At 62.3% G+C, this 84,031-nt stretch carries 70 protein-coding genes and 1 rRNA gene (1 of these 71 cut by a window edge); 32 read left to right on the top strand and 39 right to left on the bottom strand.

Going from position 1 to position 84,031, the window contains the following annotated elements:
- Window positions 1-230 precede the first annotated feature (230 nt).
- A 16S ribosomal RNA gene (locus tag HPQ64_RS05795) occupies window positions 231-1,715 on the bottom strand.
- An 823-nt stretch (window positions 1,716-2,538) separates the two neighbouring features.
- Between HPQ64_RS05795 and HPQ64_RS05790 the strand changes: the two genes are divergently transcribed.
- On the top strand, window positions 2,539-4,506 hold the full coding sequence (locus HPQ64_RS05790; protein ID WP_172887379.1) for a M23 family metallopeptidase: 1,968 nt from the start codon (window positions 2,539-2,541) through the stop codon (window positions 4,504-4,506).
- 104 nt (window positions 4,507-4,610) lie between these two features.
- Here HPQ64_RS05790 and clpB read toward each other — a convergent pair whose 3' ends face one another.
- The gene (gene clpB / locus HPQ64_RS05785) at window positions 4,611-7,208 is read right to left on the bottom strand and encodes an ATP-dependent chaperone ClpB (protein WP_172887378.1); all 2,598 of its coding nucleotides are present in this window, start codon (window positions 7,206-7,208) and stop codon (window positions 4,611-4,613) included.
- Between the two features lie 214 nt (window positions 7,209-7,422).
- On the opposite strand from clpB, the gene HPQ64_RS05780 reads away from it, so the two are divergent.
- A complete protein-coding gene (locus HPQ64_RS05780; protein WP_172887377.1) occupies window positions 7,423-8,184 on the top strand; it encodes an MOSC domain-containing protein in 762 nt (253 codons plus the stop codon).
- Between the two features lie 105 nt (window positions 8,185-8,289).
- Here HPQ64_RS05780 and HPQ64_RS05775 read toward each other — a convergent pair whose 3' ends face one another.
- From HPQ64_RS05775 to HPQ64_RS05755, 5 genes are all read right to left on the bottom strand, one after another.
- On the bottom strand, window positions 8,290-9,117 hold the full coding sequence (locus tag HPQ64_RS05775; RefSeq protein ID WP_210260104.1) for a DUF4167 domain-containing protein: 828 nt from the start codon (window positions 9,115-9,117) through the stop codon (window positions 8,290-8,292).
- Between the two features lie 417 nt (window positions 9,118-9,534).
- A complete protein-coding gene (gene prmC / locus HPQ64_RS05770) occupies window positions 9,535-10,428 on the bottom strand; it encodes a peptide chain release factor N(5)-glutamine methyltransferase (RefSeq protein ID WP_210260103.1) in 894 nt (297 codons plus the stop codon).
- The gene (gene prfA / locus HPQ64_RS05765) at window positions 10,425-11,498 is read right to left on the bottom strand and encodes a peptide chain release factor 1 (RefSeq protein ID WP_172887376.1); all 1,074 of its coding nucleotides are present in this window, start codon (window positions 11,496-11,498) and stop codon (window positions 10,425-10,427) included. The genes prmC and prfA overlap by 4 nt, the downstream gene beginning before the upstream one ends.
- 73 nt (window positions 11,499-11,571) lie before the next feature.
- On the bottom strand, window positions 11,572-13,839 hold the full coding sequence (gene ptsP / locus HPQ64_RS05760) for a phosphoenolpyruvate--protein phosphotransferase (RefSeq protein ID WP_172887375.1): 2,268 nt from the start codon (window positions 13,837-13,839) through the stop codon (window positions 11,572-11,574).
- Window positions 13,840-13,924: 85 nt separating this feature from the next.
- Window positions 13,925-15,175, bottom strand: a complete 1,251-nt coding sequence (locus tag HPQ64_RS05755) for an aspartate kinase (protein WP_172887374.1) — start codon at window positions 15,173-15,175, stop codon at window positions 13,925-13,927.
- A gap of 160 nt (window positions 15,176-15,335) precedes the next feature.
- On the opposite strand from HPQ64_RS05755, the gene ubiG reads away from it, so the two are divergent.
- From ubiG to HPQ64_RS05740, 3 genes are all read left to right on the top strand, one after another.
- Window positions 15,336-16,100, top strand: a complete 765-nt coding sequence (ubiG, locus tag HPQ64_RS05750; RefSeq protein ID WP_172887373.1) for a bifunctional 2-polyprenyl-6-hydroxyphenol methylase/3-demethylubiquinol 3-O-methyltransferase UbiG — start codon at window positions 15,336-15,338, stop codon at window positions 16,098-16,100.
- Window positions 16,101-16,134: 34 nt separating this feature from the next.
- On the top strand, window positions 16,135-16,833 hold the full coding sequence (locus tag HPQ64_RS05745) for an alpha/beta fold hydrolase (protein ID WP_172887372.1): 699 nt from the start codon (window positions 16,135-16,137) through the stop codon (window positions 16,831-16,833).
- Between the two features lie 175 nt (window positions 16,834-17,008).
- Window positions 17,009-17,497, top strand: coding sequence for a hypothetical protein (locus HPQ64_RS05740; protein ID WP_172887371.1), 489 nt, complete (start codon window positions 17,009-17,011; stop codon window positions 17,495-17,497).
- 27 nt (window positions 17,498-17,524) lie between these two features.
- Here HPQ64_RS05740 and HPQ64_RS05735 read toward each other — a convergent pair whose 3' ends face one another.
- The 4 genes from HPQ64_RS05735 to HPQ64_RS05720 all read right to left on the bottom strand — a co-directional run bounded on the left by HPQ64_RS05735 (window position 17,525) and on the right by HPQ64_RS05720 (window position 20,102).
- Window positions 17,525-18,007, bottom strand: coding sequence for a DUF1178 family protein (locus tag HPQ64_RS05735; protein WP_172887370.1), 483 nt, complete (start codon window positions 18,005-18,007; stop codon window positions 17,525-17,527).
- A complete protein-coding gene (locus tag HPQ64_RS05730; RefSeq protein WP_172887369.1) occupies window positions 18,004-18,858 on the bottom strand; it encodes a carbon-nitrogen hydrolase family protein in 855 nt (284 codons plus the stop codon). The genes HPQ64_RS05735 and HPQ64_RS05730 overlap by 4 nt, the downstream gene beginning before the upstream one ends.
- 26 nt (window positions 18,859-18,884) lie before the next feature.
- Window positions 18,885-19,139, bottom strand: coding sequence for a glutaredoxin 3 (gene grxC / locus HPQ64_RS05725; RefSeq protein ID WP_172887368.1), 255 nt, complete (start codon window positions 19,137-19,139; stop codon window positions 18,885-18,887).
- A 216-nt stretch (window positions 19,140-19,355) separates the two neighbouring features.
- Entirely contained in the window at window positions 19,356-20,102 is a 747-nt protein-coding gene (locus HPQ64_RS05720) for a ComF family protein (RefSeq protein WP_246270310.1), read from the bottom strand.
- 173 nt (window positions 20,103-20,275) lie between these two features.
- Between HPQ64_RS05720 and HPQ64_RS05715 the strand changes: the two genes are divergently transcribed.
- Window positions 20,276-21,172, top strand: a complete 897-nt coding sequence (locus HPQ64_RS05715; RefSeq protein WP_172887366.1) for a methyltransferase domain-containing protein — start codon at window positions 20,276-20,278, stop codon at window positions 21,170-21,172.
- Between the two features lie 45 nt (window positions 21,173-21,217).
- On the opposite strand, the gene HPQ64_RS05710 is transcribed toward HPQ64_RS05715, so the two are convergent.
- The 5 genes from HPQ64_RS05710 to HPQ64_RS05690 all read right to left on the bottom strand — a co-directional run bounded on the left by HPQ64_RS05710 (window position 21,218) and on the right by HPQ64_RS05690 (window position 25,028).
- Window positions 21,218-21,394, bottom strand: coding sequence for a Flp family type IVb pilin (locus tag HPQ64_RS05710; protein ID WP_425483811.1), 177 nt, complete (start codon window positions 21,392-21,394; stop codon window positions 21,218-21,220).
- Between the two features lie 104 nt (window positions 21,395-21,498).
- Complete coding sequence (locus HPQ64_RS05705) at window positions 21,499-21,897, bottom strand: (deoxy)nucleoside triphosphate pyrophosphohydrolase (protein WP_172888531.1); 399 nt, start codon at window positions 21,895-21,897, stop codon at window positions 21,499-21,501.
- Window positions 21,898-21,961: 64 nt separating this feature from the next.
- Window positions 21,962-22,780 (bottom strand): GNAT family N-acetyltransferase, encoded by an 819-nt coding sequence (locus tag HPQ64_RS05700; protein ID WP_172887364.1) that lies wholly within the window; start codon window positions 22,778-22,780, stop codon window positions 21,962-21,964.
- Window positions 22,777-24,009, bottom strand: coding sequence for a bifunctional glutamate N-acetyltransferase/amino-acid acetyltransferase ArgJ (gene argJ / locus HPQ64_RS05695; protein WP_172887363.1), 1,233 nt, complete (start codon window positions 24,007-24,009; stop codon window positions 22,777-22,779). The genes HPQ64_RS05700 and argJ overlap by 4 nt, the downstream gene beginning before the upstream one ends.
- Window positions 24,010-24,122: 113 nt before the next feature.
- Complete coding sequence (locus HPQ64_RS05690) at window positions 24,123-25,028, bottom strand: peptidylprolyl isomerase (protein WP_210260102.1); 906 nt, start codon at window positions 25,026-25,028, stop codon at window positions 24,123-24,125.
- Between the two features lie 290 nt (window positions 25,029-25,318).
- Between HPQ64_RS05690 and secA the strand changes: the two genes are divergently transcribed.
- On the top strand, window positions 25,319-28,105 hold the full coding sequence (gene secA / locus HPQ64_RS05685; protein ID WP_172887362.1) for a preprotein translocase subunit SecA: 2,787 nt from the start codon (window positions 25,319-25,321) through the stop codon (window positions 28,103-28,105).
- A 104-nt stretch (window positions 28,106-28,209) separates the two neighbouring features.
- Window positions 28,210-29,394 carry an adenylate/guanylate cyclase domain-containing protein gene (locus HPQ64_RS05680; RefSeq protein WP_172887361.1) on the top strand — a complete coding sequence of 395 codons (1,185 nt, stop codon included), beginning with the start codon at window positions 28,210-28,212 and terminating at the stop codon, window positions 29,392-29,394.
- 41 nt (window positions 29,395-29,435) lie between these two features.
- On the opposite strand, the gene HPQ64_RS05675 is transcribed toward HPQ64_RS05680, so the two are convergent.
- Window positions 29,436-30,353, bottom strand: coding sequence for a sugar kinase (locus HPQ64_RS05675; RefSeq protein WP_172887360.1), 918 nt, complete (start codon window positions 30,351-30,353; stop codon window positions 29,436-29,438).
- A 139-nt stretch (window positions 30,354-30,492) separates the two neighbouring features.
- Between HPQ64_RS05675 and HPQ64_RS05670 the strand changes: the two genes are divergently transcribed.
- Window positions 30,493-31,275 carry an alpha/beta fold hydrolase gene (locus HPQ64_RS05670; RefSeq protein ID WP_172887359.1) on the top strand — a complete coding sequence of 261 codons (783 nt, stop codon included), beginning with the start codon at window positions 30,493-30,495 and terminating at the stop codon, window positions 31,273-31,275.
- A 310-nt stretch (window positions 31,276-31,585) separates the two neighbouring features.
- Here HPQ64_RS05670 and HPQ64_RS05665 read toward each other — a convergent pair whose 3' ends face one another.
- Window positions 31,586-33,274, bottom strand: a complete 1,689-nt coding sequence (locus HPQ64_RS05665; protein ID WP_172887358.1) for an acyl-CoA dehydrogenase family protein — start codon at window positions 33,272-33,274, stop codon at window positions 31,586-31,588.
- Window positions 33,275-33,475: 201 nt separating this feature from the next.
- Between HPQ64_RS05665 and HPQ64_RS05660 the strand changes: the two genes are divergently transcribed.
- Window positions 33,476-34,363, top strand: coding sequence for a YihY/virulence factor BrkB family protein (locus HPQ64_RS05660; RefSeq protein WP_172887357.1), 888 nt, complete (start codon window positions 33,476-33,478; stop codon window positions 34,361-34,363).
- Here the strand turns inward: HPQ64_RS05660 and HPQ64_RS05655 are convergent.
- On the bottom strand, window positions 34,338-35,231 hold the full coding sequence (locus HPQ64_RS05655; RefSeq protein WP_172887356.1) for a DMT family transporter: 894 nt from the start codon (window positions 35,229-35,231) through the stop codon (window positions 34,338-34,340). The two genes, HPQ64_RS05660 and HPQ64_RS05655, sit on opposite strands and share 26 nt — an antisense overlap.
- Before the next feature lie 151 nt (window positions 35,232-35,382).
- On the opposite strand from HPQ64_RS05655, the gene HPQ64_RS05650 reads away from it, so the two are divergent.
- The 3 genes from HPQ64_RS05650 to HPQ64_RS20360 all read left to right on the top strand — a co-directional run bounded on the left by HPQ64_RS05650 (window position 35,383) and on the right by HPQ64_RS20360 (window position 39,236).
- The gene (locus HPQ64_RS05650; protein ID WP_210260101.1) at window positions 35,383-37,383 is read left to right on the top strand and encodes a methyl-accepting chemotaxis protein; all 2,001 of its coding nucleotides are present in this window, start codon (window positions 35,383-35,385) and stop codon (window positions 37,381-37,383) included.
- Between the two features lie 145 nt (window positions 37,384-37,528).
- A complete protein-coding gene (locus HPQ64_RS05645; RefSeq protein WP_172887355.1) occupies window positions 37,529-38,713 on the top strand; it encodes an NAD(P)/FAD-dependent oxidoreductase in 1,185 nt (394 codons plus the stop codon).
- A gap of 388 nt (window positions 38,714-39,101) precedes the next feature.
- The gene (locus tag HPQ64_RS20360; protein ID WP_246270308.1) at window positions 39,102-39,236 is read left to right on the top strand and encodes an endonuclease domain-containing protein; all 135 of its coding nucleotides are present in this window, start codon (window positions 39,102-39,104) and stop codon (window positions 39,234-39,236) included.
- A gap of 31 nt (window positions 39,237-39,267) precedes the next feature.
- Here HPQ64_RS20360 and HPQ64_RS05635 read toward each other — a convergent pair whose 3' ends face one another.
- The 5 genes from HPQ64_RS05635 to thpR all read right to left on the bottom strand — a co-directional run bounded on the left by HPQ64_RS05635 (window position 39,268) and on the right by thpR (window position 43,541).
- The gene (locus HPQ64_RS05635; RefSeq protein WP_172887354.1) at window positions 39,268-39,900 is read right to left on the bottom strand and encodes an LbetaH domain-containing protein; all 633 of its coding nucleotides are present in this window, start codon (window positions 39,898-39,900) and stop codon (window positions 39,268-39,270) included.
- A 71-nt stretch (window positions 39,901-39,971) separates the two neighbouring features.
- Window positions 39,972-41,291: a TRAP transporter large permease gene (locus HPQ64_RS05630; RefSeq protein WP_172887353.1), complete on the bottom strand. Its 1,320-nt coding sequence runs from the start codon at window positions 41,289-41,291 to the stop codon at window positions 39,972-39,974.
- Between the two features lie 27 nt (window positions 41,292-41,318).
- On the bottom strand, window positions 41,319-41,828 hold the full coding sequence (locus tag HPQ64_RS05625; protein WP_172887352.1) for a TRAP transporter small permease: 510 nt from the start codon (window positions 41,826-41,828) through the stop codon (window positions 41,319-41,321).
- Between the two features lie 5 nt (window positions 41,829-41,833).
- Window positions 41,834-42,868 (bottom strand): TRAP transporter substrate-binding protein, encoded by a 1,035-nt coding sequence (locus HPQ64_RS05620; RefSeq protein ID WP_246270306.1) that lies wholly within the window; start codon window positions 42,866-42,868, stop codon window positions 41,834-41,836.
- A gap of 136 nt (window positions 42,869-43,004) precedes the next feature.
- On the bottom strand, window positions 43,005-43,541 hold the full coding sequence (thpR, locus tag HPQ64_RS05615; RefSeq protein ID WP_172887351.1) for an RNA 2',3'-cyclic phosphodiesterase: 537 nt from the start codon (window positions 43,539-43,541) through the stop codon (window positions 43,005-43,007).
- A 281-nt stretch (window positions 43,542-43,822) separates the two neighbouring features.
- On the opposite strand from thpR, the gene HPQ64_RS05610 reads away from it, so the two are divergent.
- The gene (locus HPQ64_RS05610) at window positions 43,823-45,235 is read left to right on the top strand and encodes a cytochrome P450 (protein ID WP_172887350.1); all 1,413 of its coding nucleotides are present in this window, start codon (window positions 43,823-43,825) and stop codon (window positions 45,233-45,235) included.
- 61 nt (window positions 45,236-45,296) lie between these two features.
- Here HPQ64_RS05610 and HPQ64_RS05605 read toward each other — a convergent pair whose 3' ends face one another.
- Both HPQ64_RS05605 and HPQ64_RS05600 read right to left on the bottom strand, forming a co-directional pair.
- Entirely contained in the window at window positions 45,297-46,349 is a 1,053-nt protein-coding gene (locus HPQ64_RS05605; RefSeq protein WP_172887349.1) for an aldo/keto reductase, read from the bottom strand.
- A gap of 85 nt (window positions 46,350-46,434) precedes the next feature.
- The gene (locus HPQ64_RS05600) at window positions 46,435-47,073 is read right to left on the bottom strand and encodes an arylesterase (RefSeq protein WP_246270305.1); all 639 of its coding nucleotides are present in this window, start codon (window positions 47,071-47,073) and stop codon (window positions 46,435-46,437) included.
- A gap of 192 nt (window positions 47,074-47,265) precedes the next feature.
- Between HPQ64_RS05600 and HPQ64_RS05595 the strand changes: the two genes are divergently transcribed.
- The 4 genes from HPQ64_RS05595 to HPQ64_RS05580 all read left to right on the top strand — a co-directional run bounded on the left by HPQ64_RS05595 (window position 47,266) and on the right by HPQ64_RS05580 (window position 52,079).
- Complete coding sequence (locus HPQ64_RS05595; protein ID WP_172887347.1) at window positions 47,266-47,982, top strand: ABC transporter ATP-binding protein; 717 nt, start codon at window positions 47,266-47,268, stop codon at window positions 47,980-47,982.
- 5 nt (window positions 47,983-47,987) lie between these two features.
- Entirely contained in the window at window positions 47,988-50,570 is a 2,583-nt protein-coding gene (locus tag HPQ64_RS05590; protein ID WP_172888527.1) for an ABC transporter permease, read from the top strand.
- 96 nt (window positions 50,571-50,666) lie between these two features.
- Window positions 50,667-51,113, top strand: a complete 447-nt coding sequence (locus HPQ64_RS05585; protein WP_172887346.1) for a GFA family protein — start codon at window positions 50,667-50,669, stop codon at window positions 51,111-51,113.
- 210 nt (window positions 51,114-51,323) lie between these two features.
- Window positions 51,324-52,079 carry a Bax inhibitor-1/YccA family protein gene (locus tag HPQ64_RS05580; RefSeq protein ID WP_172887345.1) on the top strand — a complete coding sequence of 252 codons (756 nt, stop codon included), beginning with the start codon at window positions 51,324-51,326 and terminating at the stop codon, window positions 52,077-52,079.
- Between the two features lie 87 nt (window positions 52,080-52,166).
- On the opposite strand, the gene HPQ64_RS05575 is transcribed toward HPQ64_RS05580, so the two are convergent.
- The 4 genes from HPQ64_RS05575 to HPQ64_RS05560 all read right to left on the bottom strand — a co-directional run bounded on the left by HPQ64_RS05575 (window position 52,167) and on the right by HPQ64_RS05560 (window position 57,228).
- A complete protein-coding gene (locus HPQ64_RS05575) occupies window positions 52,167-52,829 on the bottom strand; it encodes an outer-membrane lipoprotein carrier protein LolA (RefSeq protein WP_172887344.1) in 663 nt (220 codons plus the stop codon).
- A gap of 111 nt (window positions 52,830-52,940) precedes the next feature.
- Window positions 52,941-55,643 carry an FtsK/SpoIIIE family DNA translocase gene (locus tag HPQ64_RS05570; RefSeq protein WP_172887343.1) on the bottom strand — a complete coding sequence of 901 codons (2,703 nt, stop codon included), beginning with the start codon at window positions 55,641-55,643 and terminating at the stop codon, window positions 52,941-52,943.
- Window positions 55,640-56,866 carry an aminotransferase class I/II-fold pyridoxal phosphate-dependent enzyme gene (locus HPQ64_RS05565; RefSeq protein ID WP_172887342.1) on the bottom strand — a complete coding sequence of 409 codons (1,227 nt, stop codon included), beginning with the start codon at window positions 56,864-56,866 and terminating at the stop codon, window positions 55,640-55,642. Before HPQ64_RS05565 ends, HPQ64_RS05570 begins: the two co-directional genes overlap by 4 nt.
- Window positions 56,867-56,976: 110 nt before the next feature.
- A complete protein-coding gene (locus HPQ64_RS05560; protein WP_172887341.1) occupies window positions 56,977-57,228 on the bottom strand; it encodes a DUF1674 domain-containing protein in 252 nt (83 codons plus the stop codon).
- Window positions 57,229-57,352: 124 nt separating this feature from the next.
- On the opposite strand from HPQ64_RS05560, the gene htpX reads away from it, so the two are divergent.
- The 4 genes from htpX (at window position 57,353) to purH (ending at window position 63,412) form a co-directional block, all read left to right on the top strand.
- Complete coding sequence (gene htpX / locus HPQ64_RS05555) at window positions 57,353-58,288, top strand: zinc metalloprotease HtpX (RefSeq protein ID WP_172887340.1); 936 nt, start codon at window positions 57,353-57,355, stop codon at window positions 58,286-58,288.
- Window positions 58,289-58,411: 123 nt separating this feature from the next.
- A complete protein-coding gene (locus HPQ64_RS05550; protein WP_246270304.1) occupies window positions 58,412-59,788 on the top strand; it encodes an RsmB/NOP family class I SAM-dependent RNA methyltransferase in 1,377 nt (458 codons plus the stop codon).
- A 128-nt stretch (window positions 59,789-59,916) separates the two neighbouring features.
- Window positions 59,917-61,665, top strand: a complete 1,749-nt coding sequence (locus tag HPQ64_RS05545) for a heparinase II/III family protein (RefSeq protein WP_172887339.1) — start codon at window positions 59,917-59,919, stop codon at window positions 61,663-61,665.
- 130 nt (window positions 61,666-61,795) lie between these two features.
- Window positions 61,796-63,412, top strand: coding sequence for a bifunctional phosphoribosylaminoimidazolecarboxamide formyltransferase/IMP cyclohydrolase (gene purH, locus HPQ64_RS05540; RefSeq protein WP_172887338.1), 1,617 nt, complete (start codon window positions 61,796-61,798; stop codon window positions 63,410-63,412).
- A 15-nt stretch (window positions 63,413-63,427) separates the two neighbouring features.
- Here the strand turns inward: purH and HPQ64_RS05535 are convergent, their stop codons facing one another.
- Together HPQ64_RS05535 and HPQ64_RS05530 are read right to left on the bottom strand one after the other, a co-directional pair.
- Window positions 63,428-64,801 carry an MFS transporter gene (locus tag HPQ64_RS05535; protein ID WP_172887337.1) on the bottom strand — a complete coding sequence of 458 codons (1,374 nt, stop codon included), beginning with the start codon at window positions 64,799-64,801 and terminating at the stop codon, window positions 63,428-63,430.
- Window positions 64,801-69,600: an NAD-glutamate dehydrogenase gene (locus HPQ64_RS05530; protein WP_172887336.1), complete on the bottom strand. Its 4,800-nt coding sequence runs from the start codon at window positions 69,598-69,600 to the stop codon at window positions 64,801-64,803. The genes HPQ64_RS05535 and HPQ64_RS05530 overlap by 1 nt, the downstream gene beginning before the upstream one ends.
- A 167-nt stretch (window positions 69,601-69,767) precedes the next feature.
- Here HPQ64_RS05530 and HPQ64_RS05525 point away from each other — a divergent pair, with 167 nt between their 5' ends.
- From HPQ64_RS05525 to HPQ64_RS05510, 4 genes are all read left to right on the top strand, one after another.
- Window positions 69,768-70,340: a peroxidase-related enzyme gene (locus HPQ64_RS05525; protein ID WP_172887335.1), complete on the top strand. Its 573-nt coding sequence runs from the start codon at window positions 69,768-69,770 to the stop codon at window positions 70,338-70,340.
- Between the two features lie 156 nt (window positions 70,341-70,496).
- On the top strand, window positions 70,497-71,447 hold the full coding sequence (argC, locus tag HPQ64_RS05520) for an N-acetyl-gamma-glutamyl-phosphate reductase (protein WP_172887334.1): 951 nt from the start codon (window positions 70,497-70,499) through the stop codon (window positions 71,445-71,447).
- Window positions 71,448-71,478: 31 nt separating this feature from the next.
- Window positions 71,479-72,084: a 3-isopropylmalate dehydratase small subunit gene (leuD, locus tag HPQ64_RS05515; RefSeq protein WP_172887333.1), complete on the top strand. Its 606-nt coding sequence runs from the start codon at window positions 71,479-71,481 to the stop codon at window positions 72,082-72,084.
- Window positions 72,085-72,258: 174 nt separating this feature from the next.
- Window positions 72,259-73,155 carry a protein-methionine-sulfoxide reductase heme-binding subunit MsrQ gene (locus HPQ64_RS05510; RefSeq protein ID WP_172887332.1) on the top strand — a complete coding sequence of 299 codons (897 nt, stop codon included), beginning with the start codon at window positions 72,259-72,261 and terminating at the stop codon, window positions 73,153-73,155.
- A gap of 51 nt (window positions 73,156-73,206) precedes the next feature.
- Here HPQ64_RS05510 and HPQ64_RS05505 read toward each other — a convergent pair whose 3' ends face one another.
- Window positions 73,207-73,710: a cyclic nucleotide-binding domain-containing protein gene (locus HPQ64_RS05505; RefSeq protein ID WP_172887331.1), complete on the bottom strand. Its 504-nt coding sequence runs from the start codon at window positions 73,708-73,710 to the stop codon at window positions 73,207-73,209.
- 141 nt (window positions 73,711-73,851) lie between these two features.
- Complete coding sequence (locus HPQ64_RS05500; protein WP_172887330.1) at window positions 73,852-74,262, bottom strand: DUF2794 domain-containing protein; 411 nt, start codon at window positions 74,260-74,262, stop codon at window positions 73,852-73,854.
- A gap of 415 nt (window positions 74,263-74,677) precedes the next feature.
- On the opposite strand from HPQ64_RS05500, the gene HPQ64_RS05495 reads away from it, so the two are divergent.
- The 6 genes from HPQ64_RS05495 (at window position 74,678) to HPQ64_RS05470 (ending at window position 79,107) form a co-directional block, all read left to right on the top strand.
- The gene (locus HPQ64_RS05495) at window positions 74,678-75,202 is read left to right on the top strand and encodes a GNAT family N-acetyltransferase (protein WP_172887329.1); all 525 of its coding nucleotides are present in this window, start codon (window positions 74,678-74,680) and stop codon (window positions 75,200-75,202) included.
- Between the two features lie 155 nt (window positions 75,203-75,357).
- Window positions 75,358-75,894, top strand: coding sequence for an inorganic diphosphatase (gene ppa, locus HPQ64_RS05490; protein WP_172887328.1), 537 nt, complete (start codon window positions 75,358-75,360; stop codon window positions 75,892-75,894).
- Window positions 75,895-76,116: 222 nt separating this feature from the next.
- Complete coding sequence (locus HPQ64_RS05485) at window positions 76,117-76,893, top strand: methyltransferase domain-containing protein (RefSeq protein WP_172887327.1); 777 nt, start codon at window positions 76,117-76,119, stop codon at window positions 76,891-76,893.
- Window positions 76,894-77,008: 115 nt separating this feature from the next.
- Window positions 77,009-77,932 carry an aromatic amino acid exporter YddG gene (gene yddG, locus HPQ64_RS05480; RefSeq protein WP_172887326.1) on the top strand — a complete coding sequence of 308 codons (924 nt, stop codon included), beginning with the start codon at window positions 77,009-77,011 and terminating at the stop codon, window positions 77,930-77,932.
- 41 nt (window positions 77,933-77,973) lie between these two features.
- Window positions 77,974-78,864: an HpcH/HpaI aldolase/citrate lyase family protein gene (locus HPQ64_RS05475; RefSeq protein WP_172887325.1), complete on the top strand. Its 891-nt coding sequence runs from the start codon at window positions 77,974-77,976 to the stop codon at window positions 78,862-78,864.
- Window positions 78,865-78,900: 36 nt separating this feature from the next.
- A complete protein-coding gene (locus HPQ64_RS05470) occupies window positions 78,901-79,107 on the top strand; it encodes a DUF1737 domain-containing protein (protein ID WP_172887324.1) in 207 nt (68 codons plus the stop codon).
- 13 nt (window positions 79,108-79,120) lie between these two features.
- On the opposite strand, the gene HPQ64_RS05465 is transcribed toward HPQ64_RS05470, so the two are convergent.
- The 5 genes from HPQ64_RS05465 to HPQ64_RS05445 form a co-directional block, all read right to left on the bottom strand.
- Window positions 79,121-79,756 (bottom strand): septation protein A, encoded by a 636-nt coding sequence (locus tag HPQ64_RS05465; protein ID WP_172887323.1) that lies wholly within the window; start codon window positions 79,754-79,756, stop codon window positions 79,121-79,123.
- A 75-nt stretch (window positions 79,757-79,831) separates the two neighbouring features.
- Entirely contained in the window at window positions 79,832-81,058 is a 1,227-nt protein-coding gene (gene ftsY / locus HPQ64_RS05460) for a signal recognition particle-docking protein FtsY (protein WP_172887322.1), read from the bottom strand.
- Between the two features lie 4 nt (window positions 81,059-81,062).
- On the bottom strand, window positions 81,063-82,331 hold the full coding sequence (gene mtaB, locus HPQ64_RS05455) for a tRNA (N(6)-L-threonylcarbamoyladenosine(37)-C(2))-methylthiotransferase MtaB (RefSeq protein ID WP_172887321.1): 1,269 nt from the start codon (window positions 82,329-82,331) through the stop codon (window positions 81,063-81,065).
- Window positions 82,328-83,236, bottom strand: a complete 909-nt coding sequence (dapF, locus tag HPQ64_RS05450) for a diaminopimelate epimerase (RefSeq protein WP_172887320.1) — start codon at window positions 83,234-83,236, stop codon at window positions 82,328-82,330. The genes mtaB and dapF overlap by 4 nt, the downstream gene beginning before the upstream one ends.
- 210 nt (window positions 83,237-83,446) lie before the next feature.
- Window positions 83,447-84,031 carry the 3' portion of a LysE family translocator gene (locus HPQ64_RS05445; protein ID WP_210260100.1) on the bottom strand. Its footprint extends 54 nt past the window's final position, so 585 of the gene's 639 nt are visible here — the last part of the coding sequence; its start codon lies off the right edge, out of view; the stop codon is at window positions 83,447-83,449.

Raw genomic sequence — 84,031 nt, 5'->3', positions numbered from 1 at the left:
AGGCCCGGAAAGGCCCGGCGCATTGCCACCGGCAGACCCAAGAGCCCACCGCCCGCAAAGCGGACCGGCATACACGGGTCAACCACTTTACTCGTCCTGGAAGAAAGAGATACGAAGACGGCGATGCTCCGCTCTTGAGATGGCTCTTGGATCTTGCGATCCGGCCGTTGTTCCAAGTGAACCACGATCGAAGCGGCCGAAGGCCGTTTCAATGCCAGGTTCATCCTTAGAAAGGAGGTGATCCAGCCGCAGGTTCCCCTACGGCTACCTTGTTACGACTTCACCCCAGTCGCTGACCCTACCGTGGTTGGCTGCCTCCCTTGCGGGTTAGCGCACCACCTTCGGGTAAAGCCAACTCCCATGGTGTGACGGGCGGTGTGTACAAGGCCCGGGAACGTATTCACCGCGTCATGCTGTTACGCGATTACTAGCGATTCCAACTTCATGCACCCGAGTTGCAGAGTACAATCCGAACTGAGACGGTTTTTGGAGATTAGCTCCGGGTCACCCCTTCGCTGCCCACTGTCACCGCCATTGTAGCACGTGTGTAGCCCAGCCCGTAAGGGCCATGAGGACTTGACGTCATCCCCACCTTCCTCTCGGCTTATCACCGGCAGTCCCCCTAGAGTGCCCAACTGAATGATGGCAACTAAGGGCGAGGGTTGCGCTCGTTGCGGGACTTAACCCAACATCTCACGACACGAGCTGACGACAGCCATGCAGCACCTGTGCTCCGGTCCCCGAAGGGAAAACACCATCTCTGGTGTGTGCCGGACATGTCAAGGGCTGGTAAGGTTCTGCGCGTTGCTTCGAATTAAACCACATGCTCCACCGCTTGTGCGGGCCCCCGTCAATTCCTTTGAGTTTTAATCTTGCGACCGTACTCCCCAGGCGGGAAGCTTAATGCGTTAACTGCGCCACCAAATAGCATGCTACCTGACGGCTAGCTTCCATCGTTTACGGCGTGGACTACCAGGGTATCTAATCCTGTTTGCTCCCCACGCTTTCGCACCTCAGCGTCAGTACCGGGCCAGTGAGCCGCCTTCGCCACTGGTGTTCTTCCGAATATCTACGAATTTCACCTCTACACTCGGAGTTCCACTCACCTCTCCCGAACTCAAGACTGACAGTATCAAAGGCAGTTCCGAGGTTGAGCCCCGGGATTTCACCCCTGACTGATCAGTCCGCCTACGCGCGCTTTACGCCCAGTGATTCCGAACAACGCTAGCCCCCTTCGTATTACCGCGGCTGCTGGCACGAAGTTAGCCGGGGCTTCTTCTCCCACTACCGTCATTATCCTCGTGGGTGAAAGAGCTTTACAACCCTAGGGCCTTCATCACTCACGCGGCATGGCTGGATCAGGCTTGCGCCCATTGTCCAATATTCCCCACTGCTGCCTCCCGTAGGAGTCTGGGCCGTGTCTCAGTCCCAGTGTGGCTGATCATCCTCTCAGACCAGCTATGGATCGTCGCCTTGGTGGGCCATTACCCCACCAACTAGCTAATCCAACGCGGGCCAATCCTTCGGCGATAAATCTTTCCCCCGTAGGGCGCATACGGTATTAATCCCAGTTTCCCGGAGCTATTCCGTACCGAAGGGCATGTTCCCACGCGTTACTCACCCGTCTGCCACTAACCCCGAAGGGTCCGTTCGACTTGCATGTGTTAGGCCTGCCGCCAGCGTTCGTTCTGAGCCAGGATCAAACTCTCAGGTTGAACAAAAAGTCGATCCGGCTTCAATTAGGTCACGCTCAAAGTCAAACCCTGACCATAAGATCAAGGTCGACAGGAGAACTCTCAGGTCCAGGCAAAAACCCGAACCGAAAGTCTTCTTTGAGAGATCGTAACCGGCCGGTTACCCTTGCTCGTCAGCGCCAGAAGCGCCTCGCAAGAACACCGCCGTCCACGTCTCTCTTCCTTCCATATTCAATTGTCAAAGAACCGAGGTCACCCTCAAAACCATCCCAAACACCCAACCCCAAGGGCCGGAAAAGCCGACAGATAACCATTCCTCCAAAGAGGCCGATCATCCCAGCCGTGTCAGGTAGTGCCGACAGCGAGGGGCGCCGTGGTCTCCCCGGCGCCGCCGTCGTCGATGGGCGTCTTATACGCACACCCAACAAAACCGTCAACAACCCCAACCAAAAAAAATCCAAACCCCAAAAAAACAGACCTAAATTATCAACACCCATTGGGGATAAAGGTGCGGCGCAGCATGGGCAAATTCGTGAAAACTCCTTGATTTGCCTTACTTGTGCCGGATTGCTCGGGCTGGTGAACGCGGGTATAAGGTCTGTGCTTCGAGGGGGCGGCGAATTCGGGTTCGCTGCCAGTCCGCCCGGAGCGCGATGGACAAGAGAGCGGAATATGAACGGGCCTGATGCGCCCGCCGATCATTGTCCATTGTCGACGGCTTTATATGGCGTAAACGCGGTTTCTCGCGGCATGCCATTTTACGCCGGTGAATGGATTTAAAGCGACGCGCGCCGCCACCCGGTGCGTGTTTTATGAGACCGAAGGCGAGAAGACCGGAATTACGATGCAGGCAGGGCTGTTTCATCCTACGCATAATCAAAGCGTCGATCTGGGGGATGAAGCTCCGCTCATGGTCTACGACGAGCGGAACCAACTGCCCGACAAGAAAAAGGTCAGCCTGCGCTGGCTGAGCGGCACCATCCTGACCGGCCTTACATCCGTATTTCTGATGGGTGGTGCGATGATCGCCGCGCTTGACGGGCAATATCGCGTGTCCGCGGCTCCATCCCGTGACGCCGACACGGCCGCTTTGGAAAACGAACGGATCAAGACCAAGACCGCGACGAAAGGCGACCGCGTCGCAAGATCAGGCAATCAGCATTCGAGCCGCCAGATCATTCCCGTCAGCACGGTGAACAGGATCGACGGCCGGGACCACATCAAGGTTCGTCCCTATGCGCTTGTGACCGCGACGCTTGCCACGCGCCGGTCGCTTGACCTTCAAGGAGAAATTCCGTCTTTCAACCCGGTCGATATTTTTTCGGAAGGAAAGACGCCCGCGGAGCGGGCCACGAGCGATGCTGTCTATGAAGCGCGCGTCGATGGCGAGGTTTCAATCAGCGTCAGCGATTTTCCGATCGACAGCCCTCTTCTCGATGAAGGGCTTGAGCGGGGCGAGGCGGAAATCGAGCGGCTTGTGAGAGCTTCGGCCCGTTTCCTGCTCGACAATGAAGTCGACATCGCCGCGCAGCCGGTGGTCGATCCGGCACGTTTCGACTTCACGCTTGCCCGCCAGTCCGCATTCTCCCGACTTGATGTGCGCATCACGCCGGAAAACGTGTCCTTCAAGTCCAAAACCGGAGATAGCGATGCTTATGCCGGTATGGAGGAAAAGATCATACCGGTGACCGCGGGCGTCGAGCTGCGCGACATTCTTCTGGAAAACGAAGCGACGGAAGAAGAGGCCGATCAGGTTCTCGCGGCCTTTCAGCGGATTTACGGTATCGACAAACTTCAGGACGGGCAGAGAATTCGCTTGGCGCTGAGTCCGGCGGAAGATGCCAGCAACCGGATGCGGCCTGAACGCATCAGCCTCTATTCCGATATCGTTCATGAAGCGTCGGTCGCGCGGTCGGACAACGGAACCTTCGTTGAGGCAGAGGCGCCGACGACGGTTCTGGCGGATGCCTTCGCCGAAGCCGACAGGCTCGGCTATTCCGGCCCGACGCCTTCGCTCTACGACAGCCTCTATCAGACGTCTCTGGAGCAAGAAGTTCCCAATGAACTCATCGAGGAACTGGTGCGGGTGTTCTCGTTCGATGTCGACTTCAAGTCTCGCGTGAAACCGGGAGACTCGCTGGAAATCTTCTACGGTCTGGAAGACGAAAATTCCGAAACGCCCCCCGAGATCCTTTATACGTCGCTGCGGACCGGCGGGACCCCGCGCAAATTCTATCGCTTCCGCACACCCGACGACGGTGTGGTCGACTTTTACGACGAAACCGGCAAGAGCGCTAAAAAGTTCCTGATGCGCAAGCCTCTTTCCGGCGGCCGCTTCCGGTCCGCCTTCGGGCTGCGCAAACATCCGATCCTCGGCAGCGTCAAGATGCACAATGGCGTCGACTGGGCGGCCGGACGGGGCACTCCCATCATGGCGGCGGGCGACGGCACGGTCATCAAGGCGAAATGGGCAGCCGGCTATGGGCGCCGCATCGAAATCAAGCACGCCAACGGCTACGTCACGACCTATTCCCACCAGTCGCAATTCGCCAAGGGCATTCGCGAAGGCGCCCGTGTCTCACAGGGGCAGGTGATCGGCTATATCGGCTCCACCGGCCTTTCCACCGGTCCGCATCTCCACTACGAGGTGCTGGTGAACGGGCGGTTCGTGAACCCGATGCGCATTCGCCTGCCGCGCGGGCGCGTGCTGGAAGGGGACATGCTCGCGGCGTTCGAACGCGAGCGCGATCGGATCGACGCCCTGATCGAACGCGGGTCCGGCCCGTCGCGGGTCGCATCGGCGACAAACTGATTTCTCTATTTCATCCTGAGTCGGCAGCAAAAAAACGGTCGGCACCGCGAGATGCCGACCGTTTCATTTAAGCCTTCGCTCCGGGAAAAGCCTCCTCTTGCAGTTCAGGCGGCTTCCGTCTTTTCTCCGCTGACCGCAAATAACAAGCGGTCGGTACCGGCTGAAACCGCGACAACCTGGCCGTCGCCAATTTCTCCGCCAAGCAACATCTCCGCCATCGGATCCTGAACGAATTTCTGGATCACCCGTTTCAACGGACGCGCGCCGTAGACCGGATCATAGCCCTTTTGGGCAAGCCAGCCTTTCGCACCATCGTCGAGTTTGAGTTCGATCTTGCGATCCTGCAGCAGACGATCCAGGCGAAGAAGCTGAATATCGACGATTGCCGCCATCTGCGCGCGCTGCAAGCGGTGAAACAGGATGATCTCATCCAGTCGGTTCAGGAATTCAGGCCGGAAGTGGGCGCGCACAACCTCCATGACTTCGTTTCGAACGGCGCTGGAATCCTGGCCTTCGGGCTGGTTAGCCAGATATTCCGAACCCAGGTTCGATGTCATGACGATCAGCGTGTTGCGGAAATCGACGGTATGTCCCTGCCCGTCGGTCAGCCGTCCATCGTCGAGCACCTGGAGGAGCACGTTGAAGACGTCGTGATGCGCCTTTTCGACCTCGTCGAAGAGAATCACCTGATAAGGCCTGCGCCGAACCGCTTCGGTCAGCACGCCGCCTTCTTCGTAGCCCACATATCCCGGAGGCGCACCGATGAGGCGGGCGACCGAGTGTTTCTCCATGAATTCCGACATATCGATGCGAACCATCGCCGATTCATCGTCGAACAGGAAAGCGGCCAGTGCCTTGGTAAGCTCCGTCTTGCCGACACCTGTGGGACCCAGGAACATGAAGGACCCAATCGGACGGTTCGGATCCTGGAGGCCGGCACGCGCACGCCGTACGGCGGTGGATACGGCATGAACAGCTTCGGACTGGCCGACGACGCGCTTGGCAAGTTCGTCTTCCATACGAAGCAGTTTTTCGCGTTCGCCTTCCAGCATCTTATCGACGGGAATGCCGGTCCAGCGCGAGACAACCTGGGCCACATGCTCGGTCGTCACGGCTTCCTCGACCATCGCCTCGGAATCGGTTTCGGTCTCGACTTCGGAAAGTTTACGCTCCAGTTCCGGGATGATCCCGTAGGCCAATTCCCCGGCCCGGGCGAGATCGCCCTGGCGCTGCGCCTTTTCAAGTTCGATGCGTGCGTGGTCGAGCTGCTCCTTCAGCTTCTGCTCCGCACCCAGTTTTTCCTTCTCGCTCTGCCAGCGCTGGGTCAGGGAGGCAGATTCCTCCTCAAGGTCGGAAAGCTCCTTTTCCAGCTTTTCAAGCCGGTCCTGCGTCGCCTTGTCCGTTTCCTTCTTCAGCGCTTCGCGCTCGATCTTGAGCTGGATTATCCTGCGGTCGAGCTCATCCAGTTCCTCCGGCTTCGAATCGACCTGCATGCGAAGCCGGCTTGACGCTTCGTCGACCAGATCGATCGCCTTGTCCGGCAGGAAACGGTCGGTGATATAGCGATCCGAAAGCGTGGCGGCGGAAACAATCGCCGAATCGGTGATCCGCACGCCGTGGTGCAGTTCGTATTTCTCCTTGATGCCGCGCAGAATGGAGATCGTATCCTCCACCGACGGCTCGTTGACGAAGACCGGCTGGAAGCGGCGGGCAAGGGCCGCATCCTTTTCCACGTGCTTTCGATATTCGTCGAGCGTGGTCGCGCCGACGCAATGCAGCTCACCACGGGCAAGCGCAGGCTTCAGAAGATTGGAGGCATCCATCGCCCCTTCCGCCTTGCCGGCGCCGACGAGGGTATGCATCTCGTCGATGAAGAGAATAATGCCTCCGTTTGCCGCCTGGACTTCCGACAAAACACCCTTGAGCCGCTCTTCGAACTCGCCGCGATATTTCGCGCCGGCGATGAGCGCACCCATGTCGAGTGCGAGCAGCCGCTTGTCCTTGAGCGATTCGGGAACGTCTCCATTGACGATCCTGAGCGCAAGCCCTTCGGCAATGGCCGTTTTGCCCACGCCCGGCTCGCCGATGAGAACGGGATTGTTCTTCGTGCGGCGCGACAGAACCTGAATCGTGCGTCGGATCTCGTCATCGCGGCCGATCACGGGATCGAGCTTACCGTCTCGCGCGGCCTGGGTCAGATCGAGAGCGAATTTTTTCAAGGCATCATACTGGTTTTCGGCCGAGGCGGTGTCGGCGGTGCGCCCCTGGCGCAACTGGTTGATCGCCTCATTCAGCCCATTGGGCGTGACACCGGCTTCGCTGAGTGCCTTGCCTGCCGCACTTTCCTTGATCATGGCAAGCGCGAGCAAGAGCCGTTCGACAGTGACATAGCTGTCGCCGGCTTTCTGTGCGATCTTTTCGGCTTGCTCGAAAACCTTCGCGGTTTCGGGCGCCAGATAAAGCTGCCCGCCTGCCCCGGAAACCTTGGGCATCTTGGCGAGCGCCTGCTCGACGGCAAGCGCGGCATCCTTGGGGCGACCGCCGGCGCGCTCTATGAGGCCTGCACACATTCCTTCGGAATCGTCGAGCAAAACCTTGAGTAGATGCTCGGGAGCAAACTGCTGGTGGCCCTGCGCAAGGGCGAACGTCTGTGCCGATTGAACGAAGCCCCTGGCACGTTCCGTGTACTTCTCGAAATTCATACTGACCTCCTGACCGACACGCCCCCCGAAGCGAGGCGAGTGCAAAGAAGTGCGGACCCGCTATAGCAGCTTCCGCGCGCCCTTCCGGCTTATCGCAATGAACCGGCTCGGGCGCGCTCTCGATATAGTGTTGCATATCGACAACAAAAAGGGGTTGATCTTGGGCAAATTGCGGTGTGCAACTTTGAACCTGGAAAATTCAGGAGCTTGTCGCATGGGTGAATGCCGTATCGTCCGCCTCATACGCTATCCGATCAAGGGGTTTGAGGGAGAACCGCTTGAAGACGTCGCCATTCGTCCGGATGAAACCTTTCCCTTCGATCGCGCCTATGCGATCGAAAATGGCGACTCGGGCTTCGATCCCGCCGCACCGAAGCATTTTCCGAAGATCGCGTTTCTCATGCGCATGAAAAATGCGGACCTCGCACGGCTGGCGATTCGTTTCGACGAAAGGAGCCGCCGCCTGGAGATTTCGGAAAACGGCACGACGGTGGCGAGCGGCGAGTTGACCTCGGCTTCCGGCCGTAGCGAGATCGAAACGTTTATTGCCGCGCGTTTCGCCGACGACCTGCGCGGGACGCCGCGCATCCTGCATGCCGAAGGGCACTCATTTTCCGACGTCCCGGAAAAGCGCATCCATCTCGTCAATCTCGAAACCGTTCGCGCGGCTGGAAAGATTGTCGGCCGGGACCTCGATCCCGCCCGTTTCAGGGCCAACGTCTATATCGACGGGCTGCCTGCCTGGACGGAGTTCAATTGGCTGGATAAAGAAATCACTTCAGCAGGGCTTCGGTTTACTGTCACAAGCCGCACTAAACGCTGCGCCGCGGTCGATGTCGATCCGGAAACGGCGGAACGCGACACACAGATCCCGCAAGCCTTGATGGAAGCGCTCGGCCATCGTGACCTCGGCATATATCTGAGAGCGGAGAGCGAGGGCCACCTCAAAGTCGGCCAGTCAATCGCCCAGGCCTGACCATCGAACGAAAGCTTTTACCGCCCGCTACACAGGCGAAAAGGCCGAAAACGACAAAGCCTGCGACCTTATCGGCCGCAGGCTTCTTTTTTCAGGTTTACGCGTTCAAGCGTCTGTCGATGCGGGGCTTTCTTCCGCTTCGCTCGATTCGCTTTTCTTGGTGCGTGCACGCGGGGTCCGCCTCGCGCGAGGCTTCCTTGGCGCATCTTCAACCGGCGACGCGCCTTCGTCTTCACCGGTATCCGCCGCAGAACCGGCAGCGCCGTTCACTTCGGCCGCCGGATCGTCGATATCGGTTGCTTCCGTACCTGTGTCGGTGCCCTGTGTGGCACCCTCAGGCCTTGTCCTGCGCACGCCGCGTCCGCGCGTACCGCGCACCCGACGCTTGGGCGCGCCGTTTTCGCCACCATCGTCGTCGGCGCCCGCCCCTTCGGCGGCCGATGGTTCGGATCCGGAGCCAGTTTCGCCGCTTTTCTCTGAGGCCGCTCCCTCTCCAGCCCCATTCCTGCCGTCCTCGCGCAAGCCCTTCGTATTGATGCCGGGGCTACGGTCGATGAATGGCTGCGGCGCGTCAGGCGGCATATAGGCGCGTGAGGGAGATCCCTCGCGGCTGTCGCTCCGGCGCTCGGGCGCCTGATCCGTCTCGTCCTCGCCGTCATCGTGACGCGAATGTACGGATTGTTGCTGTTGCGGCTGCGCCGCCGCGACAATACGCAGATAGTGTTCGGCGTGCTGATTGTAATTTTCGGACATCACCCGATCACCCGCCGCCTGCGCATCACGCGCCAACTGCTGGTATTTCTCGGCGACATGAAGCGCGGTTCCGCGGATCTTCACATCCGGTCCGTTGGATTCATAAGTCCTGCTGAGCGGATTCGGGCCTTTCCGGCCCCTGCCGCGCATGCGCTGCTTGTTCTGATTTCCTGGTCTCATTCTGCCGTTTACTCTCACGAACGGCGGCCGGCTCAACGCCAGCCTATTGATCGATCGACAAATATCGACCGGTCGAGTTCACCGTACTGATACTTCGGTCCTCCGGATACGCAGGCAGTCGCCACGCAATCCGATCGATCGGCTCATGCGTCGGAACATCCAGATGTTCAGCTGACGCGCCGCGTCTGCAAACAGACCGATGCCGAGGAACGTCCGTGCCTTTGTCGGAGTTCCGAGGGTCGAGTGACGCACCCGTTACGCAAAGGTGCAGACAAGGCCGAGCAAACGCTCAATACCACTCGGTTTTCGATGCCCCCGGAGATTTCGATCCCCAATCCGGGTTTCGACGATATGGAAACTAGCCGGTTCCGCCTCGTTTTCCAAGCGTCTTTTTCGTCTCCCGAACAAAACGTCCCACTACGTTGCACGAAAACCTCGAACGACACGATCATGTCCCGCAAGGTCTTGAAATATTGAAATATTCTCATAACCCGATTCGGCCATTATCGCAGCGACATCCGCTGCCTGATCGTGGCCGATCTCAAAAAAAAGATAACCTCCGGCCTTAAGAAGGGGCTGCGAATCGCGCGTTATGGCCCTGTAGGCGGCAAGGCCGTCCGCTCCACCGTCGAGGGCGAGCATTGGATCGTGCAGCCGAACGCCCGCGTCGAGCGTGTCTATGTCCCTTGTTCTGATATAGGGCGGATTGCTCACAAGAAAATCGAATTTGCCTGAAATTGCGGAATGGTCTTCACAAGCGACGGGCAAGAACCTTTCGCCGACGCCATTTCGATCGGCATTGGCGCGCGCCATGCGCAGCGCACCAACGCTTATGTCGGTCCCGATGCCGATGGCACCGCTCAATTCATGAAGCAGGCTCACCGCTATCGCGCCGCTTCCGGTACCGATGTCGAGGATCTTCAGCTTCCCGGAACGGCCGCAGCAGCACTCAAGGACCTGTTCCACCAGCAACTCGGTATCGGGCCGAGGCTCCAGCGTCTCATCCGACAAGGCGAACGGCAAACCCCAGAATTCCTTTAGCCCGAGAATTCTGGCCACCGGCTTGCCTGCCAGCCTTTCGCGCGCAAGCTCCGATGCGCGCTCGCGCATCGCCCGGTCGACCGTATCCTCGCCCTTGAGAACGACTTCGTTTGTTTCGCGGTCCGTCGCGCAGGCGGTCAGAACCCTGGCGTCCAGATCCGGCGTGGACAGCGCGGCCCCGCGGAAGGCGGCGCGCATCTCCCGGTAGAGCGCGGCAACAGTCTTCGCCCTGGCGAAATCGGGTTGCCGACCGGCCGGGGGCGTGCTCACAGGCCTTCCGCTGCAAGAAGTTTCGCCTGGTGGTCAAGCGCCAGCGCGTCCACGATTTCGTCGAGCGCTTCACCGGCGATCACCTGGTCCAATTTATAAAGGGTGAGGCCGATACGGTGGTCGGTAACACGCCCTTGCGGGAAGTTATAGGTGCGGATGCGCTCCGAACGGTCTCCGGAACCGACCTGCAGCCGGCGCGCTTCTGTCCGTTCGCTCGCGGCACGCGCACGTTCGAGATCGTAGAGTTTGGCCTTCAGGAGCTGCATCGCCTTGGCCTTGTTCTTGTGCTGGGAGCGCTCGTCCTGCACGGAAACGACGATACCGCTCGGTTCATGAGTGATGCGAACCGCCGAATCCGTGGTGTTGACGTGCTGACCGCCCGCGCCGGAGGCGCGAAATGTATCGATTCTCAGATCGCCGTCGTTGATCTCGATATCGACATCCTCGGCTTGCGGGAGGACGGCGACGGTCGCAGCCGAAGTGTGGATGCGCCCGCCCGATTCGGTTTCCGGCACCCGCTGCACCCTGTGCACGCCGGATTCGTATTTCAGATGGGCGAACACACGTTCCCCCGAAACGGAAGCGATCACCTCCTTGTAGCCGCCGACCTCGCCTTCGCTTGCCGACAAAAGCTCCACCTTCCATCCCCTGAGTGCCGCATACCGCTGGTACATGCGAAAGAGGTCGCCTGCGAAAAGTGCCGCCTCGTCGCCACCCGTGCCCGCCCTGATTTCCAGAATGACGTCGCTTCTGTCCGCCTCGTCCCTGGGCAGCAGGCCAAGTTTCACCTCCTGGCTCAGACGCTCGACCTCGGCCCGCGCCTCTTCGCGTTCATCATGGGCAAGCTCCGCCATGTCCGGCTCGGTCGCCGGATCGGAGATCATCGCCTCGATACCCTCAAGGTTTTCTTCCGCGCTCTTCAGCGCCCGCACCTTCGCAACAAGCGGCTCAAGTTCCGCATAGTCCCGCGAGAGGCGAACATAGGTTTCCGGATCCGGATTTTGCGTCATCCGGTACTCCAACTCCTCGAACCGGGAGAGAATTCCATCGAGTTTTTCCGCCGAAATCATCGGCTGTCTGCTCCGGGTTGAATGGAAGGGTAAGCCGCTTTGTCTGCACGGCCAATTGCAGGGGCTAGGCCCGCTAAAGCGGTATATCGTGCTCTGCGGCAAACGCGCGCAACGATTTACGCAAGTCGACCGGCCCACTGCCGGGCTCGAGCTTCGGCAAGATCCGAGCGCTGAGCCGGCCTATGTCGACGGAGCGCACCATTGCCTTGATGGGCCCGAGCGCGGATGCGGACATCGACAGGTCGCGATAACCCAGCGCAAGCAGCGCCATGGCCTCAAGCGGGCGCCCGGCAAGCTCGCCGCACAGCGTCACGGGAACGCCGGCCAGTTTCGCCCTGGTCACGATCCGCCGCAGCGCGCGCATGAAGCCGATGTTCAGCGGGTCGAAACGGTCCGACACGCGGGTATTTCCGCGGTCGGCGGCGTAGAAGAACTGTAGGAGATCGTTCGAGCCGACGGAGACGAAATCCACCTCCTGGAAAAGTTCCTCAAGCTGGAAAAGCAGCGAAGGCACTTCGATCATCACGCCAAGACGAAGCTTGTTCGGCGTCTTATGGCCATGGCGCTTGAGGTGCTTGAGCTCACGCTCCACGAGCGCCTTGGCCTGCACGAATTCGGCCACGTCGGCCACCATCGGAAACTTGATCTTCAGGTCACGCCCGGCCGCTGCGTGAAGAAGTGCGCGGATCTGCGTGCGCAGGATCGCCGGGCGGTCCAGGCCGAGACGCAGCGCGCGCCAGCCCATGGCCGGGTTCTCCTCCTGAATCGCACGCAGATAGGGAAGCACCTTGTCGCCGCCGATATCGAGCGTGCGAAACGTCACCGGCCGCCCTTCGGCGGCATCGAGCACCTTCTCGTAAAGCCCCTTCTGCTCATTCATGCGCGGGAAGGACGATGCGACCATGAACTGAAGCTCGGTGCGGAAGAGGCCGATCCCGCCGGCGCCCGACTCCACCATCGCCGGCAGGTCGACAAGCAGGCCCGCGTTCAGAAGAAGCGAAATCTCCACCCCGTCGCGGGAAACGGAAGGCTTGCTGCGCAGGCGCCGATACTGCGCCTGCCGGCGTGCCCGGAAACGCACCTTTTCCGCGTAGGCGTTTTCCACATCGCCTGGCGGGCGCAATTGCACCTGCCCCATTTCGCCGTCGACGATGATCGCATCGCCGCCTTCCGCGAGGCTGACGATATCCTGCACAAGGCCCACGGTCGCGATGCCGAGCGCACGGGCAACGATGGTCACATGACTTGTCGGCCCGCCTTCCTCCAGCACAAGCCCGCGCACCCGGTCGCGGCCATAGTCGAGAAGCTCCGCCGGCCCCATGTTGCGCGCGATTACGATGGCGTCCTTCGGCAGGCTGTCCGTGCCCGGGCCATGCTGACGGCCCATCAGCTCACGAATGAGCCTGTTGCCGAGATCATCAAGATCATGCAGCCGCTCGCGCAGATATGGGTCGGTCTGGCGCATCATGCGCGCGCGCGTATCGGACTGCACCTTTTCGACCGCCGCCTCGGCGGTCAGGCCGTTGCGAATGGCTTCCTCGATCTTGTGGATCCAGCCCCGGTCCTGGGCGAACATGCGGAAGGCTTCCAGCACTTCGCGATGCTCGCCGTGCTGGCCGAGATCCCCATTCGCGAGAAGATCGTCCAGGGAAAGGCGCAACCGGTTGATCGCGCTTTCAAGACGGCGCAATTCATGGTCGACGTCCTCCGCAATCAGGTTGGTGACGACGACCCTTGGCTCGTGCAGCACGACATGGCCGAGCCCAACCCCTTCCGACAGGGCGACACCCTTGAATTCCATCGGGCGGGTAAGATCGAGCTTTGTGCCCTGCTGCGAAATCGCTTCCAGCTCGCCTGCCGCCACCATCTCGGCGATGACCATGGCGGTGGTCTGAAGCGCCTCGACCTCGTCTTCGAAATAGGTCCTGTGAGACTTGTTCTGGACGACGAGCACGCCCAGCGTGCGCCCGGCACGCAGGATCGGCACGCCGAGGAAGGAATTATAGGCTTCTTCACCCGTTTCCGGCCGGTATGCGAAGGCGGGATGAGCCTGTGCGTTGGGCAGGTTGAGCGGACGCGCATCGGCAGCGATCAGGCCGACCAGGCCTTCGCCCACGCCGAGGCTCGTTTTGTGGACGGCATCCCGGTTGAGGCCTTCGGTCGCGTAAAGCTCAAGCATGCCGTCCGCCCGCAGGATGTAGACGGAACACACTTCCGCAACCACGTTGGCGGCAATCAGGACGACGATCTTGTCCAACCGTTCCTGCGCGTTGATCGGCTCCGCCATGACCTCGCGGAGGCGCCGCAACAACACGCGTGGTCCGGCCAGGCTGCTCCGCATCACGCGTCGAATCCTTTCCCGACGACCGGCGGGTCCCCGTAGGCCTTTTGTCTCGTGCGGGCGATCCGCCGCTTCGCCTGCGTGTCTATCCGTCTAGACCGTATAGCGAATGGAGAGTCCGCACCGCAAGTTCGGTGTATGCCGAATCGATGAGCACCGAGATCTTGATCTCCGATGTCGTGATCGCCCGGATATTGATCCCCTTCTCCGCTAAACCGCGGAAACATTGGGCTGCGATGCCCGCGTGAGAGCGCATTCCGATGCCGATGACCGACACCTTCACAACATTGCGCGCGCCTTCGATCGCCCCGAAGCCTATTTCCTCGCGCCGGCCTTCGATCACTTTCAGGGCCCGCTCATAGTCCGTTTCGGGAACGGTGAAGGTGATATCCGTCTTGTCGCCGTCCGGCGAAATGTTCTGGACGATCATGTCCACATTGATGTTGGCATCCGCAAGCGGGCCGAACACGGCGTGGGCGACGCCCGGCTTGTCCGCCACATCGCGGATTGAGATCTGGGCCTCGTCCTTGGAAAAGGCGATGCCGGTAACGACTTGCTGTTCCACGATCTCGTCCTCGTCGCAGATAAGGGTTCCCGGAGGAAGGTTGCCGTCGCCCGTCTGGGGCGCATCCGGGTCATCGAAGCTTGAACGCACGAATGTCCGCACACCATGCACCATAGCCATTTCGACGGAGCGGACCTGCAGCACCTTGGCGCCGAGCGAAGCCATCTCCAGCATCTCCTCGAACGCCACCCGGTCAAGCCGTCTGGCAGAATGCACGATACGCGGGTCGGTCGTATAGACGCCGTCCACATCGGTGTAGATATCACAGCGGTCGGCCCGGATTGCGGCGGCGATCGCAACCGCGCTGGTGTCGGACCCGCCGCGGCCCAGCGTCGAAATACGGTTGTCGGGCGCAACGCCTTGAAACCCGGCGACAACCGCCACCTGGCCTTGCCGAAGCCGTTCGATCAGGCGATCGCCGTCGATTTCGCCGATGCGGGCGGCCCCGTGCGCGCTGTCGGTGCGAAGCGGGATCTGCCAGCCTTGCCACGAGCGCGCGTTGACCCCCATTTCCTGAAGCACGATGGACAAAAGCCCCGATGTCACCTGCTCTCCCGAGGCGACGACCGCGTCGTATTCGCGCGCATCATGCATGGGTGCGGCCTGGCGGCAAAGCTCGACAAGCTTGTTCGTCTCGCCCGCCATGGCGGACACGACGACGGCAACCTCGTGGCCCGCGTCGACCTCGCGTTTCACATGCCGCGCCACATTGCGGATCCGGTCGAGGTCGGCGACGGACGTTCCGCCGAATTTGAGAACCAGTCGGGCCATAGAATGCGTATCACGTTATCAAATGCGTTTGGCGGCGCGGATGCGCCATCCGGGTCGGCGCGTATGCATACAGACTGCCGGTCCCGGCTGCAATACTCACGCTTGACAAACTCCGTGCGACCACCGACCAAAGCTCAAGGAAGAATGAAAGGAACGCGCAATGGATCCTGCGGCTCACGGCAAAAAGGCAGGCCAAAGCACCATCGACGATGCAGAGGTTGCCCGCTTTTCGGCCATGGCCGCCGAATGGTGGGACCCGAGCGGCAAGTTCCGCCCCTTGCACAAGTTTAACCCGGTCAGGCTCTCCTATATCAAGGAAAAGGTTTGCGCGCATTTCGACCGGGACCCGAGGGCGCCGGACAGTTTCGCGGGCCTGCGCCTGCTCGACATCGGCTGCGGCGGCGGCCTTTTGTGCGAGCCTATGCGCCGGCTCGGCGCGGATGTGATAGGGGCGGACGCATCGGCCACCAACGTGGAAGTCGCCAGAATCCACGCCGGTCAGTCCGGCCTCGACATCGACTACCGTGCGACGACCGCCGAAGCCCTGGCCGATGCCGGTGAAACCTTCGATATCGTATTGAACATGGAAGTGGTCGAACATGTCGCGGACGTGCCCCTTTATCTCACCTCCTGTGCAAGGATGGTGAAACCCGGCGGGCTGATGTTCATGGCCACGATCAACCGCACGCTGAAAGCATATGCGCTGGCGATCGTCGGGGCGGAATACATCCTGCGCTGGCTGCCCAGGGGCACGCATTCCTTCGAAAAGCTGGTTCGTCCCTCCGAGCTCGAGATGCCATTGGGAGCGGCCGGCCTTTACGTCGCCGACCGGGCTGGCGTGACATACAACCCGCTTGCCGACGAGTGGAGCCGTTCTTCGGACATGGACGTCAACTACATGATGCTTTTCGCAAGGCCCGCGTAAAGCACCGGCCGATGCCACAAGGGAATGTACACCGATGGAACCGCTCGTCCTCATTCCCGGCCTGTTGTGCACCGAAGCGCTTTACGCCCCGCAAATTTCCGCACTTGCGGACAGGCCGATCATGGTCGCCGATCATCGCAGGCATGAGACCATGCGGGAGATCGCGGAAGATATTCTGGCGAATGCCCCGGAGCGCTTCGCGCTCGCCGGCCTCTCGATGGGAGGCTACGTCGCGCTTGAAATAATGAGGATCGCGCCGGAGCGCGTATCGCGGCTCGCCCTTCTCGACACGACCGCAAGGCCGGACACGCCCGAGCAAACCGAAAACCGCAACAAACAGATCGCGCTGACGCGCAACGGCGCATTCGAGCGTGTGGCGCCCGCCCTGTTCCCGCTGTTCGTGCATGAAAATCGCGAAGACGACGCGCAGCTTCGGGCGACCGTCATCCAAATGGCGAGGGAAACGGGAGGCGAGGCTTTCATCCGCCAGCAGCGCGCGATCATGAGCCGGAGCGATGCCCGGCCGCTGCTTTCGCGGATCGAATGCCCGGTCATGGTCGTCGTCGGGGATGGCGACCGCCTGACCCCTATCGACCGCGCGAAGGAAATTCATGGGGGAATACCGGGAAGCCGGCTGGATGTGGTGGCGGATTGCGGCCACCTGCCCACTCTCGAACGGCCGGAAGCCGTAACGAAATTATTCAGGGAATGGCTGTCTCCCGCATTTGCATAAAGCCGTCATGTTTTCGAATTAAAGTCCGCCCTACATAAATTGACGTAGAGTTTGATGCGGATCAAAAACAGATGATCCTTCTGGGTTAGGATTATGGTTTAGCGCCTCGAACAAATCGGCTGACCGGCGCGCTCAATCACCCATTTATCGGCAAGGCACGACAAGGGAGGTCGCAATGTCGAACGTCTCATCCGGTAGCAAGACAGTACCGGAGACGGAAATTTTCGACGAGATGGAAACCTGGCAACCCTGGAACTGGGCGGAAGCGGCGGACCGTCTTGAGGAAATGATGACCTTCGGACCCGCCGAGGTTCAGCGCAGGACGCTCGATTGCGCGGCTGCCTTGTTCAACATGCAGATCGACTTCGTCTCGAAGCGCCTGCATGCGGACATGGATTGTGCTCTTCGAATGATGGAAAGCGCCTCTCCGGCGGATGTCGCCGGCACGGCATCTTCGTTCTGGGGGCAGCTTATCGCGGATTATGAAAACCACACCGAAGCGGTGACGGTATGCCTTGGCGAACATATTTCGCAAGTTGAGGAAATTGCCGAGGAGGCGGCGGAACTCGGTCGGGACAGCGAAAGGCTCCGGCAAAAATCCGAATATCCGGCAAGGCGCAAACCGCGCGCCGCTGCAAGAGCGCATCGGGCTCGGGCGGCCTGATATATACGCCCAAACGGGCGGGCATATTCAGTTTTGCTCTTCCGGCAGAACCGGAAGCGGCAGAACGGGTATGCCCTCTTCCGTCAGTTCGCGAACGGAGTCTCTCGAGGCTTCGCCATAAATGCCTCGTTCCTCGGCTTCGCCATAGTGAATTTTGCGCGCTTCTTCGGCGAAATCCGAACCCACGTAATCCGCCTTTGAAACGACTTCGCGTTTCAATGCCCTGAGCTTCTCCAGAATTTTCGGATCGATGCCGGCTGCCGATACCGCGGGAGCAAGCCCGCCGCTTGCCGATGTGAAACCGGCATCGGCAGAGGGATCCTTGCGCGTGGTTTTTCTGTCAGCCCCCTTGGAAAGGGCAGGCGCCATCAACTGCTTGCGAATCTCGCTCGCTCCGCAAACCGGGCAAACAACAAGGCCGCGTTCGGCCTGCCTTTCGAAATCCGAAGAATTTCGGAACCAGCCGTCGAATTCATGCCCGTTGTCACAGGAAAGCGCGTAATGGATCACGTAAGCGCCTCCGTCGGGACGGTAACCTCCGCAAGTTCGAACGCCTGTTCGTTCGCGATAGCCGGAATCCGTTTACGCGCTTCTTCCACCTTCGCCGGGTCGATCTCCGCCATGACGAAACCCGGCTCGTCATTATCGCGCTCGCCGATAATTTCCCCCCACGGTGCGACGATAAGGCTGTGGCCGTAGGTTTCGCGCCCGTCCTCGTGCTTGCCGCCTTGTGCGGCGGAAACGAGGAAGGCGCCATTTTCGATCGCCCTCGCCCGTTGCAGCACGTGCCAATGCGCGATGCCGGTCTGGCGGGTGAAAGCCGCCGGCGCGCTCAGCATCTGGGCGCCGGCTCTTGCCTGCGTGCGGAAGATAGCGGGAAACCGCACGTCGTAACAGACCGCCATTCCCAATTTGAGCCAGGGGAGGTCGACCACCGCGCTTTGCCGGCCAGGTCTGTATGTCGCGGATTCCCGCCAGCTTTCGCCGTTTGGCAGATCGACATCGAACATGTGAATCTTGTCGTAACGCGCGAGGATCGCGCCGTCCGGCGCAAACAGGAAAGCGCGATTGGCAAGAGCGGTCTCGCCGGCCTTGATGGCCAGCGAGCCGATATGCAGGAAAACGCCGAGATCGCGGGCCAGCGCCGAAAAAGACCTCACGCCAAGGTCTTCTTCTTCCGGCCTGACCTTCTCCATCAGCGAGGGTTTGCTCGCCTCCAGAAGATGCGTCATCTCAGGCGTCTGGATATAATCCGCTCCGTTCTTCGCCGCTTCGCGGATGATATCGGACGCGGCCTCGACATTCGCAGCGATGTCGCGGCCAGTGCGAAGCTGAACGGCGGCGGCAACAAAGCTGGTCATCGTCTCGATCCTCCGGATTTTCCGTCTCAGGCAAGCATGGGATCGAGTTTGCCCGCCCGTTCCAGCGCATGCAACTCATCGCACCCGCCGACGTGGGCATCACCGATGAAAATCTGCGGGAAGGTTGAGCGGCCGTTGGCCCGCTGGATCATTTCCGCGCGTTTCCCGGGATCCCGGCTTGCGTTGAACTCCTCGAAGGCAACGCCCTTTTCGGCCAAAAGCCGTTTTGCGCGAACGCAAAAACCGCAAAGATCGCGCGTGTAGATCACTACATTTTTCATATAAGCACCATGTCCATATCTGGAATTCCCGGGCGGGGCCGGCGAAGCCCCGCCACCGGAGAAGGTTTCGCCGCCTTATATTGGACGCGGGAACTTGCGCACAAGCCTAATAAGTGAATCACTTCTTCGTGCTTGTGCCGTCAGGTAAGAAGTCGGATGTATTCATGCCGTAGCGGCCCCAACCATGCAATGAAGTATGGAATTCCGCTTCGCGGCTCATGACCCGATAGGCTCATCCGCTTCGGCGAGGGCGAATGCCAGCACGTCGACCGACACCGCACCCGCGCGTTTGAGGACGTGCGTACAGGCGGTCGCGGTCGATCCGGTCGTGATGACGTCGTCGACGAGCACGACCCTGCGCCCCCTCACTTCCACCGCGCCCTGCTCGGAAATCCTGAACGCTCCGCGCACGTTCCTCGCTCGGTCTTTCCGGCTCAACCCGACCTGGCGGTCCGTCCGCCGCAGTCGTTCCAGGGCATCCAGGCAAAGATCGGCTTGCGTATGCCTTGCCACCGCCGAGGCCAGCAACGCGGATTGATTGAACCGCCTTCGCCACAGGCGTCCGCGATGCAAGGGAACGGGCACGACAAGAGGACGGTCGGTGAAAAACTCCGCGCCCGCGCGCGCCATCCAGCGTCCGAGTGCCCGCGCGAGCGCCGGACGATCCGCATATTTGAGCGAATGGACGAGGTCGCGCCCCTTGGCCGCATAAGCGCATGCCGCCCTCACGCGGTCGTAAACCGGCGGGTTGGCGATCGCCTCCGGGCATAGCGCGCCCTCGCCAAGATCGAACGCGAAAGGCCTGCCCAGCCGCGCGCACCATGGAGGCGCGAGAAAGGGCGTCGCCGCCCAGCAGCCGCCGCACAGCGCCTCGTCGCCGGCAACGGGCACGCCGCAGGAAATGCAGGTCGGCGGAACCAGGAAGTCCAGCGCCTGGCGAACGATGTGTGGGCGGGCCGGCAACGGTGCTTCGCCTTCGCCATTCCTTGCAGCAGCTTTGTCCCGGATGGCGGAGAAAAAACCCATCACTTCCGATACCCGATATCGACGATCGTTGATCCGCTATTCATTTTTGACCTTGCAGCCCGCACGGTCCATAACCGCACAATCAAAGCTTCGAGAACGGAATGCGCGAAATGTCCCAGCCCACGCCTTTCGACCGGGCGCTTCTTGCCCGCCGCCGGCGCCGCGCCCTCGGGAAACGCGTGGAAGGTGCCGACTTCCTGCTTGCGAGCGTATGCGACGACCTTGGAGAACGGCTTTCAACGGTCAAGCGGGAGTTCGAAACGGCGGTCGACCTCGGCGGTCACGCAGGCCTTGTCACGGCGATGCTTCAGGCATCGCCAAATGTCGGGACGGTCATCCGCGCCGACCTGTTTTGCCCGGATCCGGCCCTTTCTCCGCCCGACGTGGTGATGGACGATGCGTTTCCGCCCTTCGCCAACCAGTCCATCGATCTTATCGTTTCGGCCCTGTCCTTGCAGTGGGTGAACGATCTTCCGGGCACGCTCATTCAGATCCGGCGCGCCCTTCGCCCCGACGGCCTTTTCCTGGCCTGCCTGCCGGGCGGCGATACGCTTTTCGAACTGAGGGATTCCTTGCTGCAGGCCGAAGCGGAAGTGACGGGAGGGGCATCGCCGCGCGTCATTCCCTTCGCGGGAACGCGCGACCTCGGCGCGTTGCTGCAACGGGCCGGCTTCGCCCTGCCCGTTGCGGATCAGGATACGTTGACGGTTCGCTACGACACGATGTTCGGTCTGGTTCGGGACCTGCGGGATATGGGAGCGACAAATGTGCTCAGCGAACGCAGCCTGCGGCCCGCCTCACGCGAACTCTTTTATCGTGCGGCAGAAATTTACGCGCGCGACCATGCGGATGACGACGGGCGGATCCGCGCAACATTCCAGTTCGTGTCGCTTTCGGGGTGGGCGCCGCATGAAAGCCAGCAGAAACCGCTAAAACCCGGCTCCGCCAAAATGCGGCTGGCCGATGCGCTCGGTACGCAGGAGATGAACCCTCACGCGAACAGATAGACCGTTTAGCGACGGGTGCTTTGCGTCCTCCGCCCGGTCAGCGCATCAAGAGCCGTTCACGGCAGCTTCGATCGCCTTTCGGATCGGCTCGTACCAGTCGCCTTGAAGGCTCGCCCCTACCTCTCCGAGCGTGGCGACGATGGCGATGGAAATCGATGCGGCAACCAGTCCGTATTCGATAGCGGTCGTTCCGCTTTCGTCGTTCAGGAATTTCGCGAGCACAGTGTTTTCTGCAGCGGGCTCGCTCCTCACGATGCGTAGTTTGTCTGACATCCGGACGCGCCTCTCTTTGTCTTGAGGTCCGGGCGTTTCCAGGCGTTGAGGGTTCAGGCGATATCGATGAGATGCGGTATCAGGGGCTTGTCGGCGGCTGGCATCGGATAATCTCTCAGCCGAACCGCCTTAACCCATTTGATCGCCTGCCCTTCTCGCCCGGTTACCGTCCCGGACCATCTGCGGCATACGAAAAGTGGCATCAGCAAATGAAAATCCTCATAAGCATGGCTCGCGAAAGTCAGCGGCGCGAGGCACTCATTCTTAACGATGATACCGAGTTCCTCGTAAAGTTCGCGAATGAGACTGTCCTCCGGACGCTCCCCGGGCTCCACCTTACCTCCGGGAAATTCCCACAAACCGGCCATCGCCTTGCCCTCGGGGCGTTGCGCGATCAAAATCCGGTTGTCCGCATCCAGAAGCGCGCAGGCCGAAACGAGCACCAGCTTCATTTCGCCACCCGTGCCGTTTCCGTACGCCTTGGCAAGCAATTGAAAACCATGTCGGTCGATTCCGTTAAGCCGTTGCCGGCCGATCGAGCGGCCGGCGATAGTGGTAGGAATAGAACTCGCGAAACCCGAGTTTGGCGTAGAGATGGCGCGCGGGCTCGTTTTCGGCCGTGACTTGTAGCCATGAATAGCGGCAATCGCGGCGTGCCCCTGCATCCAGGCAACTATGCACCAGCCTTGCCCCCAGGCCGCGCCTGCGCGCCACGGGAGCCACCGCCACGTCATATATACCCACGAGGTCCCGATCCACGGTGGCGATCGCCGTTCCGACCGGCTTTCCGGCCTCTTCGCGCGCGATGAAAGCAACCACAACTCCCGCAACACGGGCAAGCGCCCGCCCCAGGCGGTCCACCGCCTCCGGCGTAACGGCTTGCGGGCGCGTTCCGCCGATTTCGGCGAAGGCGGCCAGCCAGTTTCCGAGCGGCTCCGGCTGAATATTCACCCCGTCTGCCTGGTCCGATGAACTTGCGACCCGGTCTGTCGAACGCAGGAGTACGAGGGTTTCTCCCTCGCGCGGCCATCCGCGTTCGTCACAGCGTTCGCCAAGCGCAGGCGGCGTAAGCGGCGTTGAGCGAAGGTGAAACGGAACGCCTTCGCGCTGGAACAGGGACCTTGCATAGTCCAGCCTCTTGTCGAGGTCGGCGGCATCGTTCGGATCGAAAATATTAAGCGAATTGACGCGCCTTGCCGGATTGCCCGGTGCAAGCCGCGTCACCCAGGCGCCGTCCATATGCACGATCTCGCTCGGAAACCCGTTGAAGTTGGCCTCTTCGATACGGCGTAGCAATACCGCGTCGCCAAAGCCAGGCCCGGCGGAAAGCGTCATGAACGGTAGTCTCCGTTGATCGCTACATATTCCTTGGTCAGGTCGCAGGTCCATACCGTAGCAGCACCTCCACCAAGGCCGAGATCGACGCGAACGGGGATTTCCTCCTGTTTCATGACCGCCGAGGCGGCCTCTTCCGAATAGTCGGGATCGCGCTCGCCGTTGACGGCGACGCGCGTATCGCCGAACCAGATGGCGAGCCTGTCCCGGTCCGCCGGCTCCCCCGCCTTGCCGACCGCCATGACGATCCGGCCCCAGTTGGCGTCTTCTCCTGCGACCGCCGTCTTGACGAGCGGCGAATTGGCGATCGAAAGCGCGATTTTCTTGGCCGAAGCGTCGCTTTCGGCACCCGTGACCGTTATTTCCACGAATTTGCGCGCGCCCTCCCCGTCCTTCACGATCCAGTGAGCCAGCTCGCGCATCAGGTCGCCCAGAGCGACCTTGAACGCCGCAAGGTCCGGATCATCGGCCGTGGAGATCGGCCCGTTGCCGGCCTTGCCCGTAGCGAACAGCAAAACCGTATCGGAGGTTGAGGTGTCGCTGTCGACGGTGATCGAGTTGAACGATCCCTCGACCTTATCCGACAGCATCGCCTGCAGAACGGGCGCGGATATCGCGGCATCGGTAAAGATGAACGACAGCATTGTCGCCATGTCGGGCGCGATCATGCCCGCACCCTTGGCAATCCCGGTAATCGTGACTTTCTCCCCCGCCAGATCGACCGTGCGGGTCGCCACCTTCGGGAAGGTGTCGGTCGTCATGATGGCCTTCGCCGCCGCGATCCAAGGTTCCCCCGAAACCCTTGCGGCCAGATCGTCGATCACACCAGCAAATTTCTCCGCAGGCAGCGGCTCCCCGATCACGCCTGTCGAGGCAAGATAAATTTCCTCGCGAGCGCAACCGATCGCCCCGGCCACGATATCGGCGGAACGCTCGACCGCTTCACGCCCCTTCCTGCCGGTAAAAGCGTTGGCATTGCCGGAATTCACGAGAAGCGCCCTCGCCTTGCCCACCGAAAGGTTCGCCCGGCACCAGTCGACCGGGGCGGAAGGGCAAAGAGACCTGGTGAAAACACCGGCGACTTCCGTGCCTTCGTCAAGCATCATCAGGAGAACGTCGGTTCGCCCCTTGTATTTGATGCCGGCGCTTGCGGTTGCGAACCGGACCCCGTCAAGGGCGGGAGCGTCCGGAACGGATTTCGGGGCAAGCGGAGAAACGGCGTCCGACATCTTGATCTCCAATTGCTGATTACAGGTTGGCCCTGGAAAACGAAAAAGCCGCCCTGATCGCCAGGGCGGCTTTCTCATACAACAAATGCGAAGCCGAAATCGATCAGCGAAACTCAGTTTTCCGATTTTTCCGGCGCGGTTCCGCCCGCATCTTCCCCGTTGGCCGCAAGCGAAGGATCGGTAATCTCGATCTGCGTTTCGGATTTCAGCTTCTCCAGGACTTCGGCGTATTTCGCGCGCACCAGATCCTGACGAATGCGTTGTTCGACGGAGGACAGTTCCGGCACCGGCTGCTTGCGGCGATCCTCCACCTTGATGACGTGCCAGCCGAATTGCGTCTGCACGGGTTCCGCGCTGTGGCTGCCCTTTTCAAGCGCGAAGGCCGCCTCCTCGAATTCCGGCACCATGCGCCCCTTGGTGAAATAACCGAGGTCGCCGCCGCTCGGCCCCGAGGGCCCGGTGGATTTTTCCTTGGCAAGCTCGGCAAAATCCTTGCCGGCGTCCAGTTCGGCGATGACGGCTTTCGCATCTTCCTCGGTTTCCAGAAGGATGTGGCGGGCCGAAATTTCCTCCTCGCCGGCGTAATTCTCGAATTCCTTGTCGTAGGCAGCCTTTACGTCGGCTTCGGTAACCGCGTCCTCCACCTCGCGAACGATATAGGCGTTGCGGAGCGCGCGCATGCGCAGAAAATCCATCTGGCGCTGGAAATCCGGTTCCTTGTCGATTCCGGCTTCGCGCGCCGCATTCGCCATCACTTCCATGTCAACGACGGTTTCCGTCAGGATGCTGCGCCACTGGTTCGGCGGGACGTTGCGGAGCTGGCCGGCGAACTCCTGGGAGGCGAACGCGATGTCGGCCTCCGTCACTTCGCTGTCGCCAACCTTGGCGAGCACGTCGTCGGCTTCCTGCGCCGCAACCGGCACGGAAACGAGGCCAAACGCTGCGGCAGCCATGAAACCGGCCAGCGTCGCGCGCAGCGTAAACGGGCGAATATGCGTCGCTGCGGAGAATTCAAGCATGGAATGTCCTTCATTCATTGCGTGTCGAGGGCATTTGGGAGCGGCCAGTTGCGTTTGCCGCGGCGCGCGAGCTTTGCCGAAACGCGCGCCGTTGACAACCTCCGGACCCCCTCTTATCTCTCGTGCGTCTTCTTAAGAAGATGCGATTATCCTTGCGCGGATACCGTCGGTCTCTCCGTTCAATGCGGCGGATGTGAGACGGAAGCTGGTTTCCGCGCCCGCAGTATTCAATCTCGGGGCTATGAAACGCGCAGGAATTCGCGCGAGCCCGAAAAGGGAAGGACCGCCTCATGGCCGGCCTCGGTGCACTCGCCCGTAAATTGTTCGGTTCCGCGAACGACAGGAAAATCAAACAGCTACGGACGAAAGTCGATGAGATAAACAGTCTGGAGCCGGAGCTTCAGGCGCTCTCCGACGACGAATTGCGCGCCCGCACCGAAACCTTCCGAAAGGAACTCGCCGGAGGCAAGAGCCTCGACGATCTTCTTGTCCCTGCCTTCGCGACCGTGCGCGAGGCGGCCCGACGGGTTCTCGGCCAGCGTCACTACGATGTGCAGTTGATCGGCGGCATGGTGCTCGATTCCGGCGAAATCGCGGAAATGCGCACGGGCGAAGGCAAGACGCTGGTCGCAACGCTTGCCGTCTATCTGAATGCGCTGACGGGCAAGGGCGTTCACGTCGTCACCGTGAACGACTATCTCGCCAGCCGCGACTCGGAATGGATGGGCCGCATCTACAGGTTCCTGGGTCTGAGCGTCGGCGTCATCGTGCACGGCCTTTCCGACGAGGAGCGCCGCGTCGCCTACGCCGCCGACGTGACCTATGGCACGAACAACGAATTCGGCTTCGACTATCTTCGCGACAACATGAAATACGACCCGGGCTCGATGGTCCAGCGCGGTCACTATTTCGCGATCGTCGACGAAGTGGACTCCATCCTGATCGACGAGGCGCGTACGCCACTCATCATATCCGGCCCTCTGGAGGACCGTTCGGAGTTCTACAACACGGTAGACACCTTCATTCCCAACCTCGCCGACGAAGATTACGAGCTCGATGAAAAGCAGCGCTCGGCGACCTTCACCGAGGCCGGCAACGAAAAGCTGGAAGGGCTGCTTCGCGACGCCAATCTCCTGAAGGGCGACAGCCTCTATGACGTCGAGAACGTTTCCGTCGTCCACCACCTGCAGCAGGCGCTCAAGGCGCACAAGCTGTTCCAGCGCGACCGCGATTACATCGTGCGCGGCGGCGAGGTTGTGATCATCGACGAATTTACCGGCCGCATGATGCCGGGCCGGCGGTTTTCGGAAGGTCTGCACCAGGCGCTGGAAGCAAAGGAGCATGTCGCCATCCAGCCGGAGAACCAGACGCTCGCCTCCATCACCTTCCAGAACTACTTCCGCCTTTATGACAAGCTTGCCGGCATGACCGGCACGGCCTCCACGGAAGCTGAGGAATTCGCCGATATCTACGGGCTCGAAGTCGTTGAAATTCCGACGAACATGCCGGTCAAGCGCATCGACGATGACGATGAGGTCTACCGGACTGTCGAGGAAAAATATAACGCCATCGTCGAACTGATCGACGACTGCAAGACACGCGGTCAGCCGATCCTGGTCGGCACCACGTCCATCGAAAAATCGGAAATGCTGGCCGAGCGCCTTAAAAAGGCGGGCTACAAGCAGGTGGACGTTACCGACCCCGACGCCTTCAAGCCGCTCGCCGAAAATCCTTCGGATTCCAAGAAAGCCCAGATTTTTGCGGTGCTCAACGCCCGGTACCACGAGCAGGAAGCGTCCATCATCGCCCAGGCGGGCCTGCCGGGTGCCGTGACGATCGCCACCAACATGGCCGGACGCGGCACGGACATCCAGCTCGGCGGCAATGTCGAAATGCGGATCGAAAAGGAACTTGGCGATCTCCCCGAGGGCGAGGAGCGCTCGGCAAAGGAGGCGGAGATCAAGGCCGATATCGAGCGACTGAAGCAAAAGGCGCTCGAAGCCGGCGGGCTTTACGTCATCGGCACGGAACGCCATGAAAGCCGGCGCATCGACAACCAGCTTCGCGGCCGCTCGGGCCGCCAGGGCGACCCTGGGCATTCCAAGTTCTTCCTGTCGCTGCAGGACGACCTGATGCGCATCTTCGGTTCCGACCGGATGGACGGGATGCTTCAGAAGCTCGGCCTTCAGGAGGGCGAGGCGATCGTCCACCCATGGATCAACAAGGCGCTCGCCAAGGCGCAGCAGAAGGTCGAGGCCAGGAACTTCGACATCCGCAAGAACCTCTTGAAGTTCGACGATGTCATGAACGATCAGCGCAAGGTCGTCTTCGACCAGCGCATCGAGTTGATGGAAGGCGAAGCGGTGGCCGACACGGTCAACGAAATGCGCCACGACGTGATCGACGATCTCGTGTCCCGCCATATTCCGGAAAAAGCCTATCCGGAACAATGGGATGTGGAAGGCCTCCAGCAGGAGGTGCGCAATATCCTGAACCTTGATCTTCCGGTCGCCGACTGGGCCAAGGAAGAAGGCATTGCCGACGAGGAAGTCAAGGAACGCCTGATGAAGCAGGCCAATTCCGTTATGGCGCGAAAGGTTGCCGACTATGGCGACGACATCATGCAGCAGGTGGAAAAAGCCGTTCTTCTCCAGACGCTTGACCATCTGTGGCGCGAACATCTCGCCAATCTCGACCACCTGCGTTCGGTGATCGGGTTCCGTGGCTACGCCCAGCGCGACCCGCTGCAGGAGTACAAGACCGAGGCGTTCACGCTGTTCGAGGCGATGCTCGCCAATCTCAGGCAGGCAACGACGGCGCAGCTCATGCGCCTCGAGTTGGTGCGCGAACCGGCGCCGCAAATGCCGAGCGAGGCCGATCTTCCGCCGATGGAGGCGCATCACGTCAACGCTTCCACCGGGGTCGACGAGATCGCGCAGCTGGCGGGGGCGACTTTGGCATCGAGCGCCGAGCGCGACCCGGAAAGGCCGGAAACCTGGGGCAAGATCGGCCGCAACGAGCAGTGTCCCTGCGGCTCCGGCAAGAAGTTCAAGCATTGCCACGGCGCGCTGGCCTGATCCTCCCGCGCCGGAAAACAGGCGGCGAGGAAAATTCCAGGCAAGTCTTTTTCGTGGCAAAACGGGCGACAGAAATAGCCTGAGGTTGCTCGAAAAGCATGTTGATGCAAACGACCCCGGCGCTTGAGCGCATCGAGGACTGGCTCATTCGGGAGGCGCTGAGTGCGCCCGATATCGCCCGCATGTTCGCCGGCACCTGCCAGCGGCTTCGCGACGCGGATGTGCCGGTCGACCGCAGCCTCCTCACCTGGGCGACGCTCCACCCCCTCATCGAGGCGGAGAGCGCGCTGTGGATGCCGGAAACGGACGTCCAGTATGAGGCCTATTCCCACCGCGAGGAAGACACCGAAGAATGGCTGCGCAGTCCGATAAGGGCGGTGCTGATCGGCGACGTGTCGCGGTTGAGAAGAAAGCTCGCCGGCGGCAACTCCGAATTCGACTTTCCGCTTTGCCGCGAGCTCGCCGGGCAAGGGTTTACCGACTATCTGGTGATCGCCACCGGCTTCCGCCTTCCCTTCCAGCTCGTGGGTGTGAAGCGGACGGGGATTATCGTTTCCTGGGCGACGAAGACGCAAGACGGCTTCACCGACGACCAGATGAACGCGATCGACTATATCCAGCTTCGCCTGGCGCTTGCCTGCCAATCGTCGATCCAGCGCCGGATCGCGGAAAACATCGCACGCACGTACCTCGGCGAACGGGCGGGAAACCAGGTGCTGTCCGGCCGGATCCGCCACGGCGACGGGGCCGAGATCGACGCGGTGATCCTTTATTGCGACCTGCGCGATTCGACCCGCCTTGCCGAGGAACTGGGACCCGCTGCCTATCTGAAACGACTGAACTCCTATTTCGACGCGACCGCAGGGGCGGTGACGCAGGCTGGCGGCGAAATCCTCGATTTCATCGGAGACGCGGTGCTTGCCGCCTTCCCGACCGACAATGGCGGCTTCGAAGCGGCGGCGCGGCAGGCGATCGAGGCCGTCGATGCGGTGTTCGACCGGCTTGACGCCATCAACACCGGGGAGGGAGAGCCGCTTCGCTGCGGGCTTGCGCTTTCGGCCGGAAAGGTGATGTTCGGCAATATCGGCATTTCGGACCGGCTGACCTTTTCCGTGATCGGCCAGACGGTGAATACCGCGGCGCGCATGGAAGCGCTGACGAAAGAACTCGGCTGCTCTGTGCTGGTAACGGCCGATATCGCGAAGATCGCCCCTCGGGAAATCCAGTCCGCCGGTTGCCACACGCTGGCGGGCTTCTTCGAGCCGGTGGAGCTTTTCCGCTTCCGGTGACCGGCTTCCGGTGCGGCGGCCCCGGCTGAAGCAAAGCTTGTTCAATCCCCCCGGATAAAGGCCTCCACCTCGGCGCGGGTCGGCTGGGGCGCGACGGCGCCGAGACCGCGTACGGAAAGGGCGGCCGCCGCATTGGCGTAACGTCCCGCACGGAAAGGATCGCCGGTCGCCAGATACTCAGACAGGAACGCGCCGTCGAAGGCGTCCCCCGCTCCCGTCGCGTCCACCAGATCGACCCGATACGGCGCAATGGCCTCCGTCCGTTCCGGCGTTGCGATCAGCGCGCCTTCCCCTCCGAGCGTGAGCGCGACGATCTTCGCGCCCATGGCCAGGTAAAAATCGGCGATCTCACGCGGCTCCTCAAGGCCGGTCAGCAGGCGGGCGTCGTCAAGGCCGGGCAGAAGGATATCGGACAGGCCCACGGTCGCATGAATGACGGCGCGCGCACGCTCAAGCGGCCAGAGCGACAGGCGCAGGTTCGTGTCGTAGGAAACGAGCCCGCCCGCCTCGCTCACGATTTTCACGGCCTCGAAGGCGGTATCGCAGGCGGTCACCGAGATCGCCTGGCTGATCGCGGAAAGATGCAAGATCTTGACGGTGCGCAAGGCTTCGACCGGCAGATCGGCGGGGCGCATGAGGCTTGCCGCCGATCCCGCCCGGCGATAGGTGAATTCGTGCCCCTCAGGCCCATGGGTGACGAAATAGACGCCGGTGGGCGTATCCGCTTTCCGCCCGACATGCTCCACCGAAACGCCTTCGGTCTCCCAAAGGCCGATGAGCATCTTGCCGAAGGCATCGTCGCCCACGGCGGAAAGATATCCGCTCGACGCCCCCTGACGCGCCGCGCAGATCGCCGCGTTCGATGTATCGCCGCCGAAACCTTGAACGTAAAAACCGCCCGCCTCGCGCTGGTTGAATTCCACCATGGCTTCGCCGAGGCACAGAAGGTCGACAGGCATTATCAGTTCCTTTAAATCGATTTGACCTCATGGATGTCGATGACGGTTTGCCATGTCAAGGCGAATGCGACCTTCAACCCCCTCGCGCTTTTTTCCCCGACGTGCCAAAGAAAGGGAAATGGCGATCCAGGAGACGCAGATGGATACCAAGGTTGAGGCGAGCGTGCTTCCCCATGTCGAAAGGGGCGCTGGCGATGGCGCGCCGATCGTTTTCCTGCACGGCTTCGGTGGCGATTCGCTGACCTGGGCATCGGTTCAGGCGGCCTTCGAGGCGAAGCGGCGGACAATCGCCTTCGACCTGCCCGGACACGGCAAGGCAATCGATTGGCCCACGATCGGCAATGCGAATCTGGCGGCAAAGGCGGTGCTTGGCTCGCTCGGCGAACTCGGGTTGTCGCGCGCGCACCTTGTCGGCCATTCCATGGGCGGCGCCGTTGCTGCCCTCATGGCGCTGAAGGCACCTGAAAGGATAGCGAGCCTGACCCTGCTTGCGCCCGGCGGCTTCGGGCCGGAAATCAACCACAAGCTTTTGCGCCGCTATGCCTCCGCCGCCAATCCGCACGAGCTGGAAGTGCTTCTGGAGCAATTCTTCGGCTGGGAGTTCGATATGCCGCGCATGCTTTCGCGCCATATCGCGGAAATGCGCGAAGTGCCCGGCGCGAACGAAGCGCTGATGAAAATTGCCGAGGAGATCATCGACGGCAAGGTGCAGAAGATGCTGCCGATCGACGATCTGGCGGAGCTTGGCATGCCGATCCGCGTCGTCTGGGGCACGCAGGACAGGGTGCTGCCGACGCGCCAGGCCCACCGCCTGCCGGGCGTGATCTCGACCCATGTCTTCGAGCGGGTCGGACACATGCCGCACCTGGAAGCGCCAAACGAAATCATCCGCATCATCCGCGAGAACACGACACACGAGTGAGGGGGCAGGCTGTTTCTAGCCTTCGCCCGGTACTGCGCAGCAGATGATCACCCTCACCCGGCACTGACGTGCCGACCACTCCCACCAAACTCGGGTGTTCCCGAGTTTGGAAGATAGATGGCGAAGTCGGAAACATCCGACTTCGCGGGGAGAGGTGTGGGTGTATGTGGCGAATGCTCAGGTGACATCCCAAATATTGCGGCACGTTGATGTGTTGGTGAACGAGTGTTGGACGTGCTTCTTGCGCCCCCCTTTCCCTTGAAGGGAGAGGGCCGGGGTGAGGGTGAAAAGAAGCTTGATCAGGCCTGGGTCAAGTGCCCCGCGTCTCCAGAACCCGTCTTGCGATCACCTGCGCCTGGATTTCCGCAGCCCCCTCGAAGATGTTGAGGATGCGGGCATCGCACAGGAGACGCGAGACCGGATATTCCAGCGCGAAGCCGTTGCCGCCGTGGATCTGCAGCGCGTTGTCGGCCGCAGCCCAGGCAACGCGCGCACCGAGAAGCTTGGCCATGCCGGCTTCCAGGTCGCAGCGCCTTCCCGAATCCTTCTCCCACGCCGAAAAGTAAGTGAGCTGACGCGCGATCATGATTTCCGCCGTCATGAGCGCCAATTTGTCGGAAACGCGGGGGAAGGAAATCAGCGGTTTGCCGAACTGGATGCGCTCCTGCGCGTAGCGAAGACCGACATCGAGTGCCGCCTGCGCCACGCCGAGCGCGCGCGCCGCCGTCTGGATGCGTGCCCCCTCGAAGGTTTGCATGAGCTGCTTGAAGCCCTGGCCCTCCACGCCGCCGAGAAGGTTTTCATGCGCCACCTCGAAGCCGTCGAAGGCGATCTCGTATTCCTTCATGCCCCGGTAGCCGAGCACCTCGATCTCGCCGCCCGACATGCCCTTGGCCGGGAAGGGATCATCATCCGTGCCGCGCGGCTTTTCGGCGATGAACATGGAAAGGCCCTTGTAGCCAGGCTCCTGAGGATTGGTGCGGGCAAGCAGCGTCATGACGTCGGCGCGCACGGGATGGGTGATCCACGTCTTGTTACCGGAAACCTTCCAGACATCGCCGTCGCGCACGGCGCGCGTTTTCAGCGAGGCAAGGTCGGAACCGGTGTTCGGCTCGGTGAAGACGGCTGTCGGCAGCACTTCGCCTGAGGCGATCTTCGGCAGCCACTTCGCCTTCTGCTCGTCCGTGCCGCCGCGCAGGATCAGTTCGGCGGCGATTTCGGAGCGCGTACCGAGCGAACCGACGCCGATATAGGCCCGGCTCAGCTCTTCGGAGACGACGCACATGCTCTCCTTGCCAAGGCCAAGGCCGCCGTATTCTTCCGGAATCGTCAGGCCGAAAACGCCAAGCTCGGCCATCTGCCCGATCACGTCTAGCGGGATATAGTCGTTCTTCAGGTGCCACTCGTGAGCGTATGGCGTGACCTTGTCGGCGGCGAAGCGGCGCATCTCGTCGCGGATCTGCTCATAGGTCTCGTCAAGGCCGGTGTCGCCGAAGGTGGATGAGCCTTCCTGATCCTTGATGAGGGTTGCGAGCCGGGCGCGGATTTCAGGCGTGTTGCCGGTCGCGATGAGTTCTTCGATCTCCGCCGTGAGCGCCTTCGCGGCTTCGGACGCGGTAATTCCAAGGTCGGCGAGGCGAACGAATTCGCCCTGGTTCATGGGGATGCCGCCGAAGACCTGCGCCAGATATTCGGCAAAGCCGAGGCGGACGATCAGCTCTTCCGTCTCGCGGAACTTGCCCGCCTCCCGCAGGCGCGCGGCATAGGCGTCAAGCTGCCTGAGCGCCTCCACATAGGTCGCGAGCCAGGCAAGCCCGTGGGTCGCGCGCTGCTCGCTTTCCATCTTCTCAGGCGATATCCGCTCGCCCTCGCGAACCTTCTGCGCCACCCGCTTCGCGGCAATGTCGAGCAGCGCGTCGAGGCTTTTGACGGCCCTTGCCGTCAGCTCGTTCAGCGGCGTCTCTCCCGAAAGCGGGCCGTGGTCGGTGGCAAGCGACATGAAGCTCTCCGTTTCGCGCAAGCTGCGCCTGTGTCTGGCGAATGTGTCCGACAAATGGTGCAGCGCACACAATAACCTGCGGCAGGTGCGAAGCAATAGTTCTTTTAGCCGGGTTGTCCCGTAATAAAATTTCTCAAATGACGCAGCGGCTTGCGCTTACGCGAAGTGAATGGTCCGATTGGGCGGTTGCGGAGGGAAGCGATGAACCTGTCGGCCTATGCGGTTTTCATCTATCGCGTCTTTGCGGATGCGATCGGCCATCTGATAAAGGACGACGGCTTCGCCATGGCGAGCCACGTCGCGCTTTCGGTGCTGATGGCGCTGTTCCCCTTCCTCATATTCATCGCCGCGCTGACGGGGTTCATGGGCCTCGGCGACATGGCCGACAGAATCGCCGGAATGTTGTTCGACACCTGGCCGGAGCGGGTCGCGGGCCCGGTTTCGCGGGAGATCACGGCGGTGCTGACGCGCCCGCGCGGCGACATCCTGACCCTTGGCGTCATCGTGTCGCTGTGGTTCGCCTCAAACGGCGTGGAGGCGCTGAGAACGGCGCTCAACCGCGCCTACAGGCTCAACGACACGCGGTTTTTCCTCTGGCTGAGGCTTCAGTCGATCGTCTTCGTCCTGCTCGGGTCTCTCGTCCTTATCGCCTTTGCCTTCCTCGTGGTTCTGGCTCCCCTGTTCTGGACGTGGGCGCTGGAATACGCCCCCTGGCTGAAGGATTTCCAGACGAGCCTCGATCTTTCGCGCTACGTCATCGCCACCTTGCTGACGGGGGCGGGCCTCATGCTCGCCCATGCGCTTCTGCCTTACGGGCGCAGGCATTTCCTCGACATGGTACCGGGGGTTCTCGCGACACTCGTGCTCTGGTTCGTCGCCGGCATCGGCTTCGGTGCGTATCTGGCGCGTTTCGCCAATTACGTTTCCACCTACGCCGGCCTTGCCGGCATCATGACGGCGATCATCTTTCTCTATCTGATCGCGCTTCTCTTCATCTTCGGCGGCGAGCTCAACGCCGCGATCCTGCGCGAGCGCGGGCTGTTGCGCGAGCGGCGCGGCATGATCACGCCTGACGCCGCCGCAAGGTGATCGCCCCGCGCTGGATCAGGATCTGGGCTGCGATGACAAGCCCCATGCCGGAAATCTGGATGGCCGACAGCGTCTCGTCGAACAGGAAATAGCTTTCCACAGCCGTTGCCACCGGGACGAGATAGAAAAGGGCTGCGACGCGTGCAGCACTTCCTTGAGAGATCAGATACATGAGCAGCAGGATCGCGCCGATCGACAGCACGACGATCAGCCAGGCGAGCGCGACGATCAGATCGCCCGACCATGTGATCTGCCAGCTCTCGAACGCCGAAAGCGGCAGCGTGATCGCGAGAGCGCCGGCATATTGCAGCGTCGTGCCGGGCATCAGGTCGATTTTGGAGACGAATCGCTTCTGGTAGACAGCGCCCGCCGACATGCCGATCACAGCCAGCAGGCAGGCGGCAATCGTCGCCCCGGTGATACCGCTTGCCACGAGGCCCACCTTGGGCCCCAGCACGAGCGTAAGCCCCGCGCCGCCGATGGCAAGGCCCGTCCAGTGCCGCGCATCGATCTTCTCTCCCAGCACGGGACCGGCGATCAGCGCGGTCAGAAGCGGCTGCAGGCCGAGGACAAGCGCGGAAATGCCGGCCGGCATGCCGTTGTCTATCGCCCAGAAAATGCCGCCGAGATAAATCCCGTGCATCAGCGCACCGGAGACCAGGCAGTGCAAATAGTCGGAAAGGGTCGCAGGCCATGTCTGGCGCATGGCAAGCGTCATCGCGAGGAGGATCGGCAGGACGATCGCAAACCGCACGCTGAGGAAGACAAAAGGTTCGATATAGGGTGCGCCCAGCTTCGAACCGATGAAGCCTGTCGACCATAAAAGCACGAAGATGGCGGGTGAGGCGGCAATCAGTATGTTTCGCAAGTCGACTTCCCGTGTCTTTTCGGACGATTCGCAAGGCGAATGCGAGTTTCGTCGTTCGCGCCGCGAATATGTGCATTGCCCGTTGAGCAGTCCTTAACCGGCGGCGGGCAATCTGTTGCCCAGGTCAACAAGAACCTCGGGGGCTTCCACTGTGCTGTCTATCAAAAGTTTCGGCCTTCTGGACCGAATGAGCGTGCGCGCGCGCATCGCCGCGCTTGGCGTTATCACATTCATGGGTCTTGCCACCGTGGCCGGCGTATTCTGGTGGAGCCAGGAGCGCGTCGGCGCGGCCTTTGCCGAGGCAGAGCATTATTCCGCGCTCGATTCAAGTGCGCGCGAGCTTGCCGAGATCGGGGCCCAGCTCGAAAGCGCCGAAAAAGCCTATCTCCTGTCGCCGGGCGATTCGTCGCGCATGTCCTTCGAGCAGTTGCTGGTGAAGAGCCGGTTCGAGCTCAACCGCATCTCCAAGCTGGCGAACGATCCCTCCAGCGCAGCCGCGATCGGCGAGCTTCGCTCAAGCTTCGATTTCATCGAGACGACATTCGCGGAACTGAACGATATCCAGGCCAGGCTCGGCTTCAACGCCCAAAGCGGCCTGCGCGCCGCGCTTGCCGAAAGTTCGGGCGCGGTGGAAGCGCGCATCGCCGAAGAGCTGAAGTTCGGCTCCAATCCGGATTTCGAGAAGATGGTTCGCGCCGTCATCCAGATCCGGGGCGCGGAAAAGGATTTCACGCTGGGCGGCGGCAAGGAAGCGATCGGCGAATTCGACGGGATTTATGCGAAATTCGAAGAGCTTCTGGAGCGCGCCTACATCCCGAACGAGGCGAAAGAGTTCATCGGCAAGAATATGGCGGAATACAAGGAGCTTTTCGGCGAATACGCCAAGGCGGCGAACTCCCGCACGGAAATGCGCGCCACGATAGAAGCGGGCTTTTCGAACTTGCCGCCCGCGCTCGACCGGCTGAAGAAAAACGCCGGGGCGGGCGCGGCGGAAGCCGCGAAATCCCTGGCCGAGACCCGTTCTCGCGCAACCTTTCTCGTCGGTGGCCTGATCGTTGCCGTGCTGGTGCTTGTCGCAGGCCTCGGAGCGCTGATCGGCAGTTCCATCATCCAACCGCTGAAGCGCCTGCGAGCGGCGATGGAAGCGCTGGCCGAAGGGCACACGAATGTCGAATTTCCCTCCGGCGAGGGCAGGACGGAACTTGCAGCCATGGCCCGCACGGTCCAGGTTTTCCGCGACAATGCGCTTGAACGCCAGCGGCTCGCCGAAGCGCGCGCGGCCGACGATGCCAGCCGCGACGAGCGTGTGCGCCGGCTGGAAGGTCTGATTTCCAGCTTCGACGCGACAGTGGAAAGGGCGCTCTCCAGCCTCGACGGTGCGGCGGATGAACTTTCCCGCGCCTCGCGCGAGGTGGAAAGCGCGTCGGTCAATGTCGCGGGCGAGGCGGAACGCGCAGGCACCGCCGCACGTATCGCCGCGGAAAACGTGACCCTTGCAGCAGCGGCGACTGAAGAGCTTGCCGCCTCCATCACCGAAATCGCCGGCCAGGCCGGAAAATCGACAACCGTGGCAAGCCGTGCGGTGGAAGGCGCGCGCCAGACGGCGGCCTCCATGTCGGAGCTGTCGTCCACCGCCGACAAGATCGGCCAGGTCATGGGCCTCATCCGCGACATCGCCAACCAGACCAACCTTCTGGCGCTCAACGCCACGATCGAGGCGGCCCGCGCGGGCGAGCACGGCAAGGGTTTCGCCGTCGTCGCGGCGGAAGTGAAGGATCTTGCGAGCCAGACCGCGACCGCGACGGAGGATATCGCCCAGCAGGTCGAGGCGATCCAGCTTGCCTCCGCCAATGCGGTTTCGGCCATCGAGGACGTCACCGAGATCATCAACGAGATGAACGGCATCGCAACCGCGGTCGCCGCATCCGTGGAACAGCAGGACGGCGCAGTCCGTTCGATCTCCGAGAATGTCGCCAGCGCCTCGGGCTCGTCGAGCGAGGGGGCCGCGGCCATGGATGCCGTGGCCGGCGCGGGCAACCATGCCCGCCAGTCGGGCAACGAGGTGGAGCGCCTTTCACGGCTCCTGAACGAGCAGGCAAAGGTCATCCGCGAGGAAATTCGCGTCTTCCTGGATGGCGTGCGCGCCGCCTGACGCTCACCCCGCCACATCCGGACGCAAAGGTGAAAGCGGCGGACTTGCTTCCGCCGCTTTTGCTTTATCTTCCCGGTGTGCGATTGCCGGGCGGCGACCGGCCGTGTTACTGGCATTGCCCGTCGCAACAAGGGTGATAAAGCGGATGCAGGACAGGATCGTGGTTCTGGGCGCGGGTCAGGCCGCCGCCCAGCTTGTGCAGTCTCTTCGTCAAAACGGCCATGAGGGCGAAATCGCCCTGATCGGCGACGAGCCGCATCTGCCCTACCAGCGCCCTCCGCTTTCCAAGAAATACCTGATGGGCGAGGTTGGCGAGGATACGCTGGAACTCAGACCGTCGAGTTTTTACGAAGCCCAGTCGGTGGAACTTCACCTCGGGGTGAAGGCCGAGGCGGTGGACCGCGAAAGGAAGCTGGTGAAGACGTCGGCTGGCGAGAAAATCGCCTATGACAGGCTTGTCTTCGCAACCGGCACCCGCGCCCGGTCCCTGCCCCTTGCCGGTGCCGATCTGCCGGGCGTCGTATCGTTGCGCACAATCGCCGATGTGGAGGCCATCCGCCCGTCTCTGGAAGGCGAAGGCCGGGTCGCCATTGTCGGCGGGGGGTACATCGGGCTGGAAGTTGCAGCGGTTGCGCGCTCGCTCGGGCGCGAGGTTACGGTGCTCGAAGGACTGGACCGGGTGATGAAGCGCGTCGTCTCCCCGGCCATATCGGAATTCTACGAGAAGCTTCACTGCGAGAACGGCGTCGATATCCGGCTCAATGTTTCAATCGAAGGGTTCGAGGGCACAGACAGGGTGGAGGCCGTACGCTTTACCAACGGAAGCCAGCTTGACTGCGACCTCGTGCTCGTCGCCGTCGGTGCCGCGCCCAACGACGAACTGGCCGGCGCCTGCGGCCTTGATGTCTCGGACGGAATTCTCGTCGACGGGGCGGGGCGTACGAGCGACGAAGCGATCCATGCCGCCGGCGATTGCACGCGGTTTTACTCCGCGCGCTACGGCCGCTCCATCCGCCTTGAAAGCGTGCAGAACGCCATCGATCAGGCAAAGGCGGTTGCGGCCGATATCTGCGGCAAGGATGTGGACTACGATCCCGTTCCCTGGTTCTGGTCGGACCAGTATCATATCAAGCTGCAGATCGCAGGGCTTTCGCAAGGCTATGACGAGGCGAAGACCGTCGGCGACCCGGCGTCGGGGTCCTTCTACGTCGCATACCTGAAGGACGGGAAGCTGATCGCCGTCGACAGCATCAACCACGCGCGCTCGCACATGATGGCCCGCCGGTCTATCGGCGAGGCGTGGTGCGACGACCTGCTGCCGCCTGCTTGAGATTTCCACCCTCGCCTGATTTCGCCATCACCCGGAACTTCAATGCCGACCTCACCCGCCAAACCCGGGTGTTCCCGAGTTTGGAAGATAAATGGCGAAGTCGGAAACATCCGACTTCGCGGGGAGAAGGTGCGCACGCGGCCCCTCCTCTACCCGATATCAAGTGCAACAAATTGGGACACCGCGTAATTCAGGAGCATAAATGCCGACCGCAGGCTCCCTTACCTCTCCCTTGAAGGGAGAGAGCCGGGGTGAGGGTGAAAATAACTGGATCGACTTGACTGCAATCTGACATTGCATCGTCTCTGTCAGCATGAAACGCCCGATAAGCTTGGCGAAACGGCTGCGTCACGATCAGGCGGATGCCGAAGGGCGGCTTTGGTAACGCTTGCGAGACCGCTGGCTCAATGGCTGGAAATTCCGACGCCAGGTTCCGATAGACCGTTTCGTCATGGATTTCGCCTGTCATGAAGCACGGCTCGTCGTCGAGATCGATGTGGCGGCGGTCGGAATCGGCTGTTGATTTATATACTCTGACGTTACGTGGGCGCGGTTTACGTATCATGCGGGCGCGGGTGATAGGCAAGCTGTCGTTCGACCGCATCTTGCGAGAAGACGCCATTTCCGAAAATAACGTCGCCTGCGGCAAGCGTGAGCCCGCGCGCACGGCCCTGGCCTTTCAGCACGCCGCCGCGAAGATCGGGGTCGGGTTCGGTATGGGGCGCTCCGGCGCCGAGCACGCAATCCTGAACGGATATCGCCCCGAGGATCTGACTGCCCGAACCCAGCCTGCAACGCCCCATGACCGACGCGCCGGAATGATATCGCCCCCTGTCACCGATCTCGATAGATGCATCCGCCCGGTCGGCCTTTGCAAGAAAGCCCCCTTCGCCGAACTGGTTGTGCGAACCGATGACGACGCGGCCTGCTGCGGCGACGATCCGCGTGCCGGAGTGCAGGATATTGCCATCACCCAGTTTCAGCGTGCCCGCTTCGCCGCATTCCAGCGTGACATTCGGATAGATCACGTTTCCATGGCCGAGGCGTGCATTACGCGAAATCAGGGTGGAAAAGGGATCGAACAGGATAGTCCCCCCATCAATGAGAGCGGCTGTTTCCCCGATTTCGAGAAAGCCGAACTGCCTGCGAACGGCATCAAGCCGCGAAATCTCTTTGTCTGAAAACATTTTCCAAACCGCATGTTCATTTGCCGCGACCGATTGGTGCGCAGCATTGGCAGATGAGGCAAGCCGAATATTTACCGCATCGCGTCGACCAGCCAGAGCGACAGCCACGGCAGGGCGACGATGAGGGAAAGGCGAACGATATCGGCGATCCAGAAAGGCGTGACGCCCTTGAAGATCGTCTTGAGATGAACGCCTTCCAGCACGCTGCGCAGCACGAAGACGTTCAGGCCCACGGGCGGCGTTATCAGGCTGATTTCCGTTACCACCACCACGACGACGGCGAACCAGATCAACGCCGCTTCCGGATCCGCCAGCGCCTCTATCCCGAAATCGAGCTCATACATCAACGGATAGAACACCGGCACGGTGAGCAGGATCATCGACAGGCTTTCCAGCACGCAGCCGAGCAGCAGATAGATGACGATGATGGCGGCCATGACCACCCATGCGTTGAGGTCAAGATCGTAGACCAGACCCGACAGCGCATCGGGAAGGCCCGCGAAATTGATGAAATTCGTAAAGATTTCCGCGCCGATGATAAGGGCGAAGATCATCGCCGTGGCGCGCACGCTTTCAAGCACGGCACCGGCAAGCTCTCTCATCGGCAGGCGCCCGAAAAGAGCGGCAAGCGGGATGGCCGCGCCCGCGCCGATGCCGGCGGCCTCCGTCGGGGTGAAGAAGCCCCCGTAGATACCGACCATGATGACCGCGAAGAGAATGACGAGCGCCAGGACGCCGAGTCCGTCCCGCCGGGTGAGCGGCTCCGGCTGCGTATCGCGCGGCGCGAGCGCCGGGTTGAGACGGACGGCGACCTGAACCGCGGCGAGATAAAGCGCAAGGCCCAAAAGACCCGGCACGATGCCGGCGATGAAGAGCTTGCCGATGTCCGATTCCGTCAGCAGCCCGTAGATGATCATGATCACGCTCGGCGGTATGAGGATGCCGAGCGTGCCGCCGGCTGCGATCGAGCCTGCCGCGAGACTGTCCGCATAGCCGTATTTGCGCATGGAGGGCATTGCGACCTTGGACATGGTGGCAGCCGTGGCGAGCGAGGACCCGCAAACGGCGGAAAAGCCGCCGCAGGCGATGACGGAGGCCATGGCCAGCCCGCCGCGCATGCGTGCCGTCGCCCGGTTGGCCGCCGCATAAAGCCCGTGGCTGACGCCGGAACGGGCAAGCACGTTACCCATGAAGATGAAGAGCGGAACGACGGAAAGCGAATAGGAAAGACCGGCATCGAAAACGGCGGTGCCGACGAGCGAGAGCGACTGGTCCAGCCCGCGAAGATACGCAAAGCCGCCGAAACCGACCGCCGCCATGGCGAAAGCCACCGGCATTCGCGCGAAAATGAGAACGAGCAAAATGGCGAAACCGATCAGGGATTCCGTCATGCTTCAGGAAACTCCGAAAGCGGGGCGTCAGCCGGTTTGCGCATGCCGGCCCGCAAAGGCGGCGCCCAGCGCGAGTATGGCGCTGACGGCGCAGGAGAAGGAGGCGAGAAACGCAAGGGGGCTGAGCGGAAGCGACAGCGAATTGGTGACCGTGCCGTCCTCCGCGAGCCGCAGCCCGTGCACGAAAAGCCGCCAGGCAAAGATGGCAAGAATAGCCGCCGACAGAAAAGCCGTAAGCTTTGCCGCAAGCCCGGCGACGCGCCCGCCCGCGACGATCTCGAAGAGGTCCACCTCGACATGCTCTCCGCGCGACGTCGTCAAAGGAAGGGCGAGGAAGATGAGCGTGGCGAGGAAAACCTCCGTCAACTCGTAAGCGCCGCGCACCGGCGCGTTGAACCAGTAGCGCGCGACGACATCGATGCAGGTGAGGATCGTCAGCGAAAAGAGCATGGCGCCGGCGGCGGCACCCAACACGCGCTCGACCGCGCGCCAGAGCGCGCGGCCGTCACGACCATTCGAAACACCTGCGGACGCCATGCCGGTCAGTAGGTGGTGCCGGTGAGCTTGCGCATTTCGGAAAGCGCGGCCGCGCCGTCATAGCCCTGTTCGGACAATTTCGCCGCCCAGTCGGCCTCATGCTTCGCGGCGACTTCCTTCACCTTCGCGAGAACCGCGTCATTCGCCTCGTAGACTTCAATGTCGGTTTCGGAGACAAGCTCCCTGCCGCCGGCGTCCGCCTCGTCCCAGACAGCGCCCGCGCGCTCGGCGAAAGCTTCGCCCGAAAGCGCCTCGATCGCCGCCTTGTCCGCGTCGGAAAGCTCGTTCCACTTGGCCTCGTTCATGACGAGGAACCAGGAGGTGTTATAGAGCCCGCCGGGAACGCTCATCGAATATTTCAGATCGTCGGTGAGCTTGAAGGCCTTGAGCGCCTCCATGGGGAAGGTCACCCCGTCGATGACGCCGCGCGACAGCTTCTCATACACCTCGCCCGGGCCCATGAACTGCGTCGTCACGCCGAGGTCCTGGCAAAGGCCGGCGATATAGCCGCCCGGCGTGCGGATCTTCAGCCCTGCGAAATCTTCCGGACTTTCGATCTTGCGCTCATTGTTGTGAAAGAGACCGGGACCATGCGCGAACAGGCCGAGAAGCTTCACGCCCTCATGCTCCTTTTGCGCATCGAGCATGCCGGAATAAACCGTCCAATAGGCCTTGGAAACCTCCACCGCATTGTCGCCAAGGAAGGAAAACTGGCCGATCGCCGAACGCAGAAAACGGTCGTCCTTGGTAAAGGAATGAAGGCCGTAGGTAATGTCCGCGACACCGTCCTTGGCAAGGTCGTAATGCGCGGGCGGCGCACCGAGCGGCTTTGCGAGCACGCGCACGCTCACCCGGCCGTCCGTCGCCTGCTCGACATCACGCGCCCAGGGCTTCATGAGTTTTACGACGATCGGATGCTTCGGCGGCAGCCAGGACGACATGACAAGCTCGGTTTCCGCCCTTGCGGCAACAAGACCGAGACCAAGGCCAGCAGCGAGAAAGGCCAATCCGGCACGCGCCATGAAGCGTGAAATGCGCATCGTTTCCTCCCGATTACTTTCAGCAACGTTAGTTGCGACTGTAACTTTTCAGGAAACGACCCGGGCGTCAAGGGGAGCGGGAAAGCTCCCGCTCCGCCGGAGGGAACAAGGACCGGCTGCCGGCCGCCGCCGCGGATCAGGCCGCGAGGGGGTAAGCCTCTTCAACGAGATAGGGGCCACCGCCGACACTCGCCTTTGAGGAAAACAGCACGAACCGCCCGGCGACGAAGGGCGGGGCCCTGAAATCCCCCCGCTCGGCAAGCCAGCGCGCGGCTTCCTCGTTCGTCGTGCCCTTGAGGCGGGCAAGCGTGACATGCGGGATGTATTTGCGCCGCTCTCCGGTAAAGCCGAGGCGCTGGAGGATGCGCTCCTGCTCGCCCTGAAGCTCCTGCAGTTCCCGCAGCGGCTCCACCCGCCCCCAGATGGAATGCGGCTTGCCGTTGCCGAAGGAGCCCAGGCCGTCGATCCGCACCTCGAAGGAGCGCCGGCGGATACGGTCGAGCGCGTCCGCGACCTCATCGGCCATGCGGTCGTCGATATCGCCGATGAAGCGCAGGGTGACGTGATAATTTTCCGGATCGATCCAGCGCGCGCCCCTGAGGCCGCCGCGCAGAAGAGAAAGGAACTGGCCGGTCTCGGCCGGAATTTCCAGTCCGGTGAACAGTCGGGGCATGGGAAAATCCTCCGCTGTTGCTGAACATGACCATGAGGCTAGTAATTTTTACGTCGTGCAAGCGAAAATCGGATGATACTGAATTTCAAACATTATTTTGCCTTGCGGAGCGCTGCCGGCAGCCGGCGTTGGCGAAAGGGACGACAGGTGCGCGAAATTGATTCGATTTTTCGCCGGCGCCCCTGCCTCCTTGGCGTTCGGGCTTGATATTGGGGTCTGGACCCATGTAGCTAGCGAACGTTTACTGCCTGGTGTGAATTTTCAGCCGGAGATTTTACCGCTTGTACTTCCTAGACCGGTTTGCCGGCCCACCGACCAAATTCCATGAGAAAGCGGGAGAAGGATTTTTCATTCCCGTTCATCCCGAACCTTTCCGCGGGCCAAGGACGATACTGCGGCTTCTTTTGCAGGCGCGGCGCGACTTCCTCGGCATCTGGCGCAAGACGGAATACGAGGTCGGCTACCGGGAACTGAAGATCCTCGGCCGGCAGATCGTGCTCGTCAACGATCCCGACGGCGTGAAATACGTGATGGCGACGCGCCACGACAATTACGAGCGCAAATCGCCCCAGATGCGCCGGGCGCTGGAATTCCTGATCGGAGACGGGCTCTTCATCTCGGACGGCGAGACATGGAAACGCCGACGCCCGCTCGTCTCCGACATCGTCCACAAGAACCGGCTGCCGGTCTACGGCAAGGTGATGGAAAAGGTTGCCACCGAGATGGCGGAACGATGGTCACGCGCGCAAGCCGGACAGACCATCGACATGCTCAGTGAAATGGCAACGCTGACGGCGGAGATCATCACCCGCGCCGTCTTCGGCAAAGATCTGTCTCGGGAGGATGCGCGCCAGGTTACGGAAGGCTTCACCAGCTACCAGAGCCTGATCGACACGCTCAACATCGGCTACACGCTCGGCTTCGACGACGGGCTGCCGGTCAAGCGCACGAAAATGCTTCGCAAGGCGGTCGGGCGCGTACACGGCGTGATCGACCGGGTGATCGACGACCACCTGGAAGGACGCGGCGACCATGACGCCATGCTCGACCTTCTGATGCGCCGCCAGGAGAAGAACCCGGAACTGGGGCTCGACCGCTCGGCGCTCAGGAACGAGGCGGCGACGATCTTCATGGCGGGATACGAGACGACCGCGGCAACGCTTACCTGGGCGTGGTATCTGCTTGGCAATGCGCCATGGGCGGAAAATGCGATGCTGAAGGAACTGGCCGAGGTCTGCGGCGACCGGGCGCCGACGGTGGGCGACATCCCGAAGCTCGACTACGCGCGTGCGGTGGTGGAGGAGACGCTGAGGCTTTATCCTCCCGTCGCGATCTTTGCGCGGCAGGCACGGGAGGCCGATACGGTCGGCCCCTACAAGGTCAAGCCGGCATCGATCGTGATGGCCGTGCCATGGCTTTTGCATCGCACGCCCGGCCTTTGGGAAAAGCCCAACCACTTCATGCCCGAACGCTTCCTGAAAGGCCGGCCGGCGCCCTATAGCTATATTCCGTTCGCCGCCGGGCCGCGCATCTGCGCGGGGCTGCAATTCGGGCTGACGGAAGCCGTGCTCTGCCTCGCCACGTTCTTGCAGCGCTATCGCATACGCGTGGTGCAGGGCGCGAAGATCGAGCCCATGGCGCGGCTTTCGCTTCGCCCGCGCCACGGGCTTCCGGTTACGATCGAAAGGCGATAAGCCTTCAGGGCGTGGAGCGAATTCTTATCGATCGGGTGCCGTACACCCGATCGGAAAACGCTCACGGACAGGGGTTGCCGTGAAGCTGGTGGATTGCGTCGATGCGCGCCTCGATCTCTTGCGTGATCTCCAGCGAGGCGGCGCCGAGATCGACCTCAAGCTGGGCAAGCGAGGTGGCGCCCAGGATCACCGATGTCACGAAGGAACGCGAGCGGACGAAGGCTATGGCGAGCTGCGCCGGATCGACGCCGAGATCGGCCGCGAGATCCAGATAGGCGTTGATGGCCGCTTCCGCGCCCGGCTTCTCGTAACGCTGCAGCCGGTCGAACAGCGTCTTGCGCGCCCCCTTCGGCAGCGCCCCGTCGCGGTATTTGCCGGTCAGATAGCCTTGCGCCAGCGCGGAATAGGCGAGAAGGCCCACATCCTCGCGCCGTGAAACCTCGGCAAGGCCGGATTCGAACGTGCGGTTGACCAGCGAATAGGCATTCTGGATGGAGGCCACGCGCGGCAGGTTATTCGCCTCCGACGCCTTCAGGAAGGTCATTGTGCCCCAGGCGCTTTCGTTGGAAAGGCCAATATGGCGCACCTTGCCGGCCTTCACGAAATCGCCGAGCACTTCCAGGGTTTCGGAAATCGGCGTCTCGTCTTCAGCGGATACGGGATCCTTCCAGCGCGTGGGATTGGAGCCGAAGCCCGAGACCGTCCGGTCCGGCCAGTGAAGCTGGTAAAGGTCGATGTAATCCGTCTGAAGGCGCTTCAGGCTCTTGTCGACAGCCTCTTCGAGCTGCTTGCGGGTGAGACGGCCGGGCGAACCATCGTCGCGAAACCAGGTATTACCCGACCGGCCGATGGCCTTCGTCGCCAGCACGATGTCGGAGCGGTTCTTCCGCGCCTTCATCCAGGTGCCGATGATTTCTTCCGTGCGCCCTTGCGTTTCCGGCTTGGGCGGAATGGGGTAAAGCTCGGCGGCGTCGAACAGGTTGATGCCACGCTCCACGGCGAGATCCATCTGGGCATGGCCTTCGACCTCCGTGTTCTGTTCGCCGAAGGTCATCGTGCCAAGGCACAGGCTCGAGACCATGATGTCGGTGCGGCCAAGGCGGCGCTTTTCCATGAATACCTCAACTGGATGGGGAACGGCGCGAATGCGCTCGGAAAGGAATGGTGAATCCGGTGACTTTTAACCGGACCGGGCCCGATTATGAAGCCCTTGCCCGCGCGATAAGCGCCTCGACCTTCGGCAGGATGTTTTCCACGATGATGGCAACGCCCTTTCCCGTCGGGTGCAGCCCGTCGCCCTGAACGGTTTCGGGCGAGAGAGGTATGCCTTCCAGAAAATAGGGGTAGAGCAATGCGCCGTGCTTTTGCGCGACATCGGCGAAGACGGGATCGAAGGCTTGCGCGTATTCCTCCCCCAGATTGCGCGGCGCGCGGATGCCGGCGACGAGAACGGCGATGCCGCGCTGCTTCAGCCGGGCGACCATTTCATCGAGGTTTTTAAGCGTCGTTTCGGGGGGAAGCCCTCGAAGCGCGTCGTTTCCGCCAAGCTCGAGGATCACCGCATCGGCATCCTCCGGTACCGACCAGTCGAGACGGGCAAGGCCGCCTGTCGTCGTATCGCCGGAAACACCGGCATTCACCACTTCGACTGAATGGCCCTTCTCCTCCAGCGCCTTTTCAAGCTGAACGGGAAATGCCTCCGTCGCGGCGAGCCCATATCCCGCCGTCAGGCTGTCGCCGAAGGCCACGATCTTCACCGTGTCGGCTTTCGCCTCAAGCGAGAAGAGTGCGCCGAACACCAGCGCAAGGCCCAAAAAAAATGTAACGGATCGTATCAAGAGCGCTCTTCCTCTGGATCGCTTCGTTGCAACGCCCCATATCGAGAAGGATTTGTCCGGCGATGCGAAACGGGCGAATTGATTGCACACCGCTCGATCACGCGTCCACCCGCGGGGTTGCTTCGTAGATAATATAGAAATCCGGACTGGCGAGAGCATCCGCCAGGAAAACCAGACAACCGAAGGCCGCCTATGACGACCGATCCCGCCGCCAACTCCGTTATCTCGCTAAGACAGGTACACCTGAGCCTCGGCAGTGGCGCGGGCCGCGTGCATATCCTGAAAGGCATCGACCTCGACATCGAAAAGGGATGTTCCGTCGGCCTCGTCGGCCCTTCCGGCTCCGGCAAATCGACACTGCTGATGGTGATGGCCGGCCTTGAGCGCGCCGACAAGGGCGAAGTGATCGCGGCGGGCGAAACGCTGACGAAGCTCGACGAGGACCGGCTTGCGCGCTTTCGCGGGCGAAACGTCGGCATCATTTTCCAGTCGTTTCACCTTGTGCCCAATATGACAGCCCTTGAAAACGTGGCCGTACCGCTGGAGCTTGCGGGCGACCGGGCCGCCTTCACCAAGGCGCGCGCGGAACTTGAGGCCGTCGGCCTCGGCGAGAGGCTTTCCCACTACCCGACCCAGCTTTCCGGCGGCGAGCAGCAGCGCGTGGCCATTGCCCGCGCCCTTGTCGTCGAGCCGCAGATCCTGATCGCCGACGAGCCGACGGGAAACCTGGACGAAACCACCGGCGAGCAGATCGTGGAACTGATGTTCGAGGCGAGCGAGAAGCGCGGCATGACGCTGGTGCTCGTCACACACGACCTCACCCTCGCGAAGCGCTGCGACCGGGTGATCAGGGTGCGCTCCGGCGAGATCGAGCCGCTCGACCTTTCTCACGAACGGGAAAAGGCATGAAGCACATGGCAGGCTTCGTTCCGGGATCGGCCAACGGCGCATTCGCGCCGTCCTGGCGCCTCGCCTTCCGCTTCGCGCTGCGCGAATTGCGCGGCGGTATCCGCGGCTTTTACATCTTCATCGCCTGCATCGCGCTCGGCGTGGCGGCGATCGCGGGCGTAACCTCCGTCTCGCGCGCGCTGACCGAAGGCATCATCGCCGAAGGAACCACGATCCTTGGCGGCGACATTTCCTTCCGCCTCGTCCACCGGCAGGCGGAAGAAGACGAGCGCGCCTTTCTGGAGGGTTTCGGCGCGGTGAGCGAGGTCGCCACCATGCGGGCCATGGCCCGCATTCCAGAAACCACCGACCAGTCGCTCGTCGAACTGAAAGCCGTCGACAACGTCTATCCGCTTTACGGCGAGTTGCGCCTCGAGCGCGGCGGCAGCCTGGAAGACGCGCTTGCGAAAAAGGACGGCACCTGGGGCGCCGTGGTAGACCTTGCGCTGCTGGCAAGGCTCAAACTAAACGTGGGCGACGAGGTTTCCATCGGCCGCACGAAAGTGCGCATTGCCGACACGATCGCGGCGGAGCCCGACAAGCTTGACGGGGGGCTGGAGTTCGGCCCGCGCCTGATGATTTCCAATGAGGCGATCGGCGATACCGGCCTCGTGCAGCCGGGCAGCCTGGTCAGGTGGCACTACCGGCTGAAACTGCCGCCGGGCGCAAGCGAAGAACGCATCAAGGCGGTGTCGGAAGATGCTAGCGACGCCTTTCCCGAAGCGGGCTGGCGGATACGCTCGCGCGCGAACGCCGCGCCCGGCCTGCAGCGCAACATCAACCGCTTTTCCCAGTTCCTGACGCTGGTCGGCCTGACCGCACTCGTCGTCGGCGGCGTGGGCGTTGCCAATGCCGTGCGCTCCTTCCTTGAGAAAAAGCGCGGCGTGATCGCCACCTTCAAATGCATAGGTGCGGAAGGCGGATTCGTTTTCCGCGTCTATCTCATCCAGATCATGGCGCTCGCCGGGATCGGCATCGCCATCGGCCTTGTCATCGGCATGGTGATCCCTTTCGTCGCCTCGGGGTTTCTGTCAAGCGTGCTGCCGGTAGAGGCGGCGGCCGACGTCTTCCCCACCGAACTCGGGCTCGGCGTCGTCTACGGCTTCCTGACCGCGCTTGCCTTTGCACTCTGGCCGCTGGGGCGCGCCCACGACGTGCCGCCGCGCGCGCTCTTTCGCGACGATATCGGCAACGGGCGCAGGTTTCCGCGCAAGCGCTATATGTTCGCGACCGCCGTCACCGTCGCGGTGCTGGCGGCAATCGCCGTCTGGCTTTCGGCGGACAAGCGCATCGCGCTCGTCTATGTGGGGGCGACGGCGGGGGCCTTCGTTCTGCTCGTCCTCGTCGCCAGGGCCATCATGTGGGGCGCGCGCCGCCTGCCGCACGTCCGCTCGACGGAACTGAGGCTTGCCATCGGCAATATCCACCGGCCCGGCGCACTGACACCTTCCGTCGTGCTTTCGCTTGGCCTCGGGCTTTCGCTGCTGGTGGCCCTCGCGCTGATCGACGGCAACCTGCGCCGCGAACTGGGGCAGACGATCGCCCGCGAAGCGCCGAGCTTCTTCTTCATCGACATTCAGAACAGCGAAAAGGACGCTTTCGACGCCTTCCTCACAGAGGCCGCCTCCGATGCCGCGATAGAGACCGCGCCGATGCTGCGCGGGCGGATTACCGCGGTCAACGACGTGCCGAGCGAGGAAATCAAGGCTCCGCCAGACGGCGCATGGGCGCTGCGCGGCGACCGTGGCATCACCTATGCCGCCGAAATTCCGGAAAACTCCACGCTGGTGGCAGGCGACTGGTGGGCGGAAGATTATTCCGGCAAATCGCTCGTCTCCTTCGAGGACGGCGTGGCCGAAGCGCTGGAACTCGGGATCGGCGACACGGTGACCGTCAACGTGCTCGGACGCTCCATCACGGCGGAAATTGCCAATCTGCGCCGGGTGGACTGGGAATCGCTTGCGATCAACTTCGTCATGGTGTTCTCGCCGAACACCTTCGCAGGCGCGCCGCACGCCCATCTCGCCACCGTGACATGGGACGGGGACGTTTCCACGGAAAAGGAAATCGCGCTCCTGAAGAAGGCGACAGCCGCCTTCCCGACCGTGACGGCGGTGCGCGTGAAAGACGCCATCGAGCAGGTGAACGCGCTCGTCGCGCAGCTTGCCTGGGCGATCCGGGGGGCAGCCTCCGTCACGCTGATCGCGAGCGTGCTGGTGCTGGCGGGCGCGCTGGCCGCCGGGCACAGCCACCGCATCTATGACGCCGTCATCCTGAAAACGCTTGGCGCGACGCGCGGGCGGCTGATCGCGGCCTACGCTTACGAATACGCAATTCTGGGGCTTGCGACCGCCATATTCGGCGTGATCGCGGGCGCGCTTGCGGCAGGCTATGTCGTGACCCAGGTGATGGGCGGAAGCTTCGTCTTCCTGCCGGCGACGGCGACGAGTGCGGCGATCATCGCGCTTATCCTCACGGTAGGCTTCGGGCTCATCGGCACGTGGCGCGTGCTCGGCGAAAAGCCTGCGCCGGTCTTGCGAAATCTTTGAGGGCAAGCACTCCACCTGGACGGCTGCATGCTGCCGCATTAGGCTCGCCGGCGAACCAATCACCGTCCAATTGCCATGACCGGAGAGCCCCGAAAAATGTCGAACCTGGCCAATGAATTGGCAACCGAGATCACGGGGCGGTGTTATTGCGGTGCAACGCAAATCCGCGCGACGCGGAAACCCACGGCTGTCGCCTATTGCCACTGCACCGACTGCAGGCGAGCGACGGGCGCACCTGTCGCGGCATTCGCGGCATTCGATGAAACGGCAGTAACGTTCGATCCCAACGAGGGGCGCAGCGTGAACCCGAACCCGGGAGTAACGCGGACGTTTTGCGCGACCTGTGGTTCTACGCTCGCGGGGCGTTACGCGTATTTACCGGGGCAAGTTTACATAGCGCTTGGCCTTCTCGATCAGGCGGACGACCTCCCCCCGCAACTTCACGCCCACGAAGCAAAGCGCCTCAAGTGGCTCCACATCGACGACGATCTCGAACGCATCGCGGCAAGCTCGCGTTCTCAACTCCTGAATTCAACGGATTAGCGGCAAAAGAGAGCGCTGCAGGTTGCGAACGCCTCGAACCATTAACGCTGGCACGAATATCCCGCTATAATGACCGAATGTTAATGTTCGCCGGTGTTTTTTGCGCCTTGTAAGATGCCGGAAACACGCCATATCTTAGCTGACCTGTGCAAAACACGGGCGTAAGGCGCCGTTTGGGCGCTTGCCAGAGTTCACAAAGAGAGGAAATCGATGTCGACCTTCGACCGCAACCAGAACGTTCGGTATGCCACGGCCGGCACGCGCGCCGAGGCCGGCGTCTATGACGAAGGCCTGCGCTCCTACATGCTCGGCGTCTACAATTACATGGCGCTGGGTCTTGCCATCACGGGCCTGATGGCAATGGGCACCGTCTATTTTGCCATCGACCAGGCGACCGGCGGCCTGACCGCCTTCGGCCAGGCGATCTATCTGAGCCCGCTGAAGTGGGTCGTCATCCTCGCGCCGCTGGCGATGGTGTTCTTCCTGAGTTTCAAGATCCAGTCGATGAGCGCATCGACCGCGCAGACGACCTTCTGGGTCTACGCCGCGCTCATGGGCCTGTCGCTTTCGTCGATCTTCCTGGTCTACACGGGCGGGTCTATCGCGCGGGTGTTCTTCATCTCTGCCGCCGCCTTCGGCTCGCTCAGCCTCTTCGGCTACACGACGAAGAAGGATCTTTCCGGCTGGGGTTCGTTCCTGTTCATGGGCCTCATCGGCATCATCCTCGCGTCGCTGGTGAACCTGTTCCTTGGCTCTTCGGCACTTCAGTTCGCGATCTCGGTGATCGGCGTGCTCGTGTTCGCAGGGCTGACCGCCTATGACACGCAGCAGATCAAGGAAATGTACTACGCCGGCGACAGCGGCGAAGTTGCGACGAAGAAGTCGGTCATGGGCGCGCTGCGCCTCTACCTCGACTTCATCAACCTCTTCCTGATGCTGCTTTCGCTGTTCGGCAACCGCGAATAAGCGGGGGAGTCATCAGGGCAAAAAGAAAGGCGCGGGATCACCCCGCGCCTTTTTCGTATCCGGTGTTTTCGGCCCTGTGCCTTGCGCTCACTTTTCCCGATTCTGGCGGGTGGCGGCCAGATAGTCGATCTCGAAAAGCTTCGGATTGGTCGGCCCGTTGACAGTGGTGTTGTAGATCGCGACCGACGTGTCGAGCCCTTGCGCGTCCGTCACCGTCCACTGTTTCAGTTCCGTCGACTTCGCGTCGAAGATCAGCGTCAGCTTGCCCGAGCCGAAGGTGGAATCGTCGTTGATGACGACGGTGACGAGATCCGGCTCCACGGACACATGCGTGACCTGGGCGTTCTTCAAAAGGTTGATCTTGTCGGCCAGCAGGAACCTGAGCGGCGTCTCGTTCAAGGGCCAGATGTCCTGGGTCGCCAGCTTGCGGTCCTTCACCGAGACCGACTTGCCGTCGGCGATGATGTCGATCTTCGCCGGAGGATTGTAGTAAAAGCGGATCTTGCCCGGACGGGCGAGATAGAACTTGCCTTCCGCGCGCTCCCCGTTCGGCCCGAACTGAATGAAATCTCCGTGCATGGTCTTCACGGAGTTGAAGTACTTGTTGATCTCGCCAAGCGTTTCCTGCTTTTCCGCGCTCAGCTCCACCGCCGCCTCGCCTGGCATGGGCGCCAGTACCGGACCGGCAAGGACACCGCAGACGAGCGCTGTTCCGAGAAGGCGTTTGATCGAACGGTGTGCGGTCGTCATTTGCATAAACTCCGAGGAATCGATTTGCCGCCGGCTAACAGCGGGATGTGGCGATGATGCGGCACGCTTTCCACGCCCCTCGTATTGAGATGATAACCGCGGGGCTTCGCGTCAATAGTCTTCCGCGCTTGCGCCCGGCACGAGGATCTCTCGCTTGCCGGCATGGTTGGCCGGCCCGACGACACCTTCCTGCTCCATCCGCTCGATGATCGAGGCGGCGCGATTATATCCGATCGAGAGCCTGCGCTGGATATAGGATGTGGAGGCCTTCTTGTCGCGCAGCACGATGGCGACCGCCTTGTCGTAAAGGTCGTTGCCGTCGTCCCCGCCGCCGGCAAGCGCGTCGAAAGCGCTTTCGCCCTGCTCGTCCTCTTCCGTTACGGCTTCGAGATAACGTGGCGTCGCCTGCGCTTTCAGGTGGGCGACGATCTGCTCCACCTCGTCGTCGGTGACGAAGGGGCCGTGCACGCGCTGGATGCGCCCGCCGCCCGCCATGAAGAGCATGTCGCCTTGACCCAGAAGCTGCTCCGCGCCCTGCTCGCCAAGGATCGTGCGGCTGTCGATCTTCGACGTCACCTGGAATGAGATGCGGGTCGGGAAATTCGCCTTGATCGTGCCGGTGATGACGTCGACCGACGGGCGTTGCGTCGCCATGATGAGGTGGATGCCGGCGGCGCGCGCCATCTGCGCGAGGCGCTGGATCGCGCCCTCGATATCCTTGCCCGCGACCATCATCAGGTCGGCCATCTCATCGACGATGACGACGATATAGGGCATCGGCTCGAGCGGCAGCTCCTCGTCCTCGAAGATCGGCTCACCCGTTTCGCGGTCGAAGCCGGTCTGGACGGTGCGGGTGAATTTCTCGCCTTTCTTCAAGGCCTGGGCGACGCGCGTGTTGAAGCCGTCAATGTTGCGCACGCCCATCTTCGACATCTTCTTGTAGCGCTCCTCCATCTCCCGCACCGTCCATTTGAGCGCGACAACCGCCTTCTTCGGGTCGGTGACGACTGGGGTGAGAAGATGGGGAATGCCGTCATAGACGGAAAGCTCCAGCATCTTCGGGTCGATCATGATGAGTTTGCACTGGTCCGGATCGAGCCGGTAAAGCAGCGACAGGATCATCGTGTTGATCGACACCGACTTGCCAGAACCGGTGGTGCCGGCGACGAGCAGATGCGGCATGCGGGCGAGATCGGCGATCACCGGTTCGCCATTGATGGTCTTGCCGAGGCCGAGCGCCAGTTTCGCCCGAGATTTCTCGAAATCCTGGGCGGCCAGCAGCTCACGAAGATAGACCGTTTCGCGGCGCTGGTTCGGAAGCTCGATGCCGATGGCGTTCTTGCCGGGAATGACGGCGACGCGCGCGGAAATGGCGCTCATGGAGCGGGCGATATCATCCGCAAGGCCGATGACCCGCGAGGACTTGATGCCGGGCGCGGGCTCAAGCTCGTAAAGGGTGACGACCGGGCCGGGGCGCACCTCCATGATCTCGCCGCGCACGCCGAAATCCTCCAGCACGCCTTCCAGGATGCGTGCGTTCTGCTCCAACGCATCCGTGCTGATGGCGGCCGCCTTCGAGCCGGCCTTCGGCTCCGCAAGCAGCCGCAGGGGCGGAAGCTCGTAAGCTTCCGGACTGCCCAGAAGCGAGGGCTGGGCTTCGGCCGCCATCCGCTTTCCGGGCCTGAGTTTCGGCGCCGGCGGCACGACACGACCCGCCGGCTCACCCGGCTGAGAGGTGGCGGTCCTGCCTTCCGGCGGGGCTATGCCGACCGGCATGGGGCGCTGCGGTTCGTCCGCTTCACCCGGCTCGTCCCAATCCTCTTCGTCGTCGAAATCGTCCACGGCGGGAAGGGCCATGCGCGGCAGGCGACGGTTCTTGTCGTCGCGCGGAAAAAGCGCGTCCAGGCCATCGTCCTCACGCGGGTGCAGCCAGTCGGACAGGCGCTTGCGCATGGACCGGCGCGGCATGTGGTCCTCGAAATCGGAAGCGGCGCCTTCTACGCCGTCCTCCTCCGTTTCATCCCAATCCTCAAGCGGAGCATATTCCCGCCGGCTCTTGCGCCCGGCAAGGCGCCTGAGCACCGCCCTGCCATGAAGCGTGAAATGGGTGACTGCCCCCATGAAGGCGGAAAGCCGGCCGCCGTCGTCTTCGTCGTAGTCCTCGTCATCGTCGTCATAGGGCGTGCCGAGGTCGGGAAGCTTGCGCGCCTCGCGCACGGGATCCTGACCGAGCCAGCCGGCGGAGCGCAGCATGAGAAGAAGCGCGGGCACGCCAAGGCCGAGCGAGCCGACGATGGTCGCCATGCCGCTTGTCAACGAATCGGTGACGAGCGCCGGCGCGGAATGCACGAAATCGCCCATGAAGCCGCCAAGGCCGGTCGGCAGCGGCCAGCCGTCCGGCACGGGCAAGGCTGCGAGGCTGCCGGCGGCAAGCAGCGTGCCGATGACCCAGGAAACGACGCGCCGGCGCGCGATGCGGTGCGCGCGGCCCGTCATCAACCGCCAGCCCCAAAGCACCACCGGCAGCAGGAAGACGGCCGTGGCAAGACCTATCGACTGCATGAGGAGGTCTGCGAAGACAGCGCCGGGACGCCCGAGCGCATTGCGCACCGGCTCATCCGTCGCGTGATTGAGGCTCGGGTCGCTGACCGTCCATGTGGCGAGCGCGGCGGCAAGGGCGGCGGCAATCGCGATCAGCGAAAGGCCGATTGCGCCGATCATGTTCCGCTTCACGAAGCGGCGCAGCGGGCTTGTCGTATCTTCCAGGTCGACCGGAACGTTTCGCCCGGGCCGCATGGCGGTCGTGCGCCTCATGCCGATCCTCCCAGATAGTCCGCTATCCTCGAAAGTCCGTCGTCAATCGTCTCGCGATCCTCGACCAGGGCGATGCGGATGAAGTCCGCTCCCGGGTTTTCACCGCCGCGCTCCGCCGCAAGATAAGCGCCGGGCAGAACCTTGACCCCCGCCTTTTCCCAAAGCGCCTTGGTGACCTCGATGCCGCCGCCCCAGCGCTTCACGTCGAGCCAGAGGAAGAAGCCGGCATCCGGCGTCACGGGACCACCCATAACAGAGGCGAGACGACGCTCCGCGATCTCGAATTTTTCGTTATAGAGCCTGCGGTTTTCCTCCACATGCGCTTCATCGCCAAAGGCGCGCACGGCGACCGCCTGCGCAGGCATAGGCACCTGGGGGGCGGCGAGGCCGCGAAACTTCACCCAGCGTGCGAGGAATTCCGGATCTCCGGCGGCGAATCCGCAACGAAGGCCCGCAAGGTTCGAGCGTTTCGACAGAGAATTCAGCGAAATGACACGCGAAAAGCCTTCGCCCATGGAATGCGCGGCCTGCAAAATGCCCGGCGGCGGAGAGGCGCGGTAAATCTCCGAATAGCACTCGTCGGCGAAGATGAAGAAATCATGCTTGCGGGCGAGGTCGATCAGCTTGCGGTAGGTCTCAAGCGAGGCTACCGCCCCTTCGGGATTGGACGGCGATGCGTAGATGAAGGCGACCGTGCGCTCAAGCAGGCTTTCGTCAAGCGAACCGATATCCGGCAGGAAACCCTGTTCAGGCGTCGCGTCGAGGAGCACCGCTTCCGCGCCGGCGATATGGGCGGATGCCGCATAGGTCTGGTAAAAGGGATTCGGGAACAGAACCGCCGGGCGCTCATGCGTCTTGCCAAGCTGGTCTCGCGCGGCGATGGCCGAAAAGGAAAGCCCCTCACGCGAGCCATTGAGGGGAAGCACACCGGATTTTCGGTCGATCGCGCCACCAAGCCCGTAACGCCGGTCAAGCCAATCCGCCACGGCTGCGCGAAACTCCGGCGTGCCGTCGATTGGCGGATATCGGCGGAAGTCCGCCAGATTTTCCTGCAAGATCGGGCCGACGAATTCGGGAATAGCGTGACGCGGCTCGCCGATCGTCATGACGATCGGCGCTTTCGCGGGCTCCACGCCCTCAAGCAGCGCGGCAAGGCGCTGAAAGGGGTTGGCCGACGGCAGCGCGCTGGAAGACGGGGCTTTGACGGTTGGCTGGGCGGACATCAACGACCGGGACTCATTACTCTGAACGAAGCTATTGCGCATGCAAGGCTAGCGGTGCTTGGTAAATCTCCCATTAACCAAGCATGGACAATTCGCTTCGCCGGCAACGGTCAGAAATCGATCGCGAGTCCCTTGATTTCCCAATCCTCGTATCGGACCGGATCAAGACCGCCGCGGCCGCCGACCTCGCCGTTCATGGCGTTGTGCCGCTCGTCGATCTCCTTGCGCCGCGCCTCGGCTTCCTTGAGCGCGCGCTGAGCGGCGGGCGGAAGATCCTCGAACTTCCTGCGCCCGGCTTCGCCGCCCACCTCCGATGCCGTGTCGCCGCCGGATTCAGGTGGATTCAGCTCTTGCTCGGTCATCTCATTCCCGTCTGTCATCATTCGTGGGCCGGACGGCTGATTCCCGCTCGCGAAACCTTGCACGCCGGCCTCTTCTTCCCAACATATAGGATCGATATAGCCAAGGGCACCCGGATTCCAGAAGATGAACTATTTCCGTACAGCGCTCCTTCTTGCCGCCCTGACCGCGCTTTTCATGGGCATCGGCTTCATGATCGGCGGCCAGTCGGGCATGGTCATCGCGTTCGTCATCGCAGCCGGCATGAACGTCTTCAGCTACTGGAATGCCGACAAGATGGTGCTGAGGATGCACCATGCGGTGGAGGTTGACGAGCGGCAGGCACCGGAGTTCTACAACCTCGTGCGCGAACTTGCCGCCAACGCGGGCCTGCCGATGCCGAAGGTCTATATCATCGACAATCCGCAGCCGAATGCCTTCGCGACCGGCAGAAACCCCGAAAACGCTGCAGTTGCGGCGACAACCGGCCTTTTGAACATGCTGACGCGCGAGGAAGTGGCGGGCGTGATGGCGCATGAGCTTGCCCACGTGAAGAACCACGACACGCTTATCATGACCATCACCGCGACGATTGCCGGTGCGATATCGATGCTTGCCAATTTTGCCTTCTTCTTCGGAGGTTCGCGCGACAACAACAACCCGTTCGGCTTCATTGGCGTACTGGTGGCGGCCATCGTCGCGCCGCTTGCCGCGATGCTCGTCCAGATGGCGATCTCGCGCACCCGCGAATATGCCGCCGACCGCATGGGAGCGATGATCTGCGGTCAGCCGATGTGGCTCGCCTCCGCCTTGAACAAGATCGCCGGCGGGGTGAAGCACATCCATAACGAAGATGCCGAGCGCAATCCGGCGACCGCGCATATGTTCATCGTCAACCCGCTGTCGGGCGAGCGGATGGACAATCTTTTCTCCACCCACCCGAACACGAACAACCGGATCGCGGCGCTGCAGAACCTGGCGCAGGAGATGGGCGGCGGCGGCGCACCCCGACGCGGGTCTCAGCATGGGCCGTGGGGCGGCGCGCGATCCGACCCGCCGCGCAGGCGCGGCCCCTGGGGATAGGCGCTGGAGGGCGCGCCCTCTTTGCGGGATTGACAATTCCGCCGCGCGCACCGATGGAAGCGGGCCCGATCGATGGTAATGTGACCGATCGGGCGACTGCCCAACGGACAGAGCGAGAACGAATTGACCAACAGGAAAAAAGGCGCGCCGAAGCCCTCCGGCAAATCCGGCGGCGCGGGTGTACCGGGCATGGCCGCACGCAAGGCGGCAAGCGATATTCTGGGCCGCGTGACCGGCAAGGGCCGCCCGCTCGACCAGGAAGTGGACCCGCTGAACGGACATGCCGGCTTCAAGGCGCTGGATACGCGCGACCGCGCGCTGGTTCGCGCGATCCTCGGCACGGCGTTGCGCCGCCGGGGGCAGATCACCGCCATTCTCGCGGCATTGCTGGAACGGCCGATCCCGGAGAAGACGGGCGTCGTCGAAAATCTCCTGCACGTCGGCCTTGCGCAGATCCTGTTCATGGACGTGCCCGACCACGCCGCGGTCGATATTGCCGTGACGATGTGCGAAAGGGACCGCCGCTGCGTTCCGTACAAGGGGTTGGTGAATGCCGTCCTGCGCCGCGCGGCGCGCGAAAAGGCGGATATTCTCGAAAGCTTCGGCAAGCCGGAACTGGCCGCGCCCGAGTGGCTGTTCAACCGCTGGCGCGCGGCCTATGGCGAGGAGACGGCGATAGCGATTGCCGCCATGCATCTGCTGGAACCGAACCTTGACCTCACAACGAAGGAGGATGCCGACGGCTGGGCGCAAAGGCTGGGCGGAACGCGGATCGGCAAGACCACGGTGCGCCTTTCCGACCATTCCGGCCCGATTGACGAGCTTGAGGGCTTTTCCGACGGCGCGTGGTGGGTGCAGGATGCCGCGGCAAGCCTGCCTGCGCTTCTTCTCGGCGATATCGCGGGCAAGCGCGTCGGCGATCTTTGCGCGGCACCTGGCGGCAAGACCGCGCAGCTTGCCGCCATGGGCGCCGATGTTACTGCCATCGATATTTCCGCAAGCAGGCTGAAGCGGCTGGAGCGCAATCTCTCTCGCCTCGGCCTGAAGGCCGCGATCGTGGCAACGGACCTTCGCTACTTCACGCCGGACGAACCCTATGAGGCGATCCTGCTGGATGCGCCCTGCTCGGCAACCGGAACGATTCGCCGGCATCCCGACGTCGCCTGGGCGAAGACGCCGATGGATATCGAAATGCTCGCCGCCGTCCAGGAAGATCTTCTCGCCCGCGCCTTCACCTGGCTGAAGCCTGGCGGGACCATGGTCTTCTGCACCTGTTCCCTGGAACCGGAAGAAGGCGAAAGGCGGATCGAAGCCTTTCTGAATGCCACGCCGGACGCACGGCGCATCCCCGTCGAACCGGCGGAAATCGGCGGGATAGAGGGAGCCATCACCCCGGATGGCGACCTCAGGACGCTGCCCTCGCTCCTGCCCGCTGAGCCGCCGGAGCATGGCGGCCTCGACGGGTTCTTCGCCGCACGTATCGGCAAAGCCGCGGGATGAAGGCAAGGAACTTCCTGAAATTTTGGTAACCGACTGCTAACGTTAATGTTTACATATTAAAGCACTTCAACGGCGTAGAAGGGTCGGCATCAGACGTGGTGTCGCAGGCGAGGGGGCTTAGGAAAGGCATGGCGTTCGGAGCGGTTTCCGAACAGGCGCGCGTGTGGCGGCTGCTTGCCCATTCCGCATGGCAGTCGGGCCTGCGCTGGCTCCACGGTGGGCCCATGTTCCGTTGGCAGCCCTTCTCGCCGACGCCCTCGCGCCTGCTTATCGCACCGCAAGACCTGCGCACCGCCGATTCCACCAATGCCGCCGATATTTACGCCGGACGCTTCCTCTTCGCCGGCTATCTGGTTGAAACCGGCGGCAGGTCTCCCTTCGAGGTCGAGCCGCCGTCCGACGACTGGTCGCGCGCACTGCACGGTTTCGGCTGGCTGCGGCACATGCGCGCGGCAAACACCAATGTCGCAAGGCAGAACGCGCGTGCGCTCGTCGACGACTGGATCAAGTCCTGCGGGCGCTGGCACCCTGTCGGCTGGGAAGAGCCTGTCGTCGCCCGGCGAATTCTTTCCTGGCTATCGCAGTCGCCGCTGATCCTTGAAGGCTGCGACCGCGATTTCTACCGCCGCTTCCTGCGCTCCATCGCCCGGCAGGTGCGCTACCTGCGCAAGACGATCAACGAAACGCATGACGGCGTGCCGCGCCTGACGGTGGCGATCGCCATTGCCGCGGCAACGGTGTGCATGGCGGGCCAGAACCGTTTCGTGCGACAAAGCCTGCGCCGGCTCGACCAGGAGCTTGCCCGTCAGATCCTTGCCGACGGCGGGCATATCTCGCGCAATCCGGCGGCACTCGTCGAAATCCTGGTCGATCTGCTTCCCGTTCGACAGGCGCTCAGCATGCAGGGCCTTCCGGCCCCGCAGAACGTGATGACGGCGATCGACCGGATGATGCCGATGATCCGCTTCTTCCGCCACGGGGACGGGGCGTTCGCGCATTTCAACGGCTGTGGCTCGACCGCCGCCGATATTCTGGCCACCATCCTCGCCTATGACGATGCCCGCGGCGCAGCGCCCGTCAACGCGCCGCATTCGGGCTACCAGCGTCTGACCGGCGGCGACACGGTCGTTTTGATAGAAACCGGCAAACCCCCGCCGATTTCCGTAAGCGACCGCGCGCACGCAGGCTGCCTTTCCATCGAAATCTCCTCGCGCCGCAACAGGCTGATCATCAACTGCGGCGTTTCCGGCATCTCGCGCGGGCGCTGGAGCGCGGTCGCAAGATCATCCGCCGCCCACTCCACCGCGATTATCGAGGACACTTCTTCGGCGAGGTTCCTGAGCGGGCGCTATTCCGGCCGCTGGCTCGGCGCGCCGATCATTTCCGGACCGACGAACGTGCCGGTCGCCCGCGAGGAAAGCGAAGCAGGCACCCGCGTCGCCGCCAGCCATAACGGCTATCAGGAGCGCTTCCGCATCGTCCATGAACGCGACATCACGCTGTCCGGCGACGGCACGGTGATCGACGGCATCGACCGGTTCAAGCCGACGAGCACGCTCGGCAACGAGGATGCCTATGCCGTCCGCTTCCATCTCCATCCGCAGGTGAAGGCGAGCCTGACCCGCGCGGGCACCGCCGTCCTACTTGTCTGCCCCGACGGGGAGGCGTGGGAATTCGTCGCCCCGCATGCGGAAATGGCGATCGAGGAATCGATTTACCTGTCGGATGTCTACAGCCACCGCCGCACGGAACAGATCGTGCTGTTCGGCCGGGCGAAGACGGAACCCGAAACGCGCTGGCAGCTTCGCCGCACGGCAACCCCCAAAACGGTGAGAAAGCGCGTCGGCGAAAGCGCCGCTCCCGAACTGGACCTCTGACGCCGCTGCGCATGCCGGCAATTGATTGCCGCGACGGCCCTTTCTCCCTTTGCCGCCTTCCAGTTTCAACGCGATCATGTTAGCAGGCTCGCGTATATTCCCCGTTTGCAAACCTGTGAGGCTCAAGACCATGGCCGTGGTGTCGAAACACGTCCCCGTTCCCGAACTCGTTGCCGTAAAACGCGCGCTTTTGTCCGTTTCGGACAAGACGGGTCTCGTCGATTTCGCGAAGGCGCTTGCCGGACGCGGCGTGGAGCTGATCTCCACCGGCGGTACGCGCGCGGCGCTTCAGGAAGCCGGGCTCGACGTCCTCGACGTTTCAGACGTCACGGGCTTTCCCGAGATCATGGACGGGCGGGTAAAGACGCTGCATCCGGGGGTTCACGGCGGGCTGCTCGCCATCCGCGACGATGCCGAACACGCAAAAGCCATGAAGCAGCACGCGATCGCCGGGATCGACCTTCTGTGCGTCAACCTCTACCCCTTCGAGGAAACGGTCGCCAAGGGCGCTGACTACGCGACAGGTGTTGAGAATATCGATATCGGCGGCCCGGCGATGACGCGCGCGGGCGCCAAGAACCACGCCTATGTCACCGTCGTCAGCGATCCTTCCGACTATGCTTCGGTGGTCGAGGCACTGCAGGCGAACGGCGGCAGCATACCGCTCAACCTTCGCAAGACGCTCGCGCAGAAGGCTTTTGCCAGGACGGCAGCCTATGATGCCGCCGTTTCCAATTGGCTCGCCTCCGAAATCGGCGCAGAGACCACGGACTACCGCGCAATCGGCGGCAAGCTGGCCGAGGTGATGCGCTACGGCGAAAACCCGCATCAGTCCGCAGGTTTCTACGTAACGGGCGAAAGGCGCGCGGGCGTTGCGACCGCCCGCCAGCTCCAGGGCAAGACGCTTTCCTACAACAACATCAACGACACGGATGCCGCCTTCGAGCTCGTATCCGAATTCGACCCCGCCCGCACGAAGGCCGTTGCGATCATAAAACACGCCAACCCCTGCGGCGTGGCGGAGGGCGCAAGCCTGACCGAGGCTTACCGCAAGGCGCTTCTTTGCGACCCGGTCTCCGCCTTTGGCGGCATCGTCGCGTTGAACGACACGCTCGACGCCGAAGCTGCGGAGGAAATCGTCAAGACCTTCACCGAAGTGATCATAGCGCCCGACGTCTCCGACGAAGCCGCGACGCTCATCGCCGCGAAAAAGAACCTGCGCCTGCTTGTCACGGGCGGTGTGGCGGACCCGCGCGCGCCGGGCCTTGCGGTGAAGACCGTTGCCGGCGGGCTTTTGGTACAGTCGCGCGACAACGGCGTCGTCGACGATCTCGACCTCAGGGTCGTGACGAAACGCGCGCCGAGCGAACGGGAAATGGCCGATCTGCGCTTCGCCTTCCGCGTCGCCAAGCACGTGAAGTCGAACGCCATCGTCTATGCGAAAGATGGCGCGACGGTCGGCGTGGGGGCCGGACAGATGAGCCGCATCGACAGCGCGCGGATCGCCGCCCGTAAGGCGCAGGACGCAGCAGAAGCAGCGAACCTCGCCGAGCCGCTGACCAAGGATTGCGTGGTCGCTTCCGACGCCTTCTTCCCCTTCGCCGACGGGCTTCTGTCGGCAGCGGAGGCAGGAGCGACGGCGGTCATCCAGCCAGGCGGTTCCATGCGCGACGACGAGGTGATCAAGGCCGCCGACGAGGCCGGCCTTGCCATGGTCTTCACCGGCATGCGCCACTTCCGGCACTGATCCGGTTCCAGGTTTTTAGTCGCGCGGGTCGTCCACGCGCGCGAGCAGCACGAGACCAAGCGTGAAGAAGGCGAGGATGACGGATATCCCCGCCGCCTGGCTGCCGGTCACACCCGTGACCACGCTGACCGAAAAGGGCGCAAGGAAGCTGGTGATCTTGCCCGACAGCGCGAAGAGACCGAAGTGCCGGGTCATTTCGCCGGGCGGCGCGAGATGCACGAGAAGCGTGCGCGAGGCCGCCTGAAGCGGGCCGGCGGCGGCTCCCAGAAACCCGCCAAGCACGAGAAAGACCACCTCCGGAGCCGAGGAAAACAGCCCGCCGGAATTGGGCGCCGTATCCACCACGAAGAACACCGTTTCACGATCGACCGAGACAAGGCCGAGCCCGCAGACGATTAGGATCAGGAGCGCTCCGGAAATCACCGTCTTCGGCCCGAGCAGATCATCCAGCCTGCCGCCGGCGACGGCCCCGATTGTGCCGGTGATGGTGAGCAGGATGCCGAAGGTGCCGATTTCGATCGTGCTCCAGCCGAGCGCGCCGGCGGCGTAAATACCGCCGAAGGCGAAAAGCGCCACCAGCCCGTCCTTGTAGATCATGTTGGCGATGAGAAAGATCAGCATCGGTTTGTGAGCGCGCGCCTTCAGGAAGGTGCCCTTCAAATCCGCAAGGCCGGCCCGGACGGCGGGCGCAAGCGCTGAGCGCTTCGCCACATCCGGCGTGAACAGAAACAACGGCGCAATGAAGACGAGATACCAGATCGCAGAAAACGGCCCGGAGGCGCGATCTCCCGCACCCGTTGACGGATCGAGGCCCAGGATCGGCACGAATCCCAGAAGCGTGCGGCCCGTTTCCGGGTTCGCGGCCATAAAGCCGAGCGCGATGACAAGAGAGACGAGCCCTCCGGCATAGCCCAGCGCCCAGCCTGAGCCGGACAGCCGCCCGAGCCTGCTTCTGGGTACAAGATCCGGCATCATCGCATTCGTGAAGACGGTTGCGAATTCAACGCCGAGTGTCGCGACCGCAAAGCCGATGAGGGCGAGCGGCACCGCGTATGGCGAGCCGGGCTCCGCCCGCCACAGCATCAGGCAACCGATGACGAGCGGCACCGAAAAAGCCGCAATCCACGGTTTCCTGGCCCCCGTCCTGTCGGCAATGGCGCCGAGCACCGGAGCGAGAAACGCGATGCACAGCCCGGCGGCCGCCGTCGCGTAGCCCCAGAGCGTCTGGCCTTCAGCGGGTGTTGCCGCGAGTGCCGAGGCGAAGAACGGGCCGAAGACGAAAGTCGTCACCAGGGTGTGGACGGGCTGCGAGGCCCAGTCGAACAGAAGCCAGCCGCCGACGGCCTTGCGGTCGGCCATCGGGCCGCCTTCCACCCTGGCAACACTCATCAGCGCGTGAGCTCGGCGAACAGGCTGGCCGCGACGGAGAACTTGGAGACGGTCAGTTCCCCGTCCATAATCTCTCCGGCAGCCCGCGACGTGCGTTTGACGCGCAACTCGTTGGCTTCCAGCCAGTTTTCAAGGCCACCCGCTTCAAGGGCATCCAGGGTCAGGCGGCGCTGCGCGATGTCAAGCGTCGCCCGCGCCCGGTCGAGCGCAAGCCCGTCGTAATAATCGCGAAGGTCCATGGAGCGCGCCTGCTGGTCCATCGCGCCGAGGCGGAAGTGTCCGGCGACATCGAAGTAGGTGCGCGCGACATCCTCGAGATCGCGCCCCGATTCCTCCGAGATCAGGACGATATCGGGGATCGCCGCTTCGCCAGGCAGACGGGCGATCCTGTCCGCCAGTTGCGGCGGCACACCTCCGTCGGTCAGGCGCATGACCTCCGCCTGCAGCCGCTCCACCATGCCGACGGGGGCGATCTCGGCGAATTTCGCCGCCAGGCCGACGATACCGGGCCGGAAACGGTTGACGATCGCTTCGATACCGTCGGCGAAGGAGACGTTGCGCAGGAACCAGACGGACTGACCGAGGACAAGGTTTTGTACCGCGGAATAAAGTTCGAGCTGAAGATCGCCCGCGATCTTATTGTCGAGCGCGTCGATCTCGGTGTTCAGGTCCGTCAGCCCGAAGGCGTCGCGAACGGCGGCGAAAGCCTGCGCTATCTGCGGCGCCTCCACCCCGGTCTGGTCGGAAATGCGGGTCAGATAGGTCGGCCCGCCACGGTTGATCATGGAATTGGCGAGCATGGTCGCGATGATCTCCCGGCGCAGACGGTGGCCCGAAAGCTCTTGCGAATAGTCTTCGCGCATGGCCTCTGGGAAATAGCGGAAAAGCTCCTTGCCGAGGTAACTGTCATCGGGAACCGAACTTGCCAGCAGATCGTCGAAGAGCAGGATCTTGGCATAGGCGAGCAGGATGCCGATTTCCGCGCGCGTAAGCGTCAGTCCCGCTTTTTCCATGGCGCGAATCTGATTGTCGTCGGGCAGTTCCTCAACCTCGCGGTTGAGGTGGCCCGCCGCCTCCAGCCGCTGCATCATGCGCGCCTGATAGCCGAAATCCTCAAGTCCGCGCCGCTCTGCAAGCGAAAGCGCAAGCGTCTGCAGGTAATTGTTGCGCAGGACCAGCGAGGCGACATCATCCGTCATGTCGGCAAGCAGGCGGTTTCGGTCGTAGATGTCGAGCTTGCCGGAACGCACCGCCGCGCCCAGCGCGATCTTGATGTTGACCTCCATGTCGGAGGAATTCACGCCGGCCGAATTGTCGATGGCGTCCGAATTGCAGCGTCCGCCCTTGCGGTGAAACTCGATGCGCGCCTTCTGCGTCATGCCGAGGTTGGCGCCCTCGCCCACGACCTTCGCCCCCAGTTGCGCCGCCGTCACGCGGATCGGGTCGTTGGCGCGGTCGCCCGCATCCGCATCCGTCTCCTCGCTTGAGCGCACATAGGTGCCGATGCCGCCGAACCAGAAGAGATCGACCTTCATCTTCAAGATCGCGTTCATGACCTCCTGCGGTGTCGCCTTCGTCTTTTCCAGGCCGAGAAGCTCCTGCATCTGCTTCGACAGCGGGATCGACTTGGCCGCGCGCGAGAAGATGCCGCCGCCTTCGGAAATCAGCGCCGCGTCATAGTCGTTCCAGGACGACCGGCCGAGATCGAACACGCGCTTGCGTTCGTTCCAGGAGGTTTCCGGGTCCGGGTTCGGATCGATGAAGATGTCGCGATGGTCGAAAGCGGCGACAAGCCTGATCGCCTTGGACAAAAGCATACCGTTGCCGAAGACGTCGCCCGACATGTCGCCCACGCCAGCGACCGTGAAGGGCTCCGTCTGGATGTCGCGGTCCATTTCGCGGAAATGGCGCTTCACCGCCTCCCAGGCGCCCCGCGCGGTAATGCCCATCTTCTTGTGGTCGTACCCGGCGGAACCGCCCGAAGCGAAAGCGTCGCCCAGCCAGAAATTGCGGTCGGACGAAATCTCGTTTGCGGTGTCGGAGAAGGTTGCCGTGCCCTTGTCCGCGGCAACGACCAGATAGGGGTCGTCGTCGTCGTGGCGCACGACAAGTTCCGGCGGCCAGACCGTGTCGCCATCCAGGTTGTCGGTCACGTCGAGCAATGAGGAGATGAAGATCTTGTAGGCTTCCGTGCCTTCCGCGAAAATTTCCTCTCGCGAACCGCCCGCGGGCAGCCATTTGGGCACGAAACCACCCTTCGCGCCCACGGGCACGATGACGGCATTCTTCACCTGCTGCGCCTTTACGAGGCCCAGAATTTCGGTGCGGAAGTCCTGCGGGCGGTCAGACCAGCGCAAGCCGCCGCGCGAGACCTTGCCGAAGCGCAGATGCACGCCTTCCACGCGCGGCGAATAGACGAAGATTTCGCGGAACGGCCTCGGCTCGGGCAGTTCCTCCAGCCGGCGCGGATCGAGCTTGAAGGCGAAGGTCGGCTTCGGCTGTCCATGTACGTCGAGCTGGTAGAAATTCGTTCGCAGCATCGCGTCGATGACGTTCTGGAAGCGGCGCAGGATGCGGTCGTCGTCAAGGCTTTCCACCTGGTCGAAAGCCGCCGTCAGTTCCTGTTCCAGACGCGCCGCACCCAACGAACGGTCTCCGTCATCATGTGCCGGGTCGAAGCGGATGTGGAAAAGCTCGACAAGCTGGCGCGTGATGTCCGCATAGCGGTTCAGCGTGCCCCACATATAGTCTTCCGAAAAGCGGATGCCGGCCTGACGCAGATAGCGCGACAGCGCCCGCAGCATGGCGATGTCGCGCCACGCAAGGCCCGCCGACAGCACGAGCGCGTTGTAGCCGTCCGATTCCGCGCGGTTTTGCCAGATTGCGATGAAAAGCGCCTCCAGCCGCTCGCGCTCGTCGTTGCTGAGCTTGATATCGCTGCCCGTGGCGCGCTCCAGCGTTTTCTCGTGCAGATAGGCGAGCGGTCGGTCCGCGGGCGTTATGCGGTAGGTCCGTTCGTTGATGACGCGAAAACCCATGTTTTCCAGGATCGGAACGCGCGCGGAAAGCGGAATCGGCTTTTCGTGATGGAAGACCTTCAGCGTCAGCCTGTTGGGTGCGTCGTCCGGCCTGCGGGTAAAGCGGATCGATGTGTCGCGCCGCTTGGAAAGCTTCTCGATGACGCGAATGTCCTCGATCGCGGTTTCGGCGGAGAAGACCTCCTTGTAGCCTTCCTGAAAGGCATCGGCATAGCGGCGCGCTTCCTCGAGCGCGCGGTTGCCGCCATAGGCGGTGCGCAGCACCTCTTTCAGATCGTCCGCCCAGGTGCGCACGATTTCCGAGACCGCCTGCTCCAGCTCGTCCTGGTCCGGGTTCGGCGTTTCGCCCTCATAGCGGCCGACGATGAAATGCACGCGCGCGAGCGGGCCTTCCGGATAGGTGACGTACCAGGCGGACAGGCGCCCGTCGAAGACATCCGCCAGATAATGCCCGATCTTCAGGCGCATTTCCGTCGAATAACGGTCGCGCGGGACGAAGCAGAGGATCGACACGTAGCGGTCGAACCGATCCCGGCGGGCCAGCACGCGAATGCGCGGGCGCTCCTCGAGCTGCAGGATCGCCATGGAGAACTGATAGAAAAGGTCGGGATCGATCTGGAAAAGCTCATCGCGGGGATAGCCTTCCATGATGTTCATGAGCGCGCGGCCCGAATGGCTTTCCGGCTCGTAGCCTGCGCGCGTAAAGACGCTGTCGACCTTGCGCCTCAAATAGGGAATTGAGCGCGTTGACAGCGTATAGGCGGTTGCCGTGAAGAGGCCGACGATCCTGAGTTCGCCGCAAAGTTCGCCGGCATCGTCGAAAAGCTTCACGCCGACATAGTCCATGTGCACGCGCCGGTGCACCCGGCTCTTCACATTGGCCTTGGCGATGATGAGCGGTTCCGGCTTCATCAGGAATTCGCGGATTTCCGGCGTCATCACCACGAATTCGGACCCGCGCCTGAGAACGCGCACATCCGGGTCCTTCAAAAGGCCGAGGCCCGTGCCTTCCTTGTGGGAAAGCTCGCCGCGCTGCGCGCCCCCCTCGAAATGGTATTCGCGCATGCCGAGCAGGATGAAGTTGTCGGCCTCCATCCACTCCAGGAACTGCACGGCCTCCGCCAGATCGTCGGCGGCGAAGGGCGGCGGGCTTTCCTTGTAGGTCGAGATCGCCCGCTGCAGGCGCCCGCGCATGTCGCTCCAGTCCGTTACCGCGCGGCGAACATCGTTCATCACCCCGTCCAGCCGGTCCATAAGGCCACCGCGCTCGATCTCGGCATCGATGCGCGCGACATGGATATGGATGAGGCTTTCCTTGCGGACGTTCTTTTTCTCCTTGCCGGTGAACTTGCCGTGGCAAGCGATCAGCCTGCCTTCCTCGTCACGTTCGACCATCAGGATCGGATGCAGAACAAGGCGAACTTCCAACCCGCTGTCCTGCAGCTCCGCCATGACGGAATCCACCAGGAACGGCATGTTGTCGTTGACGACCTCGACGACCGTGACGTCGCCCGCGCGCACGCCGTCGGCCCGGAATGCGGGGTTATAGACGTTTACCCGGTGCGTGCCGACGGGGTGGTTCGCCATATCCTTCCACGCCTCACGGGCGAAGGCGGCAAGCTCGTCCCTGGTGTAGGTAACGAGGTCTTCGGCGGCCCCCCGCTCGAACAGCGCCTTCGCGAAGGGTGCAAGTTCGGCTTCCAGTGCGCCGACCACGCCCTCGATCAGACGGTTTTTCGCATTGTCCTTGGCTTCGGGCATAACTCCCCCCGACTTATGATTGTCGATTGTCGTTCGGCTGCGGCTAACGGTCGGCTGATCGCAAGGTCCGTCCGATTCGGACACTCCACGCCCGCCAGGCTCCATGCTAGCCTGACCGACAGAAACGGCAATGACGGAAATGATTTAATCCGCATAAGGATCGCATCATGACGGAAAATGAACGGATCACCGCGCTTGATCTCGGCGATGGCTCGCCGCAAAGCCCGGAAACCGCCGCCTATTTCGCGAAATGCGAGGAAAAACTCGGCCTCGTGCCGAACGTATTGAGGGCTTATGCCTTCGACGACGGGAAGCTGCGCGCCTTCACGCAGATGTATAATGACCTGATGCTGGGCGACAGCGGACTTTCCAAGCTGGAACGGGAGATGATCGCCGTCGCCGTTTCCTCGGTAAATCACTGCTTTTATTGCCTGACTGCGCATGGCGCGGCCGTACGCCAGCTTTCGGGCGATCCGAAGCTCGGCGAACTGATGGTCATGAACTACCGGGTCGCCGACCTCACGCCCCGCCACCGTGCCATGCTCGATTTCGCGGTGAAGCTGACGAAGGAGCCGGAAGCGATCCTGGAGGCCGACCGCGAAGCCCTGCGCAAGGCCGGCTTCTCCGACCGAGACATATGGGACATCGCCTCGGTCGCCGCCTTCTTCAACATGTCGAACCGTGTCGCATCCGCGGTCGACATGCAGCCGAACGACGAATATCACGGCATGGCCCGATAGGAACTGCCGGCAAATTTCTTCGGCACGATGACAAGGCACCGCAGTTTGGTGTAGAAGAAGCGCCGCCGCGGGCGAATTGTCCGCACGAATGCCCGCCCGCGCTTTGGTTGCGCCGATGCGGCGGGCGCAAACCTCTTCAATTCGGAGACGGGAGCAATGGTCGCGAAGATTTTCATTGACGGTGAAGCCGGCACAACGGGTTTGCAGATCCGCGAGCGCCTTGCCCGTCGCCGCGACATGGACCTCGTCTCGATTCCCGCCGACAAGCGCAAGGACGTCGAAACGCGCAAGGCGCTTTTGAACGAGGCTGATGTCGCCATTCTCTGCCTGCCGGACGATGCAGCGCGCGAAAGCGTCTCGCTCATCGAAAACGACACCACAAGGGTGATCGACGCCTCGACCGCCCATCGCGTGGCGCAAGGCTGGGACTATGGCTTCGCCGAGATGGACCGGGACCATGGCGCGCGCATCGCCGCCTCGAAGCGCGTGGCGAACCCGGGCTGCTATCCGCAAGGGGTGATCGCCTTCCTGCGCCCTCTGGTGGGTGCCGGCCTCGTACCGGAAAGCCTGCCGGTCACCGTCAACGCGATTTCCGGTTACTCGGGCGGCGGGCGCTCCATGATCGAGGCATACGAGAATGGCGAAGGCGGAAATGCGCCCTTCATGCCCTATGCGCTCGGCCTCAACCACAAGCATTTGCCGGAAATGCAGCTTTATTCGAAGCTCGAAAAGACGCCGCTTTTCCAGCCGGCGGTCGGCGACTATGCGCAAGGCATGGTGACCTTCGTACCGCTGCAGCTCGAGACCCTGCCGAAGGTGCCGAGGGGGGCGGAGCTTCACGCGGCCGTCGCCGACCATTATGCGTCGATCACCAACAGCTTCGTCGACGTCGCGCCTTACGAGGTGGTGGACAAGCTGCCGGATCTCGACCCGCAGACCTTCAACGGCACAAATCGCATGCACCTGCATGTCTTCGCCAACGACAAGCGCGCGCAGGCGCTGCTGGTCGCCGTTTACGACAATCTGGGCAAGGGCGCTTCGGGTGCCGCCGTCCAGAACCTGAACCTGATGCTTGGCGTCGACGGTTCGACGAGCCTCGCCGCCTGACGTTGCGCTGAAAACCCAAGGAGAACTGTCCGTGGAAAAATTCACCACGCTCACCGGGGTCGCGGCCCCCATGCCGATCGTCAATGTCGATACCGACATGATCATCCCCAAGCAGTTCCTGAAGACGATCAAGCGCACCGGCCTCGGCACGGCGCTGTTTCACGAGATGCGCACCCATGAGGACGGCTCGGAGAACACCGAATTCGTGCTCAACCAGCCGGCCTACCGCAATGCGCAGATCCTGGTCGCGGGCGACAATTTCGGCTGCGGATCGAGCCGCGAACACGCCCCGTGGGCGTTGCTCGACTACGGCATCCGCTGCGTGATCTCCACCTCCTTCGCGGACATCTTTTACAACAACTGCTTCAAGAACGGCATCCTGCCGATCGTCGTTTCCCAGGAAGAACTCGACAAGCTGATGGACGACGCGCGCCGCGGCGCGAACGCGACGCTCACCGTCGACCTGGAAGCGCAGGAGATCAAGGGGCCGGACGGCGGCGTCATCACCTTCGATATCGACCCGCACCGCAAGCACTGCCTGCTGAACGGGCTCGACGATATCGGCCTGACGATGGAAAAGGCCCCTTCGATCGACAGCTTCGAGAGCAAGCTGGGCGAAGCGCGCCCCTGGGTCTGAGACAGGCCGACGCAAATTCTACGAAAATATTCGAAGGCCGGGGCATTTCCCCGGCCTTTGTTTATCTCACCCGGCAAGCTCCGCCATTTTCACGGCAGCTTGATCGGCCGTGTCGAGACATTTCGCTTCTTCGTTCGTATCTGTAGATTAACTGAACAAACAGTACGGAAACCCATGACGAGCGCCCAAGCGATCACCAGCCTGACGCCCTATATCCCCTGGACCGACGCGAGGGGACGGCTTTCGCCTTTCAAGCTTTTCGTTTTTCTTGGCATTCTTCTTCCCGGTCTCCTGCTCGCCTACGGGCTTCTCGCCGGAACACTCGGCTCGAAACCTGTCGAGGCGGCCATCCACGAAACGGGCGACTGGGCGATCCGTTACCTGTTCCTGTCACTCTCCATCACGCCGCTCAGGCGTATCGCAAGCTGGCCGAAGCTCATCCAGGTCCGGCGAATGCTGGGTCTTGCCGCCCTAGGTTATGCCCTCCTGCATCTGACGTTTTATGCAGCCGACGAGGCCTGGGACCTGCAGAAGGTGGCAAGCGAGATCGTACTGCGCATCTATCTCACCATCGGCTTTACCGCTCTTTTCATGATGGCCCTTCTGGGCGCGACGTCGACAGACGGCGCGATCCGCAAGATGGGGGCGAACTGGAACCGGCTGCACAAGGTTGCCTACGCCATCGCCATTCTCGCCGGCCTCCACTTCTTCATGCAGTCGAAATCCGACGTCACGGAGGCCACCTTGATGAGCGGCTTCTTCGTGCTCCTGATGGGATATCGTATCGCCCACAGGCTGAAGTTCGACATCGCTTCGCCGCTCACGCTCGCAGTTGTCGCCGCCCTTTCCGGTCTCGCCACGGCGGGCCTGGAGTATGCCTGGTATGCGATAGCGACCGGCATTCCGGCCGAGCGGGTGCTCGCCGCAAACCTCGATTTCAGCTACTCGATCCGCCCTGCATGGTGGGTGGCCTTCACGGGCTTCGCGGTCACTGCCCTCCCGATCCTGGTCTTCCTGAGGGACCGGCTTTTCAAGAGTTCGGGCCCGCGGGTTTCATCGGCGCGAACCTGAGACCCCGCGGCTTGCCTTCCGGCAGGCCAACGCAACGCCTGTGCGCGCTGCTCAATCGGCGAGCGGACGTTTCGATTTCCGATAGGCACTGGCTTCCCGCTCGATCTGGTCAAGCACGTTGCCCACGCGCGAAAGTGCGCGCGTCGTCTTTTGAAAGCGCGTCACATGCGCTTCGAACAGCGACGCCGCGATTTCGGGGAACTCCTGCAACATGCGCTTGAAAAGCGCGCGGCGGATGCGAATGAGTTCGACATCGCCGGAGGCGACCGCCCGCGCCGGGCGCCGCGTTTCCACCAGAAGCGCCAGTTCGCCGATCAGTGTGCCCGATCCGAAGGTGCCAAGGTGCTCCCGCTCGTCCTGCCCGCGCTCAAGGCTGACTTCGCCGGTCGCGATGACGTATCCCCCGTCCGCGCGCTCGCCTTCTCGAAAAATCACCTGGCCATCGCGGTATGTCAGGTTCTCCGCCGAAAACGCAAGCAGCCGCAACTGATCGTCCGGAAAGTCGGCGAGCAGCGGCACCTGGCGCAATAGGTTCATGTCGCGGGCGAGACTCATGCCCTGAGATTTAGCAGAGACGCAAGGCCGCACAAAGGGTTAATGCCGCATGGGCCGGTTTCATTCGCATCGGAATGAACGGGATCGCGGGCGATCTCCCAATGCGCACGGCGTTATGATGAAGGATGGAGCAGCGAGCCTTCAGGCGTCCACCAATCGCAAATGCCGCTTTTTCTCGAAAACCTTCAGCACCTGCGCCAGTTCCGATCCGCGCTTCAGGATCGCGCCGCCCGCGCCGATGACCGCGTAGGCGCCCTGCCGGCGAGCGTTTTTCGGAACCTTTTCGATGCGGAAAAGCGGCATTTCCGACGTGCGCCGGAATACGGAGAAAACGGCCTTTTCCTTCATGTGGTCGATGGCATAATCGCGCCACTCGCCACTTGCCACCATCCTGCCGTAAAGCCTCAGGATCTGGTCGAGTTCGCGTCGGTGAAACGCCACGAGGGGAACGGCGCGCTGTGCGGGCGGGGCGGAGCGTTGCACCGGCGAGTATCCGGCCTCGACCGATGCCGGCGCTCCGCCGGATAGCGCATCTTCATCGAATTCGCTCATGGCGCCTCCTGTCGCATAATCGACATCTTGCGCCCAGCCGCCGCGCGGATGCAAGAGGCGGGCGAAAATGCCCGACGAAAGTTGACCGAGAAAGATACGGATTATTCATATTTTCGCCCCAATCCGGCCCTTACCGCGCCATCTTGACCTTCGATAAAAGAGAAGTTGCCTCAGAGAACCGATCTTCGAGGAGACTTCGGAACGCACTAGCCCCCCAGCCCCCCGGGGTCGCGAGAAGATCGGGAATTGATCCGGTTACGGTTCAATCCCGCAAGGTAACCCGAAGGGCCGGCTGTCAAGCCGGCCCTCTCCTTTTTCAGCACCCGTTCACGATTCCCGTTTCTCCCGGCGATTTTTCGCCGAGAATTCACAGGCCGTTCTTCCGTAGAACGTTCAAGCGGGCTATGCTTTTGGCATGAGTACGGATCTCATCGCCACGCGGCCGGCAAGGCCGATCGATGCCGAAACACTGTCCACCATCCATCTGGAAGCGTGGCGCGGAGCTTATCGCGGCCTTCTTTCCGGCGTCGACCTTGAGCGGATGATCTCCCGGCGCGGCCCCCGGTGGTGGCGCGGAGCGCTGTCACGCGGCGTGTTGATCCAGGTGCTGGAAGTTGCCGGGAAGACCGTTGGCTATGCCACATACGGGCGCTCGCGCATGCGTGAACTGCCCTTCGAGGGCGAGATTTACGAGCTTTACATCCTGCCCGAATACCAGGGCCTCGGTTTCGGCACCAAGCTTTTTCAGGCGACGCGCCGCGCACTCGTTCGCATGCGCCTGTCCGGCGCCACGGTCCGCGTGCTTTCCGAAAACGAGGCCGCCATGCGGTTTTATCGTTCGCTCGGCGGTCAGCTTCTGATGAACAGCCAGGAGCAGGTGGCCGGCACCTCTGTGGAGCTTTCCGTCTTCGGCTGGTTCGCCGACAGCGACGCATCATAAACTATTGTAATATATAATTTTTCACCTTCCGCCGACCATACGGCAGCACGGCCTGTCCATCTAGTTATATCGTTGCAGCGCACAATTCGCGGCTTGCCATCGGCGGTCCGCCTTGCCATACAGCGCGCAAAACAAATTCAGGAGCCTGAACGACCATGCGTATCGATGCTGTGCCGATCGGCAAGAACCCGCCCGAGGACATCAACGTGATCGTCGAAGTGCCGGTGGGCGGCGAGCCGATCAAATACGAAATGGACAAGGAGGCGGGCGCCATGTACGTCGACCGCTTTCTGTATACGCCGATGCGCTATCCCGGCAATTACGGCTTCATTCCGCACACGCTTTGCGGCGATGGCGACCCGCTCGACGTGGTGGTCGTGAACCAGCGGCCGATCGTTCCCGGCGCCATCATCAACTGCCGCCCGATCGGCGTGCTCTTCATGGAGGACGAGGCGGGAATGGACGAAAAGCTGCTTGCCGTTCCCTCGACCAAGATCACCCGGCGCTACGAAAGCGTCAATCACTATGAGGATTTACCGAAAATCACGCTCGACCAGGTGCAGCACTTCTTTGAGCATTACAAGGACCTGGAGGCCGGCAAATGGGTCAAGATCGTCGGTTGGGGCGGCCCGGACGACGCCAAGCGGATCATCATGGAATCGATCGAGCGCGAAAACGACAAGGCAAAATAAGAAAAAAACAGCAGAATTTGCACAGGGCGGCTCCGGTCGCCCTTTTTTATTGGCAAGCCGGCGAGCGATTATTGCGAGAATTTGTGTTTTCCACCCACGCCCCTGGATATAAACTATCGTATAGTAAGTCATATCGACCCACGCCACTCCTCCTCCCGTACGACCGTGCGTGGACGTCGCTTTTTTGCGGATTTCGACAACATCCAATCCGGAGGCGAAGCCATGCTGAAGTTCGATGCGCAAACGGCCCGGATTCTGGATGACGCCTATCAGGGCTCGGACATCGTCAAGCGGCGCATGGCGAATTTCGATGCGCTGGACATCAGGGCGGGCGACCGTGTCCTCGACATCGGTTGCGGCACCGGCCTCATGACGCTGGAGCTTTCCCGCGCCGTCGGCGAAAAAGGCCGCGTGATCGCCATCGACCCGAGTGCGGAGATGCGTGAATATGCGACTTCGCGCTGTTCGGTGCGTGAAAACATCGAAATCCACGAAGGGTCGGCAAACGACCTGCCCCTTGCCGGTGAAAGCGTCGACAAGGCGGTCGCCGTTCAGGTGTTCGAATATGTGGAGGATATTCCCGGCGCGCTCAGGGAAATCAACAGGGTGCTTGGCCGCGACGGGCGGCTCGTCATCGGCGACATGCATTGGGACACGATGGCCATGTTTACCGACGACCGGCCGCGCATGGGCCTGATGCGCTCCATCTGGGACCGTCACATGGTGGAGCGGCGGGTACCGGCGATCCTGCCAGCCATGATGGAAGACGCAGGCTTTCTCGTGGAAGAAATCAGGCCCCTGACATATGTCGACCGGACGCTGAGGCCGGACGGGCTCGCGCACATGATGATCGTTCTCATGAAAAATTACACGGTCCAGAAGGAACTTCTCGACCCGGCGATCGTCGAGGCCTGGGCCGACGAGCAGTTCGAACTGGCACGCACCGGCCGCTTCTTCTTCACCATCTCACATTTCGTGGTTGCGGCAACAAAGCGGTAGTGAAAATTTTCATCCCCATCTTGCGGGGCCGGGCAATTCCAAGCATTGTCCCGCCTGCCCGGCGCGCCTGAAAGTTTCATCCAGTCTTTTTCCCATTTTCCGGGAGCGATTTCCCGTGTCTTCCTCCGTTTCACGCGTGCGCGCCACGCTCATCGGCCTTACCGCCGTCCTCATGTGGTCGACGCTCGGCCTCTTTGGCGCGGCCTCCGGCAACGTACCGCCGTTTCTTCTGAACGCGCTTTGCTTCGGCATCTCCGGCATCGCGGCAACCGTCTGGCTGGCGCTTCGTCCGGGCGGGCTTGCCGCGTTTCGCCAGCCGCTGAAGGTCTGGGCGTTCGGCACCGCCGGCCTTTTCGGCTTCCACTTTTTTTACTTCACCGCGATCCGCAATGCCCCGCCGGTCGACGCCAATCTCATCAACTACACATGGCCGCTTCTGATCGTCGTCTTTTCAGCCCTCCTGCCGGGGGAAAGATTGCGCGTTCATCACATCATCGGCACGCTGCTCGGCCTTGGTGGGGCGGCGCTGCTGGTGACGAAGGGCAAGGGCCTTTCGCTCGATCCGGCCTATGCACTCGGCTATCTCGCCGCCATCTGCTCTTGCCTCTTCTGGTCGAGCTATTCCGTCCTGTCGCGCAGGCTGGGCGCGGTGCCTACTCAAGCCGTTGCCGGGTTCTGCCTGTCGACATCCGCCCTTTCCGTTGCCGCGCATCTGGTGTTGGAGGAAACCGTCTTGCCGGCAAACGCGGCTGAATGGGCTGCCGTCCTCGGCCTTGCCGCCTTTCCGGTTGGCCTTGCCTTTTTCGCCTGGGACATCGGTGTGAAGCGCGGCGACATCCAGGTGCTGGGCGCGGGCGCCTATGCCGCGCCGCTTCTTTCGACACTGCTTCTGATCGCGTTCGGATTTGGCGACTTTAACGCCGTCATCGGGCTTGCTTGCCTGATGATTACGCTCGGCGCCGTCATCGCGGCGAAGGACATGTTCTTCCGCCGCCGCTCCGCCGAACGGACAGTGGCCGGCGCGCCTGTGGGGGAATAGTCTCGAGGCACGCTATACCCGCCCGAGACAGGAGAGGGACGATGACAAACGTGACCGACTTCCGCCCCCGCCGCAGCGTTCTCTACATGCCGGGTTCCAACGCCCGCGCGCTGGAAAAGGCCAGGACGCTCGATGCCGACACCCTCATCCTCGACCTTGAGGATGCCGTGGCGCCCGATGCGAAGGAAGCCGCGCGCGATGCGGTTGCGGCTGCCGTCAAATCGGGCGGATACGGACACCGTGAACTTGTCATCCGCATCAACGCTGCCGATACGCCCTGGGGCGCGGCGGACCTTGAGGCGGCAATAGAGGCCCGGCCCGACGCGATCCTTATTCCAAAAGTGTCGGTCTCGGCCGATATCGAGCGCATCGCCGACCGGGTAAACGCCGGCCACGCCCCGGCGAGGGTCAAGCTCTGGGCAATGATGGAAACACCGCTTGCCATGCTGAATGCGCGCGATATCGCCGCTGCCGCCCGCAACCCAGAAACGCGGCTTGCCTGCTTCGTGATGGGCACCAACGACCTTGCCAAGGAAACGCGGGCGCGCATCCTGCCGGGCCGCGCGCCGATGATGCCCTGGCTGATGGCTTGCGTGGCGGCAGCACGTGCCTATGGCCTCGACATCGTCGACGGCGTCTATAATGATTTCAACGACGAAAGCGGCTTTGCCGCCGAATGCCTGGAGGGCGCGGAAATCGGCATGGACGGCAAGACGCTGATCCACCCGAAGCAGATCGGGCCGGCCAATGTCGCCTTTTCGCCCTCTGACGAGGAAGTGAACCGGGCGCGCAAGATAATCGCGGAATTCGACAAGCCCGAAAATGCGCGCAAAGGCGCAATCCAGGTGGACGGGAAAATGGTGGAGCGCCTGCACGCGGATATGGGCCGGCGTACCGTAGCGCTTGCCGAAGCGATCGCGGCGCGCGCATAAAGACTTTCGACATAACCTGCGTGAATCGGACCCGCCATGAAGCTCTACCGCATCATCACCGGCAAGGACGACAGCGAATTCTGCCACCGCATTTCGGCGGCGCTCGACAAGGGGTGGGAGCTTCACGGCTCGCCGTCGCTTACCTTCGACAGCGTGCGCGGCGTAACCATCTGCGGCCAGGCGGTCGTCAAGGAAGTCAACGGCAAGACCTATTCGCCGGACATGAAGCTCGGCGAACAATAAGCCTGCACGCCGGTCATCCCTTCTCCTGATCCAGCGAATGGCGCTGGATCAGCGGCAACTGGAACAGCGTGAAGGCAACGGTGATCGGCATGATGCCGAACACCTTGAAGGAAACCCAGAAATCGGTCGAAAACGAACGCCACACGAATTCGTTCAGCGCGGCGAGCACGAAGAAGAACACGCCCCAGCGGAAAGTGAGCTTTCGCCAGCCGTCGTCGTCCAGATGGAACACGCTGTCGAAGACGTAGCCGAGCAAAGACTTTTTGAAGAAAAGTCCGCCGAGCAGTATCGAACCGAAAAGCAAGTTCACGATCGTCGGCTTCAGCTTGATGAAAAGCTCGTCATGCAGCCAAAGCGTCAGCGCGCCGAAGACGAGTACCACCACGCCGGAAACGACCGGCATGACGGGCAGGCGCTTCGTCAGGACATAGGAAACGAAGAGAGAGGCCGTGATCGCCACCATGAAGACGGCGGTGGCGATGAAGATCGGGCCGCCGAGTTCGCCGAGTGCGGGGAACATTTCTGCCAGCATTTCGCCCCGCGCATTGGCGAAGAAGAACAAAACCAGCGGCCCCAGTTCCAGAACCAGCTTCGGAAACGGCGCGAGTTCGCGGCGGTCGGCTGCGTTGGGCTCGTGTTCAAATTCCATTTGGCGCAAATCCGTTCCTTGCAATCCTGTCTCTTCAAGGGAGTCTTGGCGGCAGAAATTGGCACCGGTTGGGCATCATCCCGCCAAACCGGCAATCGCCTTCGCAAAATCTTCCGCCTTGAAGGGTTCGAGATCGTCGACGCCCTCGCCGACCCCGATGAAATGCACCGGCATGCGGTGCTTTGCCGATATGGCGACGAGTATGCCGCCACGCGCCGTTCCGTCCAGCTTCGTCATGACGAGACCCGAGACCCCCGCCGTCCGGCCGAAGATTTCCACCTGGTTCATGGCGTTCTGGCCCGTGGTGGCGTCGAGTGTCAAAAGCACCGTATGAGGCGCGCTCTCGTCGTGCTTCTTGATGACGCGCACGACCTTTTCAAGCTCGGCCATCAGCTCCGCCCGATTCTGCAGGCGGCCCGCCGTATCGATCAGCAGCACGTCCATCGCCTTTTCGCGCGCTTCCTTCATAGCGTCGAAGACGAGGCCCGCCGCATCCGCACCGGTATCGCGCGCGATAACGTCCGCCCCCGTGCGCTCGCCCCAGATCTTGAGCTGCTCCACGGCGGCGGCGCGGAAGGTGTCGCCGGCGGCCAGCATCACGCGCCTGCCTTCGGCCGCGAATTTCGCCGAAAGCTTGCCGATTGTGGTCGTCTTGCCCGTGCCGTTGACCCCGACGACGAGAATGACATGCGGCTTCAGCGATGCGTCGATCTCAAGCGGCTTCGCCACCGGCTCCAGCACGCTTTTCACCTCTTCAGCCAGAATGCGGCGCACCTCTTCTTCGGAAATTTCCTTGTCGTAGCGTCCGTCGGCCAGCCGTTCGGTGATGTTCATCGCCGTTTCAACGCCAAGGTCCGCCTGGATCAGGATGTCTTCCAGTTCCTCCAACGTATCGGCGTCGAGCTTGCGCTTGGTGAAAATCGCCGAAATGCCGCCGGTCAGCGCGGAGGATGAGCGCGACAGCCCGTCGCGCAGCTTCGAAAACCAGCTTTTCTTTTCTTTCGCCGGCTTCGGCTGGACAGTGGACGAGGGTTCAGGTTGCGCCGTCACCGGCTCCGGTTCGAAGGTTTCAAGTGTGGTTTCCGCCGGCTCCTCTTCGCCAACTTCGGCATCGGGCGCGGCTTCCGCCTCGGCTTCTTTAACCTCCGGTTCGGCAGCGCTGCCGGCTTGCCTTTCTTCGGATATATCCGCAGCCGCTTCCGCTTCGCTTGCGCGGCTTTCCTCGGAAGGCGTGCCTTCGGGCGCCGCCTCGTCCTTCGCGCCGAATAAACGGCCGAGGAATCCGCGTTTCTTTTCGCTCATGAAATCAAGCTGCCTTTGAAATCCGGTCCGCCAGGAGGTGGCGCCCGGTATGCCCCTTTATCGCCATCTCCACAAGGTCGCCGGAAGCATGACCCTCGAATTCGACCTGGGTAAACTGCTCCGTACGGCCAAGGCCCTCGCGCTCGACAAGCACGAAACGGCGGGTGCCCACCTCGCGCTCAAGATGTACCTTCAGCGCTGCCTCGCCCTTTTCGCGCAGTCGTCCGGCACGCTCCTTCACAAGCGCACGATCGACCTGCGGCATACGCGCGGCCGGCGTTCCGGGGCGGGCCGAGAACGGAAAGACGTGAAGATGTGTCAACCCGCATTCGTCGACGATCTTCAACGTGTTTTCGAACATCGCCTCCGTTTCGGTCGGGAAACCCGCGATGATATCGGCGCCGAAGACGACATCCGGGCGCAGCGCCCGCACTTCCTCGCAGAATCGGATCGTATCCGCGCGCAGGTGCCGGCGCTTCATGCGCTTGAGGATCAGGTCGTCGCCCGCCTGCAGCGACAGGTGGAAATGCGGCATCAGCCGCTCTTCCTCGGCGATCGCGCGCATCAGCGCTTCGTCCGCCTCGATGCTGTCGATGGAGGAAAGCCTGAGGCGATCGAGCCCCGGCACCATCTTCAGGATCTTCAGCGTGAGTTGGCCCAGCGTCGGCGCACCCGGCAGATCCGCGCCATAGCTGGTGATGTCCACACCCGACAGCACGATTTCGCGGTGGCCGTTTTCGACAAGACGGCGGATCTGGTCGATCACCACGCCCATGGGCACCGAACGCGAGTTGCCGCGCCCGTAGGGAATAATGCAGAAGGTGCAGCGATGGTCGCAGCCGTTCTGGATCTGGACGAAGGCGCGCGCGCGGCCCTCCAGCCCGTCGATCAGGTGGCCCGCCGTCTCGCGCACGCTCATGATGTCGTTGACGCGGACCTTCTCGCTCTCCTCGATGCCGAATTGCGCGACACGGCCGTAAGAGGCGCGCTCCAGCTTCTCGCTGTTGCCGAGCACGAGGTCGACCTCTTCCATCCCTGCGAATGTGCCGCTTTCCGTCTGAGCCGCGCAGCCGGTCACGATGATGCGCGCGTCCGGGTTCTCGCGCCGCGCCTTTCGGATCGCCTGGCGCGCCTGACGCACGGCTTCGTTCGTCACGGCGCAGGTGTTGACGAGCACGGCCTCCTTCAGCCCGGCGGCCTCGGCCTCGCGCTTCATGACCTCCGATTCATAGGCGTTGAGGCGGCAGCCGAATGTGACGACGTCGATGCTCACTTCACGACCTCCAGGATCGGCTTGTCGCCCGGTCCGGTGCGCTGGAATTCGAGTGTTTCTAGGTCGAGAAGGCCTTCGTATTCGACTTCCGTGCCGCCCGTCATCATCACGTGGTTGTCGCTTGTCCGCCATTCGATCTCAAGCGGCCCACCGGGAAGATGGATCGTCACCTTGCGGCCGGTGCGCCTGTCGCGGGCGGCCGCCACCGCAACGGCGCAGGCCGCCGTGCCGCAGGCACGCGTCAGGCCCGCCCCGCGTTCCCACACCTTCACCTCGATTTCCGTGTCCGAAAGCACGTGGGCCAGCGAAATATTCGCCTTTTCGGGGAAGATCGGGTGACTTTCAAGCAGAGGACCGATGCGCGAAAGGTCGTAGGCCTCAATGTCCTTCACCCAGAACACCGCATGCGGATTGCCCATGTTGACGACGCTCGGCGTGTGCAGGATCGGCTGGTCGATCGGCCCGATCTGCAGTTCGACCGCCCGCGTGTCATGGAATTCCTCGGCAAGCGGTATCTCGTTCCAGGCGAAGCGCGGCTCGCCCATGTCGGCGGTGATCCTGAGCGGGTCGTCCGTGCGATAGGCGTGGAGCAGGCCCGCATTCGTCTGGATGGTCGCGGCATCCGTACCCGCTTCTTCCATCAGGAGCCTGCCGACGCAGCGCGTCGCGTTACCGCAGGCGTCGACTTGGCCGCCGTCGCGATTGTGAATGCGCATAAAGGCATCTGCGCCGATGGGCGAGGTTTCGACGGTGATCATCTGGTCGAAGCCGATGCCGGCCTGCGGATCGCCAATCGCCATGATCTGCTCGGGCGAAAAGCTTAACGGCTCGGCTCGGGCGTCCCAGACAACGAATTCGTTGCCGAGCCCGTTCATTTTCAGGAATGGTATGCGCCGCTCGCCCATGGGTTTGACTGCTTTCGAAAACCGCCGCCTGCGGACACCGCGTCATGCGGCGCTTCCCTCCACAGGAACAGCCTGGCCCGCCACGTCCGTCCGTTGCGGGCACTATATGGCCGAAAACGCCGCGATTTTCCAGTGCCGCGCAAGAATAGCCATTCCGGCGCCTCGAATTGGCAAATCATTCGCCCGCGCGAAGGATCGGCTCCCTCCCGCTCAGCTTTTCGACGTCAGCAGCTTGTAGCTCGCGAAGCAGAAAAAAGTGCCGAGCCCGGCTTCGATCCAGCGCCGGGCACGGGAATAAAACCGGATCATCGGGCTGGTGGAAAAAGCGATGGCATAAAGCTGATGCGCGAAAATCGACATCGACCCGCCGACGGCCATGATCACCCCGCCGACCCACCAGGGCGAATCCGCTCTTACGCCAAGTGACATGATCGCGATCCACACGAGAACGGCCTTCGGGTTCGTCATGACGATCAGGAAACCGCGCCGGAAATATGCGTTTCCGTTCGCCGTCGACATCGTCTCGCGAAGCTCCAGCGGCTTCGGGCTCGCCGCCGAGCGAAAGGCCTTGAACGCCAGCCAGAGCAGATAGGCGGCACCGGCGATCTTCAGCGCCGTTATCGCGGAGGCATAGACCGAAAGGAGCCCGGCAAGCCCCGCCCAGGCAAGCGTCGCCCAGATACAGGCGCCGAACCCTATGCCATAGGCGAGCGCCTTGCCCGCCGCGCGGCCCGCGCTCATCGACGTGCCGATGACCGAAAGAATGTTCGGCCCCGGCGTCATCAGGCCCAGCGC

This window comes from Hongsoonwoonella zoysiae (assembly GCF_013266695.1).
Taxonomy (GTDB): domain Bacteria; phylum Pseudomonadota; class Alphaproteobacteria; order Rhizobiales; family Stappiaceae; genus Hongsoonwoonella; species Hongsoonwoonella zoysiae.
Note: the sequence above shows the minus strand (reverse complement) of the source record. Positions and strands in the feature narration are given on the sequence as shown.

What these genes read in the sequence shown, in the direction of transcription:
- HPQ64_RS05665 (WP_172887358.1), bottom strand. Translation starts at nt 33,274, where the DNA reads ATGTCGCTTGCCACCGACCACGGCCCGCTTTCGGGAGAGACGCCGCTG.
- HPQ64_RS05660 (WP_172887357.1), top strand. Translation starts at nt 33,476, where the DNA reads ATGAACCTGTCGGCCTATGCGGTTTTCATCTATCGCGTCTTTGCGGAT.
- HPQ64_RS05465 (WP_172887323.1), bottom strand. Translation starts at nt 79,756, where the DNA reads ATGGAATTTGAACACGAGCCCAACGCAGCCGACCGCCGCGAACTCGCG.
- prfA (WP_172887376.1), bottom strand. Translation starts at nt 11,498, where the DNA reads ATGATTTCGGCGGAAAAACTCGATGGAATTCTCTCCCGGTTCGAGGAG.
- HPQ64_RS05630 (WP_172887353.1), bottom strand. Translation starts at nt 41,291, where the DNA reads ATGACGGAATCCCTGATCGGTTTCGCCATTTTGCTCGTTCTCATTTTC.
- HPQ64_RS05690 (WP_210260102.1), bottom strand. Translation starts at nt 25,028, where the DNA reads ATGCTTGAATTCTCCGCAGCGACGCATATTCGCCCGTTTACGCTGCGC.
- HPQ64_RS05595 (WP_172887347.1), top strand. Translation starts at nt 47,266, where the DNA reads ATGACGACCGATCCCGCCGCCAACTCCGTTATCTCGCTAAGACAGGTA.
- htpX (WP_172887340.1), top strand. Translation starts at nt 57,353, where the DNA reads ATGAACTATTTCCGTACAGCGCTCCTTCTTGCCGCCCTGACCGCGCTT.
- HPQ64_RS05545 (WP_172887339.1), top strand. Translation starts at nt 59,917, where the DNA reads ATGGCGTTCGGAGCGGTTTCCGAACAGGCGCGCGTGTGGCGGCTGCTT.
- HPQ64_RS05625 (WP_172887352.1), bottom strand. Translation starts at nt 41,828, where the DNA reads ATGGCGTCCGCAGGTGTTTCGAATGGTCGTGACGGCCGCGCGCTCTGG.
- HPQ64_RS05620 (WP_246270306.1), bottom strand. Translation starts at nt 42,868, where the DNA reads ATGCGCATTTCACGCTTCATGGCGCGTGCCGGATTGGCCTTTCTCGCT.
- HPQ64_RS05780 (WP_172887377.1), top strand. Translation starts at nt 7,423, where the DNA reads ATGGGTGAATGCCGTATCGTCCGCCTCATACGCTATCCGATCAAGGGG.
- HPQ64_RS05635 (WP_172887354.1), bottom strand. Translation starts at nt 39,900, where the DNA reads ATGTTTTCAGACAAAGAGATTTCGCGGCTTGATGCCGTTCGCAGGCAG.
- HPQ64_RS05590 (WP_172888527.1), top strand. Translation starts at nt 47,988, where the DNA reads ATGGCAGGCTTCGTTCCGGGATCGGCCAACGGCGCATTCGCGCCGTCC.
- HPQ64_RS05525 (WP_172887335.1), top strand. Translation starts at nt 69,768, where the DNA reads ATGACGGAAAATGAACGGATCACCGCGCTTGATCTCGGCGATGGCTCG.
- HPQ64_RS05755 (WP_172887374.1), bottom strand. Translation starts at nt 15,175, where the DNA reads ATGGCCCGACTGGTTCTCAAATTCGGCGGAACGTCCGTCGCCGACCTC.
- HPQ64_RS05510 (WP_172887332.1), top strand. Translation starts at nt 72,259, where the DNA reads ATGACGAGCGCCCAAGCGATCACCAGCCTGACGCCCTATATCCCCTGG.
- HPQ64_RS05485 (WP_172887327.1), top strand. Translation starts at nt 76,117, where the DNA reads ATGCTGAAGTTCGATGCGCAAACGGCCCGGATTCTGGATGACGCCTAT.
- HPQ64_RS05585 (WP_172887346.1), top strand. Translation starts at nt 50,667, where the DNA reads ATGTCGAACCTGGCCAATGAATTGGCAACCGAGATCACGGGGCGGTGT.
- argJ (WP_172887363.1), bottom strand. Translation starts at nt 24,009, where the DNA reads ATGTCGGACGCCGTTTCTCCGCTTGCCCCGAAATCCGTTCCGGACGCT.
- HPQ64_RS05530 (WP_172887336.1), bottom strand. Translation starts at nt 69,600, where the DNA reads ATGCCCGAAGCCAAGGACAATGCGAAAAACCGTCTGATCGAGGGCGTG.
- HPQ64_RS05575 (WP_172887344.1), bottom strand. Translation starts at nt 52,829, where the DNA reads ATGACGACCGCACACCGTTCGATCAAACGCCTTCTCGGAACAGCGCTC.
- HPQ64_RS05740 (WP_172887371.1), top strand. Translation starts at nt 17,009, where the DNA reads ATGTCGAACGTCTCATCCGGTAGCAAGACAGTACCGGAGACGGAAATT.
- HPQ64_RS05580 (WP_172887345.1), top strand. Translation starts at nt 51,324, where the DNA reads ATGTCGACCTTCGACCGCAACCAGAACGTTCGGTATGCCACGGCCGGC.
- HPQ64_RS05560 (WP_172887341.1), bottom strand. Translation starts at nt 57,228, where the DNA reads ATGACCGAGCAAGAGCTGAATCCACCTGAATCCGGCGGCGACACGGCA.
- ptsP (WP_172887375.1), bottom strand. Translation starts at nt 13,839, where the DNA reads ATGCGGAGCAGCCTGGCCGGACCACGCGTGTTGTTGCGGCGCCTCCGC.
- HPQ64_RS05680 (WP_172887361.1), top strand. Translation starts at nt 28,210, where the DNA reads ATGCAAACGACCCCGGCGCTTGAGCGCATCGAGGACTGGCTCATTCGG.
- HPQ64_RS05715 (WP_172887366.1), top strand. Translation starts at nt 20,276, where the DNA reads ATGTCCCAGCCCACGCCTTTCGACCGGGCGCTTCTTGCCCGCCGCCGG.
- ubiG (WP_172887373.1), top strand. Translation starts at nt 15,336, where the DNA reads ATGGATCCTGCGGCTCACGGCAAAAAGGCAGGCCAAAGCACCATCGAC.
- HPQ64_RS05645 (WP_172887355.1), top strand. Translation starts at nt 37,529, where the DNA reads ATGCAGGACAGGATCGTGGTTCTGGGCGCGGGTCAGGCCGCCGCCCAG.
- HPQ64_RS05605 (WP_172887349.1), bottom strand. Translation starts at nt 46,349, where the DNA reads ATGGAAAAGCGCCGCCTTGGCCGCACCGACATCATGGTCTCGAGCCTG.
- clpB (WP_172887378.1), bottom strand. Translation starts at nt 7,208, where the DNA reads ATGAATTTCGAGAAGTACACGGAACGTGCCAGGGGCTTCGTTCAATCG.
- HPQ64_RS05670 (WP_172887359.1), top strand. Translation starts at nt 30,493, where the DNA reads ATGGATACCAAGGTTGAGGCGAGCGTGCTTCCCCATGTCGAAAGGGGC.
- purH (WP_172887338.1), top strand. Translation starts at nt 61,796, where the DNA reads ATGGCCGTGGTGTCGAAACACGTCCCCGTTCCCGAACTCGTTGCCGTA.
- HPQ64_RS05505 (WP_172887331.1), bottom strand. Translation starts at nt 73,710, where the DNA reads ATGAGTCTCGCCCGCGACATGAACCTATTGCGCCAGGTGCCGCTGCTC.
- HPQ64_RS05475 (WP_172887325.1), top strand. Translation starts at nt 77,974, where the DNA reads ATGACAAACGTGACCGACTTCCGCCCCCGCCGCAGCGTTCTCTACATG.
- HPQ64_RS05775 (WP_210260104.1), bottom strand. Translation starts at nt 9,117, where the DNA reads ATGAGACCAGGAAATCAGAACAAGCAGCGCATGCGCGGCAGGGGCCGG.
- argC (WP_172887334.1), top strand. Translation starts at nt 70,497, where the DNA reads ATGGTCGCGAAGATTTTCATTGACGGTGAAGCCGGCACAACGGGTTTG.
- secA (WP_172887362.1), top strand. Translation starts at nt 25,319, where the DNA reads ATGGCCGGCCTCGGTGCACTCGCCCGTAAATTGTTCGGTTCCGCGAAC.
- thpR (WP_172887351.1), bottom strand. Translation starts at nt 43,541, where the DNA reads ATGCCCCGACTGTTCACCGGACTGGAAATTCCGGCCGAGACCGGCCAG.
- grxC (WP_172887368.1), bottom strand. Translation starts at nt 19,139, where the DNA reads ATGAAAAATGTAGTGATCTACACGCGCGATCTTTGCGGTTTTTGCGTT.
- HPQ64_RS05790 (WP_172887379.1), top strand. Translation starts at nt 2,539, where the DNA reads ATGCAGGCAGGGCTGTTTCATCCTACGCATAATCAAAGCGTCGATCTG.
- HPQ64_RS05470 (WP_172887324.1), top strand. Translation starts at nt 78,901, where the DNA reads ATGAAGCTCTACCGCATCATCACCGGCAAGGACGACAGCGAATTCTGC.
- HPQ64_RS05565 (WP_172887342.1), bottom strand. Translation starts at nt 56,866, where the DNA reads ATGTCCGCCCAGCCAACCGTCAAAGCCCCGTCTTCCAGCGCGCTGCCG.
- HPQ64_RS05730 (WP_172887369.1), bottom strand. Translation starts at nt 18,858, where the DNA reads ATGACCAGCTTTGTTGCCGCCGCCGTTCAGCTTCGCACTGGCCGCGAC.
- HPQ64_RS05705 (WP_172888531.1), bottom strand. Translation starts at nt 21,897, where the DNA reads ATGAAGCTGGTGCTCGTTTCGGCCTGCGCGCTTCTGGATGCGGACAAC.
- dapF (WP_172887320.1), bottom strand. Translation starts at nt 83,236, where the DNA reads ATGGGCGAGCGGCGCATACCATTCCTGAAAATGAACGGGCTCGGCAAC.
- HPQ64_RS05495 (WP_172887329.1), top strand. Translation starts at nt 74,678, where the DNA reads ATGAGTACGGATCTCATCGCCACGCGGCCGGCAAGGCCGATCGATGCC.
- HPQ64_RS05745 (WP_172887372.1), top strand. Translation starts at nt 16,135, where the DNA reads ATGGAACCGCTCGTCCTCATTCCCGGCCTGTTGTGCACCGAAGCGCTT.
- HPQ64_RS05535 (WP_172887337.1), bottom strand. Translation starts at nt 64,801, where the DNA reads ATGAGTGTTGCCAGGGTGGAAGGCGGCCCGATGGCCGACCGCAAGGCC.
- HPQ64_RS05570 (WP_172887343.1), bottom strand. Translation starts at nt 55,643, where the DNA reads ATGAGGCGCACGACCGCCATGCGGCCCGGGCGAAACGTTCCGGTCGAC.
- ftsY (WP_172887322.1), bottom strand. Translation starts at nt 81,058, where the DNA reads ATGAGCGAAAAGAAACGCGGATTCCTCGGCCGTTTATTCGGCGCGAAG.
- HPQ64_RS05500 (WP_172887330.1), bottom strand. Translation starts at nt 74,262, where the DNA reads ATGAGCGAATTCGATGAAGATGCGCTATCCGGCGGAGCGCCGGCATCG.
- HPQ64_RS05675 (WP_172887360.1), bottom strand. Translation starts at nt 30,353, where the DNA reads ATGCCTGTCGACCTTCTGTGCCTCGGCGAAGCCATGGTGGAATTCAAC.
- ppa (WP_172887328.1), top strand. Translation starts at nt 75,358, where the DNA reads ATGCGTATCGATGCTGTGCCGATCGGCAAGAACCCGCCCGAGGACATC.
- HPQ64_RS05700 (WP_172887364.1), bottom strand. Translation starts at nt 22,780, where the DNA reads ATGACGCTTTCCGCCGGGCCTGGCTTTGGCGACGCGGTATTGCTACGC.